This is a genomic window from Aeribacillus sp. FSL K6-3256 (assembly GCF_037965805.1).
GTDB classification, from domain to species: Bacteria; Bacillota; Bacilli; order Bacillales; family Aeribacillaceae; genus Aeribacillus; species Aeribacillus composti.
On sequence record NZ_CP150188.1, the window covers coordinates 95001 to 177500 of the forward strand.

Sequence of the window (82500 nt, forward strand, 5' to 3'; positions counted from 1 at the left end):
TGAATATGTCTTTCAATCAGTTGTCAGACAAGCAATGCTTCATCAAATTTGTGGCAGGTTGTTTTGCCCTGATGTCATTGATCGTTTTCCCAATAGTTAAGACAGAAGAGACAGCTGAAAAAATATTTTTGATCATGAGCCATTGCTCAGCAGGTAGTGCAACGAGCAAAGCCTCGTCGAATAAGCGGCGAGTTGTCCCGACGCATCTATCATCCTCCAGAAGCTGGCAGAGGAAGGGACATCTGACAAATGAAAAATGGATTAGGAGAAAAAAATTTTTTATGAGCCATTAGCTCAGTCGGTAGAGCATCTGACTTTTAATCAGAGGGTCGGAGGTTCGAATCCTCCATGGCTCACCATTTTGACGCGGGTGTGGCGGAATTGGCAGACGCACTAGAATCAGGATCTAGCGCCTTTATGGCGTGGGGGTTCAAGTCCCTCCACCCGCATCATATGCGGAAGTAGTTCAGTGGTAGAACACCACCTTGCCAAGGTGGGGGTCGCGGGTTCGAATCCCGTCTTCCGCTTTTCTCTGCCGGGGTGGCGGAATTGGCAGACGCACAGGACTTAAAATCCTGCGGTAGGTGACTACCGTACCGGTTCAAGTCCGGTCCTCGGCACCATATTGGCGCCCGTAGCTCAATTGGATAGAGCGTTTGACTACGGATCAAAAGGTTAGGGGTTCGACTCCTCTCGGGCGCGCCATATACGGGAAGTAGCTCAGCTTGGTAGAGCACATGGTTTGGGACCATGGGGTCGCAGGTTCGAATCCTGTCTTCCCGACCAGGAATTTAAAGGGGCCTTAGCTCAGCTGGGAGAGCGCCTGCTTTGCACGCAGGAGGTCAGCGGTTCGATCCCGCTAGGCTCCATCCAAATATTTATTTATACAACCAATTCCAATAATCCGCTGAACCTTAGGGAGATTCCTAAGGTTTTTTTATTGCCCATGATAAATGGACATGGACGTATGGATGCGAAAAATTATCAATAGCTGCTAACATATTCGAAACAGTTGTCAAGCAATTATTTGTGTTGCTTAACATAGTGCTTTGAAGCCGTTAGTATGATCCGAAAAGTGTATAGCGATGGGGGCAAACAAAACTATCGATATCGATCGAAACATAAAAAATGGGAGAATTTCTAATAAATCGCTAAATATGGTTGATTAATGGTATATTTGGTAATATTATTTAATTGATCAGATGAAGAGAAAGTGAGAGTTTAAATATGAGTTCAGCTACACAATGGCTCAGCAGCTTCATTATTTTTTTAGGAAAAATTTAAGAAAATAGATAAACATCGCGTAATGAACATTGTTTCTAAATTTCGTTTTATGGTTTTATTGATGAGGTGCAGACTATGTCATATGTAAGAATTTTTTTTCTTATTGCAATCAATGCTTTAAGAGCATATCAAAGCAATTTGTATGAAAAATTTGAAAAAATTTTACCTGAACTTAAGTATCTGGCGAAATATTATATATACTTTTATGCAGCGTCAAATATTTTATTATTAGGGATTATTCTTTTACTAGACCCTTCTCAAAATGTACATATTCATCGTATATTAAATGACTATAAATGGGAAATTTTAATCGCAAAATATTTAATGGAATTATTTATCATTATAAATTTGTTAAGATTTGAAGTTCCAAAAGGATTTAAAAAAGTTTATGGATTAATACCGTCTATTTTTTATGTAATCACTGCTAATTTTAAAAACGTTTATACATGGATACTGATACAGTTTATATATTATACATTTTTAGATAAACAACTTTTTTTGATCTTATTTATTTTAAGCTGTATAATCATTTATCTTTCTTTGTTTGCTAAAATATCAGAATTTCAATACATATTAAATATTTTAAAAATGGCTCGTCTCATGTTTGTAATATTGTTAAGTTATCAAATCATTCAAGAAGTATCGCAAAAAGCAGGTTTTAGCTTCGTGAGTGCAAGCAATAAAATCGAGGTTTTATTATTTTTATGGGTGGCTTTTCTATTAATTCTGTTAATATCTAACTATTTTTTATTAAGATATATTAAAGCTACTACACGAATTTTCCAGGAAAAACAATTAATCCATTATTTCAAACTATTTTTTATACCCTTCATATTTTTGACTTTGATACAGATCACATCCAGCTTGTTTGTTTTCATCAGCAATATCGAAGAATCACTGATAATCATATCCTATTTAATTTCATCTCTTTTTGTAAAAATCAAATTTATTGATTTTTTAACTATGGAAACTTATGGTTATTATTTGTTTTATTTAAAGTCTTTAGACAAAAAAATTCAATCTGAGTTTATGATGAATATTAACTTAAATAATTTCTTCTTATTATTGCCCGTTTTACTATTTCACCTCTGTTATCTCATTTTAAATCAGCAATATATTTATGCTTTCCTGCTGATGCTTGTATACATATTAGACATTAAGGCAGATGAACTAATCATTTTAATCACGAGAAAAATATTGAAGAAAAGTGAATTGCCTAATTTGTTTATACACACAAAAAAAGGTTTATCCAACGTATTATTAATAGCGTTTGTTCCCAGTGCCATTATTAGCATTCTTGTAAACAGTAGCAGCATAAAGAGCTCCAGCTTAGCTACAACGATGTTGCTGCTTGTTTCCGTCATACTATTTTGTGTGTCAATATTGGCGCATTATTGGAGGAAGAGCTTTTTTGACGAATTACATAAGTGAGGTAAAAAATAAATGTTAGAAATTAAAAATTTAACGTATAGCATAGGGGAGAAAAAAATTTTAGATCATATATCTTTTTCAATACCTGAAAATGAAGTGACAGCCATTGTCGGGCCAAATGGCGTGGGCAAAACTACAACCGTGCAAATATTGTCGAATATAATCAAAACGGAAAATGTTTCTGTTAAGAGCTTAAATCGTAATAAGAAAATCGTTTACTTGGATATTGAATATTTAGTTTTTGATGAATTGACAGCACAAGAGTTTCTCGAGTTACATTCACGAATTCATAATAAAAATAAAGAAGAGCTTGAAGAGCTATTAAACGAATTTGAAGTATTGAATATTAAAGAATTTTTACCGAACAAGTTAAAGGGTCTTTCTTTAGGGCAAAAGCAAAAATTGATTATATTAATGGGATTTATGTCCAATGCAGATATTTTAATATTTGATGAGCCATTTAACGGTTTAGATTATAAATCTGAAATGAATTTTAAAGAGCTGCTCAGAAAAAATAAGTTTAACTTCACAATTATCATCACTACCCATAATTTTCATGATATCGAAAGGTACACTAAGCAGTGCATTGTGATGGAAGATAGCAAAACGATTAAGCAGATTACAAACGTAAATACTCAAAGTTATAAAAAAAATATATTTCAGTATTTAGGTTTAGAACAGGAGCAATATAGATGAATCGTCAGTTCGTCATAAAAAGGGAAGAGTTCATGAAAATTCCTCTGCTTATATTTGGTTTTTTATTGGCAGGATTCTTCTTTGGCGCATTATTAGAAGTCGATTTAAAAAGGGAAGCTCTCGATCTAAATTTTATTGATATTTTTTTCAATAACGCCTCAATCGGCATTATGTTAGTTCTGCTAACAAGTTTCATATCTTATCCGATTATTTTATATAATTCATTTTTTTAGGGTTAAACATATATTTTGGCATAGAGCTCTTTGGCGTATATAAAACTTTCATGACTTTAATTTTCCATACGCCGATAGAAAATAGTAGGATGGATCATATGTATCATCGCTTCGAAAAGAATGAAAGATTTTTATAAAACTGTATTAAAAAAAGAAATAAACAAAGAAAATATAAAGGCTGTTTGTATGTTATTGCTGACAATGATAGCTGTTTACTTTGTTGCAGCCATAGTGGAATATTATGCTTTTGAATTTCTGGGGGGACATAAATGGTTAAATTAAAAGCAAATGAAAAAATATTATTAATACTGTTTACGCTTTGGTATTTATTATCCATACAATTTATCAGTCAATACATGATCATGAATCAAGGCAGTGTAATCTATGAAAAGAACATTTTTAAAACGAAAGAAATCATGTTTGTATTCCTAAATTTTGTCATAATGATCTTTTCGATTGTTTTTCTTTTCTTTCAAGCTTTTATCTATCGATTTATCATACTATTATTTAAACCGCAGAAATATCCATCCATATTTTCAAGCTTTTTTTATTTAATGATTGGATATTTGCCATTTTCCATTACGATCATTATCACAAACTTTATTCATCAAGAGTATGTTTACAATATTTCAACGAATATATACGCAAAAATTTTCATAACGATTATTGTAAACGTAATATATATATTCATCATTGTTAAAAAAAATATCATCGATTCCAAAAAGGCGCTATTATTGTGTATGTTTTTAATCGTAATAAATGCTCTAGTTTTATTCATTAATTTCAATTCACTATAAAAAACGATTCAGAGGAACTTGGATAAAATTTTCTTCATTCTTGAATATATGAGAGGATAGGAAAATGGTTAATGAAATAAAAATGTATTTTTCTCATCACAAACCAATTTATGTTATTCTTGCTGCAATCATGATAGGATGCGGACTACAATATTTCATACTTAGCAATGAGAATATGAAGTCTGTACAGGATGCTTTATCGGAAGAATCGGAGTCATTGATTTTCCAAAGCTTCTCTGTCGATATCATTGCCCTCATTGCCTTGCTATATTATATTTTTTGCTCTGCTGCTTCAATCATGAAAGATGGAGTTTTTGAAAAAAATAAAAGCACCCGTAAAATGATTTTACATAAAATATACGCTTCTTATTTGTTCGTATTTATTTGCAACGGAATCATTGTATTATCGACTAGCATAATCGTTATCATACTTTATGGATTTCATCATGATATTTTTTATCATGCATTGTTATTACTTATTGCGAAGTCCTATACCGCAATTTTTTATGTAACATGATCTATGTTTTTGGCTGTTCTATTCAAAAGTATATGTTTATTTTTTCCATGCTTTTTGTTGTGGAGATTGCCAAAATTGCGGTTTTTGCATTTCTGCGTAAATTTGCTGTTTTTGATTACGTTATATTCAATCATTTAGATATTTCTTCTTATTTCCATTTGCCGTCTTCGGGAATTGATAAGGGATATAACATAGTATTTTCCATTGCCATATATTTAGCGTATATATTCCTTCTGCAAGCTTTGAGTGTTTATATATTCAACAAGAAAAGAGAGCGTGTAACCGATTAATTAACATTTATCGTTGTTATGGATGGCATTATCACCATTGTAAAGATTTTGAAAAGGCCGTTTAGCTCGCTAGGCTAGCTGTTAAAAATACTTTTGCTTCATATCAAAAGAAAAGAAAAGTCAGACCTGTTCTCTTTTGTCCATTATATGATTAACTGAATATACCAATGGAAAATTTCCGTTTCATAAAAATATGAAAGCACGGCTCCAATACTGATGAAAGGTCCGAATGGTATTGCCGATTTACGGCTTAATTGTTTCGTGATGATGCCAAATAGACCAAATAATGCACCAATTAAGGTAGACAGGAAAAAAGCTAATAAAACTCCTTTAAGACCTAAAGCATATCCTAAAACAGCAAATAGTTTAATATCTCCGCCTCCCATTCCGCCATTGCTTACAATGGCAATGATATAAAGAAGGATAAAACCGACAGTCATTCCAATTATCGAATCATACCAAGGATGAAGCGGAATCCAGGTCCGCAGGAGAACAAATAGAACGAAGAAAAAGATTAAAATTCGATTCGGAATCAATTTGTAAGATAAATCACTCACCGTAATAATGATCAGGAGTGAAACAAAGGGTAGTGCTACTAAAAGCTCCTCGTTAAATCCAATTTTGTAGAAACTAAAAACAAATAGTAAACCTGTAAACAGCTCCATCACTGGGTAAATAGCCGAAATCGGAACACGGCAGCTGCGGCATTTTCCTTTCTGAAGCACATATGAAAAGATGGGTATTAATTCATACCAGGATAAGAAATGGCCACAATGCGGGCAGTGCGACCTCGGCTGAACGATTGAGCGTTTTTTCGGGATGCGAAGACCGACAACATTAAAAAAAGACCCGAAAATGATTCCGATAGCAAAGAAAAAAAGGTAAACGAAAACCATTGCCAAACTCCTCGTACATTAGTATTTAGGGCTGTTTTTACCATTTTGCGATTCCTTATTTGTTTCTGATGAATGATTTTTATCTGCTGAATCAAAATAAAAGGTAGTTAATTGAATTTCCATCGTAATGGTTTGATTCGTTTCGTCCTCTAAAAGCTCCTTTTCCCCCGGTTTCGTGAATGAAAGGACGTCCACTCGGGTGATTCGCTCCAATTTTTCTATTTCTTGTAGGAATTGTAAAAAATGCTTGAAATCTGGTGAAACAACCGACAGATTAAAGGTAATTAGTTTCACGTTTTTATATTTTTCTTTCTCTGTCGATTCGTTCGAAGCTGATTGGTTTTCGCTTTGATTAGACGGAGCATCCGCACTTTCATTTTCAGATTGATTAGTTGCAGACTCCATTTCGGTTGATTCATTTTGCTCCTTATTTTCGTTCGTATTGTTCGTATCTGTTTTATTGTTTTCCGATAATAATTCCGATTCAGACAGCGTTTGCTCATCCTTAAAGGAAATGTTCTGGATTTGGCTGCCGCTGACGTATTCCGCTTCCTGTAAATCAAGCAGCAGCTGGTCCATATTGCGGCTTAACGGCATTTTTTTCTCTAATTGAGCAGTATTTTCTTCCTTATCCGTTTTACTTTTATTCAATTGTGCTTCCAATTGCTTCATTTCCACTTCAAGCTGATTGGCATCTAACTGTGCAAGCGCAACATCGTCTTTCAAAGGCTTTACCGTATACATATACACAACGCCAATAAGCAAAAACAGTAAAACGATTAAACAATAAAAAAAGATTTTCCTTTCTTGGAGGAAATCACTCATCTTCTTCACCCCCGTTTTCGTCCTCTAACGCCGAAGAATGAGTCTCAAGAATAATATTCACATCATATCTCGGAATCTCCTTGAACATTTCTCCATCCACTTGTTCCTCTGAAGCTTCTTCAAATGTGAAGGCTTTAATTTCTTTGATCCTTACATTTGTAAAAAGAGGGGAAGAGACGAGCTTTGAAACATAAGATGCGGCAACATCCAATGATTCGAATTGGGTTTGGATCGACAATTGTTTATTTTCATATTCATAATGGCTTAAATAGCTATGATTTGGCAGCAATTCCAGCAATTCTTCAATGAAATGTGAGGTAGGTGCGGTCAATTCCTCTGCTTTAGCGACCGCTTCTTCTAAGCTGCCTGATTGTCCATTTTTTTGATTTTCTACTTGAGTTTCTAAAATTTCCTTATCCATTTTTAAATTTTCAATTCTCGTATCGGCCAGTTCTTTCTCATTTTTCGTATGAATATATTGATAAACAATGATCGATAAACAGATTAGCCAAATAACAAGAAAAGAGATAAAAATAATCAAAACCGTCGAACTTTGTCTTTCGGATTTCGGTAATAAATTTATTTCAGGGATCACTTAACTTCCCCCTTTCAAGGCAAGCCCTAAAGCAGGTATAAAATGACGAGGAACTTTATCAATTTTTTCAGGAGAAAGGTAAGCATCTAAAATCGTAACGGGAATTTGAAATTGATCTTCTATTTTTTTTCTAATCAAATCTAGGTTTGGAAAATCTCCTAACAGCATAATTTTCGATACAGCTTTCTGACCTTTATGAATGGAGTAGCGGTAAAAATTCATAATCCGCTCCAATTCCATTATTTGATCATCAATTAAACCTAAAAATTGCGCTTCATCTCCATTATACGTCCAGGTGAGCAGATCATCATCGTATTGGTAGCTTGTCCAATCCTTCATTTGAATATCTAAATCTTGAAATCTTAAGAATTCAGGCTGGTTCTCCGAAAAAATACTGATCATGATTGAGTTTAAATTCAACTCAAAAAATAAATATGCTTCATCTGTATTTTTTGTCATATATGTATATTGGAAATACCGATATACGCCAATTGAACGAATATCAGCAGCTACTGGCTTCAGTCCTGCATCAATCAAAATTTCCGTATATTTTCTCATTTCATCTTCTGGAACGGCAAAAAGAAGCCCTTCCCGTTCTTGTGTATCAGCCTTTCCAGGCAATGGTGATACATCGAAGATTGGATTGTCAAATGGAAGATAAAGTGTATGTCCTAATTCCATAATAAAGTGGCCGTTGATTTCTTTATCTTTTAAATGAGCAGGAAACTTTACCTTTCTCATAATGACAAGGGAATCAGGCGCATAAAACTGGACATTCCGCCTTTTGATTCCCCACTCTTTGACGGTTTCCTTCATAAAATGATAAAACTCCATCTCATCAAGAATTCGCCCATGCTCTAGCAGGCCGTTCGGTATAGACTTTTCTTTGAAATGTTTAATATTTGTTAAATCGCCGCCGGAATGATCCACCATCCGAAGCGCGTAATCATCGATGACTAAGTTGATTGTTTTTTTAGCCGAAAGAAAAGTGAGCATAGGCGAACCCTCCTGTGACCAAATATTTTGGAAAAGAGAAATACTTCAGCTTTTGATAGAAAGTATTCAGGCAAATTATTATGTTTACATGTTCCAAGTTAAAACGAAAAGGATTCTTTAGTTATTATCTAAGTAACTCCGTAATTGTCCTTCAGTTACACTTGTAGCTTTATCCCCACCAGCTATTCCAACTGCAGGATGACCAGAAATTGACCAAGTAGTGCCGTTAAATGAAACTTGAAAATTACTGTCACTTGTTTGAAAATCAATATACCCTTCAAGTTCACCGGCAGTATAAGGTAGATCATTACCACCTTCTTGTGCATGTTTTAGTTTTGCAGCTGAAATAATATTTAATGCCTCTGATACATCAGCCCGGTCTCTAGAATCGCCAATGACATTTGCGATAATCGGGATTGCAATAGCTAGTATGATTGCAATGATGATAATAACAGCCAATAGCTCAATTAATGTCATCCCTTTTTCTTTTTTGAGAAGTTTTACATGTTTTCTCATTTCATATTCCTCCTTTGTTTTTAGTTTTCCTAAATTTACTTTCATAAAGCAAAACGGCAAGCGCTTGTCATGTTCCCGCAAACTTTATTAACTCGATTTCTTGACCACCTCCTAAAGGGATTTTTTGGAATCTAGTACAATACGTTTCTTTTAGGTGCTTTATATACGAAAATGCTGCAAGCTTCGTCATCTATTTACATTTGCTGATAAATGCTAAACATAGGAATCATAATGGCAAGAACAATTGTCCCAATGACAAAGGCTAAAATGACGATCATAATTGGTTCGATCAGCGATTTCAAAATTTCAACGCTGCGGTCAACTTCCGCTTCATAGAAATCAGCTATTTTGGTTAACATGAAATCTAATGAACCAGTCTCTTCGCCGATCGCCGTCATATGGGTGACGAGCGGCGGGATTACCCAGCTTTTTCTAAACGGTTCGGATAAGCGGTCTCCTTTTTCTAAACTATCACGTGCGTCCAACACGACTTTTCCAATGACTGGATTGTTGACAACCCGCTCGACAATAGTTAAAGCTTGTAAAATTGGCACTGAACTAGAAAAAAGGGATGATAATGTCCGCGTCATTCTTGCAATAGCTGATTTTTGCAGCAATTTGCCGAAAACAGGCATTTTTAACAAAATAACATGGACAGCGTAATAAAAGGCTTTATTGCTTTTCATCAACAAGCTGAAAGCAAGAATCGCTGCTAATAAGACAAGAAGTACAATCCACCAAAAGTTTTGAACTACATGGCTTGCGCCAACTACGAATTTCGTAATGGCAGGCAGTTCACTGTCAAATTGGGCAAAAATTTCGGTGAATTTAGGCACAATCGTTAGCATCAGAAATACAACAACTGCAATAATGATAATGATTAATGTGATTGGATAAGCAAGGGTTGATTGAATTTTTTTCTTCAAATCGTATTGCTTTTCAAAATAAGCCGCCAGCCTGTCCAATGTTTCGTCCAAACTCCCGCTGGCTTCCCCGGCGCGAACCATATTGACAAAAATGGCCGGAAAAATTTTCGGATATTTGCTCACCGCATCTGAAAAAGCATTTCCTGTCCGCAATTCCGTTTCAATCTCAGCCAATACTTTGGCCAATGCTTTGCTTTCCGTCTGCTTTGATAAAATATTCGTTGAATCTACAATAGAAACTCCTGCACGGATCAGTGTTGCAAATTGCCGGCAATAAATGACAAAATGCTGGTTTTTCACAGGTCTGCCAATCGATACTTCCTTATAGATCAATCCTTTTGCTTCATTGATCTCACGGGGGCTTATTCCTTGTTCTCTTAATTTTGCTATCGCATTTGTTTTATTTAGTGCATCAATCGTACCTTTCTTTAGCTGTCCTGTTTTCGTACGACCGACATATTTATAGATAGCCATTTTCATCACCTTTATTGATATATGGCATGGCGCTTTCGTAAGAAATTTTTCCTGAGCTTAACAAGCTTTGAACGGACATTTCCAATGTATGCATTCCTTGAGCTCTATTCGTTTGCAAAACATTGTGGATTTGATGAATTTTTTCATTGCGAATCAAGTTTGAAATGGAAGGATTATTAATTAAAATCTCCGTTGCAACCGTTCGCCCGGATCCGTCCTTTAGCGGAAAAAGGCGCTGTGAAATGATTCCTTGCAGAACGTTTGCTACTTGAAGGCGAATTTGCCTTTGCTGATGGGGCGGGAACACATCTATGATCCGGTCGATCGTCTGGGCTGCACTGCTTGTGTGCAATGTGGCCAGCACTAAATGACCTGTTTCAGCAGCAGTAATAGCTGTCGATATCGTCTCAAGATCCCGCATTTCCCCCACTAAAATAATATCCGGGTCTTGCCTTAAAGATGCGCGCAGTCCGTTTGCAAAGCTTTTTGTATCTGAACCAATTTCCCGCTGATTGATAATGGATCGCTTATGGGAATGAATATATTCTATTGGATCTTCTAATGTAATAATATGTTTGGAATAGTTTCGATTAATATAATCGATCATCGCTGCCAATGTCGTTGACTTACCTGAACCGGTTGGTCCCGTGACGAGAATTAACCCTTGGGGCTTTTCCATCAATTTCTCGACAATGGAAGGTATTTTAAGCTCTGCGATCGTTGGGATCTTCGTCGGTATAATTCGGATCGCGACACTTATATGATTGCGTTGGCGAAAAGCGTTTAATCGAAACCGTGAAATTCCCTCTAATTCATAGTTAAAATCAAGCTCGCCCTGCTGCTCGAACGTATCCCACATCGTCTCCGGAATAAGCTCTTTCGCCATTCTTTCCGTGTCGTTTTTAGACAATGAATGGTCTCCGTAAGGCTTTAGCTCGCCGTTTATGCGAAAAACCGGAGGAGAGTCGACAATTAAATGGAGGTCTGAAGCATGATCCGTAAAAGCTTTTTTAAGTAAATCTGATATATTGTATGACATGAAGCCCACCTCCTACTCGAGGACAGCGACGCGTAAAATTTCTTCTGTTGTCGTTAATCCCTCTTTTACTTTCAGCAAACCGTCATCGATTAAAAATTTTAATCCTTTTTCCCGCACAAAATTTTGCAAATAAGAAGTTGACGTATTATTCATGATGAGTTCACGAATCTCCGCATCGATCGGCAATACCTCTTGAATGGCTAGGCGCCCGCGGTAGCCGGTCATGTTGCAGCTTGGACAGCCTTTGCCTTTTGCAACCGTCTCGATTTCAAGGCCTCTATTCGCAAAAATTTCTTTTTCTCTTTCAGTCGGGCGGACGATTTCGCGGCAATCCCGGCACACTCGTCGAACTAAACGCTGGGCTACAATGCCAATGATTGAAGACGATATGAGATACGGTTCAATACCCATATCGATTAATCTCGTTAAAGCAGCAACTGCACTATTCGTATGTAGAGTACTTAATACTAAATGACCTGTAAGTGACGCCCGAATGGCAATTTGTGCTGTTTCTGTATCACGAATTTCGCCGATCATAATAATATCCGGATCCTGGCGCAAAATCGAGCGAAGCCCATTGGCGAATGTCAGGCCGATATCTTCATTTACTTGAATTTGATTGACTCCTTCGATCTGGTACTCGACAGGATCTTCAACCGTGATGATATTTACATCCTCTGAATTTAACTGATTTAAAGCAGCATACAATGTCGACGACTTTCCGGATCCTGTAGGTCCAGTGATTAATATTATTCCATTTGGCTGATTTAGCATAGTAATAAATTTTTCCAAATTTTCATCTGTAAAACCGATTTTTTCCACACTGTTTAATACATTGCTTAAATCAAGAATCCGCATCACGACTTTTTCGCCAAAAATTGTCGGCAGCGTGGCGACACGAATATCCACCGGTTTAAAATTAATCGTTGTTTTAATTCGGCCGTCCTGCGGCAATCTATTTTCTGTAATATTTAAGTTTGCCATAATTTTAATCCGGGCAATGATGACATTTTGCATATGTTTTGGCAGTGACCGCTCTAAACGTAAAATGCCGTCGACCCGGTAGCGGACCTTTACGTCTGTTTCTTGCGGGTCAAAGTGGATATCACTGGCACGCTGGGCAAGACCGTTGGCAATGATTTGGTTGACAAGACGAACAACAGGAGAATCTTCATCCGTTACTTTTGCTTCATCCATTGAATCCTTTGGTGAAAGATCACTCATGATCTCTTCCATCGATTCTTGAAGATCATAATATTTTGTGATCGTTCGATATAATTCATCTTTTGTCGCAATAGCGGGTTCAATATGGCATCCTGTTGCCATTCTCAATTCTTCTATAGCAAAATAGTCCATCGGATCCGCCATTGCAACAAAAAGTTTATTTTTATCTTTTCGGATTGGCATCACATAATGCCTTTTTGCCAGCTCTTTTGGAATTAATTGAAGAACATCCTGATCAATTGGATATTGATAAATATTGATATGCGGTATTCCTAATTGGAACTCCAATACTTCAATCAGCTGCTGCTCGGTAATAAAACCTTCTCTCAGCAGGGCATCCCCTAATTTTTCATCCGGTGACTTATTTTTTAATGTTTGGTTTAATTGTTCATTTGTAATGAGTCCAGCTTCTAAAAGCAAGTCTCCTAAACGCTTTCTAGACAATTTCCGTTCACCTCCAAAGATGCTGGCTTTATCATATTCATTCAGATTTTCTTTTCTCTAACGGTGTTGCCTTTATTTCACATATTCCGGCTCTTCCTCCACACTTTCCTCCATTAATTGCTTTTCGTATTCCTCTTCGCTTTGAAAACGGTCTTGCCCCATGCTTTCAGTCCCGTCGGTACCATTGTCCGTATTTATATCCTTTTGCTTCGTTTGGTCCGCATTTGTTGAATGATCAGCATTTGCATTACTAGGATCCGCTTGGCTATTATTCGTATTTGTATCGTCCGAATTCGTTTGGTCATTTTCGTTATTCGCATTATTATTTTGATTTTCAGAAGAAGGTAATGCTAATAAAATGATTTCAGGTACAGGCAAGTAAAAGTCAGTGCTAATCAACTCACGGGAAAGCTCCGCGCCGTTTTCGGCTACTGACACTCGGTATACTTCCACTCGCTGACCATTTACACCGTTTTGTATAACGCGCTTGCAGCATGGCTGTAAATCCTTTTTATAACGATAGATGGTGCGATAATGAATATCTTTTTTATTTTCAATTTTGTATTGATATTTTGTTTTTTGAGGTGCGGACAAGATCGCCATTTTCAATTTTGATCCGTTTTTTTCAGCTTGAATTGTGTATATATAAGGTCCAGGATTTGAAACGACGAAATCTTTATCATCTGTTTGACTGACTTTTGCTTCAATCCCTGCTTTTGAATAGGTCGGAATTACTCGCTGCGAATGGCGCTCAATAATCTCTACATTTGTTTGCAGGAGCAAAGAATACAGCATAGAAACGACGAAATTTCCATCATCCTCCCTAAAATAACTCACCTCATTTGCCACTTGCTGCAAAAACGAAAATGAATTTCCAGGTGTTATCTTTTTTCCATTTAATTCTTCTACTAACTCATCTAAAAAGATATAGTCTTTCGGAATATTCCAGCTTGCTTCAGCAATTACATCATTTTGTTCGTTTGCATCTGTTAAAACCGCTTGAATGTTATGTTCTCCTAAATAAGAGGCCGTTGTTTCAATGTTGTCTATCGTTTTGACTTTATCAATATGGTTCGGCCATTCTGAAAGTTCTTCATCCGTTATATTCACTTTTACAACCAACGGCAGATCAACTGATTTTTTTTTAATAAAGAAGGCATACCACGGTGTTTTTGTTTTTTCGAGCAATTGATCCATCGTTTGATTCAGGTCATACTGAATATCTTCAGATGGAATGGTTAATATTTCCGTGGGTGATTCAATCGTCATATCACTTTGATTTTTCCACTCATTGATCTTATCTGATAAAATGTCTTTAGCTTCATCAACAGTCATTCCACCGACATCAATTCCTCCGACTGTAGAACCATCAGGAATTGTAAAGGCAGCGTTTGCGATATGGGGAGTTCCGAAACTAATGGTCGCAGCTGATATAACGATTATGAAAGGAAAAAACAAAGCCATTAACCTTTTCATCCTGCTCATAAAGAACCTGCCTTTCTATGTATCATTTGTCTGATCAAGCTTAGAAGACTGAAACCGGCAAATAAATATATATTACTAAGGTTGACTTTTCATTTCAATGCCAATATTCGGGATCTTTTAGAAGCGCGGTTGATTGCGCAAGGCTTCAGTTCCTTAGAGCTTGTTTCTTCATCGTATGAGTAAAAGAAGAAGTACAATTGATTTGTCTAATTCAGCCTGTAAAAATATAAAATTTTACAAAATAGGTAAAAAATACAGCTTTATTTAGTTAAAAAGACCTATTTTGGAGTAAAATGAAAGCAACGAAGATGAAATATTTTGTATAATAATAGCAAAATTACAGCAATTCATCCACAATAAAATGTAAAAATTTGAATAAATAGTAAAAATATTGTTTTATTTTAGTCTAAAAGGCTTTATTTTGAAGTAAAATAAAAGTAATAAATAATGTATTTTTGTATAATCATAGCAAATTTTGGAGAGAAAAATTTTTACGGATTTAGTAAAAATGTTCCATATACTTACATTCTATTATTATGATTCGTTTAAGACAATGGTTTTTTAGTCAAAAAGTCCAATTTCAGAGGATATAGTTCCAATTCACTACAGCCATTGCGACTATTACTTAATATTTAAAAAAATGGGTGAATATTCTATGAAAATGAAGATTGTGAAGAAAATGGACGGGTTTACACTTGTGGAGATACTAATTTCTCTCGTTATTCTTTCCATCATTATTTTGGCATTTCTTAATCTTTTTGTTTTTACAAATAAAACAACTGTAGTAAACAATGATCAATTAGTGGCAATTCATCTGGCGAAATCAACAATGGAAAGAATTAAGATGAATCCTTTTTCTTATATTGATGAACCAGATAATGATCGCTTTAATCAGCCGCAAGTTTATACTTCTGACAGCTGCTCGAACCGTCCAGATCCCGATGAATGTGAACTTTTGTTTTCTCCACTTATAAATAATAAAACGTATGCAGTTCAAGTAACGGTCAGTCAAACTGCTAATGAAAAAGCGATTCGATTAATGAATGTACTTGTTGAAGTGAATTTACAAAATTCAAAAACACCCATTACTTCAAAGGTTGAAGGGTATGTGAGCTATGAGTAAAAAAATCATATCCTCTAGTAAAGGAATTACGTTAGTAGAAGTTCTTTCAGTGGTTTTATTGGGTTCTGTTATCGGACTGATCGCTTACTCTGTTCTTTTTAGCGGATTAAAAACATATGACCGTGCTATGGAAGAAGCAGCATTGCGCGATGAAGCAGATTATATACTCGCCCATTTAATTGATGAGCTGTTTGTGTTAAAGGTTAGTGAGATTAAGGAGCGGAAATTGCCGGATCCAAGCGGGAATTACTTTTTGATCAAACATGACGGCAGCAAAATTGGTTTTGATCATGAACATTCACGTGTAGTGATTAATAACAAAGAATTGTCGTTAACAAACGGAAATATCGTGCTTTCTCGCGAATCAAAATTGATAGAAACTGAACGAGAAGATGTGTTTGAAATTTTGTTAGTTTTACAATCTGCTAAAACACAGCAAACAATGAAACTGAAAAGTATTGTGAGCATTATTAATGATCGAAAAGGAGTGCAAAATAATGAAAATCTTAATGAATGAGAAAGGATACTCCTTGATCTTAACCATGTTGATCTTTTTACTATTTACAGTCTTGTCTGTTTCCGTTTTGACAGTTGCTTTATCTGGAGTGAAAAGAAATCAAACAAGCGAGGATTATGTTCAAGCTCGTGAATTAGCCAATAAAGGAATTGAACATATTACGAATCAGATTCAAAGCGATTTGAAAAATGAACTAGGAGAAGAAGGAATCACCCGCAGCGAGTTTATAACGAAATTAAATACGATTTTAAATCGCTATAAAGACGTGATAAATAGTGTTCACAATACTGGCGCAACTGGTGAATATCGAGTATATATACGAAATATAGAAAATGTAATAGAAAATGGTGAAGAAAACCCGCTAAAGAAGAAGATAACCTTTTTAAGCAGAGGATTTGTTGATGGCAAGGAAAAAACGGTTATTTCAGAAGTTGAAATTGGTGCACAATCTGTTTTGGAGACATTACATTATGCGCTCGGTGCCAACAAATTATGTAAAACTCCAAATGCCTGTATACCTGGTGAAGGAAATATGTTTTTGCACGGCGGGGTTTCGATCACAGGGGATATGAAGGTAGACGGGAATTTAATCATAACAAACCGAGGATATGCATATTTAAGTGGTGAGAAATGGATTGCGTCCGTTTACCCGAGCATTTTACCAACACAAGGAAAAGCAAACGCAAACTTACTACTTGGTGGAAATATTTTTACCTTTAATCATACCCCTCCATATGAACAACATATTACAACTTCTAATTTTGGAAGTTCTTATACAAAGCTAACAGATCGTATTGATGATGCTTTTTACAATCGGCAAGCCCCGGTTATTGTAAAAAGGCAGCCGATCCGTGATGACATTCAAATTCCTGCACAAAAATCGGTTTTTTATTATAAACATAATTCTCCCGGTGTAACGATCATAAAAGCTAATAATAGAATAATCTCAAACCAAAATCGGCCTAATGACAAAGTTTATGCGAGTCATGATGAATGTTTTTTTATATGGTGTAATGAGAAATACGATGGAGATTACACATTTACTGGGAATAATCTTTTTAAAAGCTTTGCCACTGCAGGTTCATTAACAATTCGCAATTCAGATAATCAATTCAAACAGACCACCTTTAAGGAGGGAGCCTATATAGAGAAAAATTTAACAATTGGCAACGGATCTAATTCGTACAACCCAAATAATTATGACAAAATTCGGGTGGACGGCCCCATATTTGTGAACGGAGATCTGACGATTAAAGGGGCTGATGCGGAATTTAATTCTATTATGTATGTAATGGGGGATGTGACGATTGAATATTCGCGTATCAATGGATTAGGTCAAAACGGTTCGTTAATTATTTTTGCAAATGGAAATATAAACATTAGAAATAATAGCGTTAACCAGGATGAACCTAGTAATATTAAAGGGTTTTTCTATTCAGAACAAGCATTAGAAATGTTTGGAGTTGGTTCAAATATTCGTATAGAAGGAGGAATATCAGCGAGGCGCATTGTTTTAAATGCGATAAGAGGACGGGCCAGCAATCAAAATTTTAGTGGGGCGCAAAAAATTACGAATAACGATTATTTTGAAGGTGCACAAAACCAAATAGGCAAGCCTTCTAGGCTGCAAATTATTTATGATCCGGAAATTATCAATACGTATGCAGATATAAAGTCTAGAGAGCCCGTTATTAAAAACTTGGATCCGCCTAAAATTATTAATCGTGACATAGAATAAATACCTTTCATCTTATTTTTTTGCCGATATGACCGCCGCCTCTCGTGTATAGCGAAGGCGGTGGAGGAATCGGCTTTTTTTTTAGCTTTTTGTGATGTTTTTCCGTTGCAATACTTTCCGTTATGATCATAAAATGAAAAATTAAGAAATGACAGTCTAAAAGCCAATTTTTCGAGAAAATTGTCGAAAGCCGAAATGGATATTTTTGCTGTTACAAAAACATCTTTAATTGATTTGAATGATGCAAACCGTTTTAATTAATCTGAGAAAAGCGATGGAGGCGAGATTTGCTTATCCTTGTAAAAAAGTATGGACGAAACAATTATTCACTGCATGTGATTTGACAAGCTCAAGCCTCTTTTATCCTCTTGTAAATGGAAATATACAACAAACAGACAAAACAGCTTAAAACAGAACGAACAAAAACGACAAATTTACGAACAACTAAGAGCTCGCTTCTTCTGAAGATCCTCCGCATCTATTGCAATCAAGCTCGCTTTCTTTAAAACCTTCAATCGGAGTATAATTAATTGATCGTTACTTCAGAAGCATAAACTTTTCCATTCTTGAAGCATATGAGCAGTGAAAGCTTCGTTTGATTTTAAAGCCAGCTCTAAAAGTGCTTTTTTGTTTCATATCATTCTTAGTCTCATACTCAAGAACGATTGAATATTGAGCACTGTTCATCGCATATAATGGGAAAGTATAATACTGTATCATTTCAAAATTCATATATGGCCAAAACAGAAAAAGTCATTTGGATGGTAAGGAGGAATGATAATGCCTGAGGAATGGCAAATTATGTTGATTCGCATTGTTTTAGCAGTCATTTTAAGTGGATTTATTGGCCTTGAACGAGAATTTAAACGGCATCCAGCAGGCTTTCGCACGCATTTGTTAGTTGGTGTCGGCTCCTGCATGATGATGCTTCTGTCTCTTTATGGCTTTGAAGAATATATGGATCGTTATGAAAATATTCGTTTTGACCCAGCAAGAATTCCTTCTTATGTCATTAGTGGCATTGGTTTTTTAGGTGCTGGAACGATATTAGTGAGAGGGGTTACGGTAAGAGGATTAACGACGGCAGCCTCGATTTGGGTTGTTGCAGGACTTGGCCTTGTTGTTGGGGCAGGAATGTATCCGTTGGCGATTTTTTCTACCTTGATTGTATTGTTAAGTTTGATCTTTCTCAATAAGGTGGAGGCTTTTTTTGCTGAGAAGTCAAGCAAAAAATGGATACAAGTTAATCTTCCAGAAGATGATTTGGTGGAATTTACTCGGAAACTTGAACAATTAAATATTTCTGTTTATAAAATTCATTTTACATTGTCAAAGCCAAAAGAAACTAAACATGCGAAGCGTTCATATTTACTTGAAATTGGCCTTCCAAAAGATGAAATGCCTGAAATCATAAACGAATTATTGAAATTTCAAGAAGTTAAAAAAGTTTTTTAAAGAGCGGGTTTTTTCCATATTGTAAATGGCAATATTATTAGTGAGCTTTTTTGTTGAAATGACACAAAAAAAAATTTATATTATAATTAAGGTCAAATATAGTCAAAGTCAAGTGACTAGTTGTTATCGTTTAGGAAATAAGCATTACGTAAACATCTTGCCTCCTATCCCTCAAGGATATTGCACATTTCTTGAGCGTTTTGCAATTCCAATCAAAAAGTTGAAGGAGGTGTTTTTCGAGGTGCGGAATATATCTGATATTATCGAGCAATATTTAAAGCATGTATTAGATTCAAGCGGAAAAGAAATTGTTGAAATTAAAAGAAGTGAAATTGCGGATAAATTTCAATGTGTTCCATCGCAAATCAATTACGTGATCAACACTCGTTTTACAATTGAACGGGGTTACATTGTCGAAAGCAAAAGGGGTGGAGGCGGTTATATCCGAATTATGAAAATTCGAATCAATGACCGTATCCAGCTGATCAATCAAATTTTAAATGCCATTGGTAAAAGGCTGTCACAATCGTCGGCGGAGGATATTATTTTGAGATTGGCTGATGAAGAGGTTATTTCAGAAAGAGAAGCGAAAATTATGTTGAGCGTAATTGATCGGTCTGTTTTATATATTGATTTGCCTGATCGAGACGAATTGAGGGCAAGGATGATGAAGGCGATGCTCACCTCGTTAAAATACAAGTGAGGATGTGATGGACGATGATTTGTCAAGAATGTCATGAAAGGCCCGCTACTTTCCACTTTACAAAAATTATCAACGGCGAAAAGACTGAAGTGCATATATGTGAAAAATGTGCACAGGAAAAAAGTGATGTATTCATATTCAATATGAATCCAGGCTTTTCTATAAACAACTTATTGTCCGGATTATTAAATATGGACAGCGCCATTAGCAGCCAAGGGCAAAATGTTTTCAAGAAAAATCAGGTCATTCAATGTGAGAAATGTAATATGACGTTTGATCAATTTACGAAAATTGGTAAATTCGGATGCTCCCATTGTTACAAAACGTTTTATCACCAAATTACCCCGATTTTAAAACGTGTTCATGGCGGGAATACAACTCACGGCGGTAAAGTACCGAAACGGACCGGTGGAAGTATTCATTTGAAAAAGCGCCTGAAAATGCTTAAACAGGAACTGCAAGAATTAATTGCGAAAGAGGAATTCGAAAGAGCAGCTCAAGTTCGGGATGAAATTCGGTCCATTGAAGCGAAGATAAATGGACGGAACGAAAGGGGAGTATGACATGTCCTTTCAAAAATTTATTCGTTCAGCCATGAGCCCTTGGATGAATCAAGAAGGACCTGATTCCGATATTGTGCTGAGCAGCCGAGTCAGATTGGCGCGAAATATAGAAAATATCAGCTTCCCTACCATTATGTCGAATGAAGAAGCCTTGGCTGTTTTAAATACATTTGAAGAATCATTTTCACAAAGAGTGTTTGACGGTTTAGGGACATTCGTGCTGCTGAAAATGAATGAACTTCAGCCTATTCAAAAACGCGTACTTGTAGAGAAGCATTTGATTAGTCCTTATTTAATGGAAGAATCAGCACTTGGAGGGTGCCTTTTATCTGAAAACGAAGAAGTGAGCATCATGATAAACGAGGAGGATCATATTAGAATTCAATGTTTGTTCCCGGGCCTTCAGCTAAAAGAAGCGTTGAAAATGGCAATGAATCTTGACGATTGGATTGAGGAAAAAGTAGATTATGCATTTGATGAACATAGGGGCTACTTAACTAGCTGTCCAACAAATGTCGGTACCGGCTTGCGGGCTTCCGTGATGATGCACCTTCCAGGACTTGTCTTAACACAGCAGATTAACCAAATTATACCTGCTATCAATCAATTAGGATTGGTTGTGAGAGGTCGGTACGGAGAAGGAAGTGAAGCGATAGGTAATATATTCCAAATTTCGAACCAAATTACGCTAGGCAAATCAGAAGACGATATTGTCGATGATTTAATAGGTGTTGTCGGGCAATTAATTGCTCAAGAACGGGCTGCAAGAGATGCTTTATATAAAACGAATCCGCATCATCTAGAAGACCGTGTATATCGTTCCTACGGCACTCTCAAATACAGCAGGATTATTCCATCGAAAGAAGCAATTCAATGTTTATCAGATGTGCGCTTAGGAATTGACCTGGGAATTATTCAAAATGTTCCACGCAGTGTTTTAAATGAGCTTATGATTTTAATTCAGCCCGGATTTCTGCAACAATATTCAGGAGGAGTTCTACGGCCGAATGAACGGGATATTCGCAGGGCAACATTAATTCGTGAAAGGCTTCAATTAGAAAGGAAGCAAAGGGAGGATGATGAACAATGATGTTTGGGAGATTTACGGAACGGGCGCAAAAAGTGCTTGCTTTAGCGCAGGAAGAAGCTGTACGCCTCGGACATAACAATATCGGCACAGAGCACATATTGCTTGGGCTCGTGCGCGAAGGAGAAGGAATTGCCGCTAAAGCGCTTCACGCTCTAGGATTAAGTCCAGAAAAAATCCAAAATGAAGTGGAAAGCCTGATAGGACGGGGACAAGAAATTTCGCAAACGATCCATTACACACCGAGAGCAAAGAAAGTCATTGAACTGTCAATGGATGAAGCAAGAAAATTAGGACATTCTTATGTCGGAACAGAACATATCCTATTGGGATTAATTCGAGAAGGAGAGGGAGTTGCTGCGCGTGTTTTAAACAATCTCGGAGTAAGCTTGAACAAAGCGCGTCAGCAAGTTTTACAGTTGTTAGGCAGCAATGAAGTATCCTCAAGCCACCAAGGAAGTTCGATGACAAACGCAAATACTCCGACGCTTGATAGTCTTGCGCGGGACTTAACGGCTGTTGCACGGGAGGGCGGACTTGATCCAGTCATCGGCCGAAGCAAAGAAATTCAGCGTGTCATCGAGGTTTTGAGCCGAAGAACAAAAAATAATCCTGTTTTAATAGGTGAACCTGGTGTTGGGAAAACTGCCATAGCAGAGGGACTTGCTCAGCAAATTGTGAATAATGAGGTTCCTGAAATTTTGAGAGATAAGCGCGTTATGACCCTTGATATGGGAACAGTTGTAGCTGGCACAAAATATAGAGGGGAATTTGAGGACCGCCTTAAAAAGGTAATGGATGAAATTCGCCAAGCAGGAAACATCATTTTATTTATTGACGAGCTTCATACACTGATCGGCGCAGGCGGGGCGGAAGGTGCAATTGATGCTTCCAACATTTTAAAACCTGCTTTGGCTCGGGGAGAATTGCAATGTATTGGGGCAACAACTTTGGATGAATACCGTAAATATATTGAAAAGGATGCTGCACTTGAACGGCGCTTCCAGCCAATCCAAGTCGACGAACCGTCCATTGAAGAGAGCATTCAAATTTTAAGAGGATTAAGAGACCGATATGAAGCACACCACCGGGTATCCATTTCCGATGAGGCGATTGAAGCTGCTGTTAAACTTTCAGATCGGTATATTTCCGATCGGTTCCTGCCTGATAAAGCGATTGACTTGATTGATGAAGCAGGCTCCAAAGTCCGTCTTCGTTCATTTGCAACACCTCCGAATTTAAAGGAATTGGAGCAAAAATTAGAAGAAGTGCGAAAAGAAAAAGAAGCTGCAGTCCAAAGCCAAGAATTTGAAAAAGCAGCTTCATTAAGAGATACAGAGCAGCGGCTCAGAGAGGAATTAGAGGAAACGAAAAAATCATGGAAGGAAAAACAAGGTCAAGAAAATTCTGAAGTGACCGTAGAGGATATTGCAATGGTTGTTTCAAGCTGGACGGGAATTCCGGTTGTTAAACTTGCCCAAACAGAATCAGAGCGGCTTTTGAATCTCGAAGAAATTTTACACTCGCGCGTTATTGGTCAAGAAGAAGCTGTCACTGCAGTCGCAAAAGCTGTCAGACGGGCACGTGCAGGCTTAAAAGATCCGAAGCGTCCGATCGGTTCATTTATCTTCTTAGGACCGACAGGTGTAGGGAAAACGGAATTAGCCCGTGCATTAGCTGAAGCAATGTTTGGTGACGAAGATGCTATGATTCGAATCGATATGTCAGAATATATGGAGAAGCATTCTACGTCAAGGCTCGTTGGTTCGCCTCCTGGATATGTAGGCTATGAAGAGGGAGGACAATTGACGGAAAAAGTGCGCCGCAAGCCATACTCAGTCGTATTATTGGATGAAATTGAAAAAGCTCATCCAGATGTGTTTAACATTTTGCTGCAGGTGCTTGAAGACGGAAGACTCACAGACTCAAAAGGGCGCACCGTTGATTTTCGAAATACGATTTTAATTATGACTTCAAATGTAGGGGCAAGCGAATTAAAACGGAATAAATATGTCGGCTTTAATGTTCAAGACGAAAATGAAAATTATAAAGATATGAAAAACAAAGTGATGGATGAACTGAAAAAAGCATTTCGTCCTGAATTTTTGAACCGGATTGACGAAATTATTGTGTTCCACTCTTTAGAGAAAAAACATTTGAAAGAAATTGTTTCGCTGATGGCGGATCAGCTGACAAAACGATTAAAAGAACAGGATATAGAACTCGAATTAACGGATCGTGCAAAAGAAAAGCTGGCTGAAGAGGGCTTTGACTTAGAATATGGAGCGCGTCCGTTGCGGAGAGCGATTCAAAAATATGTCGAAGATCGCTTATCAGAGGAATTATTGAAAGGCACGATCTCGCAAGGTCAAAAAGTTGTATTGGACGTGCAAAATAATGAATTTGTCGTAAAAACTGCAGAAAAGGTTCAATAATCCAATGGGCATACTGCTTCACGTATGCCCCTCTCTTTCATTATATTGTCGTTTATCGATTGAACAAAGTGGGGAATAACCGAATGTCAAAGATCAAATCAAAATTTATTTGTCAATCGTGCGGATATGAATCGCCGAAATGGATGGGAAAATGTCCAGGGTGCGGCGAATGGAATTCAATGGTTGAAGAAGTTATCAAGCCAAAGGGAAAACACCGCATTGCTTTTAGTCATTCCGAATCATCCACTGTCAGCAAACCTTCTCCAATTCATCAAATCCAAGCTGCGCAAGAACCTAGAATGCTTACAGGACTTCATGAGTTTAACCGCGTATTGGGAGGCGGAATTGTAAAAGGGTCTCTCGTTTTAATTGGAGGGGATCCTGGAATTGGAAAATCCACTCTCTTATTGCAAGTCTCCTCACAGCTGGCAGAGAGAGGGAACGATGTTTTATACATTTCGGGAGAAGAATCTTTAAAACAGACAAAACTTCGCTCCGACCGACTCGGGGTAAAAGGCGAAAGACTTTTCGTGCTTTCTGAAACGGACTTAGAAATCATCATTCAATCCATAATGGAAACTGAACCGGCTTTTGTCATCATTGATTCCATTCAAACGATTTATAACAGTGAAATTGCTTCTGCTCCTGGAAGCGTATCTCAGGTTCGAGAATGTACGGCTGAATTAATGAGATTGGCAAAGACAAAAGGAATTCCGATTTTTATTGTCGGTCATGTAACAAAAGACGGCACAATTGCAGGGCCGCGCATTTTAGAACATATGGTTGATACTGTATTGTATTTTGAAGGTGATCGACATCATACGTACCGAATTTTACGGGCAGTTAAAAACAGGTTCGGATCCACTAACGAAATAGGAATTTTTGAAATGAAGGAAGCAGGTCTTAAAGAAGTGCTCAACCCGTCAGAAGTGTTTTTAGAAGAGCGTGCAAAAGGGGCATCTGGTTCAACAGTAGTCGCTTCCATGGAAGGGACAAGACCTGTTCTAGTCGAAATACAAGCTTTAATCACCCCGACAAGCTTTGGAAACCCCAGAAGGATGGCAAATGGGATTGATCATAATCGTGTTTCTTTGTTGATGGCGGTATTGGAAAAACGTGTTGGTTTATTGCTCCAAAACCAAGATGCCTACTTAAAAGTTGCCGGCGGGGTGAAATTAGACGAGCCTTCAATTGACTTGGCAATTTGCATCAGTATAGCTTCAAGCTTTAAAGATGTTCCGACGAACATTTATGATGTTTTTGTAGGTGAGGTTGGTTTAACAGGAGAAATTAGAAGGGTTTCACGAATTGAACAGCGTGTACAAGAAGCTGCCAAACTGGGATTTAAGCGGATTTTTTTACCGAAAGCCAATCTGGGCGGTTGGAAATGGCCGGAAGATATAGAAATTGTCGGTGTGCAAAACATTTCAGAAGCGCTCGAACTTGCAATAGGGGGATAAGCTATGAAACAAGAAAAATCGCTTAAGGAAATCTTGCAATTTGTAGCCCCAGGCACACCAATCCGGGAAGGAATTGAAAACGTGCTGCGCGCAAAGACCGGGGGGCTAATTGTTGTAGGATATAACGAAAAAATCAAACAAATTGTAGACGGGGGATTTTATATCAATTGCCCTTTTTCCCCCGCCTATTTATATGAACTAGCTAAAATGGATGGAGCCATTATTTTAAGCGACTCAGGGCAAAAAATTTTATACGCAAACGCACAGCTCGTTCCGGATACGAGCATAGAGGTAAGAGAAACAGGCATGAGGCATAGAACAGCTGAACGAGTAGCAAAGCAAACAGGAAATCTCGTAATTGCTATTTCTGAAAGAAGAAATGTCGTCACATTATATTTTGGCAATTCCCGCTATGCTTTGAGGGATATCGGCGTCATTTTGACGAAGGCCAATCAAGCTTTGCGGACGTTGGAAAAGTATAAATCTGCCACTGACCAATCCATTAATAATTTAGGATCTTTAGAGTTTGAAGATTTAGTCACGATCGATGAAGTGATCCAAGTTTTACATAGAATAGAAATGGTGCTGCGAATTAAGAGTGAAATTATTAATTATATTTACGAACTCGGTACAGAAGGGCAGCTGATTCAGCTTCAGATGACCGAGCTTTTAGCAGATATTGAAAAAGAAGCGGCTCTGCTTATCAAAGATTACAGCATGGAGCGGCTGAATGATCCTATTCCTGTATTAAAGCAGCTGCAAGAATTGTCCAGCTCAGCATTATTAGATGATGCGGTTTTATTGAAGCTGCTCGGATATCCCCATTTTACCAATATGAATGAACCTGTTGTTCCTCGAGGATACCGGTTTTTGCATAAAATACCAAAGCTTCCTTCCGTTATTATTGAAAATTTAGTGACAACCTTTGAAAATTTGAAACAAATTGCAAATGCTACCGTAGAAAAGCTTGATGAAGTGGAAGGAATAGGTGAAGTTAGGGCGAGGAAAATTAAGGAAGGATTAAGGCGCCTCCAAGATCAGTATAACATTGCAAGGGAGCTCTAACACATCCTTTACAGTAATTTATCAATATTTTTACAATCCTTGTTTTTAGATGTTTGAAAGGTTTGAAAGTGTATATAATGAAATAAAGGAGGTGGAGGTATGTTAAAACGAATTGTTCAAATATTTTTCTTTTTTGTTGGCGGAACGTTAGGTGTTTTGTTTATACCGGAATTATTATTTCTCTTAAATCTTGATGATATTCCATTTCTGATGACACCATATACATTGGCGATATTAGGTGCAATTTTATTTTATATAACCTCCTTCTGGCTAGTGGATTATGTGGTGAATTGGATAAAATTTATAGAAGAGAAATTAGTGAAAGCTCCGGTTACGGATGTATTATTTGGCAGTTTAGGATTAATTTTTGGTCTGATTATTGCTTATTTGATTGGAATTTCATTATCTGAACTTCCATACCCAATTATCAATAACATTGTTCCGATCTTTTTAACCATAATTTTAGGATATTTAGGTTTTCAAATCGGATATAAAAAGCGCGACGAACTGTTGAACTTGTTTTCGATTACAGCAAGAATCAGCAAGAAGAAAGCCTCTCAAGAAGAAGAGGAAAATGTTGAAAAGAAAAGCTTAAAAATATTAGATACAAGTGTTATTATAGATGGCAGGATTGCAGATATTTGTCAAACAGGTTTTTTAGAAGGGACCATTATTATTCCTCAATTTGTGTTGGAGGAACTTCAGCATATAGCGGATTCTTCAGATGTGCTAAAAAGAAATCGAGGAAGAAGAGGTCTGGATATTTTAAATAAAATCCAAAAAGAGCTGGACATTAAAGTGGAAATATGGGAAGGCGACTTTGAAGATATACAAGAAGTCGACAGCAAGCTTGTAAAACTGGCAAAAATCATTCAAGGCGTTGTGGTCACAAACGATTTCAATTTAAATAAAGTATGTGAGCTCCAAAACGTCTCTGTTTTGAACATCAACGATTTAGCCAATGCGGTAAAACCGATTGTACTACCAGGGGAAGAGTTAAATGTCCAAGTAATTAAGGATGGAAAAGAGCATAACCAAGGTGTTGCTTATCTTGATGATGGCACGATGATTGTTGTCGAGGACGGAAGGGACTATATCGGGAAAAATATTGATATTCTCGTTACAAGCGTTCTTCAAACATCTGCCGGACGAATGATTTTTGCAAAGCCAAAGCTGCTGGAAAAAGCATTGTAATAAGGGAGAAAGAAGATGGAATATCGGGTTGTCATACCAGCTGCAGGGCAAGGGAAAAGAATGAGGGCAGGAAAAAATAAACAGTTTATCAAACTTAATTCTTTACCTGTGATTGTTCATACTTTAATGGTGTTTGAAAAAGATCCTCAATGCACCGAAATTGTTCTAGTCATAAACGAGAAAGAGCGTGAAGAATTTCTTTCTTTACTGAAAAAATATAAAATAAAAAAAGTGCAAAAACTAGTTCCCGGAGGACAGGAACGCCAATATAGTGTTTACAACGGGTTAAAAGCCGTTGAAGAAGATGGTATAATATTAATTCACGACGGTGCAAGGCCTTTCATTCGCAGGGAAACCATTCATCAGCTTGTTGAAAAGGCTCATTTAGAGGGCGCAGCGGTCGTAGCCGTTCCTGTAAAGGATACTGTGAAAAGAGTTCGCAATATGGAAGTCATTGATACTGTTGAACGTTCTAGCTTGTGGGCAGTTCAAACGCCACAAGCTTTTCGTCTTTCCATCGTATTAAAAGCTCATGAAGCGGCCAATAGGGATCAATTTGTAGGAACAGACGATGCAAGTCTTGTAGAAAGAATTGGCGAAAAAGTTTGTATTGTACATGGGGATTATTCAAATATAAAACTTACAACCCCTGAAGATTTGATTTTTGCCCGTGCGATTTTAGAGAGTGAAAGAGGGGAAAGGGAATGATTCGGATTGGACAAGGTTTTGATGTTCATCAGCTTGTGGAAGGAAAACCGCTTGTGATCGGTGGAGTCAACATTCCTTATGAAAAAGGATTGCTTGGACATTCTGATGCTGATGTTCTTCTTCATGCATTGACAGATGCCTGCTTGGGAGCGATTGGAGAAGGAGATATCGGCAAGCATTTTCCTGATACGGATCCTGCATATAAAGATATTGACTCGGCGAAATTGCTTCAAGAGGTATGGAACTTGGTAAAGGAGAAAGGCTATATATTAGGCAATGCGGATTGTACAATTATTGCTCAAAAACCAAAAATGGCGCCTTACATCCATCAAATGCGTACTAGAATTGCGGAGCTCTTGGAGGCTGAACTTGACCAAGTGAATGTTAAAGCAACGACGACGGAGGAGCTTGGGTTTACAGGACGCGGGGAAGGAATCGCTGCACAGTCAATCGTTTTATTGCAAAAGAAAAAGTAATCTTTGAACATCAATGGTTTGGTGGTACAATATTTTAAAGAATTACGGTTTGATTATTGGAGGGACAAAATATGGCTGACAACGGAATACGGGTTCGCTATGCACCGAGTCCGACGGGGCATTTACATATTGGAAACGCACGCACTGCATTATTTAATTATTTGTTCGCTAGAAGCCAAAATGGGAAATTTATTATCCGAATTGAAGATACCGATCAAAAGCGGAATATCGAAGGAGGAGAACAAAGCCAGCTTTTTTATTTAAAATGGCTTGGAATTGATTGGGACGAAAGCATAGACAAGGGCGGAGATTACGGTCCTTATCGACAATCGGAGCGGACAAGCATTTATAAAAAATATTATGAAGAGCTCTTGGAAAGAGACTTGGCGTATAAATGTTATTGTACGGAAGAGGAGCTTGAAAACGAGCGTCAAGCGCAAATCGATCGCGGTGAAATGCCAAGATATTCAGGGAAATGCGCGCACCTTTCTAAAGAACAGCAAGAGGCACTCGAAAAAGAAGGACGGAAACCAAGCATTCGTTTCCGGGTTCCAAAAGGAAAAATATATAAATGGAACGATATCGTAAAAGGAGATATTTCTTTTGAGTCCGATGATTTTGGGGATTTTGTCATCGTGAAAAAAGACGGAACACCGACTTATAATTTTGCCGTCGCCGTCGACGATCATTTAATGGAAATCAGTCATGTGTTGCGCGGAGAAGACCATATCTCCAATACACCGAAGCAAATGATGATTTATGAAGCTTTTGGATGGGAACCGCCTGTTTTTGGTCATATGACGTTAATCGTCAATGAAAACAGAAAAAAATTAAGCAAGCGTGATGAGAGCATCATTCAATTTATTGAACAATATGCTGAATTAGGGTATTTGCCTGAAGCGCTCTTTAATTTTATCGGTTTGTTAGGATGGTCTCCTGTTGGGGAAGAAGAGATTTTCAGCAAAGAAGAGTTTATTAAAATTTTTGATCCAAACCGATTATCAAAATCACCTGCTGTTTTCGATACACTGAAATTAAAATGGATGAACAATCAGTACATGAAAAAGCTTGATCTCGAAAAAGTAGTCGACCTTTCGCTGCCCCACCTTGTAAAAGCCGGGCGCATCAGTGAAAATATGTCAGAAGATGAAAGAGATTGGGTGCAACGTCTCATTTCCCTGTATCAAGAGCAAATGAGCTACGGTGCAGAAATTATCGAATTAAGCGAAATGTTTTTTAAGGAAGAGATAGAGGTCGATGAAGAAGGAAAGCTTGTGCTTCAAGAAGAACAAGTTCCTTCCGTGTTAAGCGCATTTTTGGAAGAAGTGAAAGCAATTCAAGATTTCAAAGCAGATGAAATCAAAAAAGCGATTAAGTCAGTTCAAAAGGCGACAGGTCAAAAGGGGAAAAAATTGTTCATGCCGATTCGCGTTGCGACGACCGGGCAGACACACGGTCCTGAGCTGCCGCTTGCCCTTGAGCTCTTAGGAAAAGAAAAGATTATCACAAGGCTGGAAAAAGCACTAGATTAACTTTTTAAAAAAATTGTAATATAGTATTGATGAACAGATGACGGAAAAACGTTGAGAAGGAGAAGTAAGAAAGCAAACGGCTTTTCAGAGAGAACCTCCTTTGGCTGAAAGAGGTTTAAGCACGCGCTTTCTGAAATGCCCCTTCGAGTCTTTTGTCGAAACCAGCGGGAGTAGACAAAAGCGGAGACTCACCGTTATAAGAGTTAAAGTTGAGGGAAAAGAAAAGCTATACTTTTCCCTAAACAGAGTGGAACCGCGCTTATTTGCGTCTCTGTATCTACAGAGGCGCATTTCTTTTTCAGTAGGGTATTATGATTACTTTTTATGGGAGGGAGAAAAATATGTGGAAAATATTAAAAGAAGATGTGGAAGTCGTTTTTGACCAAGACCCTGCTGCGAGATCTTATTTAGAAGTGATCTTAACTTATTCAGGCCTTCACGCCATATGGGCTCATCGGTTGGCGCATGCGTTTTACAAACGGAAATTATACTTTATCGCCAGGGTCATTTCGCAAATAAGCCGCTTTTTCACGGGAATTGAAATCCACCCTGGTGCCAAAATCGGTCGTCGTTTTTTCATCGATCATGGCATGGGTGTCGTTATTGGCGAGACTTGTGAAATTGGCGATAATGTTACTGTATATCAAGGAGTTACATTAGGCGGAACAGGTAAAGAAAAGGGGAAACGGCATCCTACCATCAAAAATAATGTTCTCATTGCAGCTGGCGCGAAGGTATTAGGATCTATTACGATTGGAGAAAACTCGAAAATTGGCGCAGGTTCCGTCGTTTTGCGCGATGTTCCGGATAATTCGACTGTTGTAGGCATTCCGGGGAGAGTTGTTGTGCAAAACGGGAAAAAGGTGAGAAAAGATTTAAATCATAGAGATTTGCCGGATCCTATTTCAGATAAATTAAAAGAGCTTGAAAAAGAAATAGGAAAATTAAAGGCAGAATTAGATAATCTGAAAAAAAAGGAGGGCGTTCAATGAGTATCAAAATTTATAATACATTATCCAGGAAAAAGGAAGAATTTATTCCTTTAGAGGACAACAAGGTAAAGATGTATGTTTGCGGTCCTACCGTTTACAACTATATTCACATCGGAAATGCTAGACCAGCCATTGTATATGATACAGTTCGTCGATATTTGGAGTACAGAGGGTACGATGTGAAATATGTGTCGAATTTTACCGATGTGGATGATAAATTGATTAAAGCTGCAAATGATTTGGGCGAAACGGTTCCGGAAATTGCAGAACGATTTATTAAGGCCTATTTTTCTGATATTGATGCACTGGGATGCAAAAGAGCGGATGTTCATCCTCGTGTAACGGAAAATATGGAGACAATCATTGAATTCATCCAAGCTCTCATTGACAAAAATTATGCCTATGAAGTCGACGGAGATGTGTATTATAAAACACGGTATTTTAAGGAATACGGAAAGCTTTCGCATCAATCAATAGATGAGCTTCATGCCGGTGCCAGAATACAAATTGGCGAAAAAAAGAGAGATCCGCTTGATTTTGCACTTTGGAAAGCAGCAAAAGAAGGGGAAATTTCATGGGATAGCCCTTGGGGAAAAGGACGTCCTGGCTGGCATATTGAATGCTCCGCAATGGCAAGAAAATATTTAGGGGATACAATTGATATTCATGCAGGCGGCCAAGATTTAACTTTTCCGCATCATGAAAATGAGATCGCACAATCCGAAGCGCTTACCGGCAAACCTTTTGCGAAATATTGGATGCATAACGGTTATATTAATATCAACAATGAGAAGATGTCTAAATCACTCGGAAATTTTATTCTTGTTCAAGACGTTTTAAAGCAGTATGACCCACAAGTATTTCGATTTTTTATGCTGTCTGTACACTACCGACATCCTATCAATTATTCGAAAGAACTTTTGGATAGTACAAAAAACGGATTGGAAAGAATCCGCACCTCATATATCAATTTAAAGCATCGGCTGGAAAGTAGTGCGAATCTCACTGATGATGATGAAAAATGGCTGGAAGAAATCAGCCGGCTAAAGAAGGAATTTATTCATGAAATGGACGACGATTTCAATACGGCGAATGCTATATCTGTCATTTTCGATTTAGTGAAAAATGCAAACTATTATTTGGAAAGAAAAAACACCTCCGAAAAAGTAATTAAGGCATTTTTGCAGCTATTTAATGAATTTGGCGATGTATTAGGTTTGACATTTGATGTTCAAGAGCTGCTGGACGAAGACATTGAAAGGCTGATAAACGAGCGAAATCAAGCTAGAAAAGAAAGAAATTTTGCTTTAGCCGACAAAATTCGAGATCAGCTCAAGGAAATGAACATTATATTGGAAGATACGCCTCAAGGAACAAGATGGAAAAGAGGATAAATATGATTGAGCTTGAAAAAATAAAAGAAGCACGGCAGCTTAATGGTCTTGTTTTAGCATATATGGGCGATGCTGTATATGAAGTATTTGTCAGGCATCATCTGTTATCAAAAGGAACTGTCAAACCGGGCCAGCTTCATAAATTGGCGAAGTCGTTTGTTTCGGCCAAAGCGCAGGCAGCGATTTTAAAAACATTAACTGACAACGGCTTTTTCAATGAAGAAGAGCTGGAAATAATGAAAAGAGGGCGAAATGCCAAATCAAACACGGTGCCGAAAAATACCGATGTACAAACATACCGATACAGCACGGCTTTCGAATCTTTAATCGGCTATCTTTTTTTAACAGGTGATCAAGATCGGCTAAACAACGTCATAGATGCTGCAATCGCTGCAACATACGAGAAAGGGGGAGTTGAACGTGGCGGATGAATATATATACGGGAAGAATTCGGTTATCGAAGCATTGAAATCGAACAGGGATATTAACAAAGTGTTTATTGCGGAAAATTCATATACTAAACAAGCGCAGCAAATTATAATGCTGGCGAAAAATAAAGGGGTAGCAGTTCAATTCGTTCCAAAGAAAAAGCTCGATCAGATCGTTTCGGGCAGCCACCAAGGAGTCATTGCGCAAGTTGCTGCATATAAGTATACGGATTTTGAAGATTTGTTCAAATTGTCTGACGAACGCGGGGAAGCGCCCTTTTTTCTGATTCTAGATGAAATTGAAAATCCGGCAAATCTCGGCTCGATTATGAGAACAGCTGATGCTGCTGGAGTACACGGCATTATTATTCCAAAGAACCGGGCGGTCGGTTTAACCAATGTAGTGGCAAAAACGTCAACGGGAGCAATTGAATATGTTCCCGTAGTCCGTGTGACAAACTTGGCACGCACGATTGACGAGCTGAAAAACAGAGGTATATGGATTTACGGCACTGATGCAAAAGGGGAAGACGATTATCGGACAATTGACGGGAAACTGCCCGTTGCATTAGTAATCGGCAGTGAAGGGAAAGGAATCAGCCGCTTAGTAAAAGAAAAGTGCGACTTCCTTGTGAAAATCCCGATGGTTGGTCATGTTACTTCTTTGAACGCCTCCGTTGCTGCCAGTCTATTAATGTATGAAGTTTTTCGTAAACGGCGGCCATCAGGAGAGTAGCCAATGGATATTTTATTAGTCGATGGATACAACATTATTGGTGCTTGGCCTGATCTGCAAAAATTAAAAGATGAAAACAATTTGGAGGATGCAAGGAAGATCCTGATCAACAAGATGGCCGAATATCAAGCATACACGGGGATGAAGGTGATTGTCGTTTTTGATGCTCATTTAGTGAAAGGAATTGAAAAAAAATATTTGGATAATCGCGTGGAAATAATTTTCACGAGAGAAAATGAAACCGCTGATGAACGGATTGAAAAGCTGGCCAAAACATTAAAAAATATTAAGACGAAAATTTATGTAGCAACATCCGACTATATAGAACAATGGACGATTTTTTCCCAGGGAGCTTTGAGAAAATCGGCGCGCGAGCTATATAACGAAGTGGTGTCTATTGAAGAAAGCATTCGAAAAAAAATTCAGCAAATTCAGGGCGAGCGCCCCGCTTCGAAAATTCGCCTTTCTTATGAAGTTGCCGAAAGGTTCGAAAAATGGAGAAGAGGAGATTTATCGTAATTTTGACATAAGTTGACGTTTATGGAAATCTTGCAGTATAATATTTCTAATAATTGTATGCGCGGTCGGGGTGATTTGCATGAGTGTTCAAGACAACAAGGGGGAAAAAATAAAAAAATTGCAGAAGCTTGAAGATGAACAAATTGTAGAGCTCGTCCACAAAGGCGACAGCGCTGCATTGGATTTCTTGATCACAAAATACCGGAACTTTGTGCGGGCCAAGGCAAGATCCTACTTTCTCATCGGGGCGGATCGTGAGGATATAATTCAAGAGGGGATGATTGGATTATATAAAGCGATTCGTGACTTTAAAGAGGACAAGCTTACCTCCTTTAAGGCATTTGCCGAGTTGTGCATTACCCGCCAAATGATTACTGCCATTAAAACTGCTACCCGTCAAAAACATATTCCTCTAAACTCGTATGTTTCATTGGATAAACCCATTTATGATGAAGAGTCAGATCGCACACTGATGGATGTAATATCTGGAGCAAAAGTAATGGATCCAGAAGAACTCATCATTAACCAGGAAAAGTTTGATGATATAGAATTGAAAATGGGGGAAATATTATCTGATCTTGAACGGAAAGTGTTGTCCCTTTATTTGGAAGGTCGTTCCTATTTAGAAATTTCAGAAGAATTAAACAGGCATGTAAAATCTATTGACAATGCCTTGCAGCGGGTGAAAAGAAAGCTAGAAAGATACTTAGAGCTGAGGGAATTTACTTCATAACTCATTGACATAAAAATTGCCATTATGTTACTGTTTAATAGAGTAAGTATCGGTAGGTGTAATATGAGAAAAAAAATAGTTCTAGCTTGTTCTCAATGCGGCAGCCGAAATTATTCAACGATGAAAAAGGCGACCGAAGAACGGTTGGAAATCAAAAAGTTTTGTAAAACGTGCCAAGCTCATACCACTCATCGGGAAACAAAGTAAATTGCACGATTCTTGGATTTCTGGAGGTAAACAAATGCAGCGCTTGACTGGATTTTTTCGAGATGTCGTAAAAGAAATGAAAAAGGTCAGCTGGCCGAAAAGAAAGGAATTGGTTCGCTATACGATTACGGTCATTACAACGGTAGCCTTTTTTGCTATATTTTTTGCTATTGTCGACTTAGGAATTTCTGAGTTATTAAGGCTTATTCTTGAATAAAAGCCTTTTATCCATGATATAATAGATATTATTCATAAGTCCGTCAGTAAACCCGGTAAACGGGTTTTTTCATTGCCTAAAAATGAAATGGGGAGGGAAGGACAAGGTCCTCTGATATGGAAAAGAACTGGTATGTTGTGCATACATATTCCGGCTATGAAAATAAAGTAAAAGCGAATTTAGAAAAACGCGTAGAGTCAATGGGCATGCAGGACAAAATTTTTCGTGTGATCGTCCCTGAAGAAGAAGAAATGGATATGAAAAGCGGAAAGAAAAAAGTGACGAAAAAAAAGGTTTTCCCTGGGTATGTTTTAGTAGAGCTCATCATGACGGATGATTCATGGTATGTGGTTCGCAACACTCCCGGAGTTACCGGATTCGTCGGCTCTGCAGGGTCTGGATCTAAACCAACTCCGCTTTTGCCGGAAGAAGTACAGGCAATTTTCAAACGCATGGGAATAGAAGAGGCTCGTGTGGAAGTTGATTTTGAATTAAAAGAAACGGTAAAAGTAAATGACGGCCCGTTTGCTAATTTCACGGGCGTTATCGAAGAAATCGATACAGATAGAAAAAAAGTCAAAGTTCTCGTCAATATGTTTGGGCGTGAAACACCAGTTGAACTAGATTTTTCCCAAGTTTCCAAATTGTAAAATGTAGAAAAACAAACTTGAAATCATTAATTAAAAATGGTAATATTTCTTAAGTCGATATGTCTCTGAAAGAGACTGAATGATGCATTAATCTTTCTCTCATTCATATAAAGAAGGATGTTGCATGAGTGGGAGGGTTTTACCCTATTACCACATCACGGACTTAAGGAGGTGTGTCTCGTGGCTAAAAAAGTGATTAAAATCGTGAAATTGCAGATTCCTGCAGGTAAAGCTAATCCTGCGCCGCCAGTAGGACCTGCTCTCGGTCAAGCTGGGGTTAATATCATGGGATTCTGTAAAGAGTTCAACGCTCGCACGGCTGATCAAGCTGGCTTAATTATTCCTGTTGAAATTACGGTATTTGAAGACCGTTCATTTACATTTATTACGAAAACTCCGCCTGCTGCCGTTCTTTTGAAAAAAGCAGCTGGAATTGAATCAGGTTCTGGTGAACCAAATCGTAATAAAGTGGCAACAATTAAACGCGATAAAGTTCGCGAAATTGCCGAAACGAAAATGCCTGACTTAAATGCAGCTAGCGTTGAAGCAGCAATGCGTATGGTTGAAGGCACAGCCCGAAGCATGGGCATTGTGATCGAAGACTAATCAATATGCATTGGTGTAGTAGGTTGCGAGTTTGTTTATTCAAGTTCGCAACCTTTATTCGTGGGAGGTTATTCCGCTAAAACCACATAAGGAGGAAAATGATATGGCAAAAAGAGGTAAAAAATATTTAGAAGCTGCAAAGCTTGTTGATCGTTCAAAAGCTTATGACGTAAAAGAAGCAATTGAATTAGTAAAGAAAACGAATATCGCAAACTTTGATGCGACAGTTGAAGTTGCATTCCGCCTTGGCGTTGATCCTCGTAAAAACGATCAGCAAATCCGCGGGGCTGTTGTGCTGCCGAACGGTACAGGTAAAACACAACGTGTATTAGTGTTCGCTAAAGGGGAAAAAGCAAAAGAAGCGGAAGCTGCTGGTGCGGATTATGTTGGCGACAGCGACTACATCAATAAAATTCAACAAGGCTGGTTTGACTTCGATGTTGTTGTGGCTACCCCTGATATGATGGGTGAAGTCGGTAAACTTGGACGTATTTTAGGTCCTAAAGGTTTAATGCCGAACCCTAAAACAGGAACGGTAACATTTGAAGTTGAAAAAGCTGTCAAAGAAATTAAAGCTGGTAAAGTTGAATACCGTGTAGATAAAGCTGGGAACGTTCATGTTCCAATCGGAAAAACTTCTTTTGACAGTGAAAAATTAGTTGAAAACTTTACAACAATCTACGATGCGCTATTAAAAGCAAAACCGGCAGCGGCAAAAGGCACTTACATGAAAAACGTTTCTGTAACGTCTACAATGGGCCCTGGAATTAAAGTAGATCCTTCCAGCTTTGTCGTGAAATAATAAACCGGTTTGACAAGCAGGGTGTATTTTAGTAAAATAAAAATGTTGTGTAATTAAATAGAATTCATTTATACCGTAGACAGTAGGTGCCGAAAGGCTTAATATCCTACCGAGGTGTATGATATAGATTAAGCGGAACGTTTGCTTATTTGTACGATACCTCCATGTCTGCGGGCATGGAGGTATTTCATTTCACCGGCGGTATAAGTGTTCATTTTCAATTTGCAGGAGGTGTAAACAAATGAGCAGCGCAATTGAAAAGAAGAAACAGATCGTTGAAGAAATTGCAGCCAAATTCCGTGAAAGCGTCTCTACTGTTATCGTAGATTACCGCGGTCTTAATGTAGCGGAAGTAACGGAATTGCGCAAAAGACTTCGTGAAGCAAATATAGAGTTCAAGGTTTACAAAAATACGTTAACTCGCCGTGCTGTTGAACAAGCAGAAATTTCTGGATTAGAAGAAGTGCTGACTGGTCCAAACGCTATCGCATTTAGCACTGAAGATGTCGTGGCGCCTGCTAAAATTTTGAATGATTTTGCAAAAGAGCATGAAGCGCTTGAGATTAAAGCTGGCGTCATCGAAGGCAATGTTGCAACAGTTGATGAAATTAAAGCGATTGCTGACCTTCCATCTCGCGAAGGCTTGCTTTCTATGTTGCTTTCTGTACTGCAAGCTCCTATTCGCAACTTTGCACTTGCAACAAAAGCAGTTGCAGATCAAAAAGAAGAGCAAGGCGCTTAAAGCAAATTTTCGTATTAAACTATTAGCAATTTAAAACATAAGGAGGAAAAACAAATGACAAAAGAACAAATTATTGAAGCGATAAAAGAAATGACTGTTCTTGAACTTAACGACTTAGTAAAAGCAATCGAAGAAGAATTTGGCGTAACTGCTGCTGCTCCTGTTGCTGTGGTTGGTGGCGCTGGCGGCGGTGAAGCTGCTGCAGAAAAAACTGAATTCGATGTTATTCTTGCTAATGCAGGTGCACAAAAAATTAAAGTTATCAAAGTTGTTCGTGAAATCACTGGCCTTGGCTTAAAAGAAGCAAAAGAATTAGTTGACAACACTCCAAAACCATTAAAAGAAGGCGTATCTAAAGAAGAAGCTGAAGAACTTAAAGCAAAACTTGAAGAAGTTGGAGCAGAAGTTGAAGTTAAGTAAAAGCTGTTAAATAAATAGAAAAGCTCGCTGATTCATTGGCGGGCTTTTCTTTTATGTATGAATTTCTGCCCGTAGAAAATACTCCTAAAAAAGGGGTGCAGAAAATGAGCGAACATTATTTTTCGGAAAAACCGGAAGTGGAAAGCAATAGGAGAAAAATTGAGTGCACGTTGAGAAATCATCCATTTGCGTTCATGACCGACCGCGGAGTTTTTTCAAAACGGGAGGTTGATTTTGGAACGCAGCTATTAATTGAAACTTTCGCTGCTCCCGAAATTCCAGGAGATATTTTGGATGTAGGCTGCGGATACGGACCGATCGGATTGTCAATTGCAAAATCGGAACCCGATAGAATGATTGATATGATCGATATAAATGAAAGGGCAATCGAACTTGCAGAACTGAATGCTCGAATAAACAACATTCAAAATGTCCGTGTGTTTCAAAGCAATTTGTTTGAAAAGCTGGAAGGGAAATGGTATGCTGCTATTTTAGCAAACCCTCCCATTCGGGCTGGAAAACAAGTCGTCCATCATATATTTGAAAAAAGCTTTGATCATTTAAAAGACCATGGAGAGCTTTGGATCGTTATCCAAAAAAAGCAGGGGGCTCCTTCCGCTAAACAAAAGCTGGAGACTCTGTTTCGTTCGGTAGAAGTGGCAGAGAGAAAAAAAGGGTATTATATTTTTAAAGCAAAAAAAGATTGACCTGCAATCCAGGATATGTTAACATTATAAAATGCCAATATATTAATTTCCATTTGTAGCTAAATTTTTTCTTGGATGTATAGAACCAATCCATTAAGGGAAAAATAATAAAATCAACTATTTCTGCGCAGTGGTTTTCTTTTTTCATAAAGAAAATCCTTTTTCTTTTTACTTGTAATAGTATTTATTTTATTATATAAAACATGGAATGCTATTTACAAGATATTATTATGCTGATTTGAGGGGTGACTCAGTTGACAAGTCAACTAGTTCAGTACGGACGACACCGCCAACGCAGAAGTTATGCGCGTATTAAAGAAGTGTTGGAATTACCTAATCTTATTGAAATCCAAACCTCTTCGTATCAGTGGTTTCTTGATGAGGGTCTTCGTGAAATGTTTCAAGACATATCTCCTATCGAAGATTTCACTGGTAACCTCTCGCTTGAGTTTATTGACTACAGCTTAGGTGAACCGAAATACTCCGTTGAAGAAGCAAAAGAACGCGATGTTACTTATTCTGCCCCGCTGCGGGTAAAAGTGCGCCTAATTAATAAAGAAACAGGCGAAGTGAAAGATCAAGATGTATTTATGGGCGATTTTCCGCTTATGACGGAAACCGGCACATTTGTGATCAATGGCGCAGAACGAGTAATTGTTTCCCAATTAGTCCGTTCACCTAGTGTTTACTACAGCGACAAAATTGATAAAAACGGTAAGAAGGGCTTTACAGCTACCGTCATTCCAAACCGTGGCGCTTGGTTAGAGTACGAAACAGATGCAAAAGATGTTATATATGTCCGCATTGATCGCACTCGCAAATTACCAGTTACGGTTCTTTTACGTGCCCTTGGGTTTGGCTCTGATCAAGAAATCATCGATGTGTTCGGAGAAAATGAATATTTAAGAAATACGTTGGATAAAGACAATACCGAAAGCCCAGAAAAGGCGCTTCTTGAAATTTACGAACGCCTGCGTCCTGGTGAACCGCCAACAGTTGAAAACGCAAAAAGCTTATTGATCTCCCGTTTCTTTGATCCAAAAAGATATGATTTAGCAAGTGTCGGCAGATATAAAATTAACAAGAAACTTCATATTAAAAACCGACTCTTTAATCAACGATTAGCAGAAACTCTAGTCGACCCTGAAACTGGAGAAATCATTGCTGAAAAAGGAACTATTATTGATAGAAGAACGCTGGATAAAATTTTGCCTTACCTTGAAAAAGGAATAGGTTTTAAAAAATTTACTCCTGATGGTGGAGTAGTTGATGAAGACATCACGTACCAATCTATTAAAATTTATGCTCCAAACGATCCGGATGGAGAAAAAATTCTCAACGTTGTTGGCAACGCAAACATTGATGAAAGTGTAAAAAACATTACGCCAGCAGACATTATTGCGTCCATCAGCTACTTCTTTAATTTGCTATATGGAGTAGGAAATACAGATGATATTGACCATCTAGGAAACCGCCGTCTTCGTTCGGTAGGGGAGCTTTTGCAAAACCAGTTCCGAATCGGACTTTCACGGATGGAGCGTGTTGTGAGGGAAAGAATGTCCATTCAGGATGCCAATACGATTACTCCGCAGCAATTAATCAACATCCGTCCAGTAATTGCAGCCATTAAAGAATTTTTTGGCAGCTCCCAATTGTCCCAATTCATGGATCAAACAAATCCTCTTGCAGAACTGACGCATAAGCGCCGTTTATCTGCATTGGGACCTGGCGGACTCACACGTGAACGAGCAGGCTTTGAAGTTCGCGACGTCCATTATTCCCATTATGGACGCATGTGTCCAATTGAAACGCCTGAAGGTCCCAATATCGGATTGATTAACTCATTATCAACATATGCAAAAGTAAACCGTTTCGGTTTTATTGAAACGCCGTATAGAAGAGTTGACCCTGAAACAGGGAAGGTAACAGACCGAATTGACTATTTGACAGCTGACGAAGAAGATAACTATGTTGTTGCTCAGGCTAACGTGCCAGTAGCGGAGGATGGAACGTTTTTAGAAGATAATATTGTTGCCCGTTTCCGCGGGGAAAACATAGTGGTGAAAAAAGACCGTGTCGACTACATGGACGTTTCGCCTAAGCAAGTTGTATCAGCAGCAACAGCTTGTATCCCGTTCTTGGAAAACGATGACTCCAACCGTGCATTAATGGGTGCGAACATGCAGCGCCAAGCTGTTCCTTTGCTTCAACCAGAAGCGCCTATTGTTGGTACCGGAATGGAGTATGTATCGGCTAGAGACTCTGGAGCAGCTGTCATCTGCAAGCACGCAGGCGTTGTCGAACGAGTTGAAGCCAACAGAATTTTAGTTCGCCGTTATGAAGAAGTGGACGGCCAAAAGGTTAAAGGTGATCTCGACGAGTACAAATTGTTGAAATTCGTCCGTTCCAACCAAGGAATGTGCTACAATCAGCGCCCAATTGTATCTGTTGGAGACGAAGTCGAGAAAGGCGAAATTTTAGCTGACGGTCCTTCCATGGAAAAGGGAGAGCTTGCTTTAGGCCGAAATGTACTTGTCGCCTTTATGACATGGGATGGATATAACTATGAAGATGCCATCATCATGAGCGAGCGTCTTGTAAAAGAAGACGTCTATACTTCCATCCATATTGAAGAATATGAGTCTGAATCCCGTGATACAAAATTGGGTCCGGAAGAAATCACTCGTGATATTCCAAATGTCGGAGAAGACGCTCTTCGCAACTTGGATGAACGAGGCATTGTCCGAATTGGAGCAGAAGTTAAAGACGGCGACTTGCTTGTTGGGAAAGTAACGCCAAAAGGAGTTACAGAACTGACTGCTGAAGAACGATTATTGCACGCTATTTTTGGAGAAAAAGCACGTGAGGTTCGTGATACATCACTTCGTGTTCCGCATGGGGGCGGAGGTATTGTTCTTGATGTAAAAGTGTTTAACCGTGAAGACGGAGATGAACTGCCTCCAGGTGTCAACCAGCTGGTGCGTGTATACATTGTACAGAAGCGTAAAATCTCTGAAGGGGATAAAATGGCAGGCCGCCATGGAAACAAAGGGGTTATTTCCCGAATTCTCCCTGAGGAGGACATGCCGTTTTTGCCGGATGGAACACCAGTTGACATCATGTTAAATCCATTAGGAGTACCTTCCCGGATGAACATCGGGCAAGTATTGGAATTGCACCTAGGAATGGCGGCTAAGAAGCTGGGCATTCATGTTGCAACTCCGGTATTCGATGGTGCGACAGAAGAAGATGTATGGTCAACAATTGAAGAAGCTGGGATGGCTCGTGATGCGAAAACGGTCCTTTACGACGGCCGCACTGGGGAACCTTTCGATAATCGCGTGTCTGTCGGAATCATGTATATGATCAAACTGGCGCACATGGTTGACGATAAACTGCATGCTCGTTCCACAGGTCCATACTCGCTTGTTACACAGCAACCGCTCGGCGGTAAAGCACAGTTCGGTGGACAGCGGTTCGGAGAAATGGAGGTTTGGGCTTTAGAAGCCTATGGAGCAGCATATACATTGCAAGAAATCCTTACTGTAAAATCAGACGATGTTGTCGGTCGTGTAAAAACATACGAGGCAATCGTAAAAGGCGAAAATGTGCCTGAACCTGGAGTTCCTGAATCTTTCAAAGTATTAATTAAGGAGCTTCAAAGCTTAGGACTGGATGTTAAAATTCTCTCAAGCGATGAACAAGAAATCGAAATGAGAGAATTGGAAGATGAGGTAAATTCCACCCAGTCAGATGGCCTCTCTTTAACGACTGATACAATCGAAGAGGAAATTGTTGATAAAGAAGAAAAAGATGCAGTTGCCAAAGAGTAAAGGAATTTTTTGCTACGGAAGATAAAAAGGGAGGTAGGCCCCTTGCTGGATGTAAATAATTTTGAGTATATGCACATCGGTCTTGCTTCACCTGATAAAATTCGTTCATGGTCATATGGTGAAGTGAAAAAACCAGAAACGATCAACTATCGTACTTTAAAGCCTGAAAAAGACGGTTTGTTTTGTGAACGTATATTCGGTCCGACAAAAGATTGGGAATGCCACTGCGGAAAATATAAACGGGTTCGCTATAAAGGCGTAGTATGCGATCGATGCGGTGTTGAGGTTACGCGAGCAAAAGTGCGTCGGGAGAGAATGGGGCATATCGAACTTGCTGCCCCTGTCTCTCATATTTGGTATTTCAAAGGGATTCCAAGCCGTATGGGACTAGTTCTTGACATGTCACCTCGAGCATTGGAAGAAGTTATTTATTTTGCCTCTTACGTCGTGACAGATCCTGGGGACACACCACTTGAAAAGAAACAGCTTTTATCTGAAAAAGAGTATCGCACATACCGCGAGAAATACGGAAATGCCTTCCAAGCATCAATGGGTGCGGAAGCAATTAAAAAATTATTGCAAGATATCAATCTTGATAAAGAAGTAGAAGCGTTAAAAGAAGAGCTTAAATCTTCTCAAGGCCAGCGGCGCACAAGAGCGATTAAACGCCTTGAAGTGATGGAGGCATTCAGAAATTCCGGAAATGACCCTTCATGGATGGTGTTGGATGTACTTCCTGTCATTCCGCCTGAATTGCGGCCGATGGTTCAATTGGATGGCGGACGCTTTGCAACTTCCGATTTGAACGATTTGTATCGCCGTGTTATTAACCGAAACAATCGTTTAAAAAGACTGTTGGATCTTGGAGCGCCAAGTATCATCGTGCAAAATGAGAAACGGATGCTTCAAGAGGCTGTTGACGCACTTATTGACAATGGACGCCGTGGTCGTCCAGTTACTGGACCGGGAAATCGTCCACTGAAGTCACTCTCTCATATGCTGAAAGGAAAGCAAGGACGCTTCCGTCAAAACCTGTTAGGAAAACGGGTTGACTACTCTGGACGTTCCGTTATCGTTGTCGGCCCAAATCTGAAAATGTATCAATGCGGTTTGCCAAAGGAAATGGCGCTTGAGCTCTTTAAGCCTTTTGTCATGAAGGAGCTTGTTGAAAAAGGGCTGGCACATAACATTAAAAGCGCCAAACGGAAAATTGAACGCGTCCATCCTGAAGTTTGGGATGTGTTGGAGGAAGTCATTAAAGAACATCCGGTTCTGCTTAACCGGGCACCGACTTTGCACAGATTAGGAATCCAAGCGTTCGAACCGACGTTAGTCGAAGGGCGTGCCATTCGTCTACATCCGTTGGTATGTACAGCCTATAATGCTGACTTCGACGGTGACCAAATGGCTGTTCACGTTCCGTTATCGGCAGAAGCACAAGCAGAAGCAAGGCTGTTAATGCTTGCGGCTCAAAACATTTTAAATCCGAAAGACGGAAAACCGGTTGTTACGCCTTCACAAGATATGGTGTTGGGGAACTATTACTTAACAATGGAACGTGAAGGAGCGATCGGAGAAGGGAAAATTTTCAAAGATCCTGATGAGGCGCTCATTGCCTATCAAAACGGCCATGTACATTTGCATACACGAATTGCAGTACATGCCGGTTCCTTAAAGAACGAAACATTTACAGAAGAACAAAATAAAAAGCTTCTGATCACAACGGTAGGAAAATTAATATTCAACGAAATACTGCCGAATTCGTTCCCGTATATTAATGAGCCATCAACTAAGAACATTCAAGAATGCACGCCTGATAAATATTTTGTTGATCCGGCACAGGTAGATGTGCGGGAGCACATTAAAAACCAAGAAATCATTCCTCCATTTAAAAAAGGAATTTTAGGAAAAATTATTGCCGAAGTCTTTAAGAGATTCCATATTACTGAAACATCGAAGATGCTTGACCGCTTAAAAGATTTAGGCTTTAAATATTCGACTAAAGCCGGAATTACAATCGGTGTTTCTGATATTGTTGTGTTGGCGGAAAAAGAAGCAATTTTAAAAGAGGCGCAAGCTAAAGTTGACAATGTCTTGAAGCAATTCAGACGCGGATTAATCACTGAAGATGAGCGGTACGATCGTGTTATCTCTATTTGGAGTGCTGCTAAAGACACCATTCAAAGCAAGCTGATGAATTCATTAGATAAGCGGAATCCGATTTTCATGATGAGCGATTCAGGAGCTCGCGGAAATGCATCTAACTTCACACAGCTTGCGGGAATGCGCGGACTGATGGCTAACCCTGCTGGACGAATTATTGAGCTTCCGATTAAATCGAGTTTTAGAGAAGGTTTGACAGTGTTAGAATACTTCATCTCGACCCATGGTGCCAGAAAAGGTCTGGCAGATACAGCATTAAAAACTGCTGACTCCGGTTATTTAACACGCCGCCTTGTAGATGTTGCGCAAGATGTGATTATTCGTGAGGAAGACTGCGGAACAGACAGAGGAATTTTAGCGAGAGCGCTGAAAGACGGTTCAGAAGTTATCGAAAAACTCGAGGAACGGATTATCGGACGATATGCAAGAAGATCGGTTATTCATCCTGAAACGGGCGAAGTGCTTGTCAGGGAAAATGAAATGATTACCGAAGACATAGCAGCTCAAATTGTCAATGCAGGGATAGAAGAAGTTTGGATTCGCTCTGCATTCACATGTAATACAAGACATGGTGTATGTAAAAAATGTTATGGACGGAACTTGGCTACCGGCACTGATGTCGAAGTAGGCGAAGCGGTAGGAATTATCGCTGCTCAATCGATCGGAGAGCCGGGTACACAGCTGACGATGCGTACTTTCCACACCGGTGGGGTTGCCGGCGACGACATTACCCAAGGTTTGCCGCGTGTTCAAGAATTGTTTGAAGCCCGTAATCCAAAAGGGCAAGCGGTTATTTCAGAAATTGACGGGGTAGTTGCTGAAATTAATGAAGTGAGAGATAAGCAGCAAGAAATTGTCGTCCGCGGTGAAGTGGAAACACGCACATACACGGCGCCATTTAACGCCCGCTTAAAAGTAGCTGTGGGGGACCGTGTAGAACGCGGCCAAGAAATTACGGAAGGTTCAATAGATCCAAAAGAATTGTTGAAAGTAAAAGACATTTTAGCCGTTCAAGAATATTTGCTTCGTGAAGTGCAAAAAGTGTACAGAATGCAAGGTGTGGAAATCGGCGATAAACATATTGAAGTAATGGTGCGGCAAATGTTGCGGAAAGTCCGTGTCATCGATTCCGGCGATACGGATGTTCTGCCGGGAACACTCCTTGACGTTCATCAATTTACAGAAGCAAATAAAAAGGTGCTTTTGGAAGGAAAACGCCCTGCAACAGGACGTCCGGTATTGCTCGGTATTACAAAGGCATCGCTTGAAACGGAGTCCTTCTTGTCTGCCGCATCATTCCAAGAGACAACACGCGTATTAACGGATGCGGCCATTAAAGGAAAACGGGATGAACTGTTAGGCTTGAAGGAAAATGTTATTATCGGTAAGCTTGTTCCGGCTGGAACAGGAATGCAGCTCTATAGAAAAATAAAACCGGTCATGAATAAAAAATCCGTTGACGAAACGATTTCGGTTGAATAATTGTCGGGGAAAAGATGGATGCCGTAAAATGCACAGTTGACATCCATCTTTTCCAATGTTAATATTATCAAGGTGTGTAAATATCACCTGTCACTTTGGAGGATATGAAATATGTCTTATGAAAAAGTAGCACAGGCTGAAAAGATTATTATTGGTACAAAGCAAACAGTGAAAGCTCTGAAAAATGACACTGTAAAGGAAGTTATCATTGCAGTGGATGCTGACCCGAAAGTGACAAACAAAGTGGTTCAGCTGGCTGAAGAGAAAGAAGTTCCTTTAATTAAGGTCGATTCTATGAAGAAGCTCGGAAAAGCTTGCGGAATAGAAGTTGGAGCGGCAGCTGTTGCAATTATAAAATAAACATTGTTTTTGTAGATTTCTGCAAAAACAATTGTTTTTACCAAATTATGAACCGCCTGGATGTGTGGGTTTGAAAAAACGTTTGAAGGGAGGAAATGTATATGCCTACAATTAACCAATTAGTGCGAAAAGGCCGCACGCGCAAAGTAGTAAAATCAAAATCTCCTGCGTTAAACAAAGGATACAACAGCTTCAAAAAAGAACAAACAAATTTATCTTCGCCGCAAAAACGAGGAGTATGTACACGTGTTGGAACAATGACACCTAAAAAACCAAACTCAGCTCTTCGTAAATATGCACGTGTCCGCTTGTCAAACGGAATTGAAGTAACAGCTTATATTCCGGGGATCGGACATAACCTGCAAGAGCACAGCGTTGTGCTAATCCGCGGCGGACGTGTAAAAGACTTGCCTGGTGTCCGCTATCATATCGTACGCGGAGCTCTTGACACAGCTGGAGTTGAAAACCGTAAGCAAGGCCGTTCCAAATATGGAACGAAACGTCCTAAAAACTAAAAGATAATATAATAAATACAGAATGAAGGGAGGAATTTAGTGATGCCACGTAAAGGACCTGTACCAAAACGTGACGTACTACCAGATCCAATTTACAATTCAAAATTAGTAACTCGTCTGATTAATAAAATCATGATTGACGGTAAAAAAAGCAAAGCGCAAAAAATTCTTTACAATGCATTTGATATCGTGAGAGAACGAACTGGCAAAGATCCAATGGAAGTGTTTGAACAAGCATTGAAAAATATTATGCCAGTATTAGAAGTTCGTGCACGCCGTGTAGGGGGCGCAAACTACCAAGTACCTGTAGAGGTTCGTCCTGAACGCCGCACAACTTTGGGTCTTCGCTGGTTAGTAAACTATGCCCGCCTTCGTGGTGAAAGAACGATGGAAGAACGTCTTGCGGCTGAAATCATTGACGCAGCAAACAACACAGGTGCGGCAGTGAAAAAGCGTGAAGATACACATAAAATGGCTGAAGCGAATAGAGCATTTGCACATTATCGCTGGTAATAAACATAATATTTATCAATACCCATGAAGGAAGGAGAAATTACCCGATGCCAAGAGAGTTCTCCTTAGAAAAAACTCGCAATATCGGTATTATGGCGCACATTGATGCTGGTAAGACGACAACAACTGAGAGAATTTTGTTCTATACAGGCCGCATTCACAAAATCGGGGAGACTCACGAAGGAGCTTCCCAAATGGACTGGATGGAGCAAGAACAAGAACGCGGTATTACCATTACATCTGCCGCTACAACAGCTCAATGGAAGGGACATCGGATCAATATTATTGATACGCCAGGGCACGTAGACTTCACGGTTGAAGTTGAACGTTCTTTGAGAGTCCTAGACGGAGCAGTTGCAGTTCTTGATGCTCAGTCTGGTGTTGAGCCGCAAACGGAAACAGTTTGGCGCCAAGCAACAACATACGGAGTGCCGCGCATTGTATTTGTTAACAAAATGGATAAAATCGGCGCAGACTTTTTATACTCTGTCAAAACACTTCACGATCGCTTAGAGGCTAACGCACACCCTATTCAGCTCCCGATTGGAGCAGAAGATCAATTTGAAGGTATCATTGACCTTGTGGAAATGAAAGCATATTACTATCTGGATGATCTAGGTACGCGTTCGGAAGCTCGTGAAATTCCAGACGAGTATAAAGAACAAGCAGAAGAGCTGCACACTCGATTGATTGAAGCAGTTGCAGAGCTTGATGAAGAATTGATGATGAAGTACCTTGAAGGAGAGGAAATTTCCGTTGACGAGCTTAAAGCAGCTATCCGTAAAGGTACTTGTAACGTTGAGTTTTATCCTGTTTTATGCGGCTCAGCTTTTAAAAACAAAGGCGTGCAGCTAATGCTGGATGCGGTAATTGATTACTTGCCATCGCCAATCGATGTGCCACCGATAAAAGGCGTCATCCCTGATACAGAGGAAGAAACAGTTCGCAAATCAAGCGACGATGAACCATTTGCTGCATTGGCGTTTAAAGTAATGACAGACCCATATGTAGGAAAATTAACTTTCTTCCGCGTATATTCAGGAACATTAAGTTCCGGTTCATACGTATCCAATTCCACAAAAGGTAAACGTGAACGGATTGGACGTATTCTACAAATGCACGCGAATCACCGCGAAGAAATTCCAATGGTATATGCAGGTGATATTGCTGCTGCAGTTGGTTTAAAAGATACAACAACTGGAGATACTCTATGTGATGAAAACCATCCGGTTATTTTAGAATCGATGGAGTTTCCAGAGCCTGTTATCAGAGTTGCGATTGAACCTAAATCAAAAGCAGACCAAGACAAAATGTCAACAGCATTGCAAAAACTATCTGAAGAAGACCCAACATTCAAATCGCATACGGATCCGGAAACTGGCCAAACAATTATTGCCGGTATGGGCGAACTTCACCTTGACATTATCGTTGACCGTATGAAACGTGAATTTAAAGTTGAGTGTAATGTCGGTGCGCCACAAGTTGCGTATCGCGAAACATTCCGCTCATCCGCACAAGTTGAAGGTAAATTCGTACGTCAATCAGGCGGACGCGGACAATACGGTCACGTTTGGATCGAATTCAGTCCAAATGAAGAAGGAAAAGGATTTGAATTCGAAAACGCAATTGTCGGTGGTGTCGTTCCACGCGAGTACATCCCAGCGGTTCAGGCTGGTTTGGAAGATGCTATGCAAAACGGTGTGCTTGCAGGCTATCCGTTAATTGACATTAAAGCTAAACTTTTTGATGGGTCTTACCACGATGTTGACTCAAGTGAGATGGCGTTTAAAATTGCCGCTTCACTTGCCCTTAAAAATGCTGCTCAAAAATGTAACCCGGTACTCCTTGAGCCAATTATGAAAGTTGAAGTAATTGTACCTGAAGAGTACATGGGAGACATCATGGGTGATATCACTTCACGCCGTGGACGTGTGGAAGGAATGGAAGCACGTGGAAATGCACAAGTTGTAAAAGCAATGGTTCCACTTGCTGAAATGTTTGGTTATGCAACCGCACTTCGTTCCAATACACAAGGACGCGGTACATTTACGATGCACTTCGATCATTACGAAGAGGTGCCTAAAAACATTGCAGAAGAAATTATCAAAAAAAATAAAGGCGAATAATTGATTTTCAACCATTGTTCAAGTATAAATACTTATGTAGCCCTTGGATGCGGATGCACTTGCGCCGCCTCCAAGTATTCTATATATTTATTTAAAATGAAACATATTTTTTTAAGGAGGAAAAATTACTTATGGCTAAAGCGAAATATGAACGCTCTAAACCACATGTTAACATTGGTACAATCGGCCACGTTGACCATGGTAAAACTACTTTGACTGCAGCTATTACTACTGTTCTTGCAAAACAAGGTAAAGCTGAAGCTCGTGCATATGATCAAATTGACGGTGCTCCAGAAGAGCGTGAACGCGGAATCACGATTTCAACTGCACACGTAGAATACGAAACTGACAACCGCCACTATGCACACGTTGACTGCCCTGGACACGCAGACTATGTTAAAAACATGATCACTGGTGCTGCTCAAATGGACGGCGCTATCCTAGTTGTTTCTGCTGCTGACGGTCCTATGCCGCAAACTCGTGAGCACATTCTTTTATCTCGCCAAGTAGGTGTGCCTTACATCGTTGTATTCTTAAACAAATGCGACATGGTAGACGACGAAGAATTATTAGAACTAGTTGAAATGGAAGTTCGTGACCTTCTTTCTGAATATGACTTCCCTGGCGACGATGTACCTGTTATCAAAGGTTCTGCGCTTAAAGCACTTGAAGGAGATGCTGAATGGGAAGAAAAAATCATTGAATTAATGAACGCAGTTGACGAATACATCCCAACTCCAGAACGCGATACAGAAAAACCTTTCATGATGCCTGTTGAAGACGTATTCTCTATCACTGGTCGCGGTACAGTTGCAACTGGTCGTGTAGAACGCGGCGTTGTAAAAGTTGGTGACGAAGTAGAAATCGTTGGTTTAGCTGAAGAATCTAAGAAAACAACTGTTACTGGTGTTGAAATGTTCCGTAAGCTTCTTGATCAAGCTGAAGCTGGAGACAACATCGGTGCTTTACTTCGCGGTATCGCACGTGACGAAGTAGAACGCGGTCAAGTTTTAGCAAAACCTGGTTCTATCACACCGCACAAAAAATTCAAAGCACAAGTTTACGTTCTTTCTAAAGAAGAAGGTGGACGTCATACTCCATTCTTCTCTAACTACCGTCCACAATTCTATTTCCGTACTACAGACGTAACTGGAATTATCACTCTTCCAGAAGGCGTAGAAATGGTAATGCCTGGAGATAACGTTGAAATGACTGTTGAACTCATTTCTCCAGTTGCGATTGAAGACGGTACGAAATTCTCTATCCGCGAAGGCGGTCGTACTGTAGGTGCAGGATCTGTTTCAGCTATCCTTGACTAATTGAAAAAAGCGAGTCGAATAGGCTCGCTTTTTTTATTATAAATATGAAGTCTGCAACGCTTTAACTTTTAAAGAAACAACACTAAATTTTATAGGAAATCCTGAATTTTTCTTGCATTAGACACCTGTTTTTTATATAATGTATAACGTTGGTCTTTGACTGCGATGAAGCGGGAGGTTGCTGATACACCCGGCCGCTTTGCCATGGCGGGCGTACAGGAAATTCTCGTGGAGAATTGTCTATGGAAAGTAGGCGAAAAGGAGGGAAAATAATGGCAAAACAAAAAATTCGAATTCGATTAAAAGCGTATGATCACAGAATCCTTGATCAATCTGCCGAAAAAATTGTAGAAACTGCAAAACGTTCGGGAGCAAATGTTTCTGGTCCAATTCCGCTACCGACTGAAAAAACAGTTTATACAATTCTTCGAGCAGTGCACAAATATAAAGATTCTCGTGAACAATTTGAAATGCGTACACATAAACGTTTAATCGATATTGTCAACCCTACACCGCAAACGGTTGATGCGTTAATGCGTTTAGATTTGCCTTCTGGTGTAGACATTGAAATTAAACTGTAACGATAGATTAAAACATTTGAAATTTAGGAGGTGTGACTCATGACCAAAGGAATCTTAGGAAGAAAAATTGGAATGACGCAAGTATTTGCAGAAAACGGTGAATTAATTCCTGTTACTGTAGTTGAAGCATCCCCAAACGTCGTTCTTCAAAAGAAGACTGTTGAAACAGACGGCTACGATGCTATTCAACTAGGTTTTGAAGACAAGCGTGAAAAGCTTGCAAACAAGCCGGAAAAAGGTCACGCTGCAAAAGCAAATACTGCTCCTAAGCGCTTCATTCGTGAAGTTAGAGGTGCTAATGTAGACGAGTATGAAATTGGTCAAGAGGTTAAAGTAGACATTTTTTCTGCTGGGGAACTTGTTGATGTGACAGGTATTTCTAAAGGGAAAGGATTTCAAGGTGCGATTAAACGTCACGGACAATCACGTGGCCCAATGTCTCACGGTTCACGGTACCACCGTCGTCCTGGTTCAATGGGAGCCATTGCACCAAACCGTGTTTTTAAATCAAAAGAACTTCCTGGAAGAATGGGCGGTGAACGCGTAACCGTTCAAAATCTTGAAGTTGTAAAAGTAGATGCTGAACGCAATCTTCTTTTAATCAAAGGGAATGTTCCGGGACCGAAAAAATCATTAGTTATTATTAAATCTGCAGTAAAAGCGAAGTAATTTCAACAGGAAAGGAGGAAACGGAAAAATGCCGAAAGTTACGTTATATAACCAAAACGGATCAGCAGTTGGCGAAATCGAATTAAATGATTCTGTTTTTGGTATTGAGCCGAATAAACACGTATTATTTGAAGCTGTCATTATGCAAAGAGCTTCTCAAAGACAAGGCACTCATAAAGTAAAAAACCGTTCTGAAGTTAGTGGCGGTGGCCGTAAGCCATGGCGTCAAAAAGGTACAGGACGCGCACGTCAGGGATCCATCCGTTCACCTCAATGGCGCGGAGGTGGGACAGTATTTGGACCAACACCTCGCACATATGCATACAAATTACCGAAAAAAGTCCGCCGCTTAGCAATCAAATCAGCTTTATCTTCTAAAGTTCAAGAGAACAATATTGTTGTATTAGAAGATTTAGTGTTGGAAGCTCCAAAAACGAAAGAAATGGCTGGAATTCTCAAAGGGCTTTCCGTTGACAGAAAAGCGCTGATTGTAACAGGAGACGAAAACGAAAATGTAATCCTGTCTGCACGCAATATTCCAGGTGTAACAGTTGTTACGGCTAATGGAATCAACGTGTTGGATGTGTTGAGCCATGATAAACTTGTTATTACAAAAGCAGCGGTGGAAAAAGTAGAGGAGGTGCTTGGATAATGAAGGATCCTCGAGATATTATTAAGCGCCCCATCATCACTGAACGTTCAATGGATCTAGTAGCTGACAAAAAATATACATTTGAAGTAGATGTGAAAGCAAACAAAACAGAAGTGAAGGACGCTATTGAAAAAATTTTCGATGTCAAAGTTGAAAAAGTCAACATTATGAATTACAAAGGAAAACTTAAACGTGTTGGCCGGTTCAGCGGTTTGACAAATCGCCGTAAAAAAGCAATCGTGAAATTAACGGCAGACAGCAAAGAAATCGAATTGTTCGAAGCATAATTTTGAAAGTGAAGGAGGGAAACTGAGATGGCGATTAAAAAATATAAACCAACCTCTAACGGTCGCCGCGGCATGACAGTATCTGATTTTGCTGAAATCACTACTGACAAGCCGGAAAAGTCGTTGCTTGCTCCGCTTCATAAAAAAGCAGGACGCAACAACCAAGGTAAGCTAACTGTTCGTCATCAAGGCGGAGGCCATAAACGTCAATATCGTATTATTGATTTTAAGCGCGATAAAGATGGAATACCAGGACGCGTTGCTACTATTGAGTACGATCCAAACCGCTCCGCAAACATTGCATTAATTAACTATGTTGACGGAGAAAAACGCTATATTCTGGCTCCTAAAAACTTAAAAGTAGGAATGGAAGTAATGTCAGGACCTACAGCTGATATTAAAGTTGGAAACGCACTTCCTCTTCAAAATATCCCAGTAGGTACTGTCATTCATAACATCGAATTAAAACCAGGAAAAGGCGGACAATTGGTTCGTTCTGCAGGTACTTCAGCTCAAGTGCTTGGTAAAGAAGGAAAATATGTATTAGTTCGTTTAGCTTCTGGTGAGGTCCGCATGATTTTGGCAACTTGCCGTGCCACTGTCGGCCAAGTAGGGAATGAGCAGCATGAATTAATTAATATTGGTAAAGCAGGACGTTCCCGCTGGTTAGGCAAACGTCCAACAGTTCGCGGATCTGTTATGAACCCTAGCGATCACCCGCACGGTGGGGGAGAAGGAAAAGCACCTATTGGTCGTAAATCTCCTATGACGCCTTGGGGTAAACCGACTCTTGGGTTTAAAACTCGCAAAAAGAAAAACAAATCCGATAAATTTATCGTTCGCCGTCGTAAAAAATAACGGGGTTGTTCTACGGTTCATCAGAACCGTAGCGCAATCACGAAGGGAGGTAACATTATGGGTCGTAGCTTAAAAAAAGGACCATTCTGCGATGATCATTTAATGAAAAAAATCGAAAAATTAAATGAAACTGGAAGCAAACAAGTCATCAAAACTTGGTCTCGCCGTTCAACTATTTTCCCATCTTTCATCGGTCATACCATTGCGGTCTATGATGGAAGAAAACATGTTCCGGTATACATTACTGAAGACATGGTAGGACATAAGCTTGGAGAGTTTGCTCCAACTCGTACTTACAGAGGCCATGCCGGCGATGACAAGAAGACAAAACGCTAATATGAGAGGAGGATTTTAGGATGCAGGCTAAAGCTGTTGCGAGAACAGTACGAATTGCTCCTCGTAAAGCTCGTTTAGTTATTGACTTGATCCGAGGAAAGCAAGTTGGTGAGGCAATTGCCATTCTTCGCCATACACCTAAAGCTGCTTCACCAATTATTGAAAAAGTGTTAAAATCGGCTGTTGCAAATGCAGAGCATAACTATGACATGGACGGAAACAATTTATATATTGAAAAGGCTTATGTTGATGAAGGACCAACTTTGAAACGCTTTAGACCACGTGCACAAGGTAGAGCGAGCCAAATCAACAAACGCACAAGCCATATTACGATCATTGTTTCGGAAAAAAAGGAGGGATAATTAGTGGGTCAAAAGGTAAATCCAGTCGGTCTTCGAATTGGCATCATTCGTGATTGGGAATCGAAATGGTATGCAGAAAAAGATTATGCAGACCTGTTACATGAAGACCTCAAAATTCGTGAATACATTAATAAACGTTTAAGCGATGCATCCGTTTCCCGCATTGAAATTGAACGTGCGGCAAACCGTTTAAATATCACTATCCACACAGCTAAGCCAGGAATGGTTATCGGTAAAGGTGGTACAGAGGTCGAAGCTTTAAGAAAGGCTTTGAACCAACTAACTGGCAAACGTGTGCACATTAATATTTTAGAAATTAAAAAAGCTGATTTAGATGCAAAACTTGTTGCGGAAAATATTGCACGTCAGCTAGAAAACCGCGCTTCGTTCCGTCGTGTTCAAAAACAAGCGATCCAACGTGCAATGCGCGCAGGTGCATTAGGTATTAAAACAATGGTATCCGGCCGTCTTGGTGGTGCAGATATCGCACGTTCTGAACATTACAGTGAAGGAACGGTACCGCTTCATACTCTTCGTGCAGACATCGATTACGGAACTGCAGAAGCGGATACAACGTACGGAAAATTGGGCGTAAAAGTTTGGATTTATCGTGGAGAAGTTCTTCCAGCTAAAAAGAACAATGAGGAAGGAGGCAAATAATTATGTTAATGCCTAAACGCGTAAAATATCGTAGAGAACATCGCGGGAAAATGCGCGGACGTGCAAAAGGCGGCACTGAAGTTCATTTCGGTGAATATGGCATTCAAGCTCTTGAGCCTGCTTGGATCACCAACAGACAAATTGAAGCAGCACGTATCGCGATGACGCGTTATATGAGACGTGGCGGAAAAGTTTGGATTAAAATTTTCCCGTCTAAACCATACACGGCTAAACCTTTAGAAGTACGGATGGGTTCCGGTAAAGGGGCACCTGAAGGCTGGGTTGCCGTAGTGAAGCCGGGCAAAGTATTGTTCGAGGTTGCGGGTGTTTCTGAAGAAGTTGCACGTGAAGCACTGCGTCTTGCATCTCATAAATTACCGATCAAAACAAAATTTGTAAAACGTGAAGAAATTGGTGGTGAATCAAATGAAAGCTAAAGAAATTCGTGATCTAACCACTGCCGAAATTGAACAAAAAGTGAAATCTTTAAAAGAAGAATTGTTTAACTTGCGCTTCCAGCTTGCGACTGGTCAGCTTGAAAATACTGCCCGCATCCGTGAAGTACGCAAAACGATTGCTAGAATGAAAACTATTATTCGCGAAAGAGAAATTGCTGCAAACAAATAATCGTGAGAGGAGGTTTGCCAAATGAGTGAACGCAACAAGCGCAAAGTTTATACTGGACGCGTCGTGTCGGATAAAATGGATAAGACCATCACTGTTCTTGTTGAAACTTATAAAAAACACCCGCTTTATGGAAAACGCGTGAAATATTCTAAAAAGTTCAAAGCTCATGATGAGCAAAACAAAGCGAAAGTCGGCGATATCGTTCGCATTATGGAAACTCGCCCGCTATCTGCAACAAAACGTTTCCGTTTAGTTGAAATTGTAGAAGAAGCAGTTATTATTTAATTTGGTTCGGATGAAAAAAATTCCGAAGGGAGGTCACGAACATGATTCAACAAGAATCTCGTTTAAAAGTTGCTGATAACTCTGGTGCACGTGAATTGTTAACAATTAAAGTTCTTGGCGGATCTGGTCGTAAAACAGCAAATATCGGTGATATTATTGTCGGTACGGTTAAACAAGCAACACCAGGAGGCGTTGTTAAAAAAGGTGATGTAGTAAAAGCTGTTGTTGTGCGTACAAAACGTGGTGTGCGCCGTCCTGACGGTTCGTACATTCGTTTTGACGAAAACGCATGCGTCATCATCCGCGAAGACAAAAGCCCGAGAGGTACTCGTATTTTTGGACCGGTTGCGCGTGAACTTCGCGATAAAAACTTTATGAAAATCGTTTCTCTTGCTCCAGAAGTACTTTAATTATGAGTTTGGCTTACCAAGGAGGTGTGTAATCGATGCATGTTAAGAAGGGTGACAAAGTAATGGTGATCGCCGGAAAAGATAAAGGAAAACAAGGCGTGATCCTTGCAGCATATCCGAAAAAGAACCGCGTGCTTGTGGAAGGCGTGAACATCGTGAAAAAACATGCGAAGCCTTCTCAAGATAATCCACAAGGCGGAATTATCAGTAAAGAAGCGCCTATTCATGTATCAAATGTAATGCCATTAGATCCAAAAACAGGTGAACCGACTCGTGTCGGTTATAAAATTGTGGACGGCAAAAAGGTGCGTGTAGCAAAAAAATCAGGTGAAATTTTAGATAAATAATTTGGAAGGGAGGTCTATTTATGAACCGCCTTAAAGAAAAATACGTAAAAGAAATCATACCTGCACTAATGAACAAGTTTAACTATAAATCTGTTATGCAAGTTCCTAAAATCGAAAAAATTGTCATCAATATGGGCGTCGGTGATGCAGTCCAAAATGCGAAAGCGCTGGACAGTGCTGTTGAAGAATTAACTCTCATTTCTGGTCAAAAACCTGTAGTGACTCGTGCGAAAAAATCCATTGCCGGCTTCCGGCTTCGTGAAGGAATGCCGATCGGTTGCAAAGTTACGCTTCGTGGAGAGCGTATGTACGATTTCTTTGACAAATTGATTTCCGTTTCTTTACCACGTGTGCGCGACTTCCGTGGTGTATCTAAAAAATCATTTGATGGCCGCGGCAATTATACGCTTGGTATTAGAGAACAACTTATTTTCCCAGAAATTGATTACGATAAAGTAAATAAAGTAAGAGGTATGGATATCGTAATCGTTACAACAGCAAAAACCGATGAAGAGGCTCGCGAGCTATTAACTCTGTTCGGCATGCCGTTCCAAAATAATCGCTAATTTAGATTGGAGGCGAAAATGTGGCTAAAAAGTCAATGATTGCGAAACAAAAACGCAAGCAAAAATTTAAAGTGCGTGAATACACACGCTGTGAACGCTGCGGCCGTCCGCATGCAGTCATCCGCAAATTTAAGCTTTGCCGTATTTGTTTCCGTGAACTTGCTTACAAAGGTCAGATCCCTGGCGTGAAAAAAGCTAGTTGGTAGTATCGATAAATGGGAAGGAGGTTATTTATAATGGTGATGACAGATCCTATTGCAGATATGCTTACTCGCATTCGCAATGCGAACATGGTTCGTCATGAAAAACTGGAAGTTCCTGCTTCCAAAATTAAACGGGAAATTGCTGAAATTTTGAAGCGTGAAGGGTTTATTCGCGATTATGAATATATTGAAGATAATAAACAAGGTATTTTGCGCATTTTCTTAAAGTACGGGCCTAACAACGAACGTGTTATAACTGGCCTTAAACGAATCAGCAAACCAGGCTTGCGCGTTTATGCAAAAGCTAATGAAGTGCCACGTGTGTTGAATGGATTAGGAATAGCAATCGTTTCGACTTCTCAAGGCGTTTTAACTGATAAAGAAGCACGCGCGAAGCAAACAGGCGGAGAAGTGCTCGCATACGTTTGGTAATTTTTTAACACGAAATGGAGGTGTCATTCATGTCACGTGTAGGGAAAAAACCGCTTGAAATTCCTTCAGGTGTCACTGTTACGATTAATGGAAATACAGTAACAGTAAAAGGACCAAAAGGAGAATTAACCCGTACATTTCATCCAGATATGGATATAAAAGTTGAAGATCAAGTATTAACTGTTACTCGTCCATCTGACAATAAAGAGCACCGTGCTCTTCACGGGACGACTCGCAGCCTTCTTGCCAATATGGTTGAAGGTGTTTCCAAAGGCTTTGAAAAAAGTTTAGAACTGATCGGGGTCGGATACCGTGCATCAAAATCAGGAAAAAAACTAGTATTGAATGTCGGATACTCTCATCCAGTCGAATATGAACCTGAACAAGGCATTGAAATCGACGTTCCTTCTCAAACAAAAATCGTCGTTAAAGGTACAGATAAAGAGCGTGTTGGCGCAGTCGCTGCAAATATTCGTGCGGTTCGTCCGCCTGAACCATATAAAGGAAAAGGCATCCGCTATGAAGGAGAATATGTGCGCCGCAAAGAAGGTAAGACTGCTAAGTAATGCCGCATAAAGAAAGAAAGGAGTGACGTAGATGATTACAAAACCTAGTAAAAATGCGGTTCGCAAAACTAGACATGCACGCGTGCGTTCAAAGGTTTCCGGTACAGCCGCTCGCCCGCGTTTAAACGTATACCGCTCCAACAAGCACATTTATGCTCAAGTGATTGATGATACAAATCACCAAACGCTTGTGAGTGCTTCTACTTTGGATAAAGAGCTTAACTTGGAATCAACTGGGAATGTAGAGGCAGCTCAAAAGGTCGGCGAACTTGTTGCAAAACGTGCGCTTGAAAAAGGTATTAAATCTGTTGTGTTTGACCGTGGTGGATATTTATATCATGGACGTGTGAAGGCTTTAGCTGATGCAGCTCGCGAAGTTGGCCTTGAATTTTAATCGACAAAGGAGGGAAAAGTGATGCGTCGTATTGATCCAAGCAAACTTGAACTTGAAGAACGTGTTGTTACCGTAAACCGTGTTGCAAAAGTAGTAAAAGGTGGCCGTCGTTTCCGTTTTGCTGCTCTTGTTGTTGTCGGAGACAAAAACGGTCATGTAGGTTTCGGAACTGGTAAAGCGCAAGAAGTTCCTGATGCTATCCGCAAAGCAATTGAAGATGCAAAGAAAAACTTAATTGAAGTACCAATTGTAGGTACGTCCATTCCACACGAAGTAATCGGTAAATTCGGTGCAGGAAAGATTCTCTTGAAACCTGCTGTTGAAGGTACGGGGGTTATCGCTGGAGGACCTGTCCGTGCAGTACTTGAATTAGCAGGTGTTCACGATATCTTATCTAAATCTTTAGGCTCCAATACACCGATTAATATGGTTCGGGCAACAGTTGACGGGTTAAAGCAGCTGAAGCGTGTAGAAGATGTTGCTAAACTTCGTGGAAAAACGGTTGAAGAACTGTTAGGATAAGGAGGGAAAGACAATGGCAAAAAAATTGGCGATTACCCTCAAAAAGAGTGTAATTGGTCGTCCTGAAGACCAAAGAATAACCGTTAAAACATTAGGCTTGCGGAAATTGCATCAAACAGTTGTTCATAATGACAATCCGGCAATTCGCGGAATGATCAATAAAGTGTCACATCTCGTGAAAGTGGAAGAACAATAATCAAATAAGGAGGTGCCAAGGTTATGAAGCTTCATGAATTAAAACCGGCAGAAGGTTCTCGTAAAGAGCGGAATCGTGTTGGTCGCGGTATTGGTTCAGGTAATGGAAAAACTGCTGGACGTGGTCAAAAAGGACAAAATGCCCGATCTGGCGGTGGAGTTCGCCCTGGATTTGAAGGCGGTCAAACTCCTCTATTCCGTCGTTTGCCAAAACGTGGGTTTACAAACATTAACCGCAAAGAATATCAAGTTGTGAACTTGGACAAATTGAATCGTTTTGAAGACGGTACGGAAATTACTCCAGAGCTTCTTTTGGAAACAGGTGTTGTAAGCAAACTGAAAGCAGGTATTAAAGTGCTTGGAGACGGTAAATTAGAGAAAAAATTAACGGTTAAAGCACACAAATTTTCTGCTTCAGCAAAAGAGGCAATTGAAGCCGCCGGCGGTTCTGCTGAGGTGATTTAATGTTCAAGGCAATCTCCAATTTTATGCGCGTGGGTGACATTCGCAATCGAATCTTGTTCACCCTTCTTATGCTGGTAATTTTCCGGATCGGCACTTTTATCCCTGTCCCGGGTGTGAACGCAGACGTACTAAAAGCACAAGACCAATTGAACGTATTTGGCGTTTTGAACATTTTTGGAGGCGGGGCATTGCAAAACTTCTCCATTTTAGCAATGGGGATTATGCCTTACATTACTGCTTCAATCATTGTTCAGCTTCTGCAAATGGACGTTGTACCGAAATTTACAGAGTGGTCGAAGCAGGGTGAAGTAGGCCGCAGAAAGCTTGCCCAATTCACGCGTTATTTAACAATTATTTTAGGATTTATTCAAGCGCTGGCAATGTCATATGGCTTTAATAATATGGCCGGCGGTCTGTTAATCATAAACCCTGGCATTGGAAACTATTTGTTGATCGCACTTGTTTTAACTGCGGGAACAGCCTTTTTAATGTGGCTTGGTGAGCAAATTACCGCAAAAGGCGTTGGGAACGGTATTTCTATTATTATCTTTGCTGGGATTGCTGCCGGCATTCCAACGGCAGTAAACCAAATTTATGCTCAACAATTTGCGGATGTTGGCGATCAGCTATTTTTAAGAATTGTAACTGTCGTTTTGCTTGTTCTTGCCGTTTTATTAGTTGTTGTAGCTGTTATTTTCGTTCAACAAGCATTCCGAAAAATTCCGATTCAGTATGCAAAGCGGCTTGCAGGTAGAAGTCCGGTTGGGGGACATTCAACGCATCTCCCATTGAAGGTTAACTCTGCTGGAGTCATTCCAGTCATTTTTGCAGTATCGTTTATTGTTACCCCCACTACGATTGCATCGTTCTTTGGACCAAATGATGTAACAAGATGGATTCAAAAAACATTTGATTACACGCAACCTATCGGGATGATCATCTACGTTGCATTAATTATCGCTTTCGCTTATTTCTATACATTTGTTCAAGTGAACCCGGAGCAAATGGCTGAAAATTTGCAGAAGCAAGGCGGCTATATACCGGGTATAAGACCAGGAAAAAGTACACAAGAGTACGTAACGAAAATTTTATACCGTTTAACATTTGTCGGTTCTATTTTTCTAGCAGTTGTCTCAATACTTCCTGTCTTTTTTATAAAATTTGCTGACTTGCCTTCTTCAGCACAAATAGGTGGAACAAGTCTCTTGATCGTTGTCGGTGTCGCTTTGGAAACTATGAAGCAGCTTGAGAGCCAGCTTGTCAAACGTCATTACAAAGGTTTTATGAAATAAGAGGTTGTGGGGCGATGAATGTCCCATTCCCTCGAAAAGCGTTTGAGGGGGAGAGTCCATGAATTTAGTATTAATGGGGCTGCCTGGGGCAGGAAAAGGAACACAGGCTGAAAAAATTGTTGAAAAATACAACATCCCGCATATCTCAACAGGAGATATGTTCAGAGCAGCTATAAAAGATGGAACCGAGTTAGGGTTACAAGCGAAGTCTTATATGGATAAAGGCGAATTAGTGCCGGATGAAGTTACGATTGGTATTGTTCGGGAAAGATTAGGCAAGAATGATACTGATAAAGGCTTTTTATTGGATGGTTTTCCGCGCACCGTTGCTCAAGCGGAGGCTTTGGAGCAAATTTTAAAAGAGCTTAATAAAGAAATTGATTATGTTATCAACATTCATGTTGACCAAGAAATTTTAATGGAACGGCTAACAGGACGAAGAATTTGCAAAAATTGCGGTGCAACGTACCATCTTGTATTCAATCCGCCAAAAGAAGAAGGAATTTGTGATAAGTGCGGAGGAAATTTATATCAACGAGCTGATGATAACGCTGAAACCGTTGGAAACCGTTTGGAAGTGAATTTGAAGCAGACGAAACCGCTGCTTGATTTCTATAAATCTAAAGGCTATTTGAAAAATATTGACGGTCAGCAAGAGATTAACAAAGTATTTGAAGATATTTGCAACTTGCTTGGAGGCTTGGGTGAATGATTATTTGCAAAACAAAGCGCGAAATTGAAATTATGCGCGAGGCTGGACGGATTGTTGCTTTAACTCACCAAGAACTCCAGAAATATATTCAGCCTGGTATTACAACAAAAGAACTGGACAGTATTGCTGAAAAGTTTATACGTGAACATGATGCAATCCCCTCATTTAAAGGGTATAATGGTTTTCGCGGCAGTATTTGCACTTCCGTGAATGAAGAGCTTGTTCACGGAATACCTGGAGACCGTGTATTGCGTGATGGAGATATTATTAGTATTGACATTGGTGCGAAATACAACGGCTATCACGGGGACTCTGCATGGACTTATCCTGTCGGTACAATTTCCGAAGAAACACAGAAATTGCTTGATGTTACAAAAGAATCTTTATATAAAGGATTAGAAGAAGCAAAACCAGGGGGAAGACTTTCGAACATTTCTCATGCCATTCAAGTTTACGTCGAATCTCACGGTTTTTCCATTGTTCGTGAATACGTAGGTCATGGCGTAGGGCAAGACTTGCATGAGGATCCTCAAATTCCGCATTATGGTCCACCGAACAAAGGGCCAAGGCTGAAGCCCGGTATGGTTTTAGCGATTGAGCCTATGGTCAATGCGGGAAGCCGTTATGTCAGAACGTTAGCTGATAATTGGACTGTCGTGACTGTAGATGGCAAAATGTGTGCTCATTTTGAACATACAATTGCCATTACTGATACAGGTTATGAAATTTTAACAACACCCTAAGTGAAGGTGATGTGCGTGAGTGATCCTGAGTCGAGTCCGCAAATAGGTCAGTTTGTCTTGATTACGAAAGGGAGAGAAGCTGGCAAATATGCGATTGTCGTGAAAATTCTCGATGATCGATTCGTATTGATTGCCGATGGAGAAAAGCGAAAGTTTCATTCTCCAAAGAAAAAAAACATCCATCATCTTGAATTTTTTGATTGCGTATCTCCGGAAGTTCAGAACAGTATATTGGAAACTGGCCGTGTGACAAATGGCAAACTTCGATATGCAATAAGCCGATTTGTCAATGAACAAGTTACTGATTTGAGGAAGGGAGACAATTGAATGGCGAAAGACGATGTCATTGAAGTAGAGGGTACCGTTGTTGAGACGTTGCCTAACGCGATGTTTAAAGTAGAGTTGGAAAATGGTCATACCGTGCTGGCTCATGTTTCTGGAAAAATTAGAATGCATTTTATTCGTATTTTGCCGGGTGATAAAGTAACGGTTGAATTATCACCATATGATTTAACCCGCGGAAGAATTACGTATCGATATAAATAATTTGCACTCCGGATTATTAAGGAGGTTGGATAAACATGAAAGTAAGACCATCAGTGAAACCTATATGCGAAAAATGTAAAGTCATTCGCAGAAAAGGAAAAGTTATGGTTATTTGCGAAAATCCAAAACATAAACAAAAACAAGGTTAATTTTTGAAGGAGGTGCTCATATTATGGCGCGTATTGCTGGTGTAGATATTCCACGCGATAAACGCATTGTCATTTCTTTAACTTATATTTACGGAATCGGTCGTTCAACAGCTCAAAAAATATTAGCTGAAGCTGGAGTTTCCGAAGATACTCGTGTTCGTGATTTAACAGAAGAAGAATTAGGAAGAATCCGTGACATTGTCGACACTTATAAAGTGGAAGGAGATCTTCGACGGGAAGTTTCTCTAAACATTAAGCGTCTCATTGAAATTGGCTGCTACCGTGGTATCCGACATCGCCGTGGTTTGCCTGTTCGAGGCCAAAATACGAAAAATAACGCACGTACTCGTAAAGGACCGCGCCGTACGGTTGCTAACAAGAAAAAATAAGTAAAGGAGGTTAACTGTAAATGGCTCGTAAAACAAATACTCGCAAACGCCGCGTAAAAAAGAATATTGAGACAGGCATCGCACATATTCGATCAACCTTTAACAACACGATTGTCACTATTACTGATGTGCACGGCAATGCAATTGCTTGGTCAAGTGCCGGTGCATTAGGATTTAAAGGTTCTCGTAAGTCAACTCCGTTTGCTGCACAGATGGCAGCTGAAGCAGCTGCTAAAGCTTCTATGGAGCACGGAATGAAATCATTAGAGGTTTCTGTAAAAGGACCTGGCGCAGGCCGCGAAGCTGCGATTCGTGCTCTTCAAGCAGCAGGTCTTGAAGTGACATCTATTAAAGACGTCACACCTGTTCCACATAATGGATGCCGTCCGCCAAAACGTCGTCGTGTGTAATTTATCTGTATATATTTTGTAACCCTGTCAATAATGGGTTATGATACAGTTATAGATTCTAGCATTTATTAAGATGTTGTTTGTGCACATTCGGGACTTTATGATTGGGGAATTTCGGTTAGACGCGTTTTCTCTTCTTTGTCTAGCCGGGGTTTCGACGTTTTGAAGGAGGGTTTTATTTAGAATGATTGAAATTGAAAAACCAAAAATCGAAACGGTTGAAATCAGTGATGACGCGAAATATGGGAAATTCGTTGTCGAGCCACTTGAGCGTGGATATGGTACAACTTTGGGTAACTCCTTACGTCGTATCCTATTATCCTCACTCCCTGGTGCCGCTGTAACATCTGTTCAAATTGACGGCGTCCTCCATGAATTTTCTACAATTGATGGTGTCGTCGAAGATGTTACAACGATTATTTTAAATTTAAAAAAGCTTGCTCTGAAAATTTATTCAGAAGAAGAGAAGACGCTAGAAATTGACGTACAAGGTGAAGGGCCCATTACGGCAGCAGATATAACTCACGATAGCGATGTTGAAATATTAAATCCTGATCTTCATATTGCAACTCTTGCGAAAGATGCTCATTTGCGGCTGAGAATGACGGCGAAGCGCGGGAGAGGATACAGCCCGGCTGAGGAAAATAAACGGGAAGATCAACCAATAGGTGTCATCCCAATCGATTCGATTTACACACCCGTTTCTAGAGTTTCTTATCAAGTGGAAAATACACGGGTTGGTCAAGTGACAGATTATGATAAGCTGACAATTGATGTTTGGACAGATGGAAGCATCGGTCCAAAGGAAGCTATCGCACTTGGCTCTAAAATTTTGATGGAGCACTTAAACATTTTCGTTAGCTTAACAGATGAAGCGCAAAATGTTGAAATCATGGTTGAAAAAGAAGAGGACCAAAAAGAAAAAGTGCTTGAAATGACGATTGAGGAACTTGACCTCTCTGTTCGTTCTTATAACTGTTTGAAACGTGCAGGTATTAACACAGTTCAAGAACTTGCGAACAAAACAGAAGAGGACATGATGAAAGTGCGTAATTTAGGACGCAAATCGCTAGAAGAAGTAAAACAAAAATTAGAAGACCTTGGTTTGAGTTTACGAAAAGACGATTAACTGATTTTTCAAAGTCTATATAGATCAACTTCCAACAAAGGAGGGAACATCACATGTCTTATAGAAAATTAGGACGTACTAGTGCGCAGCGTAAAGCAATGCTCCGTGACTTAGCAACGGACTTAATTATTAACGAACGAATTGAAACGACTGAAGCCCGTGCAAAGGAGCTTCGTGCTGTTGTAGAGAAGCTGGTTACTTTAGGTAAACGTGGTGATTTGCATGCTCGTCGCCAAGCAGCACAGTTTATTCGCAATGAGGTTGCGAAAACTGTGACAGTTTCAGGCCAAGACGGAAAGGAAAAAGAAAAACCTTTCTATGCATTGCAAAAATTATTTGATGAAGTGGCACCACGTTACCAAGATCGTCAAGGCGGCTACACACGAATTTTGAAAATGGGTCCTCGCCGTGGTGACGGAGCACCAATGGTTATCATTGAATTCGTGTAATTTAGATATAAATGAACTTCAAGGGCGGGACAGTTGTAATGACTGCATCTATGCCCTTTTTTATTTATCTTCAAGTACTTTACAAAGCGGATTGATTTTCTTTTGGCAGCCTCTGCATCTCATATTTATAGACATGATATTCGCGTTTACTTCATCTGTACTTGAGGCGGGAGGAGAGCATCTGTGGAACGGTCGATCATTCAAGTTCAACATGTAACATACCGCTATAATAAAGAAAGTGAAAAGCCTGCACTAACGGATGTTTCCTTTGATGTGTATGAAGGGGAATGGCTGGCCATCGTCGGACACAATGGATCAGGGAAATCAACATTGGCCCGGATGCTAAACGGTCTGCTGCTGCCTGACGAAGGAACCGTTACTGTATCAGGAATCACATTATCAGAAAAAACCATTTGGGATATTCGAAAACGGATTGGAATGGTGTTTCAAAATCCAGATAATCAATTTGTCGGCGCCACTGTACGGGACGATGTCGCTTTTGGTATGGAAAACATAGGTATACCGAGAGAAGAGATGGTAAAACGAATCGAATGGGCGACGAAAATTGTAAAAATGAATGAATTTTTAGAACGGGAACCTCATCATCTTTCTGGCGGACAAAAGCAGCGGGTCGCGATTGCAGGCGTTTTGGCTGTTCAACCAAGCATTATTGTTTTAGATGAAGCGACTTCAATGCTTGATCCAATTGGACGCCGGGAAGTAATTGAAACCATTTGGTCATTGAAAGAAAAAGGGCTTGTGACGGTCATTTCCATCACCCATGATTTGGAAGAGGCGGCCAAAGCAGATCGGATGATTGTAATGAATGGAGGCAAAAAATTTGTGGAGGGAACTCCGAAAGAAGTGTTTCGCTTGGAAGAGGAGCTGGTAAGCATCGGTTTAGATCTTCCGTTTTCTTACAAGCTGAGCAAACGGCTTCTTGAAAAAGGAGTGCCTTTAGCGACGCGACACCTTAATGTAGAAAGCCTGGTGGACGAATTATGGACATTAAAATCCGACAATTAGAACATCGTTACCAAATGAACACTCCTTTTGAACGGCTCGCTTTGTGTGATATCAATATGGATATCCATGAAGGAACATATTTGGCCGTGATTGGGCATACCGGGTCGGGAAAATCAACGATTTTGCAGCATTTAAACGGCCTGCTTTTGCCAACGAAAGGCTCTATTCAACTTGGAGACCGGCTGATTAAGGCAGGAGAAAAACAGAAAAACTTGAAATCTATTCGAAAAAAGGTCGGAATTGTCTTTCAATTCCCAGAGCATCAATTATTTGAAGAAACCGTCGAAAAAGATATAGCATTCGGTCCAATGAATTTTGGCGCATCGTTTGAAGAAGCGAAAAAAAAGGTAAAAGAAGTGCTGCCGCTTGTCGGTCTAGGAGAAGAAATCCTTCATCAATCCCCGTTTGAGCTAAGCGGGGGGCAAATGCGAAGAGTGGCGATTGCAGGTGTTTTAGCGATGGAGCCGGAGGTGCTCGTTTTAGATGAACCGACTGCAGGATTGGATCCAAAAGGCCGAAATGAGATCATGGAGCTTTTTTATCGTCTCCATAAAGAAAAAAAATTAACAACAATATTAGTAACGCATAGCATGGAAGACGCAGCAAAGTACGCTGATGAAATTGCCGTTTTGCACCAAGGGGAATTAAAGATGAAAGGGTCGCCAAAGGAAATATTCCGGTTGACTGGGGAACTGGAGCAGCTTGGGCTCGATTTGCCGGAATCAATTAAATTTGTCATGAAGCTTGAAGAAAAATTTTCTTTAACGGTTGAAGACAAGCCATTGACTTTAGAGGAAACGGCCGATTTCATTGAAGCCCTTTTAAAAGAAGGTGTCGTATATGATCGATAATATCATCATCGGAAAATATGTTCCTGGCAGCACAGTCATTCATCGAATGGATCCCCGTGCAAAACTGCTAACGATTTTTTTATATGTTTTTATCGTCTTTTTTGCCAATAACGGAATCACTTACTTTTTATTAGGATTATTTACGTTCATCATTATTTTGCTGACGAAGCTTCCGTTCTCTTTCTTATGGAACGGTTTAAAACCTGTTATATGGATCGTTGGGTTTACATTTTTGCTGCACATTTTAGTAACAAAAGAAGGGGACATGCTGTTCCGCTTCGGCTTTTTTTCCATTTATGAAGAAGGCTTGCGGCAAGGGTTTTTTATCTCTCTTCGGTTCATTTTCTTAATTTTTATGACAACGACATTGACCTTAACAACAACGCCTATCGAAATAACGGATGGAATGGAAAGTCTGTTAAAGCCTTTTAAAAAATTTAAACTTCCTGTCCATGAACTAGCATTAATGATGTCTATTTCTCTTCGCTTTATACCGACTCTGCTGGAGGAAACAGAAAAAATTTTAAAGGCGCAAATGGCAAGAGGGGTAGATTTTACATCAGGGCCTGTAAAAGAGCGAATAAAAGCAATCGTTCCTTTGCTTGTACCACTTTTCATCAGCGCTTTTAAGCGGGCGGAAGAGCTTGCTACCGCTATGGAAGCCAGGGGGTATCGCGGAAGTGAAGGACGTACGAAAATCAGGCAGCTGAAATGGGGAGCGATTGATTCCATTATGATGGTCTCTATCCTGCTGTTATCAATTATTTTATTACTATTGCGTGCCTAGGAGTTTTAAAAATGAGGATTAAATGCACAGTTTCGTATGATGGATCAGGATTTAGCGGTTATCAGCGCCAGCCCGGCCTCCGGACAGTACAAGGAGAGATTGAGGAAGCATTAATGAAAATCCACAAAGGGGAGCGGATAAAAATTACTGCTTCCGGCAGAACAGACGTCGGCGTGCATGCTGTTGGCCAAGTATTTCATTTTGATACAAGCCTCAAAATTCCGATGGAAAAATGGCCGATTGCTTTGAATACGCTGCTTCCTCAAGATATTTCCATTCAAAATGCAGAGCTTGCCGATCAAGATTTTCATGCTAGATTTTCTGCAAAGAAGAAAGAATACCGCTACCGTTTGTATCGCAGTTTTCAACGAGATGTGTTCCGGCGTCATTATGCATACCATTTTCCAAATCCGTTAAATATTGAAACGATTCGAGCTGCCTCCCGTTTCATTATTGGAACACATGATTTTACAAGCTTTTGCTCTTCTAAAACAGAAACGGAAAATAAAGTGAGAACTATTTATGAAGCGGATATATGGGAAGAAGGAGATGAAATTACGTTCCGTTTTGTCGGAAGCGGCTTCCTTTACAATATGGTTCGCATTTTAGTCGGAACATTGATTGAAGTAGGAGAAGGGAAGCGCAAGCCGGAAGAAATAAAACAAATTATCGCAGACAAAGATAGATCAAGAGCCGGGAAAACAGTTTCTGGATGCGGTCTATATCTTTGGAAAGTTTATTATGACAACTAATCCAGGTGTAACATTTTCTTGACATTCATATCTTAAAAAGATAAGATAACATATGGTATGTATTTCAAGCCCCACGATTAGCCCCGGAAAATAATCGTGTTTTTGAAATAGACTTTTCGACATGAACGATTAAGGAGGGAAAACAATGCGTACAACGTTTATGGCAAAGCCGCATGAAGTTGAGCGCAAATGGTATGTTGTTGATGCAGCTGGCAAAACTTTAGGACGTCTAGCAAGCGAAGTTGCATCTATCTTACGCGGAAAACACAAACCAACGTTTACACCGCATGTAGATACAGGTGACCACGTAATTATTATTAATGCTGAAAAAATCGAATTAACTGGAAAAAAATTAACAGACAAAATTTATTATCGCCACAGCCAGCATCCTGGTGGTTTAAAATCAAGAACTGCATTAGAAATGCGAAACAACTATCCTGAAAAAATGCTGGAACTTGCTATTCGCGGAATGCTTCCAAAAGGTTCCCTTGGACGCCAAATGTTTAAAAAATTGCATGTTTACAGAGGAAGCGAACATCCTCATCAAGCACAGAAACCAGAAGTTTATGAACTTCGCGGATAATTTAATAAGGAGGTTATCATTTTGGCACAGGTTCAATACTACGGTACCGGTCGTCGCAAAAGCTCTGTTGCCCGTGTTCGGTTAGTTCCTGGTGAAGGCCGTATCGTAATTAATAAACGGAACATTGAAGATTACATTCCAACAAAAGCTTTGATTGAAGATATTAAACAACCGCTTGTTTTAACAGAGACAGTTGGCAATTATGATGTACTAGTAAATGTTAGAGGCGGCGGTTTCACTGGTCAAGCAGGCGCTATTCGCCACGGAATTGCTCGTGCACTTTTACAAGCTGATCCAGAATATCGCGGAACGTTAAAGCGTGCAGGCTTATTAACTCGAGATGCTCGCGTAAAAGAGCGTAAGAAATACGGTCTTAAAGGAGCACGCCGTGCACCGCAATTTTCAAAACGTTAATGATTCGAACCTTAAACCACAACAAATCGTTGTGGTTTTTTATTTGCAATTGGAAAGGAGTGGTTGAATGGAACAGCGTGAACTGAAAAAAATAAAAACAAGGAGGAGATTTTGGATGAATGTAATTACAGACTTTAATGAAAGACGGCAGGAAAAAAAGCTTCTCACTGAGCGAAAAATGTTAAAAGATCTCCCAATTCGCAAATTGAAAAATATGATTGATGAATGGTTTAATCCTTTTTTTCAAAAACGCTTCCATAAAACTGCAATGGAAGAAGAGTGTGTCCACTCGGCCATTGAATCTTTTTTGCTGGGAGCAGCCTACAGCCGGTTTGGATATTACGGGGAATCGATGGAGCAGGCCAATACACGTTGTATACAGGAAGAACAAGAGCTTATTAATAATTTATTTGACAATATTCTTTATTTGGCAAGGGAATCAAATGATGATTTTGTTATGGAATCCATCTATTTGACATGCCAGCACTTTATTCATTATTGGTGGGAAGAAGGGTTTTTAGCTGGAAAAAAGAGATACAAACTAAAGCTTTAAAAGCAGTTCATGCATGGCTCATTTCAACTTCGTTGGAACGGGCTTTTTTTATGCCTAAAAACGGCTTGTGAAAAAATGATTTGACGGGGGCCATTGCTGAATTCGCCTTTTGATTGGCTTTTTTATTTCAAAAAGGAAAAGTTCAGGATTTATTGGCAGTGCTGCTTATTTTTTGCAAGGAAGAATGAAGCAAAATGGTTTTTTATTTCCTATGTGAAATATTACTCGTAAGGACAATTTGGGCGACATCCATGCACTGTGGCTATGTTATGAAAACTTTTAAAAAACAAAAAATTGCGGTTTTCAAAATGTTCATCTCGATATGAATGTCTTTTCAACGATTCCAGATTTTCGAAGATAGAAAAAGCTTTTATCATTTGCCGAGCAAACCTCCAATTGTGTAACGCAGGTGAGGAAATCGGCTTTTATTTTTTATTTGGCTTTTTTTGCTGAGCTTTGACACGTTTCTTTTCTCTTTACCACAAAGATTTTATTAGCACTTTTCATTTAGGCGAATAGGCTTAAAACTTTTGTGACTGTTCAAAAAATTTTAGTGCCTTATACAAAATCATCCATTATAATATTTCTATCAATTTTTTATAAATAAAGAGGTGGAGAAATGGGTTGGTTGAAAAAGTCGTTATGCCTTGTTCTTATTTTTTTATTATTGGTGCCAGCTAGCGGTTTTGCACAGGAAAGAAGTGATAGCAGAAAGGAAATAATTTCGACATTCCAGCAAAGTTCAGGACCAAAGAAACAACACAAAGAGGAAAAAACACAATCTACAAATCCGGCGGATTATCCATTAATTCAGGAGGGAGAAATTGTTGGCTGGCTGTTGGACTCGAAAAATGTCTATCATGAAATTACATTTGAACGTATTTACGATATGAACGACTCGATGGACATTGAAATTCTGTATAATTCAGATAAAAATATAGAAAAAGACAGTTATATTGGAATAGAATTTTATAAAGATATTGGAGGAACATTGAAATTCCTTGGATATGTCGAGTACGATACATATGGAGTATATGAGGCCTACCTCATTGCACAGCTTTTAAAGTCCATTTATAGCGATCAACCTTATATTTATTTAAGAATAGGTGTTTTTCCTGACAAAGAAAGTGAATATTATTCCGATGTAACAACATTTAAGGTGCGGAATCCTTTTTATTCAGAAACAGCACCCGAGGGAAATAAATACGTATTAATCAGCAACGAGTCCGTAGACGTGAATAATACTCAAGACACTGGAGCGTTCAAGATTAATAATGATCAATATACGATAAACAAAAAAATAGGATTGAATGCTTATAAACTGGATGTAATTAGACCGTTTGATACGGAGAAACATGAAGACAAGAAACTTCAACAAAAATCTCTCTCCAAAAAGTTTCTCAATAAAGTTGGCGATACTAAGACATTTTGGGTGCATGATTTTACGACCAATGAAGATAAACAAATTAGCACCAAGCTGCTGTATTCAGGTACAAAAACGAACGTATGGGTTTATGATAATCAAATTACAGAAGCTGATGCGCAAAAATTAGGGCAAGAATTTGATCAAAAAATTTATCCGCTCATCACACAAAATTTTGCCAGCGAATCCGATGTGGACGGAAACGGGAAAATTCACATTCTTTGTTATGATATACAAGATGGTTTTGCAGGATTAGGGGGGTATATTGCTGGTTACTTTTATGGAGGAGATTTGCATGATATTCCATACTCCAACAAATCAGAGATTTTTTATATTGATACGTATCCTTTAATGGGAACAGGGACGGAAAAGGATGTAAGTGCTGCATACGAAACATTGGCACATGAATTTCAACATATGGTGAATTTTAACCAAAATGTATTTATAGAAAATGGCTCCCAAATGGATACATGGCTAGATGAAGCTTTGTCAATGGCAGCTGAACACATGTATACTGGAAAACCTTTAATGAATACCATTAATTACTACAATATTTCTACCTCCATTACAAATGGTCATTCATTATTGTATTGGGATGATAATGGCGACACTTTGTCTAACTATTCCTTGTCCTATCTTTTTGGACAATATGTCAGAATTCAAGCGAATCAAGGAAACAAGATTTTCAAAGAGATTTTAACAGATACTCATAATGATTATAAAGCAGTAGAGAATGTAGCGAAAAAATATATCGACCCTACCCTTACATTTGGAAAATTGATGACGAACTTCCGCGCCGCCCTTTTACTGAAGAAAGATACGGGAATATATGGTTTTAATGGTGAAGAGGGCTTTGATTCATTAATTCCAAAAATATTTTCGGGAGAATCCGCCAGCTTGCGGGGCGGCGGAGCCATAGTAAAACGGGCTGTTGGTAATGAAACTGTTCCTGCATCTAAAGGAGATGACATCACTTATACTTTTTTTGATGTAGAGGAAAATAAGCCTTCCACTCCTCCAAGCAAACCGATAGTAAACCCGGTAAGTGATCGGGATACATTTATAAATGGGCTGTCTGATCCAGGAACTACTGTTTATGTCCAGCTTGGTTCAAAGATATTGAACTCTGCAGCAGCTGACAATAATGGATCTTTTCGCATTTCCATCAGTAAACAAAAAGCTGGGACTGTATTAAGCGTATATGCCAGGGATCAGGCGGGAAATAAAAGCGAGTCGGTTCAAATAACGGTGGTTGATAAAACGCCGCCGACAGCACCTGCTGTCAATGAAGTGAAAGATTCAGATAAAGCAGTGACAGGAACGTCGGAGGCGGGTGCAACGATAACGGTAAAATCAGGAACAATAGAATTAGGAAAAGGAACGTCTAGATCAGACGGCAAGTTTTCTGTCCCATTACGGGCACCGCAAAAAGCTGGTACGATTTTGTCTGTAACAGCGACGGATAAAGCGGGGAATGTGAGTCCGGCTCGAAAAGTGACGGTATTGGATAAAACGCCTCCTAGCATTCCAAGCGTAAACCTGGTCAGCGATAAAGATAAAACGGTCAGAGGGACAGCGGAGGCAGGATCAAAAATAACAATAAAGGCCGGCAGCAAAGTATTGAGCACCGGCACGACAGATAAAAATGGGAAATTCACGATTTCGTTAAAAACAGCTCAAAAAGCTGGAACAGTTCTTTACGTAACAGCGACGGATAAAGCGGGGAATGTGAGTCCGGCGCGAAAAGTGACGGTAATTGATAAAACACCGCCGCGTACTCCGAGTGTAAATTCGGTCAGCAATAAAGATAAAACGGTCAGAGGGACAGCGGAGGCAGGATCAAAAATAACAATAAAGGCCGGCAGCAAAGTATTGAGCACCGGCACGACAGATAAAAATGGGAAATTCGCAATTTCGTTAAAAACGGCTCAAAAAGCCGGAACAATTCTTTACGTAACAGCGACGGATAAAGCGGGGAATGTGAGTCCGGCGCGAAAAGTGACGGTACTCGATAAAATACCGCCGGGTGCTCCTAAAGTGAACAAAGTGACAAGAAAATCTTCCTCGGTGACAGGAAAAGCAGAGGCGTATTCAACGGTGTATGTCAAAGCAGGAAAGAAAGTAATCGGTTCGGGCAAAGCGAATAAAAACGGAAATTTTTCCGTTTCAATCAAAAAACAAAAAGCCGGAACAGTTCTCCTAGTGTATGCAAAAGATAAGGCTGGAAATGTAGGAAAAAGCACGAAAGTTACCGTCAAATATAAATAATAAAATTGACCGTGCCAGCCTGATCGGTCTCGTTATAACTGAAACGCAACATTCATCTTAGCTCCCATATTTGCGGGAGCTTTTTTTTATACTCTTAAAATGTTTCTTTTTGAAAAAAAGCGCTGTAAAAAAACTGAATCAGACATACAATTTTATTTTCAAGTGAAGCATTCCATTATCCCTAATTGCCCCCAATTTAAACTTCATATCTAGGACCGAACAGTGATAAGGCGATTTATCATTAAAGCACAAACAGCTGTATGGCAGAAAGTTGACGGCTTCTACAGCTATATTATCTGTTGGGGAGAATGACGAGTTTGAGCAGATTAGTTAAATTTTGAATGCGCCAATTTTCTGGTGGGAATCGGCTGGAAAAAAGAGATATAAATTAAAATTGCAGTAATCATAAATCCTTATGCTTTTCCATATATTGAATTGAAGGGACGAGCAGGAGGGATGCGGAGTGAAAAAAAAGCTGAAATGGGCACTGTTTATTGCTGGGTTTCTAATTCTCGTATTTATCATTCAATATCAATTCTCCCTTTTCAATTCATGGAAATCATGGAATCTTCCGTTATCAGGAAAAATCATTTACTTAGACCCCGGTCACGGAGGTCCCGATGGAGGAGCAGTAGGAAAAAAACTGCTGGAAAAAGATATAACTTTAAAAATTGCCAATATTGCTCGAGATTATTTACAAGAGCAGGGAGCGTTAGTGTTATTGACAAGAGAAAAAGATGAAGATTTGGCTTCGGACGATACACACGGATATAGCCGGAGAAAATCAGAAGATATTCGAAAGCGCGTTCGCCTAATTGATGAATCAGACGCCGATTTGTTTTTAAGCATCCATTTAAATGCTATTCCATCTCCAAAATGGAGGGGAGCGCAAACATTTTATGACGGAAAATATCAGGAGAATGAAGCTATTGCGAAATTTATCCAAGATGAATTAAGGAAAAATTTAAGAAATACAGATCGAAAAGCAAAGCCAATAAGCGGTGTCTATTTACTAAAGCATGCAAAAAAACCGGGTGCGCTTGTGGAGGTGGGGTTTTTATCCAATCCTTCTGAGGAAGAGCTTCTTGCTTCTGAAGAATATCAGAAAAAAGTGGCAGCCGCCATTTACAACGGGGTTTTGCGTTATTTTTCCAATGAACAGCAAATACCGGAATAAATGGATTCTTCTCAGGCATCTATTTTCAATGGACTGTTGGAAATGTGTTATACTATATACTATTAAAAGTCTTATGGAAAAAAGGTGGTTGTGGATACGATGCGGGAAGAAGATGTAAGGTCCATTGTCGAACAGTTGGAAGATCCATTTTTACATAAATCTTTAAAAGAATTGAATGCGATTGAAGAAATAAAAATTAAGCCCGAAAAAAAACATATTAGTTTAAAAATAGCAATTGCCAAAACGGGAACAAGCGAGCAGTTAACACTCCAGCAGCAAATTGTTGCAAAGCTTAAACAAGCGGGTGCCGAGACTGTTGGGCTGCGTTTTTCGGAGCTTCCAAAGGAAATTGTCCAAAAGTATTATTCTGATAGTACAAGCTCTTCCATTTTATCGAATGAAAAAACAACCTTTATTGCAATAGCAAGCGGAAAAGGCGGTGTCGGCAAATCAACCGTATCTGTCAACTTGGCTGTGTCCCTTGCTCGTCTAGGAAAAAAAGTTGGTCTTATTGATGCAGATATTTACGGCTTTAGCGTTCCTGATATGATGGGGATCATGAACCGGCCGATCGTTCGCGGGGATAAAATTATTCCAGTTGAGCGGTTTGGTGTGCAAGTCATATCAATGGCTTTTTTTGTTGAAGATAATGCGCCTGTTGTTTGGAGAGGTCCGATGCTCGGAAAAATGCTGAATAACTTTTTCCAAGAAGTTGAATGGGGATCGTTGGACTACTTACTCCTTGATTTGCCTCCTGGTACAGGTGATGTTGCATTAGATGTGCATACATTGCTTCCAACTAGTAAAGAAATCATTGTAACTACGCCTCATCCAACAGCTGCATTTGTTGCTGCAAGGGCTGGTGCAATGGCCATTAAAACGGAGCACGAAATTTTAGGAGTTATTGAAAATATGTCCTATTTTGAAAGTAAATTAACAGGCCAAAAAGAGTATGTATTTGGGAAAGGCGGAGGTCAGAAGCTTGCAGAGGATTTGCAGGTCCCTCTATTAGGGCAAATTCCGCTTGAGCAGCCGGACTGGGATGAAGAGGACTTTGCTCCGTCTGTTTATAATGAAAACCATCCAATAGGGAAAACTTATTTAGATATAGCAAGAAAAGTGATTGAGATAACAGAAAAGTAAAGGAAGGGAGAGGAGGTCTATTGGCCTCCGCCCCCGCCTTCGTTTCCGGAGCTGCCCCCGCCTTCGTTTCCGGAGCTGCCCCCGCCTTGTTGTTTACTTTGAGCTTGCTGAGCAGCCTTCAATAGCGCCTCCTCGATTTTCGGTTGAAAGAGCGGACTTGATAGAACATCTGTAATTTGCTGCTGTAAATATTGGCGGTATTCTTTGCTTTTTAAAACCTTCAATAGTTCTTCTTCCATTTGAGGATTTTTCAGCACATCCATAAGCATTCCTTGATATTCCGGATCTTTCATTAAACGTTTGATCACTTTTTCATGTTCTGTTTGCAATGTTTTCGCAAATCCTTCCGCAAATTTTGTATCTTCAAATGTATTTTTCCAAAATTCCTTCCCTTTTTCTGATGTTAACGCTTTTTCAATCGTATTATTGACGGTTTTTTGATCTAAAATGAGGTTTCGTTGAACTTCTTCATCTTTCATAATTTCTTGAACGGCTTTTTTTCCTTCGTCAGATTTTAATATGTCTACAACCATTTTTTTTGTTTCATCATAATTCATTGGTTCACTTTGCTGCCGATCCGCACATCCTGCAACGATCATCCATATAAGCATCATGATGAGGAGCGAACAATTTCTACCTCTCATATTTCATTTAGCTCCTTTCAATAATAACTTCTACCATTATGTTGAGAAACCAACTGTTTTTTATGCGAAAAAAGTTTTGCCATATGGTAATATACAAGTTGGATTGATAAAATCATATGATATTTTACGAAATATGGAGGGGTTGGCAGTGAAAAGCCGAAATTGGGTACGATTTTTCCTTTCTACTCTCATTGTAGGTGGAGTTGCGACAAGTATTGTTGGTTTTATCTTAAGATGGAGCGAGTATGAAAAATTGTTTTTGTCTTTTAATATTGTTGAAATTGTTGCAGTATTGTTTTGGCTGATCGGAGTAGGTTTTATTTTCAGCATCATCAGCCAAATGGGCTTTTTCGCTTATTTGACTGTGCACAGGTTTGGCCTAGGCATTTTTCGCTCAGTTTCGTTATGGAACTCTGTTCAAATCTTGTTAATCATTTTTGTGTTGTTTGATTTAGTTTATTTTCGATATCAATTTTTTGCGCAAACTGGAGATTCCATTGTCCCGTATATTTTAGTAGCTGTTGTCATTTTGTTGTTTTCTGCTGTAATTGCTTATTTTAAGCAAAAACAGACGAATAAAGATGCGTTTGTCCCTGCATTGTTTTTTATGGTTGTTGTTTCAGTGATTGAGTGGATGCCGGCCCTTCGTGTCAATGATAGAGATTGGCTGTATTTAATGCTGTTTCCAATTTTAATTTGCAATGCTTACCAATTGTTGATTTTGCCGAAAATGACAAATGACTCGCCAAAAGCAAAAAAGAGCTGAAGGAGTTTTCCTTATAGCTCTTTAAAATGCTTATTGATTTCCAAAATATTGAAAACGATTGGTTTGAATTTACTTCCAAAGTTCTTTTCATTTGAATGATAGTTCTTTCGTTCTTGCATTGCTGTTTTCAATTAATTCTTGTACGGTTACATTTTTAAGGCCGTTTTGTTTCAAATGTTGAATAATCGCCGGCAACGCTTGGTTAGTTTGTTTAACTGAATCTGATGCGTGAAGCAGGATAATATCACCTGGTTTTAAGTGTTTCGTAACATTTTGGATAATCTTGTTGACTCCCGGGTTTTGCCAGTCATTTGAATTTACACTGTAATGGACGACAGTTAATCCATATTGTTCAGCAATATTTAAAACGTTTTGATCGAATTGGCAGGTTGGGGGCCGCAGCAATTTTATATCCTTGATACCAAGCTTTTGAAATGTATGCTGGGCTAAAGATAAATCACGCTTAATTTCGTTAGTGTCCAACTCAGTATAGTTTTTATAAGCATATCCTTTGCTGCCGAGCTGATGACCGTCATCGATAATTCTTTTGACTACTTCAGGATGGCGTTCGGCCCATGAGGCGGATACAAAAAATGTTGCATTGGTTAGTCCATATTTTTTCAAAGTATTTAAAATTGGAATTGCTTTTTCATCTCCCCAGCTAATATCAAATGTCAAGGCAACTTTCTTACCGCTTCCGTCTCCTTTATAAATAGCTTTCGGCCCGTTCTTTGTAGTGAAAACTGGGATATTTGGTATTGTTTGAAAGTACATAAAGACAGCAGTAAAAAAAGCGATTATGATTAAAAAAAGTAATTGTTTGATTTTTTTAATATGGATGATGTAAAAACGGTTCATTGATGCTCCTCCTTGTCCTTATCTTGTAAAATTGTATGAATTGAACTTTTAATTATGAATAAGGATGGAGAATTAAAAATAATTTTAAAAAGGTGTTGACGAAATAGTTTAAAGTTGATATATTATTAATCGTCGCTGTTTGTTAAGTGTTTTAAAAAATGTATTGACAAACGTTTTGACGCCATGATATATTATGAAAGTCATTGTGAAAAAATAAAAAACATTGACTGGACACAATTGTTTTGTTATAATGTTATTTCGTCGAAGTAGTTATATGATCCTTGAAAACTGAACAAAACGAAAAGCGTGCCTGTTGATTCTGACAAGAGCATTTGGTGACAAACTTTTTTGGAGAGTTTGATCCTGGCTCAGGACGAACGCTGGCGGCGTGCCTAATACATGCAAGTCGAGCGGACCGAAGGGAGCTTGCTCCTTTAGGTTAGCGGCGGACGGGTGAGTAACACGTGGGCAACCTGCCCTGCAGACTGGGATAACTTCGGGAAACCGGAGCTAATACCGGATAACACCGAAAACCGCATGGTTTTCGGTTGAAAGGCGGCTTTTAGCTGTCACTGCAGGATGGGCCCGCGGCGCATTAGCTAGTTGGTGAGGTAACGGCTCACCAAGGCGACGATGCGTAGCCGACCTGAGAGGGTGACCGGCCACACTGGGACTGAGACACGGCCCAGACTCCTACGGGAGGCAGCAGTAGGGAATCTTCCGCAATGGACGAAAGTCTGACGGAGCAACGCCGCGTGAGCGAAGAAGGTCTTCGGATCGTAAAGCTCTGTTGTCAGGGAAGAACAAGTACCGTTCGAACAGGGCGGTACCTTGACGGTACCTGACGAGGAAGCCACGGCTAACTACGTGCCAGCAGCCGCGGTAATACGTAGGTGGCAAGCGTTGTCCGGAATTATTGGGCGTAAAGCGCGCGCAGGCGGTTCCTTAAGTCTGATGTGAAATCTCGCGGCTCAACCGCGAGCGGCCATTGGAAACTGGGGAACTTGAGTGCAGGAGAGGGGAGCGGAATTCCACGTGTAGCGGTGAAATGCGTAGAGATGTGGAGGAACACCAGTGGCGAAGGCGGCTCTCTGGCCTGTAACTGACGCTGAGGCGCGAAAGCGTGGGGAGCGAACAGGATTAGATACCCTGGTAGTCCACGCCGTAAACGATGAGTGCTAAGTGTTAGAGGGTATCCACCCTTTAGTGCTGCAGCAAACGCATTAAGCACTCCGCCTGGGGAGTACGGCCGCAAGGCTGAAACTCAAAGGAATTGACGGGGACCCGCACAAGCGGTGGAGCATGTGGTTTAATTCGAAGCAACGCGAAGAACCTTACCAGGTCTTGACATCCCCTGACAACCCTAGAGATAGGGCGTTCCCCTTTCGGGGACAGGGTGACAGGTGGTGCATGGTTGTCGTCAGCTCGTGTCGTGAGATGTTGGGTTAAGTCCCGCAACGAGCGCAACCCTTGACCTTAGTTGCCAGCATTCAGTTGGGCACTCTAAGGTGACTGCCGGCTAAAAGTCGGAGGAAGGTGGGGATGACGTCAAATCATCATGCCCCTTATGACCTGGGCTACACACGTGCTACAATGGGTGGTACAAAGGGCAGCGAAACCGCGAGGTGGAGCGAATCCCAAAAAACCACTCTCAGTTCGGATTGCAGGCTGCAACTCGCCTGCATGAAGCCGGAATCGCTAGTAATCGCGGATCAGCATGCCGCGGTGAATACGTTCCCGGGTCTTGTACACACCGCCCGTCACACCACGAGAGTTTGTAACACCCGAAGTCGGTGGGGTAACCCTTACGGGAGCCAGCCGCCGAAGGTGG

General features: G+C 39.6%; 92 protein-coding genes, 7 tRNA genes, 1 rRNA gene, 1 pseudogene and 2 other annotated features (1 of these 103 cut by a window edge). Of the genes and pseudogenes, 90 read left to right on the top strand and 11 right to left on the bottom strand.

All coding sequences use genetic code 11. The features are described 5' to 3' along the window. The first annotated feature begins 283 nt into the window (after positions 1-283). The 12 genes from NSQ84_RS00470 to NSQ84_RS00525 all read left to right on the top strand — a co-directional run bounded on the left by NSQ84_RS00470 (position 284) and on the right by NSQ84_RS00525 (position 4958). Positions 284-359 (top strand) — tRNA-Lys (locus NSQ84_RS00470). 7 nt (positions 360-366) lie between these two features. Continuing rightward, positions 367-449 (top strand) — tRNA-Leu (locus NSQ84_RS00475). A 6-nt stretch (positions 450-455) separates the two neighbouring features. Beyond that, a tRNA-Gly gene (locus NSQ84_RS00480) sits at positions 456-527 on the top strand. Positions 528-534: 7 nt separating this feature from the next. Then, a tRNA-Leu gene (locus NSQ84_RS00485) sits at positions 535-623 on the top strand. Between the two features lie 5 nt (positions 624-628). Then, a tRNA-Arg gene (locus tag NSQ84_RS00490) sits at positions 629-705 on the top strand. Between the two features lie 4 nt (positions 706-709). Next, a tRNA-Pro gene (locus tag NSQ84_RS00495) sits at positions 710-786 on the top strand. Between the two features lie 10 nt (positions 787-796). Continuing rightward, positions 797-869, top strand: a tRNA-Ala gene (locus NSQ84_RS00500). 490 nt (positions 870-1359) lie between these two features. Continuing rightward, on the top strand, positions 1360-2715 hold the full coding sequence (locus NSQ84_RS00505; protein ID WP_327873181.1) for a hypothetical protein: 1356 nt from the start codon (positions 1360-1362) through the stop codon (positions 2713-2715). Positions 2716-2727: 12 nt separating this feature from the next. Continuing rightward, a complete protein-coding gene (locus NSQ84_RS00510; protein WP_327873180.1) occupies positions 2728-3411 on the top strand; it encodes an ABC transporter ATP-binding protein in 684 nt (227 codons plus the stop codon). Then, on the top strand, positions 3408-3644 hold the full coding sequence (locus tag NSQ84_RS00515; RefSeq protein ID WP_066247873.1) for a hypothetical protein: 237 nt from the start codon (positions 3408-3410) through the stop codon (positions 3642-3644). The genes NSQ84_RS00510 and NSQ84_RS00515 overlap by 4 nt, the downstream gene beginning before the upstream one ends. Positions 3645-3913: 269 nt before the next feature. Continuing rightward, positions 3914-4441: a hypothetical protein gene (locus NSQ84_RS00520; protein ID WP_063387112.1), complete on the top strand. Its 528-nt coding sequence runs from the start codon at positions 3914-3916 to the stop codon at positions 4439-4441. Positions 4442-4505: 64 nt separating this feature from the next. Continuing rightward, complete coding sequence (locus tag NSQ84_RS00525) at positions 4506-4958, top strand: hypothetical protein (protein WP_117017150.1); 453 nt, start codon at positions 4506-4508, stop codon at positions 4956-4958. A gap of 433 nt (positions 4959-5391) precedes the next feature. Here NSQ84_RS00525 and NSQ84_RS00530 read toward each other — a convergent pair whose 3' ends face one another. The 9 genes from NSQ84_RS00530 to NSQ84_RS00570 form a co-directional block, all read right to left on the bottom strand. Further along, positions 5392-6144 carry a prepilin peptidase gene (locus tag NSQ84_RS00530; RefSeq protein WP_311066723.1) on the bottom strand — a complete coding sequence of 251 codons (753 nt, stop codon included), beginning with the start codon at positions 6142-6144 and terminating at the stop codon, positions 5392-5394. Positions 6145-6162: 18 nt separating this feature from the next. Then, entirely contained in the window at positions 6163-6969 is an 807-nt protein-coding gene (locus NSQ84_RS00535) for a hypothetical protein (RefSeq protein ID WP_327873325.1), read from the bottom strand. Then, positions 6962-7564: a PilN domain-containing protein gene (locus NSQ84_RS00540; RefSeq protein WP_327873326.1), complete on the bottom strand. Its 603-nt coding sequence runs from the start codon at positions 7562-7564 to the stop codon at positions 6962-6964. The genes NSQ84_RS00535 and NSQ84_RS00540 overlap by 8 nt, the downstream gene beginning before the upstream one ends. Beyond that, positions 7565-8560 carry a pilus assembly protein PilM gene (gene pilM, locus NSQ84_RS00545; RefSeq protein ID WP_327873327.1) on the bottom strand — a complete coding sequence of 332 codons (996 nt, stop codon included), beginning with the start codon at positions 8558-8560 and terminating at the stop codon, positions 7565-7567. Between the two features lie 117 nt (positions 8561-8677). Beyond that, positions 8678-9076, bottom strand: coding sequence for a prepilin-type N-terminal cleavage/methylation domain-containing protein (locus NSQ84_RS00550; protein ID WP_327873328.1), 399 nt, complete (start codon positions 9074-9076; stop codon positions 8678-8680). A gap of 194 nt (positions 9077-9270) precedes the next feature. Beyond that, entirely contained in the window at positions 9271-10476 is a 1206-nt protein-coding gene (locus NSQ84_RS00555) for a type II secretion system F family protein (RefSeq protein WP_327873329.1), read from the bottom strand. Next, entirely contained in the window at positions 10463-11515 is a 1053-nt protein-coding gene (locus NSQ84_RS00560; protein WP_063387121.1) for a type IV pilus twitching motility protein PilT, read from the bottom strand. The genes NSQ84_RS00555 and NSQ84_RS00560 overlap by 14 nt, the downstream gene beginning before the upstream one ends. 12 nt (positions 11516-11527) lie before the next feature. Further along, positions 11528-13183 carry a GspE/PulE family protein gene (locus NSQ84_RS00565; protein WP_082830256.1) on the bottom strand — a complete coding sequence of 552 codons (1656 nt, stop codon included), beginning with the start codon at positions 13181-13183 and terminating at the stop codon, positions 11528-11530. Positions 13184-13255: 72 nt separating this feature from the next. Then, positions 13256-14647 (bottom strand): G5 domain-containing protein, encoded by a 1392-nt coding sequence (locus NSQ84_RS00570; protein ID WP_165381898.1) that lies wholly within the window; start codon positions 14645-14647, stop codon positions 13256-13258. Positions 14648-15323: 676 nt separating this feature from the next. On the opposite strand from NSQ84_RS00570, the gene NSQ84_RS00575 reads away from it, so the two are divergent. The 76 genes and pseudogenes from NSQ84_RS00575 (at position 15324) to NSQ84_RS00950 (ending at position 78401) form a co-directional block, all read left to right on the top strand. Continuing rightward, positions 15324-15791: a prepilin-type N-terminal cleavage/methylation domain-containing protein gene (locus NSQ84_RS00575; RefSeq protein WP_157727882.1), complete on the top strand. Its 468-nt coding sequence runs from the start codon at positions 15324-15326 to the stop codon at positions 15789-15791. Next, positions 15784-16308 (top strand): hypothetical protein, encoded by a 525-nt coding sequence (locus tag NSQ84_RS00580; RefSeq protein ID WP_130156464.1) that lies wholly within the window; start codon positions 15784-15786, stop codon positions 16306-16308. Before NSQ84_RS00575 ends, NSQ84_RS00580 begins: the two co-directional genes overlap by 8 nt. Further along, complete coding sequence (locus tag NSQ84_RS00585; RefSeq protein ID WP_130156462.1) at positions 16289-18046, top strand: hypothetical protein; 1758 nt, start codon at positions 16289-16291, stop codon at positions 18044-18046. Before NSQ84_RS00580 ends, NSQ84_RS00585 begins: the two co-directional genes overlap by 20 nt. A 780-nt stretch (positions 18047-18826) precedes the next feature. Further along, entirely contained in the window at positions 18827-19501 is a 675-nt protein-coding gene (locus NSQ84_RS00590) for an MgtC/SapB family protein (protein ID WP_242513753.1), read from the top strand. Between the two features lie 241 nt (positions 19502-19742). After that, the gene (locus tag NSQ84_RS00595; protein ID WP_063387474.1) at positions 19743-20204 is read left to right on the top strand and encodes a CtsR family transcriptional regulator; all 462 of its coding nucleotides are present in this window, start codon (positions 19743-19745) and stop codon (positions 20202-20204) included. Positions 20205-20218: 14 nt separating this feature from the next. After that, entirely contained in the window at positions 20219-20767 is a 549-nt protein-coding gene (locus NSQ84_RS00600) for a UvrB/UvrC motif-containing protein (RefSeq protein WP_063387128.1), read from the top strand. Between the two features lies 1 nt (position 20768). Then, entirely contained in the window at positions 20769-21857 is a 1089-nt protein-coding gene (locus tag NSQ84_RS00605) for a protein arginine kinase (RefSeq protein WP_063387129.1), read from the top strand. Further along, the gene (gene clpC, locus NSQ84_RS00610; RefSeq protein ID WP_063387130.1) at positions 21854-24289 is read left to right on the top strand and encodes an ATP-dependent protease ATP-binding subunit ClpC; all 2436 of its coding nucleotides are present in this window, start codon (positions 21854-21856) and stop codon (positions 24287-24289) included. Before NSQ84_RS00605 ends, clpC begins: the two co-directional genes overlap by 4 nt. An 83-nt stretch (positions 24290-24372) precedes the next feature. After that, positions 24373-25749 carry a DNA repair protein RadA gene (radA, locus tag NSQ84_RS00615; protein WP_130156460.1) on the top strand — a complete coding sequence of 459 codons (1377 nt, stop codon included), beginning with the start codon at positions 24373-24375 and terminating at the stop codon, positions 25747-25749. Between the two features lie 3 nt (positions 25750-25752). After that, positions 25753-26814: a DNA integrity scanning diadenylate cyclase DisA gene (gene disA / locus NSQ84_RS00620; protein WP_066247900.1), complete on the top strand. Its 1062-nt coding sequence runs from the start codon at positions 25753-25755 to the stop codon at positions 26812-26814. Between the two features lie 99 nt (positions 26815-26913). Further along, entirely contained in the window at positions 26914-28008 is a 1095-nt protein-coding gene (locus NSQ84_RS00625) for a PIN/TRAM domain-containing protein (protein ID WP_130156458.1), read from the top strand. A gap of 15 nt (positions 28009-28023) precedes the next feature. Further along, a complete protein-coding gene (ispD, locus tag NSQ84_RS00630) occupies positions 28024-28716 on the top strand; it encodes a 2-C-methyl-D-erythritol 4-phosphate cytidylyltransferase (RefSeq protein WP_063387134.1) in 693 nt (230 codons plus the stop codon). Next, complete coding sequence (gene ispF / locus NSQ84_RS00635) at positions 28713-29192, top strand: 2-C-methyl-D-erythritol 2,4-cyclodiphosphate synthase (RefSeq protein ID WP_063387135.1); 480 nt, start codon at positions 28713-28715, stop codon at positions 29190-29192. Before ispD ends, ispF begins: the two co-directional genes overlap by 4 nt. Positions 29193-29263: 71 nt before the next feature. Continuing rightward, on the top strand, positions 29264-30724 hold the full coding sequence (gene gltX / locus NSQ84_RS00640; RefSeq protein ID WP_130156456.1) for a glutamate--tRNA ligase: 1461 nt from the start codon (positions 29264-29266) through the stop codon (positions 30722-30724). Between the two features lie 42 nt (positions 30725-30766). Next, positions 30767-31000: a binding site (T-box leader), on the top strand. 65 nt (positions 31001-31065) lie between these two features. Next, on the top strand, positions 31066-31716 hold the full coding sequence (gene cysE / locus NSQ84_RS00645; RefSeq protein ID WP_063387137.1) for a serine O-acetyltransferase: 651 nt from the start codon (positions 31066-31068) through the stop codon (positions 31714-31716). Then, positions 31713-33110: a cysteine--tRNA ligase gene (gene cysS, locus NSQ84_RS00650; RefSeq protein WP_066247902.1), complete on the top strand. Its 1398-nt coding sequence runs from the start codon at positions 31713-31715 to the stop codon at positions 33108-33110. Before cysE ends, cysS begins: the two co-directional genes overlap by 4 nt. Positions 33111-33112: 2 nt before the next feature. Continuing rightward, the gene (locus tag NSQ84_RS00655) at positions 33113-33541 is read left to right on the top strand and encodes a Mini-ribonuclease 3 (protein WP_066247904.1); all 429 of its coding nucleotides are present in this window, start codon (positions 33113-33115) and stop codon (positions 33539-33541) included. After that, on the top strand, positions 33489-34274 hold the full coding sequence (gene rlmB / locus NSQ84_RS00660) for a 23S rRNA (guanosine(2251)-2'-O)-methyltransferase RlmB (RefSeq protein WP_063387140.1): 786 nt from the start codon (positions 33489-33491) through the stop codon (positions 34272-34274). The genes NSQ84_RS00655 and rlmB overlap by 53 nt, the downstream gene beginning before the upstream one ends. Before the next feature lie 3 nt (positions 34275-34277). Further along, positions 34278-34793 carry an NYN domain-containing protein gene (locus tag NSQ84_RS00665; RefSeq protein ID WP_063387141.1) on the top strand — a complete coding sequence of 172 codons (516 nt, stop codon included), beginning with the start codon at positions 34278-34280 and terminating at the stop codon, positions 34791-34793. A 79-nt stretch (positions 34794-34872) separates the two neighbouring features. Beyond that, positions 34873-35526 carry an RNA polymerase sporulation sigma factor SigH gene (gene sigH, locus NSQ84_RS00670; RefSeq protein ID WP_063387142.1) on the top strand — a complete coding sequence of 218 codons (654 nt, stop codon included), beginning with the start codon at positions 34873-34875 and terminating at the stop codon, positions 35524-35526. Between the two features lie 63 nt (positions 35527-35589). Then, complete coding sequence (gene rpmG / locus NSQ84_RS00675) at positions 35590-35733, top strand: 50S ribosomal protein L33 (protein ID WP_082829425.1); 144 nt, start codon at positions 35590-35592, stop codon at positions 35731-35733. Between the two features lie 34 nt (positions 35734-35767). Then, positions 35768-35950 carry a preprotein translocase subunit SecE gene (gene secE, locus NSQ84_RS00680; RefSeq protein WP_063387143.1) on the top strand — a complete coding sequence of 61 codons (183 nt, stop codon included), beginning with the start codon at positions 35768-35770 and terminating at the stop codon, positions 35948-35950. A gap of 116 nt (positions 35951-36066) precedes the next feature. After that, complete coding sequence (gene nusG, locus NSQ84_RS00685; protein ID WP_063387144.1) at positions 36067-36600, top strand: transcription termination/antitermination protein NusG; 534 nt, start codon at positions 36067-36069, stop codon at positions 36598-36600. A gap of 180 nt (positions 36601-36780) precedes the next feature. Continuing rightward, entirely contained in the window at positions 36781-37206 is a 426-nt protein-coding gene (gene rplK / locus NSQ84_RS00690) for a 50S ribosomal protein L11 (protein WP_063387145.1), read from the top strand. Positions 37207-37309: 103 nt separating this feature from the next. Then, positions 37310-38008: a 50S ribosomal protein L1 gene (rplA, locus tag NSQ84_RS00695; RefSeq protein WP_063387146.1), complete on the top strand. Its 699-nt coding sequence runs from the start codon at positions 37310-37312 to the stop codon at positions 38006-38008. Between the two features lie 55 nt (positions 38009-38063). Beyond that, positions 38064-38206 (top strand) — a sequence feature (ribosomal protein L10 leader region). 43 nt (positions 38207-38249) lie between these two features. After that, positions 38250-38750 carry a 50S ribosomal protein L10 gene (rplJ, locus tag NSQ84_RS00700; RefSeq protein WP_063387147.1) on the top strand — a complete coding sequence of 167 codons (501 nt, stop codon included), beginning with the start codon at positions 38250-38252 and terminating at the stop codon, positions 38748-38750. A gap of 54 nt (positions 38751-38804) precedes the next feature. Beyond that, positions 38805-39170, top strand: coding sequence for a 50S ribosomal protein L7/L12 (gene rplL / locus NSQ84_RS00705; RefSeq protein WP_063387148.1), 366 nt, complete (start codon positions 38805-38807; stop codon positions 39168-39170). A 104-nt stretch (positions 39171-39274) separates the two neighbouring features. Next, positions 39275-39877: a class I SAM-dependent methyltransferase gene (locus tag NSQ84_RS00710; RefSeq protein WP_311066739.1), complete on the top strand. Its 603-nt coding sequence runs from the start codon at positions 39275-39277 to the stop codon at positions 39875-39877. Between the two features lie 254 nt (positions 39878-40131). After that, positions 40132-43710, top strand: coding sequence for a DNA-directed RNA polymerase subunit beta (rpoB, locus tag NSQ84_RS00715; RefSeq protein WP_063387150.1), 3579 nt, complete (start codon positions 40132-40134; stop codon positions 43708-43710). A 42-nt stretch (positions 43711-43752) separates the two neighbouring features. After that, positions 43753-47355: a DNA-directed RNA polymerase subunit beta' gene (gene rpoC / locus NSQ84_RS00720; RefSeq protein ID WP_117017138.1), complete on the top strand. Its 3603-nt coding sequence runs from the start codon at positions 43753-43755 to the stop codon at positions 47353-47355. Positions 47356-47466: 111 nt separating this feature from the next. Beyond that, positions 47467-47715: a 50S ribosomal protein L7ae-like protein gene (locus NSQ84_RS00725; RefSeq protein WP_063387152.1), complete on the top strand. Its 249-nt coding sequence runs from the start codon at positions 47467-47469 to the stop codon at positions 47713-47715. Between the two features lie 101 nt (positions 47716-47816). Beyond that, a complete protein-coding gene (gene rpsL, locus NSQ84_RS00730) occupies positions 47817-48230 on the top strand; it encodes a 30S ribosomal protein S12 (protein ID WP_063387153.1) in 414 nt (137 codons plus the stop codon). Between the two features lie 42 nt (positions 48231-48272). Continuing rightward, on the top strand, positions 48273-48743 hold the full coding sequence (rpsG, locus tag NSQ84_RS00735) for a 30S ribosomal protein S7 (protein ID WP_063387154.1): 471 nt from the start codon (positions 48273-48275) through the stop codon (positions 48741-48743). 47 nt (positions 48744-48790) lie between these two features. Continuing rightward, on the top strand, positions 48791-50869 hold the full coding sequence (fusA, locus tag NSQ84_RS00740) for an elongation factor G (RefSeq protein ID WP_063387155.1): 2079 nt from the start codon (positions 48791-48793) through the stop codon (positions 50867-50869). Between the two features lie 131 nt (positions 50870-51000). Further along, positions 51001-52188, top strand: a complete 1188-nt coding sequence (gene tuf, locus NSQ84_RS00745; RefSeq protein WP_063387156.1) for an elongation factor Tu — start codon at positions 51001-51003, stop codon at positions 52186-52188. Between the two features lie 272 nt (positions 52189-52460). Beyond that, positions 52461-52769, top strand: coding sequence for a 30S ribosomal protein S10 (gene rpsJ, locus NSQ84_RS00750; RefSeq protein WP_063387157.1), 309 nt, complete (start codon positions 52461-52463; stop codon positions 52767-52769). 39 nt (positions 52770-52808) lie between these two features. Further along, positions 52809-53438: a 50S ribosomal protein L3 gene (gene rplC, locus NSQ84_RS00755; RefSeq protein WP_063387158.1), complete on the top strand. Its 630-nt coding sequence runs from the start codon at positions 52809-52811 to the stop codon at positions 53436-53438. A gap of 28 nt (positions 53439-53466) precedes the next feature. Then, a complete protein-coding gene (gene rplD, locus NSQ84_RS00760) occupies positions 53467-54090 on the top strand; it encodes a 50S ribosomal protein L4 (protein ID WP_063387159.1) in 624 nt (207 codons plus the stop codon). Then, positions 54090-54377 (top strand): 50S ribosomal protein L23, encoded by a 288-nt coding sequence (gene rplW, locus NSQ84_RS00765; protein ID WP_063387160.1) that lies wholly within the window; start codon positions 54090-54092, stop codon positions 54375-54377. The genes rplD and rplW overlap by 1 nt, the downstream gene beginning before the upstream one ends. A gap of 27 nt (positions 54378-54404) precedes the next feature. Next, positions 54405-55235 (top strand): 50S ribosomal protein L2, encoded by an 831-nt coding sequence (gene rplB, locus NSQ84_RS00770; RefSeq protein ID WP_063387161.1) that lies wholly within the window; start codon positions 54405-54407, stop codon positions 55233-55235. A gap of 57 nt (positions 55236-55292) precedes the next feature. Continuing rightward, a complete protein-coding gene (gene rpsS, locus NSQ84_RS00775; RefSeq protein ID WP_063387162.1) occupies positions 55293-55571 on the top strand; it encodes a 30S ribosomal protein S19 in 279 nt (92 codons plus the stop codon). A gap of 20 nt (positions 55572-55591) precedes the next feature. Further along, positions 55592-55933: a 50S ribosomal protein L22 gene (rplV, locus tag NSQ84_RS00780; protein WP_063387163.1), complete on the top strand. Its 342-nt coding sequence runs from the start codon at positions 55592-55594 to the stop codon at positions 55931-55933. 3 nt (positions 55934-55936) lie between these two features. Further along, on the top strand, positions 55937-56593 hold the full coding sequence (rpsC, locus tag NSQ84_RS00785; RefSeq protein WP_063387164.1) for a 30S ribosomal protein S3: 657 nt from the start codon (positions 55937-55939) through the stop codon (positions 56591-56593). Positions 56594-56595: 2 nt separating this feature from the next. After that, complete coding sequence (rplP, locus tag NSQ84_RS00790; RefSeq protein WP_063387165.1) at positions 56596-57030, top strand: 50S ribosomal protein L16; 435 nt, start codon at positions 56596-56598, stop codon at positions 57028-57030. Next, positions 57020-57220 (top strand): 50S ribosomal protein L29, encoded by a 201-nt coding sequence (gene rpmC, locus NSQ84_RS00795; RefSeq protein ID WP_063387166.1) that lies wholly within the window; start codon positions 57020-57022, stop codon positions 57218-57220. Before rplP ends, rpmC begins: the two co-directional genes overlap by 11 nt. Positions 57221-57241: 21 nt before the next feature. After that, positions 57242-57505: a 30S ribosomal protein S17 gene (gene rpsQ / locus NSQ84_RS00800; protein ID WP_063387167.1), complete on the top strand. Its 264-nt coding sequence runs from the start codon at positions 57242-57244 to the stop codon at positions 57503-57505. A 41-nt stretch (positions 57506-57546) separates the two neighbouring features. Next, positions 57547-57915 (top strand): 50S ribosomal protein L14, encoded by a 369-nt coding sequence (rplN, locus tag NSQ84_RS00805; protein WP_063387168.1) that lies wholly within the window; start codon positions 57547-57549, stop codon positions 57913-57915. A 35-nt stretch (positions 57916-57950) separates the two neighbouring features. Beyond that, positions 57951-58262 (top strand): 50S ribosomal protein L24, encoded by a 312-nt coding sequence (gene rplX / locus NSQ84_RS00810; RefSeq protein WP_063387169.1) that lies wholly within the window; start codon positions 57951-57953, stop codon positions 58260-58262. Between the two features lie 20 nt (positions 58263-58282). Further along, entirely contained in the window at positions 58283-58828 is a 546-nt protein-coding gene (gene rplE, locus NSQ84_RS00815; protein WP_063387170.1) for a 50S ribosomal protein L5, read from the top strand. Positions 58829-58848: 20 nt separating this feature from the next. Next, positions 58849-59034: a type Z 30S ribosomal protein S14 gene (locus NSQ84_RS00820; protein WP_063387171.1), complete on the top strand. Its 186-nt coding sequence runs from the start codon at positions 58849-58851 to the stop codon at positions 59032-59034. Positions 59035-59064: 30 nt separating this feature from the next. Continuing rightward, complete coding sequence (gene rpsH / locus NSQ84_RS00825) at positions 59065-59463, top strand: 30S ribosomal protein S8 (protein WP_063387172.1); 399 nt, start codon at positions 59065-59067, stop codon at positions 59461-59463. Positions 59464-59492: 29 nt separating this feature from the next. Next, entirely contained in the window at positions 59493-60029 is a 537-nt protein-coding gene (rplF, locus tag NSQ84_RS00830) for a 50S ribosomal protein L6 (RefSeq protein ID WP_063387173.1), read from the top strand. 31 nt (positions 60030-60060) lie between these two features. Then, positions 60061-60423, top strand: coding sequence for a 50S ribosomal protein L18 (gene rplR, locus NSQ84_RS00835; RefSeq protein WP_063387174.1), 363 nt, complete (start codon positions 60061-60063; stop codon positions 60421-60423). Between the two features lie 21 nt (positions 60424-60444). Next, positions 60445-60945: a 30S ribosomal protein S5 gene (rpsE, locus tag NSQ84_RS00840; RefSeq protein WP_063387175.1), complete on the top strand. Its 501-nt coding sequence runs from the start codon at positions 60445-60447 to the stop codon at positions 60943-60945. Between the two features lie 13 nt (positions 60946-60958). Further along, positions 60959-61141, top strand: a complete 183-nt coding sequence (gene rpmD / locus NSQ84_RS00845; protein WP_063387176.1) for a 50S ribosomal protein L30 — start codon at positions 60959-60961, stop codon at positions 61139-61141. 23 nt (positions 61142-61164) lie between these two features. After that, positions 61165-61605 (top strand): 50S ribosomal protein L15, encoded by a 441-nt coding sequence (rplO, locus tag NSQ84_RS00850; protein ID WP_063387177.1) that lies wholly within the window; start codon positions 61165-61167, stop codon positions 61603-61605. Then, positions 61605-62897, top strand: coding sequence for a preprotein translocase subunit SecY (secY, locus tag NSQ84_RS00855; RefSeq protein ID WP_063387178.1), 1293 nt, complete (start codon positions 61605-61607; stop codon positions 62895-62897). The genes rplO and secY overlap by 1 nt, the downstream gene beginning before the upstream one ends. A 58-nt stretch (positions 62898-62955) precedes the next feature. Further along, the gene (locus NSQ84_RS00860; RefSeq protein ID WP_063387179.1) at positions 62956-63609 is read left to right on the top strand and encodes an adenylate kinase; all 654 of its coding nucleotides are present in this window, start codon (positions 62956-62958) and stop codon (positions 63607-63609) included. Beyond that, on the top strand, positions 63606-64352 hold the full coding sequence (gene map, locus NSQ84_RS00865; protein ID WP_117017136.1) for a type I methionyl aminopeptidase: 747 nt from the start codon (positions 63606-63608) through the stop codon (positions 64350-64352). Before NSQ84_RS00860 ends, map begins: the two co-directional genes overlap by 4 nt. Positions 64353-64367: 15 nt before the next feature. After that, a pseudogene (locus tag NSQ84_RS00870) lies at positions 64368-64702 on the top strand (KOW domain-containing RNA-binding protein). Beyond that, a complete protein-coding gene (gene infA, locus NSQ84_RS00875) occupies positions 64680-64898 on the top strand; it encodes a translation initiation factor IF-1 (protein ID WP_003178377.1) in 219 nt (72 codons plus the stop codon). Before NSQ84_RS00870 ends, infA begins: the two are co-directional and overlap by 23 nt. 35 nt (positions 64899-64933) lie before the next feature. Further along, a complete protein-coding gene (rpmJ, locus tag NSQ84_RS00880) occupies positions 64934-65047 on the top strand; it encodes a 50S ribosomal protein L36 (RefSeq protein WP_003156543.1) in 114 nt (37 codons plus the stop codon). A gap of 23 nt (positions 65048-65070) precedes the next feature. Further along, on the top strand, positions 65071-65436 hold the full coding sequence (gene rpsM / locus NSQ84_RS00885; protein ID WP_063387182.1) for a 30S ribosomal protein S13: 366 nt from the start codon (positions 65071-65073) through the stop codon (positions 65434-65436). Between the two features lie 20 nt (positions 65437-65456). Then, positions 65457-65846, top strand: coding sequence for a 30S ribosomal protein S11 (gene rpsK / locus NSQ84_RS00890; protein WP_063387183.1), 390 nt, complete (start codon positions 65457-65459; stop codon positions 65844-65846). Between the two features lie 184 nt (positions 65847-66030). Beyond that, complete coding sequence (locus tag NSQ84_RS00895; protein ID WP_063387184.1) at positions 66031-66975, top strand: DNA-directed RNA polymerase subunit alpha; 945 nt, start codon at positions 66031-66033, stop codon at positions 66973-66975. A gap of 53 nt (positions 66976-67028) precedes the next feature. Further along, positions 67029-67424, top strand: coding sequence for a 50S ribosomal protein L17 (gene rplQ, locus NSQ84_RS00900; RefSeq protein ID WP_063387185.1), 396 nt, complete (start codon positions 67029-67031; stop codon positions 67422-67424). Between the two features lie 183 nt (positions 67425-67607). Further along, positions 67608-68450: an energy-coupling factor ABC transporter ATP-binding protein gene (locus NSQ84_RS00905; protein WP_094244885.1), complete on the top strand. Its 843-nt coding sequence runs from the start codon at positions 67608-67610 to the stop codon at positions 68448-68450. After that, positions 68426-69301, top strand: coding sequence for an energy-coupling factor ABC transporter ATP-binding protein (locus tag NSQ84_RS00910; protein ID WP_117017135.1), 876 nt, complete (start codon positions 68426-68428; stop codon positions 69299-69301). Before NSQ84_RS00905 ends, NSQ84_RS00910 begins: the two co-directional genes overlap by 25 nt. Then, complete coding sequence (locus NSQ84_RS00915; protein ID WP_339212160.1) at positions 69291-70088, top strand: energy-coupling factor transporter transmembrane protein EcfT; 798 nt, start codon at positions 69291-69293, stop codon at positions 70086-70088. Before NSQ84_RS00910 ends, NSQ84_RS00915 begins: the two co-directional genes overlap by 11 nt. An 11-nt stretch (positions 70089-70099) precedes the next feature. Next, entirely contained in the window at positions 70100-70840 is a 741-nt protein-coding gene (gene truA / locus NSQ84_RS00920) for a tRNA pseudouridine(38-40) synthase TruA (RefSeq protein ID WP_339212161.1), read from the top strand. 145 nt (positions 70841-70985) lie between these two features. After that, complete coding sequence (gene rplM, locus NSQ84_RS00925; RefSeq protein ID WP_063387190.1) at positions 70986-71423, top strand: 50S ribosomal protein L13; 438 nt, start codon at positions 70986-70988, stop codon at positions 71421-71423. Between the two features lie 21 nt (positions 71424-71444). After that, entirely contained in the window at positions 71445-71837 is a 393-nt protein-coding gene (rpsI, locus tag NSQ84_RS00930) for a 30S ribosomal protein S9 (RefSeq protein ID WP_063387191.1), read from the top strand. A gap of 115 nt (positions 71838-71952) precedes the next feature. After that, on the top strand, positions 71953-72390 hold the full coding sequence (locus tag NSQ84_RS00935; protein WP_063387192.1) for a DUF2521 family protein: 438 nt from the start codon (positions 71953-71955) through the stop codon (positions 72388-72390). A 619-nt stretch (positions 72391-73009) separates the two neighbouring features. After that, positions 73010-76081 carry an Ig-like domain-containing protein gene (locus NSQ84_RS00940; protein ID WP_311066743.1) on the top strand — a complete coding sequence of 1024 codons (3072 nt, stop codon included), beginning with the start codon at positions 73010-73012 and terminating at the stop codon, positions 76079-76081. 463 nt (positions 76082-76544) lie between these two features. Continuing rightward, the gene (gene cwlD / locus NSQ84_RS00945; protein WP_063387195.1) at positions 76545-77258 is read left to right on the top strand and encodes an N-acetylmuramoyl-L-alanine amidase CwlD; all 714 of its coding nucleotides are present in this window, start codon (positions 76545-76547) and stop codon (positions 77256-77258) included. A gap of 99 nt (positions 77259-77357) precedes the next feature. Beyond that, a complete protein-coding gene (locus tag NSQ84_RS00950) occupies positions 77358-78401 on the top strand; it encodes an Mrp/NBP35 family ATP-binding protein (protein WP_339212162.1) in 1044 nt (347 codons plus the stop codon). A gap of 17 nt (positions 78402-78418) precedes the next feature. On the opposite strand, the gene gerD is transcribed toward NSQ84_RS00950, so the two are convergent. Then, a complete protein-coding gene (gerD, locus tag NSQ84_RS00955) occupies positions 78419-79045 on the bottom strand; it encodes a spore germination lipoprotein GerD (protein ID WP_339212163.1) in 627 nt (208 codons plus the stop codon). 148 nt (positions 79046-79193) lie between these two features. Between gerD and NSQ84_RS00960 the strand changes: the two genes are divergently transcribed. Continuing rightward, positions 79194-79811, top strand: coding sequence for a KinB-signaling pathway activation protein (locus NSQ84_RS00960; protein ID WP_063387198.1), 618 nt, complete (start codon positions 79194-79196; stop codon positions 79809-79811). An 87-nt stretch (positions 79812-79898) separates the two neighbouring features. Here the strand turns inward: NSQ84_RS00960 and pdaB are convergent, their stop codons facing one another. Further along, a complete protein-coding gene (gene pdaB / locus NSQ84_RS00965) occupies positions 79899-80669 on the bottom strand; it encodes a polysaccharide deacetylase family sporulation protein PdaB (protein WP_063387199.1) in 771 nt (256 codons plus the stop codon). Positions 80670-81014: 345 nt separating this feature from the next. Between pdaB and NSQ84_RS00970 the strand changes: the two genes are divergently transcribed. Next, positions 81015-82500 (top strand): 16S ribosomal RNA (locus NSQ84_RS00970) (it continues 68 nt past the right edge of the window).

Excerpts from the sequence above, each read along its gene's own strand:
- NSQ84_RS00505 (WP_327873181.1), top strand. The coding sequence starts at position 1,360 with ATGTCATATGTAAGAATTTTTTTTCTTATTGCAATCAATGCTTTAAGA.
- NSQ84_RS00510 (WP_327873180.1), top strand. The coding sequence starts at position 2,728 with ATGTTAGAAATTAAAAATTTAACGTATAGCATAGGGGAGAAAAAAATT.
- NSQ84_RS00515 (WP_066247873.1), top strand. The coding sequence starts at position 3,408 with ATGAATCGTCAGTTCGTCATAAAAAGGGAAGAGTTCATGAAAATTCCT.
- NSQ84_RS00520 (WP_063387112.1), top strand. The coding sequence starts at position 3,914 with ATGGTTAAATTAAAAGCAAATGAAAAAATATTATTAATACTGTTTACG.
- NSQ84_RS00525 (WP_117017150.1), top strand. The coding sequence starts at position 4,506 with ATGGTTAATGAAATAAAAATGTATTTTTCTCATCACAAACCAATTTAT.
- NSQ84_RS00530 (WP_311066723.1), bottom strand. The coding sequence starts at position 6,144 with ATGGTTTTCGTTTACCTTTTTTTCTTTGCTATCGGAATCATTTTCGGG.
- NSQ84_RS00535 (WP_327873325.1), bottom strand. The coding sequence starts at position 6,969 with ATGAGTGATTTCCTCCAAGAAAGGAAAATCTTTTTTTATTGTTTAATC.
- pilM (WP_327873327.1), bottom strand. The coding sequence starts at position 8,560 with ATGCTCACTTTTCTTTCGGCTAAAAAAACAATCAACTTAGTCATCGAT.
- NSQ84_RS00550 (WP_327873328.1), bottom strand. The coding sequence starts at position 9,076 with ATGAGAAAACATGTAAAACTTCTCAAAAAAGAAAAAGGGATGACATTA.
- NSQ84_RS00555 (WP_327873329.1), bottom strand. The coding sequence starts at position 10,476 with ATGGCTATCTATAAATATGTCGGTCGTACGAAAACAGGACAGCTAAAG.
- NSQ84_RS00560 (WP_063387121.1), bottom strand. The coding sequence starts at position 11,515 with ATGTCATACAATATATCAGATTTACTTAAAAAAGCTTTTACGGATCAT.
- NSQ84_RS00570 (WP_165381898.1), bottom strand. The coding sequence starts at position 14,647 with ATGGCTTTGTTTTTTCCTTTCATAATCGTTATATCAGCTGCGACCATT.
- NSQ84_RS00575 (WP_157727882.1), top strand. The coding sequence starts at position 15,324 with ATGAAAATGAAGATTGTGAAGAAAATGGACGGGTTTACACTTGTGGAG.
- NSQ84_RS00580 (WP_130156464.1), top strand. The coding sequence starts at position 15,784 with ATGAGTAAAAAAATCATATCCTCTAGTAAAGGAATTACGTTAGTAGAA.
- NSQ84_RS00585 (WP_130156462.1), top strand. The coding sequence starts at position 16,289 with ATGAAAATCTTAATGAATGAGAAAGGATACTCCTTGATCTTAACCATG.
- NSQ84_RS00590 (WP_242513753.1), top strand. The coding sequence starts at position 18,827 with ATGCCTGAGGAATGGCAAATTATGTTGATTCGCATTGTTTTAGCAGTC.
- NSQ84_RS00600 (WP_063387128.1), top strand. The coding sequence starts at position 20,219 with ATGATTTGTCAAGAATGTCATGAAAGGCCCGCTACTTTCCACTTTACA.
- NSQ84_RS00605 (WP_063387129.1), top strand. The coding sequence starts at position 20,769 with ATGTCCTTTCAAAAATTTATTCGTTCAGCCATGAGCCCTTGGATGAAT.
- clpC (WP_063387130.1), top strand. The coding sequence starts at position 21,854 with ATGATGTTTGGGAGATTTACGGAACGGGCGCAAAAAGTGCTTGCTTTA.
- radA (WP_130156460.1), top strand. The coding sequence starts at position 24,373 with ATGTCAAAGATCAAATCAAAATTTATTTGTCAATCGTGCGGATATGAA.
- disA (WP_066247900.1), top strand. The coding sequence starts at position 25,753 with ATGAAACAAGAAAAATCGCTTAAGGAAATCTTGCAATTTGTAGCCCCA.
- NSQ84_RS00625 (WP_130156458.1), top strand. The coding sequence starts at position 26,914 with ATGTTAAAACGAATTGTTCAAATATTTTTCTTTTTTGTTGGCGGAACG.
- ispD (WP_063387134.1), top strand. The coding sequence starts at position 28,024 with ATGGAATATCGGGTTGTCATACCAGCTGCAGGGCAAGGGAAAAGAATG.
- ispF (WP_063387135.1), top strand. The coding sequence starts at position 28,713 with ATGATTCGGATTGGACAAGGTTTTGATGTTCATCAGCTTGTGGAAGGA.
- gltX (WP_130156456.1), top strand. The coding sequence starts at position 29,264 with ATGGCTGACAACGGAATACGGGTTCGCTATGCACCGAGTCCGACGGGG.
- cysE (WP_063387137.1), top strand. The coding sequence starts at position 31,066 with ATGTGGAAAATATTAAAAGAAGATGTGGAAGTCGTTTTTGACCAAGAC.
- cysS (WP_066247902.1), top strand. The coding sequence starts at position 31,713 with ATGAGTATCAAAATTTATAATACATTATCCAGGAAAAAGGAAGAATTT.
- NSQ84_RS00655 (WP_066247904.1), top strand. The coding sequence starts at position 33,113 with ATGATTGAGCTTGAAAAAATAAAAGAAGCACGGCAGCTTAATGGTCTT.
- rlmB (WP_063387140.1), top strand. The coding sequence starts at position 33,489 with ATGCTGCAATCGCTGCAACATACGAGAAAGGGGGAGTTGAACGTGGCG.
- NSQ84_RS00665 (WP_063387141.1), top strand. The coding sequence starts at position 34,278 with ATGGATATTTTATTAGTCGATGGATACAACATTATTGGTGCTTGGCCT.
- sigH (WP_063387142.1), top strand. The coding sequence starts at position 34,873 with ATGAGTGTTCAAGACAACAAGGGGGAAAAAATAAAAAAATTGCAGAAG.
- rpmG (WP_082829425.1), top strand. The coding sequence starts at position 35,590 with ATGAGAAAAAAAATAGTTCTAGCTTGTTCTCAATGCGGCAGCCGAAAT.
- secE (WP_063387143.1), top strand. The coding sequence starts at position 35,768 with ATGCAGCGCTTGACTGGATTTTTTCGAGATGTCGTAAAAGAAATGAAA.
- nusG (WP_063387144.1), top strand. The coding sequence starts at position 36,067 with ATGGAAAAGAACTGGTATGTTGTGCATACATATTCCGGCTATGAAAAT.
- rplA (WP_063387146.1), top strand. The coding sequence starts at position 37,310 with ATGGCAAAAAGAGGTAAAAAATATTTAGAAGCTGCAAAGCTTGTTGAT.
- rplJ (WP_063387147.1), top strand. The coding sequence starts at position 38,250 with ATGAGCAGCGCAATTGAAAAGAAGAAACAGATCGTTGAAGAAATTGCA.
- rplL (WP_063387148.1), top strand. The coding sequence starts at position 38,805 with ATGACAAAAGAACAAATTATTGAAGCGATAAAAGAAATGACTGTTCTT.
- NSQ84_RS00710 (WP_311066739.1), top strand. The coding sequence starts at position 39,275 with ATGAGCGAACATTATTTTTCGGAAAAACCGGAAGTGGAAAGCAATAGG.
- NSQ84_RS00725 (WP_063387152.1), top strand. The coding sequence starts at position 47,467 with ATGTCTTATGAAAAAGTAGCACAGGCTGAAAAGATTATTATTGGTACA.
- rpsL (WP_063387153.1), top strand. The coding sequence starts at position 47,817 with ATGCCTACAATTAACCAATTAGTGCGAAAAGGCCGCACGCGCAAAGTA.
- rpsG (WP_063387154.1), top strand. The coding sequence starts at position 48,273 with ATGCCACGTAAAGGACCTGTACCAAAACGTGACGTACTACCAGATCCA.
- fusA (WP_063387155.1), top strand. The coding sequence starts at position 48,791 with ATGCCAAGAGAGTTCTCCTTAGAAAAAACTCGCAATATCGGTATTATG.
- tuf (WP_063387156.1), top strand. The coding sequence starts at position 51,001 with ATGGCTAAAGCGAAATATGAACGCTCTAAACCACATGTTAACATTGGT.
- rpsJ (WP_063387157.1), top strand. The coding sequence starts at position 52,461 with ATGGCAAAACAAAAAATTCGAATTCGATTAAAAGCGTATGATCACAGA.
- rplC (WP_063387158.1), top strand. The coding sequence starts at position 52,809 with ATGACCAAAGGAATCTTAGGAAGAAAAATTGGAATGACGCAAGTATTT.
- rplD (WP_063387159.1), top strand. The coding sequence starts at position 53,467 with ATGCCGAAAGTTACGTTATATAACCAAAACGGATCAGCAGTTGGCGAA.
- rplW (WP_063387160.1), top strand. The coding sequence starts at position 54,090 with ATGAAGGATCCTCGAGATATTATTAAGCGCCCCATCATCACTGAACGT.
- rplB (WP_063387161.1), top strand. The coding sequence starts at position 54,405 with ATGGCGATTAAAAAATATAAACCAACCTCTAACGGTCGCCGCGGCATG.
- rpsS (WP_063387162.1), top strand. The coding sequence starts at position 55,293 with ATGGGTCGTAGCTTAAAAAAAGGACCATTCTGCGATGATCATTTAATG.
- rplV (WP_063387163.1), top strand. The coding sequence starts at position 55,592 with ATGCAGGCTAAAGCTGTTGCGAGAACAGTACGAATTGCTCCTCGTAAA.
- rplP (WP_063387165.1), top strand. The coding sequence starts at position 56,596 with ATGTTAATGCCTAAACGCGTAAAATATCGTAGAGAACATCGCGGGAAA.
- rpmC (WP_063387166.1), top strand. The coding sequence starts at position 57,020 with ATGAAAGCTAAAGAAATTCGTGATCTAACCACTGCCGAAATTGAACAA.
- rpsQ (WP_063387167.1), top strand. The coding sequence starts at position 57,242 with ATGAGTGAACGCAACAAGCGCAAAGTTTATACTGGACGCGTCGTGTCG.
- rplN (WP_063387168.1), top strand. The coding sequence starts at position 57,547 with ATGATTCAACAAGAATCTCGTTTAAAAGTTGCTGATAACTCTGGTGCA.
- rplX (WP_063387169.1), top strand. The coding sequence starts at position 57,951 with ATGCATGTTAAGAAGGGTGACAAAGTAATGGTGATCGCCGGAAAAGAT.
- rplE (WP_063387170.1), top strand. The coding sequence starts at position 58,283 with ATGAACCGCCTTAAAGAAAAATACGTAAAAGAAATCATACCTGCACTA.
- rpsH (WP_063387172.1), top strand. The coding sequence starts at position 59,065 with ATGGTGATGACAGATCCTATTGCAGATATGCTTACTCGCATTCGCAAT.
- rplF (WP_063387173.1), top strand. The coding sequence starts at position 59,493 with ATGTCACGTGTAGGGAAAAAACCGCTTGAAATTCCTTCAGGTGTCACT.
- rplR (WP_063387174.1), top strand. The coding sequence starts at position 60,061 with ATGATTACAAAACCTAGTAAAAATGCGGTTCGCAAAACTAGACATGCA.
- rpsE (WP_063387175.1), top strand. The coding sequence starts at position 60,445 with ATGCGTCGTATTGATCCAAGCAAACTTGAACTTGAAGAACGTGTTGTT.
- rpmD (WP_063387176.1), top strand. The coding sequence starts at position 60,959 with ATGGCAAAAAAATTGGCGATTACCCTCAAAAAGAGTGTAATTGGTCGT.
- rplO (WP_063387177.1), top strand. The coding sequence starts at position 61,165 with ATGAAGCTTCATGAATTAAAACCGGCAGAAGGTTCTCGTAAAGAGCGG.
- secY (WP_063387178.1), top strand. The coding sequence starts at position 61,605 with ATGTTCAAGGCAATCTCCAATTTTATGCGCGTGGGTGACATTCGCAAT.
- NSQ84_RS00860 (WP_063387179.1), top strand. The coding sequence starts at position 62,956 with ATGAATTTAGTATTAATGGGGCTGCCTGGGGCAGGAAAAGGAACACAG.
- map (WP_117017136.1), top strand. The coding sequence starts at position 63,606 with ATGATTATTTGCAAAACAAAGCGCGAAATTGAAATTATGCGCGAGGCT.
- infA (WP_003178377.1), top strand. The coding sequence starts at position 64,680 with ATGGCGAAAGACGATGTCATTGAAGTAGAGGGTACCGTTGTTGAGACG.
- rpmJ (WP_003156543.1), top strand. The coding sequence starts at position 64,934 with ATGAAAGTAAGACCATCAGTGAAACCTATATGCGAAAAATGTAAAGTC.
- rpsM (WP_063387182.1), top strand. The coding sequence starts at position 65,071 with ATGGCGCGTATTGCTGGTGTAGATATTCCACGCGATAAACGCATTGTC.
- rpsK (WP_063387183.1), top strand. The coding sequence starts at position 65,457 with ATGGCTCGTAAAACAAATACTCGCAAACGCCGCGTAAAAAAGAATATT.
- NSQ84_RS00895 (WP_063387184.1), top strand. The coding sequence starts at position 66,031 with ATGATTGAAATTGAAAAACCAAAAATCGAAACGGTTGAAATCAGTGAT.
- rplQ (WP_063387185.1), top strand. The coding sequence starts at position 67,029 with ATGTCTTATAGAAAATTAGGACGTACTAGTGCGCAGCGTAAAGCAATG.
- NSQ84_RS00910 (WP_117017135.1), top strand. The coding sequence starts at position 68,426 with ATGGACATTAAAATCCGACAATTAGAACATCGTTACCAAATGAACACT.
- NSQ84_RS00915 (WP_339212160.1), top strand. The coding sequence starts at position 69,291 with ATGATCGATAATATCATCATCGGAAAATATGTTCCTGGCAGCACAGTC.
- truA (WP_339212161.1), top strand. The coding sequence starts at position 70,100 with ATGAGGATTAAATGCACAGTTTCGTATGATGGATCAGGATTTAGCGGT.
- rplM (WP_063387190.1), top strand. The coding sequence starts at position 70,986 with ATGCGTACAACGTTTATGGCAAAGCCGCATGAAGTTGAGCGCAAATGG.
- NSQ84_RS00935 (WP_063387192.1), top strand. The coding sequence starts at position 71,953 with ATGAATGTAATTACAGACTTTAATGAAAGACGGCAGGAAAAAAAGCTT.
- NSQ84_RS00940 (WP_311066743.1), top strand. The coding sequence starts at position 73,010 with ATGGGTTGGTTGAAAAAGTCGTTATGCCTTGTTCTTATTTTTTTATTA.
- NSQ84_RS00950 (WP_339212162.1), top strand. The coding sequence starts at position 77,358 with ATGCGGGAAGAAGATGTAAGGTCCATTGTCGAACAGTTGGAAGATCCA.
- gerD (WP_339212163.1), bottom strand. The coding sequence starts at position 79,045 with ATGAGAGGTAGAAATTGTTCGCTCCTCATCATGATGCTTATATGGATG.
- pdaB (WP_063387199.1), bottom strand. The coding sequence starts at position 80,669 with ATGAACCGTTTTTACATCATCCATATTAAAAAAATCAAACAATTACTT.